The 111,177-nt window shown below is 68.6% G+C and carries 107 protein-coding genes and 3 tRNA genes (1 of these 110 cut by a window edge); 57 read left to right on the forward strand and 53 right to left on the reverse strand.

What is annotated here, in order from left to right; translation table 11 throughout:
• Nucleotides 1–127 carry the start of a formate dehydrogenase accessory sulfurtransferase FdhD gene (gene fdhD / locus J5X75_RS18015; RefSeq protein WP_208468563.1) on the reverse strand. It extends 701 nt beyond the left edge of the window, so 127 of the gene's 828 nt are visible here — the first part of the coding sequence; it begins with the start codon at nt 125–127; its stop codon lies beyond the left edge, outside the window.
• Nucleotides 128–209: 82 nt separating this feature from the next.
• Between fdhD and J5X75_RS18020 the strand changes: the two genes are divergently transcribed.
• From J5X75_RS18020 to J5X75_RS18030, 3 genes are read left to right on the forward strand one after another with little or no spacing between them, the layout of a single operon-like run.
• A complete protein-coding gene (locus J5X75_RS18020; RefSeq protein WP_307798138.1) occupies nt 210–809 on the forward strand; it encodes an NTP transferase domain-containing protein in 600 nt (199 codons plus the stop codon).
• Complete coding sequence (locus tag J5X75_RS18025) at nt 806–1,045, forward strand: DUF6457 domain-containing protein (RefSeq protein ID WP_208468565.1); 240 nt, start codon at nt 806–808, stop codon at nt 1,043–1,045. Before J5X75_RS18020 ends, J5X75_RS18025 begins: the two co-directional genes overlap by 4 nt.
• A gap of 58 nt (nt 1,046–1,103) precedes the next feature.
• Nucleotides 1,104–2,180: a T3SS (YopN, CesT) and YbjN peptide-binding chaperone 1 gene (locus J5X75_RS18030; RefSeq protein WP_208468566.1), complete on the forward strand. Its 1,077-nt coding sequence runs from the start codon at nt 1,104–1,106 to the stop codon at nt 2,178–2,180.
• On the opposite strand, the gene J5X75_RS18035 is transcribed toward J5X75_RS18030, so the two are convergent.
• A complete protein-coding gene (locus J5X75_RS18035; RefSeq protein ID WP_208468745.1) occupies nt 2,175–2,627 on the reverse strand; it encodes an Lrp/AsnC family transcriptional regulator in 453 nt (150 codons plus the stop codon). The genes J5X75_RS18030 and J5X75_RS18035 overlap by 6 nt on opposite strands.
• Nucleotides 2,628–2,695: 68 nt before the next feature.
• Between J5X75_RS18035 and ddaH the strand changes: the two genes are divergently transcribed.
• Nucleotides 2,696–3,526 (forward strand): dimethylargininase, encoded by an 831-nt coding sequence (gene ddaH / locus J5X75_RS18040; RefSeq protein ID WP_208468567.1) that lies wholly within the window; start codon nt 2,696–2,698, stop codon nt 3,524–3,526.
• A 31-nt stretch (nt 3,527–3,557) separates the two neighbouring features.
• On the forward strand, nt 3,558–4,127 hold the full coding sequence (locus tag J5X75_RS18045) for a bacterial proteasome activator family protein (protein ID WP_208468568.1): 570 nt from the start codon (nt 3,558–3,560) through the stop codon (nt 4,125–4,127).
• A gap of 468 nt (nt 4,128–4,595) precedes the next feature.
• Here the strand turns inward: J5X75_RS18045 and J5X75_RS18050 are convergent, their stop codons facing one another.
• From J5X75_RS18050 to J5X75_RS18065, 4 genes are all read right to left on the reverse strand, one after another.
• Nucleotides 4,596–5,390 (reverse strand): HAD family hydrolase, encoded by a 795-nt coding sequence (locus J5X75_RS18050; RefSeq protein ID WP_208468569.1) that lies wholly within the window; start codon nt 5,388–5,390, stop codon nt 4,596–4,598.
• Nucleotides 5,390–6,199: an HAD family hydrolase gene (locus J5X75_RS18055; protein ID WP_208468570.1), complete on the reverse strand. Its 810-nt coding sequence runs from the start codon at nt 6,197–6,199 to the stop codon at nt 5,390–5,392. The genes J5X75_RS18050 and J5X75_RS18055 overlap by 1 nt, the downstream gene beginning before the upstream one ends.
• Nucleotides 6,200–6,307: 108 nt before the next feature.
• The gene (gene serS / locus J5X75_RS18060; protein WP_208468571.1) at nt 6,308–7,564 is read right to left on the reverse strand and encodes a serine--tRNA ligase; all 1,257 of its coding nucleotides are present in this window, start codon (nt 7,562–7,564) and stop codon (nt 6,308–6,310) included.
• A 55-nt stretch (nt 7,565–7,619) separates the two neighbouring features.
• Nucleotides 7,620–8,273, reverse strand: a complete 654-nt coding sequence (locus J5X75_RS18065; protein ID WP_208468572.1) for a hypothetical protein — start codon at nt 8,271–8,273, stop codon at nt 7,620–7,622.
• Nucleotides 8,274–8,339: 66 nt separating this feature from the next.
• Between J5X75_RS18065 and J5X75_RS18070 the strand changes: the two genes are divergently transcribed.
• Nucleotides 8,340–8,768 (forward strand): OsmC family protein, encoded by a 429-nt coding sequence (locus J5X75_RS18070; protein ID WP_208468573.1) that lies wholly within the window; start codon nt 8,340–8,342, stop codon nt 8,766–8,768.
• A 76-nt stretch (nt 8,769–8,844) separates the two neighbouring features.
• On the forward strand, nt 8,845–9,186 hold the full coding sequence (locus tag J5X75_RS18075) for a metallopeptidase family protein (RefSeq protein WP_208468746.1): 342 nt from the start codon (nt 8,845–8,847) through the stop codon (nt 9,184–9,186).
• Between the two features lie 9 nt (nt 9,187–9,195).
• On the opposite strand, the gene pheA is transcribed toward J5X75_RS18075, so the two are convergent.
• From pheA to J5X75_RS18100, 5 genes are all read right to left on the reverse strand, one after another.
• Complete coding sequence (gene pheA / locus J5X75_RS18080) at nt 9,196–10,125, reverse strand: prephenate dehydratase (RefSeq protein ID WP_208468574.1); 930 nt, start codon at nt 10,123–10,125, stop codon at nt 9,196–9,198.
• A 14-nt stretch (nt 10,126–10,139) separates the two neighbouring features.
• Nucleotides 10,140–10,706, reverse strand: coding sequence for a hypothetical protein (locus tag J5X75_RS18085; protein ID WP_208468575.1), 567 nt, complete (start codon nt 10,704–10,706; stop codon nt 10,140–10,142).
• A 24-nt stretch (nt 10,707–10,730) separates the two neighbouring features.
• A complete protein-coding gene (locus J5X75_RS18090) occupies nt 10,731–11,117 on the reverse strand; it encodes an ACT domain-containing protein (protein ID WP_208468576.1) in 387 nt (128 codons plus the stop codon).
• 83 nt (nt 11,118–11,200) lie between these two features.
• Nucleotides 11,201–11,662 (reverse strand): PAS domain-containing protein, encoded by a 462-nt coding sequence (locus tag J5X75_RS18095; RefSeq protein ID WP_208468577.1) that lies wholly within the window; start codon nt 11,660–11,662, stop codon nt 11,201–11,203.
• Nucleotides 11,663–11,735: 73 nt separating this feature from the next.
• The gene (locus J5X75_RS18100) at nt 11,736–12,470 is read right to left on the reverse strand and encodes a hypothetical protein (protein WP_208468578.1); all 735 of its coding nucleotides are present in this window, start codon (nt 12,468–12,470) and stop codon (nt 11,736–11,738) included.
• 269 nt (nt 12,471–12,739) lie between these two features.
• On the opposite strand from J5X75_RS18100, the gene J5X75_RS18105 reads away from it, so the two are divergent.
• On the forward strand, nt 12,740–13,906 hold the full coding sequence (locus tag J5X75_RS18105; RefSeq protein WP_307798152.1) for an arginine deiminase: 1,167 nt from the start codon (nt 12,740–12,742) through the stop codon (nt 13,904–13,906).
• Nucleotides 13,907–14,108: 202 nt separating this feature from the next.
• On the opposite strand, the gene J5X75_RS18110 is transcribed toward J5X75_RS18105, so the two are convergent.
• The 9 genes from J5X75_RS18110 to J5X75_RS18150 form a co-directional block, all read right to left on the reverse strand.
• Nucleotides 14,109–14,984: a DUF5926 family protein gene (locus J5X75_RS18110; RefSeq protein WP_208468580.1), complete on the reverse strand. Its 876-nt coding sequence runs from the start codon at nt 14,982–14,984 to the stop codon at nt 14,109–14,111.
• A 70-nt stretch (nt 14,985–15,054) separates the two neighbouring features.
• Entirely contained in the window at nt 15,055–16,209 is a 1,155-nt protein-coding gene (locus tag J5X75_RS18115; protein ID WP_208468581.1) for a sensor histidine kinase, read from the reverse strand.
• Nucleotides 16,210–16,293: 84 nt separating this feature from the next.
• Nucleotides 16,294–17,082, reverse strand: a complete 789-nt coding sequence (locus J5X75_RS18120; protein WP_208468582.1) for a glycerophosphodiester phosphodiesterase — start codon at nt 17,080–17,082, stop codon at nt 16,294–16,296.
• The gene (locus tag J5X75_RS18125; RefSeq protein ID WP_208468583.1) at nt 17,079–17,414 is read right to left on the reverse strand and encodes a rhodanese-like domain-containing protein; all 336 of its coding nucleotides are present in this window, start codon (nt 17,412–17,414) and stop codon (nt 17,079–17,081) included. Before J5X75_RS18125 ends, J5X75_RS18120 begins: the two co-directional genes overlap by 4 nt.
• Before the next feature lie 22 nt (nt 17,415–17,436).
• On the reverse strand, nt 17,437–18,585 hold the full coding sequence (locus J5X75_RS18130) for an LCP family protein (RefSeq protein ID WP_208468584.1): 1,149 nt from the start codon (nt 18,583–18,585) through the stop codon (nt 17,437–17,439).
• A 111-nt stretch (nt 18,586–18,696) separates the two neighbouring features.
• Complete coding sequence (locus J5X75_RS18135) at nt 18,697–19,857, reverse strand: LCP family protein (protein WP_208468585.1); 1,161 nt, start codon at nt 19,855–19,857, stop codon at nt 18,697–18,699.
• Nucleotides 19,858–20,072: 215 nt separating this feature from the next.
• Nucleotides 20,073–21,749, reverse strand: a complete 1,677-nt coding sequence (locus J5X75_RS18140) for a monocarboxylic acid transporter (protein ID WP_208468586.1) — start codon at nt 21,747–21,749, stop codon at nt 20,073–20,075.
• Complete coding sequence (locus J5X75_RS18145; protein ID WP_208468587.1) at nt 21,749–22,099, reverse strand: DUF485 domain-containing protein; 351 nt, start codon at nt 22,097–22,099, stop codon at nt 21,749–21,751. The genes J5X75_RS18140 and J5X75_RS18145 overlap by 1 nt, the downstream gene beginning before the upstream one ends.
• Nucleotides 22,100–22,217: 118 nt before the next feature.
• The gene (locus tag J5X75_RS18150) at nt 22,218–22,742 is read right to left on the reverse strand and encodes a flavin reductase family protein (RefSeq protein ID WP_208468588.1); all 525 of its coding nucleotides are present in this window, start codon (nt 22,740–22,742) and stop codon (nt 22,218–22,220) included.
• A 72-nt stretch (nt 22,743–22,814) separates the two neighbouring features.
• Here J5X75_RS18150 and J5X75_RS18155 point away from each other — a divergent pair, with 72 nt between their 5' ends.
• On the forward strand, nt 22,815–23,045 hold the full coding sequence (locus tag J5X75_RS18155; RefSeq protein ID WP_208468589.1) for a hypothetical protein: 231 nt from the start codon (nt 22,815–22,817) through the stop codon (nt 23,043–23,045).
• A 35-nt stretch (nt 23,046–23,080) separates the two neighbouring features.
• Here the strand turns inward: J5X75_RS18155 and J5X75_RS18160 are convergent, their stop codons facing one another.
• The 10 genes from J5X75_RS18160 to J5X75_RS18205 all read right to left on the reverse strand — a co-directional run bounded on the left by J5X75_RS18160 (nt 23,081) and on the right by J5X75_RS18205 (nt 34,250).
• Nucleotides 23,081–23,746 (reverse strand): SCO2207 family protein, encoded by a 666-nt coding sequence (locus J5X75_RS18160; RefSeq protein WP_208468590.1) that lies wholly within the window; start codon nt 23,744–23,746, stop codon nt 23,081–23,083.
• Nucleotides 23,747–23,807: 61 nt separating this feature from the next.
• Entirely contained in the window at nt 23,808–25,430 is a 1,623-nt protein-coding gene (locus tag J5X75_RS18165; RefSeq protein ID WP_208468591.1) for a sodium/solute symporter, read from the reverse strand.
• Complete coding sequence (locus J5X75_RS18170) at nt 25,427–25,813, reverse strand: DUF485 domain-containing protein (protein WP_208468592.1); 387 nt, start codon at nt 25,811–25,813, stop codon at nt 25,427–25,429. Before J5X75_RS18170 ends, J5X75_RS18165 begins: the two co-directional genes overlap by 4 nt.
• 31 nt (nt 25,814–25,844) lie before the next feature.
• Nucleotides 25,845–27,416, reverse strand: a complete 1,572-nt coding sequence (locus J5X75_RS18175; protein WP_208468593.1) for a DUF4153 domain-containing protein — start codon at nt 27,414–27,416, stop codon at nt 25,845–25,847.
• Between the two features lie 9 nt (nt 27,417–27,425).
• Nucleotides 27,426–28,472 (reverse strand): HAMP domain-containing sensor histidine kinase, encoded by a 1,047-nt coding sequence (locus tag J5X75_RS18180; RefSeq protein WP_208468747.1) that lies wholly within the window; start codon nt 28,470–28,472, stop codon nt 27,426–27,428.
• An 11-nt stretch (nt 28,473–28,483) separates the two neighbouring features.
• A complete protein-coding gene (locus tag J5X75_RS18185) occupies nt 28,484–29,176 on the reverse strand; it encodes a response regulator transcription factor (RefSeq protein ID WP_208468594.1) in 693 nt (230 codons plus the stop codon).
• 258 nt (nt 29,177–29,434) lie between these two features.
• A complete protein-coding gene (locus J5X75_RS18190) occupies nt 29,435–30,166 on the reverse strand; it encodes a LytR/AlgR family response regulator transcription factor (RefSeq protein ID WP_208468595.1) in 732 nt (243 codons plus the stop codon).
• A 43-nt stretch (nt 30,167–30,209) separates the two neighbouring features.
• Entirely contained in the window at nt 30,210–31,409 is a 1,200-nt protein-coding gene (locus J5X75_RS18195; protein ID WP_208468596.1) for a sensor histidine kinase, read from the reverse strand.
• A 240-nt stretch (nt 31,410–31,649) separates the two neighbouring features.
• Complete coding sequence (locus tag J5X75_RS18200) at nt 31,650–33,212, reverse strand: sugar transferase (RefSeq protein WP_208468597.1); 1,563 nt, start codon at nt 33,210–33,212, stop codon at nt 31,650–31,652.
• A gap of 177 nt (nt 33,213–33,389) precedes the next feature.
• Nucleotides 33,390–34,250 carry an Fpg/Nei family DNA glycosylase gene (locus tag J5X75_RS18205; RefSeq protein ID WP_208468598.1) on the reverse strand — a complete coding sequence of 287 codons (861 nt, stop codon included), beginning with the start codon at nt 34,248–34,250 and terminating at the stop codon, nt 33,390–33,392.
• A 24-nt stretch (nt 34,251–34,274) separates the two neighbouring features.
• Here J5X75_RS18205 and J5X75_RS18210 point away from each other — a divergent pair, with 24 nt between their 5' ends.
• Entirely contained in the window at nt 34,275–35,450 is a 1,176-nt protein-coding gene (locus tag J5X75_RS18210) for a glycosyltransferase family 4 protein (protein WP_208468599.1), read from the forward strand.
• A 915-nt stretch (nt 35,451–36,365) separates the two neighbouring features.
• On the opposite strand, the gene J5X75_RS18215 is transcribed toward J5X75_RS18210, so the two are convergent.
• The 3 genes from J5X75_RS18215 to J5X75_RS18225 all read right to left on the reverse strand — a co-directional run bounded on the left by J5X75_RS18215 (nt 36,366) and on the right by J5X75_RS18225 (nt 38,990).
• A complete protein-coding gene (locus J5X75_RS18215) occupies nt 36,366–37,109 on the reverse strand; it encodes a CDP-alcohol phosphatidyltransferase family protein (RefSeq protein ID WP_208468748.1) in 744 nt (247 codons plus the stop codon).
• A gap of 100 nt (nt 37,110–37,209) precedes the next feature.
• Complete coding sequence (locus J5X75_RS18220; protein WP_208468600.1) at nt 37,210–38,271, reverse strand: iron-containing alcohol dehydrogenase family protein; 1,062 nt, start codon at nt 38,269–38,271, stop codon at nt 37,210–37,212.
• Entirely contained in the window at nt 38,259–38,990 is a 732-nt protein-coding gene (locus J5X75_RS18225) for a phosphocholine cytidylyltransferase family protein (RefSeq protein WP_188120395.1), read from the reverse strand. The genes J5X75_RS18220 and J5X75_RS18225 overlap by 13 nt, the downstream gene beginning before the upstream one ends.
• A gap of 121 nt (nt 38,991–39,111) precedes the next feature.
• On the opposite strand from J5X75_RS18225, the gene J5X75_RS18230 reads away from it, so the two are divergent.
• From J5X75_RS18230 to eccB, 3 genes are all read left to right on the forward strand, one after another.
• Nucleotides 39,112–40,206: an aminotransferase-like domain-containing protein gene (locus tag J5X75_RS18230; RefSeq protein WP_208468601.1), complete on the forward strand. Its 1,095-nt coding sequence runs from the start codon at nt 39,112–39,114 to the stop codon at nt 40,204–40,206.
• A 79-nt stretch (nt 40,207–40,285) separates the two neighbouring features.
• The gene (locus J5X75_RS18235) at nt 40,286–41,401 is read left to right on the forward strand and encodes a magnesium and cobalt transport protein CorA (RefSeq protein ID WP_208468602.1); all 1,116 of its coding nucleotides are present in this window, start codon (nt 40,286–40,288) and stop codon (nt 41,399–41,401) included.
• A 37-nt stretch (nt 41,402–41,438) separates the two neighbouring features.
• On the forward strand, nt 41,439–42,770 hold the full coding sequence (gene eccB / locus J5X75_RS18240; RefSeq protein WP_208468603.1) for a type VII secretion protein EccB: 1,332 nt from the start codon (nt 41,439–41,441) through the stop codon (nt 42,768–42,770).
• A gap of 4 nt (nt 42,771–42,774) precedes the next feature.
• Here eccB and J5X75_RS18245 read toward each other — a convergent pair whose 3' ends face one another.
• Nucleotides 42,775–43,299, reverse strand: a complete 525-nt coding sequence (locus J5X75_RS18245) for a hypothetical protein (protein ID WP_208468604.1) — start codon at nt 43,297–43,299, stop codon at nt 42,775–42,777.
• A 168-nt stretch (nt 43,300–43,467) separates the two neighbouring features.
• Here J5X75_RS18245 and J5X75_RS18250 point away from each other — a divergent pair, with 168 nt between their 5' ends.
• Both J5X75_RS18250 and J5X75_RS18255 read left to right on the forward strand, forming a co-directional pair.
• Nucleotides 43,468–43,992 carry a peptidylprolyl isomerase gene (locus tag J5X75_RS18250; RefSeq protein WP_208468605.1) on the forward strand — a complete coding sequence of 175 codons (525 nt, stop codon included), beginning with the start codon at nt 43,468–43,470 and terminating at the stop codon, nt 43,990–43,992.
• Nucleotides 43,993–44,014: 22 nt separating this feature from the next.
• The gene (locus J5X75_RS18255; RefSeq protein ID WP_208468606.1) at nt 44,015–44,926 is read left to right on the forward strand and encodes a rhomboid family intramembrane serine protease; all 912 of its coding nucleotides are present in this window, start codon (nt 44,015–44,017) and stop codon (nt 44,924–44,926) included.
• On the opposite strand, the gene J5X75_RS18260 is transcribed toward J5X75_RS18255, so the two are convergent.
• A complete protein-coding gene (locus J5X75_RS18260; RefSeq protein WP_208468607.1) occupies nt 44,919–45,326 on the reverse strand; it encodes a PH domain-containing protein in 408 nt (135 codons plus the stop codon). The genes J5X75_RS18255 and J5X75_RS18260 overlap by 8 nt on opposite strands.
• Before the next feature lie 108 nt (nt 45,327–45,434).
• Between J5X75_RS18260 and J5X75_RS18265 the strand changes: the two genes are divergently transcribed.
• Nucleotides 45,435–45,851 carry a hypothetical protein gene (locus tag J5X75_RS18265; protein WP_208468608.1) on the forward strand — a complete coding sequence of 139 codons (417 nt, stop codon included), beginning with the start codon at nt 45,435–45,437 and terminating at the stop codon, nt 45,849–45,851.
• Here the strand turns inward: J5X75_RS18265 and J5X75_RS18270 are convergent.
• Nucleotides 45,848–46,723, reverse strand: a complete 876-nt coding sequence (locus tag J5X75_RS18270) for a transketolase family protein (protein ID WP_208468609.1) — start codon at nt 46,721–46,723, stop codon at nt 45,848–45,850. The two genes, J5X75_RS18265 and J5X75_RS18270, sit on opposite strands and share 4 nt — an antisense overlap.
• On the reverse strand, nt 46,720–47,358 hold the full coding sequence (locus tag J5X75_RS18275; RefSeq protein WP_208468610.1) for a thiamine pyrophosphate-binding protein: 639 nt from the start codon (nt 47,356–47,358) through the stop codon (nt 46,720–46,722). The genes J5X75_RS18270 and J5X75_RS18275 overlap by 4 nt, the downstream gene beginning before the upstream one ends.
• 40 nt (nt 47,359–47,398) lie before the next feature.
• Here J5X75_RS18275 and soxR point away from each other — a divergent pair, with 40 nt between their 5' ends.
• Entirely contained in the window at nt 47,399–47,842 is a 444-nt protein-coding gene (soxR, locus tag J5X75_RS18280; protein WP_183226451.1) for a redox-sensitive transcriptional activator SoxR, read from the forward strand.
• Nucleotides 47,843–48,026: 184 nt separating this feature from the next.
• Here soxR and J5X75_RS18285 read toward each other — a convergent pair whose 3' ends face one another.
• The 3 genes from J5X75_RS18285 to J5X75_RS18295 all read right to left on the reverse strand — a co-directional run bounded on the left by J5X75_RS18285 (nt 48,027) and on the right by J5X75_RS18295 (nt 50,126).
• Nucleotides 48,027–48,203, reverse strand: a complete 177-nt coding sequence (locus J5X75_RS18285; protein WP_208468611.1) for a hypothetical protein — start codon at nt 48,201–48,203, stop codon at nt 48,027–48,029.
• Between the two features lie 311 nt (nt 48,204–48,514).
• The gene (locus J5X75_RS18290; protein WP_208468612.1) at nt 48,515–49,396 is read right to left on the reverse strand and encodes a hypothetical protein; all 882 of its coding nucleotides are present in this window, start codon (nt 49,394–49,396) and stop codon (nt 48,515–48,517) included.
• A gap of 645 nt (nt 49,397–50,041) precedes the next feature.
• A tRNA-Ser gene (locus tag J5X75_RS18295) sits at nt 50,042–50,126 on the reverse strand.
• A gap of 67 nt (nt 50,127–50,193) precedes the next feature.
• Here J5X75_RS18295 and J5X75_RS18300 point away from each other — a divergent pair.
• The 4 genes from J5X75_RS18300 (at nt 50,194) to J5X75_RS18315 (ending at nt 53,798) form a co-directional block, all read left to right on the forward strand.
• The gene (locus J5X75_RS18300) at nt 50,194–51,156 is read left to right on the forward strand and encodes an NAD(P)H-quinone oxidoreductase (protein WP_208468613.1); all 963 of its coding nucleotides are present in this window, start codon (nt 50,194–50,196) and stop codon (nt 51,154–51,156) included.
• Nucleotides 51,157–51,308: 152 nt separating this feature from the next.
• Entirely contained in the window at nt 51,309–51,896 is a 588-nt protein-coding gene (locus tag J5X75_RS18305; RefSeq protein ID WP_208468614.1) for a DUF4352 domain-containing protein, read from the forward strand.
• Between the two features lie 233 nt (nt 51,897–52,129).
• Nucleotides 52,130–52,951, forward strand: a complete 822-nt coding sequence (locus J5X75_RS44405) for a C40 family peptidase (protein WP_307798139.1) — start codon at nt 52,130–52,132, stop codon at nt 52,949–52,951.
• Nucleotides 52,952–53,264: 313 nt separating this feature from the next.
• Entirely contained in the window at nt 53,265–53,798 is a 534-nt protein-coding gene (locus tag J5X75_RS18315; protein WP_208468615.1) for a YbhB/YbcL family Raf kinase inhibitor-like protein, read from the forward strand.
• A gap of 55 nt (nt 53,799–53,853) precedes the next feature.
• Here the strand turns inward: J5X75_RS18315 and J5X75_RS18320 are convergent, their stop codons facing one another.
• Nucleotides 53,854–54,567 carry a class I SAM-dependent methyltransferase gene (locus tag J5X75_RS18320; RefSeq protein WP_208468616.1) on the reverse strand — a complete coding sequence of 238 codons (714 nt, stop codon included), beginning with the start codon at nt 54,565–54,567 and terminating at the stop codon, nt 53,854–53,856.
• 265 nt (nt 54,568–54,832) lie between these two features.
• Between J5X75_RS18320 and J5X75_RS18325 the strand changes: the two genes are divergently transcribed.
• Nucleotides 54,833–56,809: a DUF6311 domain-containing protein gene (locus J5X75_RS18325; RefSeq protein ID WP_208468617.1), complete on the forward strand. Its 1,977-nt coding sequence runs from the start codon at nt 54,833–54,835 to the stop codon at nt 56,807–56,809.
• A 199-nt stretch (nt 56,810–57,008) separates the two neighbouring features.
• Here the strand turns inward: J5X75_RS18325 and J5X75_RS18330 are convergent, their stop codons facing one another.
• Nucleotides 57,009–57,731, reverse strand: a complete 723-nt coding sequence (locus J5X75_RS18330; RefSeq protein WP_208468750.1) for a hypothetical protein — start codon at nt 57,729–57,731, stop codon at nt 57,009–57,011.
• A 389-nt stretch (nt 57,732–58,120) separates the two neighbouring features.
• On the opposite strand from J5X75_RS18330, the gene J5X75_RS18335 reads away from it, so the two are divergent.
• On the forward strand, nt 58,121–59,650 hold the full coding sequence (locus J5X75_RS18335) for a peptide deformylase (RefSeq protein WP_208468618.1): 1,530 nt from the start codon (nt 58,121–58,123) through the stop codon (nt 59,648–59,650).
• A gap of 10 nt (nt 59,651–59,660) precedes the next feature.
• Here J5X75_RS18335 and J5X75_RS18340 read toward each other — a convergent pair whose 3' ends face one another.
• Nucleotides 59,661–60,770, reverse strand: a complete 1,110-nt coding sequence (locus J5X75_RS18340) for a globin domain-containing protein (protein WP_208468619.1) — start codon at nt 60,768–60,770, stop codon at nt 59,661–59,663.
• Between the two features lie 118 nt (nt 60,771–60,888).
• Here J5X75_RS18340 and J5X75_RS18345 point away from each other — a divergent pair, with 118 nt between their 5' ends.
• Nucleotides 60,889–61,671, forward strand: coding sequence for a CPBP family intramembrane glutamic endopeptidase (locus J5X75_RS18345; RefSeq protein ID WP_208468620.1), 783 nt, complete (start codon nt 60,889–60,891; stop codon nt 61,669–61,671).
• Here J5X75_RS18345 and J5X75_RS18350 read toward each other — a convergent pair.
• Nucleotides 61,620–62,234: a hypothetical protein gene (locus tag J5X75_RS18350; protein WP_208468621.1), complete on the reverse strand. Its 615-nt coding sequence runs from the start codon at nt 62,232–62,234 to the stop codon at nt 61,620–61,622. The two genes, J5X75_RS18345 and J5X75_RS18350, sit on opposite strands and share 52 nt — an antisense overlap.
• A gap of 1,099 nt (nt 62,235–63,333) precedes the next feature.
• Here J5X75_RS18350 and J5X75_RS18355 point away from each other — a divergent pair.
• The 21 genes from J5X75_RS18355 (at nt 63,334) to brxL (ending at nt 85,399) form a co-directional block, all read left to right on the forward strand.
• A tRNA-Ser gene (locus tag J5X75_RS18355) sits at nt 63,334–63,424 on the forward strand.
• 40 nt (nt 63,425–63,464) lie between these two features.
• Nucleotides 63,465–63,537 (forward strand) — tRNA-Arg (locus J5X75_RS18360).
• Between the two features lie 282 nt (nt 63,538–63,819).
• Complete coding sequence (locus tag J5X75_RS18365; protein ID WP_208468751.1) at nt 63,820–64,125, forward strand: GntR family transcriptional regulator; 306 nt, start codon at nt 63,820–63,822, stop codon at nt 64,123–64,125.
• A gap of 277 nt (nt 64,126–64,402) precedes the next feature.
• Nucleotides 64,403–65,137 carry a YbaB/EbfC family nucleoid-associated protein gene (locus J5X75_RS18370; RefSeq protein WP_208468622.1) on the forward strand — a complete coding sequence of 245 codons (735 nt, stop codon included), beginning with the start codon at nt 64,403–64,405 and terminating at the stop codon, nt 65,135–65,137.
• On the forward strand, nt 65,137–65,454 hold the full coding sequence (locus J5X75_RS18375; protein WP_208468623.1) for a hypothetical protein: 318 nt from the start codon (nt 65,137–65,139) through the stop codon (nt 65,452–65,454). Before J5X75_RS18370 ends, J5X75_RS18375 begins: the two co-directional genes overlap by 1 nt.
• Nucleotides 65,441–66,160, forward strand: a complete 720-nt coding sequence (locus tag J5X75_RS18380; RefSeq protein ID WP_208468624.1) for a WXG100 family type VII secretion target — start codon at nt 65,441–65,443, stop codon at nt 66,158–66,160. Before J5X75_RS18375 ends, J5X75_RS18380 begins: the two co-directional genes overlap by 14 nt.
• A 44-nt stretch (nt 66,161–66,204) precedes the next feature.
• Nucleotides 66,205–66,585 carry a hypothetical protein gene (locus J5X75_RS18385; RefSeq protein ID WP_208468625.1) on the forward strand — a complete coding sequence of 127 codons (381 nt, stop codon included), beginning with the start codon at nt 66,205–66,207 and terminating at the stop codon, nt 66,583–66,585.
• A 175-nt stretch (nt 66,586–66,760) separates the two neighbouring features.
• Nucleotides 66,761–67,114, forward strand: a complete 354-nt coding sequence (locus tag J5X75_RS18390) for a hypothetical protein (RefSeq protein WP_208468626.1) — start codon at nt 66,761–66,763, stop codon at nt 67,112–67,114.
• Nucleotides 67,115–67,230: 116 nt separating this feature from the next.
• Nucleotides 67,231–67,575 carry a helix-turn-helix domain-containing protein gene (locus J5X75_RS18395; protein WP_208468627.1) on the forward strand — a complete coding sequence of 115 codons (345 nt, stop codon included), beginning with the start codon at nt 67,231–67,233 and terminating at the stop codon, nt 67,573–67,575.
• 160 nt (nt 67,576–67,735) lie between these two features.
• A complete protein-coding gene (locus tag J5X75_RS18400) occupies nt 67,736–68,476 on the forward strand; it encodes a DUF7662 domain-containing protein (protein ID WP_208468628.1) in 741 nt (246 codons plus the stop codon).
• 88 nt (nt 68,477–68,564) lie between these two features.
• A complete protein-coding gene (locus J5X75_RS18405) occupies nt 68,565–68,969 on the forward strand; it encodes a hypothetical protein (protein WP_208468629.1) in 405 nt (134 codons plus the stop codon).
• A 298-nt stretch (nt 68,970–69,267) separates the two neighbouring features.
• Complete coding sequence (locus J5X75_RS18410; RefSeq protein WP_208468630.1) at nt 69,268–69,492, forward strand: helix-turn-helix domain-containing protein; 225 nt, start codon at nt 69,268–69,270, stop codon at nt 69,490–69,492.
• Between the two features lie 17 nt (nt 69,493–69,509).
• The gene (locus tag J5X75_RS18415) at nt 69,510–70,061 is read left to right on the forward strand and encodes a BrxE family protein (protein WP_208468631.1); all 552 of its coding nucleotides are present in this window, start codon (nt 69,510–69,512) and stop codon (nt 70,059–70,061) included.
• Nucleotides 70,058–70,843: a BrxA family protein gene (locus J5X75_RS18420; RefSeq protein ID WP_208468632.1), complete on the forward strand. Its 786-nt coding sequence runs from the start codon at nt 70,058–70,060 to the stop codon at nt 70,841–70,843. The genes J5X75_RS18415 and J5X75_RS18420 overlap by 4 nt, the downstream gene beginning before the upstream one ends.
• Nucleotides 70,840–71,415, forward strand: coding sequence for a BREX protein BrxB domain-containing protein (locus J5X75_RS18425; RefSeq protein WP_208468633.1), 576 nt, complete (start codon nt 70,840–70,842; stop codon nt 71,413–71,415). The genes J5X75_RS18420 and J5X75_RS18425 overlap by 4 nt, the downstream gene beginning before the upstream one ends.
• A gap of 16 nt (nt 71,416–71,431) precedes the next feature.
• Entirely contained in the window at nt 71,432–74,983 is a 3,552-nt protein-coding gene (brxC, locus tag J5X75_RS18430) for a BREX system P-loop protein BrxC (protein ID WP_208468634.1), read from the forward strand.
• Complete coding sequence (locus tag J5X75_RS18435; RefSeq protein WP_208468635.1) at nt 74,980–76,932, forward strand: ATP-binding protein; 1,953 nt, start codon at nt 74,980–74,982, stop codon at nt 76,930–76,932. The genes brxC and J5X75_RS18435 overlap by 4 nt, the downstream gene beginning before the upstream one ends.
• Before the next feature lie 10 nt (nt 76,933–76,942).
• A complete protein-coding gene (locus J5X75_RS18440) occupies nt 76,943–78,766 on the forward strand; it encodes an Eco57I restriction-modification methylase domain-containing protein (RefSeq protein ID WP_208468636.1) in 1,824 nt (607 codons plus the stop codon).
• The gene (locus J5X75_RS18445) at nt 78,763–80,808 is read left to right on the forward strand and encodes a BREX-1 system adenine-specific DNA-methyltransferase PglX (protein WP_208468637.1); all 2,046 of its coding nucleotides are present in this window, start codon (nt 78,763–78,765) and stop codon (nt 80,806–80,808) included. Before J5X75_RS18440 ends, J5X75_RS18445 begins: the two co-directional genes overlap by 4 nt.
• Nucleotides 80,808–83,360: a PglZ domain-containing protein gene (locus J5X75_RS18450; protein ID WP_208468638.1), complete on the forward strand. Its 2,553-nt coding sequence runs from the start codon at nt 80,808–80,810 to the stop codon at nt 83,358–83,360. The genes J5X75_RS18445 and J5X75_RS18450 overlap by 1 nt, the downstream gene beginning before the upstream one ends.
• On the forward strand, nt 83,357–85,399 hold the full coding sequence (gene brxL / locus J5X75_RS18455) for a protease Lon-related BREX system protein BrxL (protein WP_208468639.1): 2,043 nt from the start codon (nt 83,357–83,359) through the stop codon (nt 85,397–85,399). Before J5X75_RS18450 ends, brxL begins: the two co-directional genes overlap by 4 nt.
• A gap of 880 nt (nt 85,400–86,279) precedes the next feature.
• Here brxL and J5X75_RS18460 read toward each other — a convergent pair.
• The gene (locus J5X75_RS18460; RefSeq protein WP_208468640.1) at nt 86,280–87,338 is read right to left on the reverse strand and encodes an ISAs1 family transposase; all 1,059 of its coding nucleotides are present in this window, start codon (nt 87,336–87,338) and stop codon (nt 86,280–86,282) included.
• 1,365 nt (nt 87,339–88,703) lie between these two features.
• On the opposite strand from J5X75_RS18460, the gene J5X75_RS18465 reads away from it, so the two are divergent.
• From J5X75_RS18465 to J5X75_RS18475, 3 genes are all read left to right on the forward strand, one after another.
• The gene (locus tag J5X75_RS18465) at nt 88,704–89,168 is read left to right on the forward strand and encodes a hypothetical protein (RefSeq protein ID WP_208468641.1); all 465 of its coding nucleotides are present in this window, start codon (nt 88,704–88,706) and stop codon (nt 89,166–89,168) included.
• A 468-nt stretch (nt 89,169–89,636) separates the two neighbouring features.
• Nucleotides 89,637–89,858 (forward strand): hypothetical protein, encoded by a 222-nt coding sequence (locus J5X75_RS18470; protein ID WP_208468642.1) that lies wholly within the window; start codon nt 89,637–89,639, stop codon nt 89,856–89,858.
• Nucleotides 89,859–89,942: 84 nt separating this feature from the next.
• Nucleotides 89,943–91,115 carry a calcium-binding protein gene (locus J5X75_RS18475; RefSeq protein ID WP_238488412.1) on the forward strand — a complete coding sequence of 391 codons (1,173 nt, stop codon included), beginning with the start codon at nt 89,943–89,945 and terminating at the stop codon, nt 91,113–91,115.
• A 98-nt stretch (nt 91,116–91,213) separates the two neighbouring features.
• Here the strand turns inward: J5X75_RS18475 and J5X75_RS18480 are convergent, their stop codons facing one another.
• Both J5X75_RS18480 and J5X75_RS44410 read right to left on the reverse strand, forming a co-directional pair.
• Nucleotides 91,214–92,809, reverse strand: a complete 1,596-nt coding sequence (locus J5X75_RS18480) for a methyl-accepting chemotaxis protein (RefSeq protein ID WP_307798142.1) — start codon at nt 92,807–92,809, stop codon at nt 91,214–91,216.
• 266 nt (nt 92,810–93,075) lie between these two features.
• Nucleotides 93,076–94,422, reverse strand: coding sequence for a ricin-type beta-trefoil lectin domain protein (locus J5X75_RS44410; protein WP_238488476.1), 1,347 nt, complete (start codon nt 94,420–94,422; stop codon nt 93,076–93,078).
• Between the two features lie 241 nt (nt 94,423–94,663).
• On the opposite strand from J5X75_RS44410, the gene J5X75_RS18490 reads away from it, so the two are divergent.
• A complete protein-coding gene (locus J5X75_RS18490; RefSeq protein ID WP_208468643.1) occupies nt 94,664–96,136 on the forward strand; it encodes a calcium-binding protein in 1,473 nt (490 codons plus the stop codon).
• A gap of 118 nt (nt 96,137–96,254) precedes the next feature.
• Here the strand turns inward: J5X75_RS18490 and J5X75_RS18495 are convergent, their stop codons facing one another.
• From J5X75_RS18495 to J5X75_RS18505, 3 genes are read right to left on the reverse strand one after another with little or no spacing between them, the layout of a single operon-like run.
• On the reverse strand, nt 96,255–96,845 hold the full coding sequence (locus tag J5X75_RS18495) for a TetR/AcrR family transcriptional regulator (protein WP_208468644.1): 591 nt from the start codon (nt 96,843–96,845) through the stop codon (nt 96,255–96,257).
• A 10-nt stretch (nt 96,846–96,855) separates the two neighbouring features.
• Nucleotides 96,856–98,997, reverse strand: coding sequence for a YhgE/Pip family protein (locus tag J5X75_RS18500; RefSeq protein ID WP_208468645.1), 2,142 nt, complete (start codon nt 98,995–98,997; stop codon nt 96,856–96,858).
• Nucleotides 98,997–99,836: an ATP-binding cassette domain-containing protein gene (locus J5X75_RS18505; protein ID WP_208468646.1), complete on the reverse strand. Its 840-nt coding sequence runs from the start codon at nt 99,834–99,836 to the stop codon at nt 98,997–98,999. Before J5X75_RS18505 ends, J5X75_RS18500 begins: the two co-directional genes overlap by 1 nt.
• A 245-nt stretch (nt 99,837–100,081) precedes the next feature.
• Here J5X75_RS18505 and J5X75_RS46010 point away from each other — a divergent pair, with 245 nt between their 5' ends.
• Nucleotides 100,082–101,251, forward strand: coding sequence for a DUF4241 domain-containing protein (locus tag J5X75_RS46010; RefSeq protein WP_208468647.1), 1,170 nt, complete (start codon nt 100,082–100,084; stop codon nt 101,249–101,251).
• A gap of 280 nt (nt 101,252–101,531) precedes the next feature.
• Here J5X75_RS46010 and J5X75_RS18515 read toward each other — a convergent pair whose 3' ends face one another.
• Nucleotides 101,532–102,413, reverse strand: coding sequence for a helix-turn-helix transcriptional regulator (locus tag J5X75_RS18515; RefSeq protein WP_238488413.1), 882 nt, complete (start codon nt 102,411–102,413; stop codon nt 101,532–101,534).
• 867 nt (nt 102,414–103,280) lie between these two features.
• Here J5X75_RS18515 and J5X75_RS18520 point away from each other — a divergent pair.
• From J5X75_RS18520 to J5X75_RS18535, 4 genes are all read left to right on the forward strand, one after another.
• On the forward strand, nt 103,281–104,582 hold the full coding sequence (locus tag J5X75_RS18520) for a CHAP domain-containing protein (RefSeq protein ID WP_208468649.1): 1,302 nt from the start codon (nt 103,281–103,283) through the stop codon (nt 104,580–104,582).
• A gap of 147 nt (nt 104,583–104,729) precedes the next feature.
• Nucleotides 104,730–106,001 carry a tachylectin-related carbohydrate-binding protein gene (locus J5X75_RS18525; protein WP_238488414.1) on the forward strand — a complete coding sequence of 424 codons (1,272 nt, stop codon included), beginning with the start codon at nt 104,730–104,732 and terminating at the stop codon, nt 105,999–106,001.
• 183 nt (nt 106,002–106,184) lie between these two features.
• A complete protein-coding gene (locus J5X75_RS18530; RefSeq protein ID WP_208468650.1) occupies nt 106,185–106,598 on the forward strand; it encodes an SSI family serine proteinase inhibitor in 414 nt (137 codons plus the stop codon).
• Nucleotides 106,599–106,660: 62 nt separating this feature from the next.
• The gene (locus J5X75_RS18535) at nt 106,661–107,098 is read left to right on the forward strand and encodes a protealysin inhibitor emfourin (protein ID WP_208468651.1); all 438 of its coding nucleotides are present in this window, start codon (nt 106,661–106,663) and stop codon (nt 107,096–107,098) included.
• A gap of 54 nt (nt 107,099–107,152) precedes the next feature.
• On the opposite strand, the gene J5X75_RS18540 is transcribed toward J5X75_RS18535, so the two are convergent.
• Together J5X75_RS18540 and J5X75_RS18545 are read right to left on the reverse strand one after the other, a co-directional pair.
• Nucleotides 107,153–107,719 carry a hemerythrin domain-containing protein gene (locus tag J5X75_RS18540; RefSeq protein WP_208468652.1) on the reverse strand — a complete coding sequence of 189 codons (567 nt, stop codon included), beginning with the start codon at nt 107,717–107,719 and terminating at the stop codon, nt 107,153–107,155.
• Nucleotides 107,720–107,815: 96 nt separating this feature from the next.
• The gene (locus tag J5X75_RS18545; protein ID WP_238488415.1) at nt 107,816–108,844 is read right to left on the reverse strand and encodes a helix-turn-helix transcriptional regulator; all 1,029 of its coding nucleotides are present in this window, start codon (nt 108,842–108,844) and stop codon (nt 107,816–107,818) included.
• A gap of 261 nt (nt 108,845–109,105) precedes the next feature.
• Here J5X75_RS18545 and J5X75_RS18550 point away from each other — a divergent pair, with 261 nt between their 5' ends.
• From J5X75_RS18550 to J5X75_RS18560, 3 genes are all read left to right on the forward strand, one after another.
• The gene (locus J5X75_RS18550) at nt 109,106–109,264 is read left to right on the forward strand and encodes a hypothetical protein (RefSeq protein WP_208468653.1); all 159 of its coding nucleotides are present in this window, start codon (nt 109,106–109,108) and stop codon (nt 109,262–109,264) included.
• Complete coding sequence (locus J5X75_RS18555; RefSeq protein WP_208468654.1) at nt 109,255–109,614, forward strand: hypothetical protein; 360 nt, start codon at nt 109,255–109,257, stop codon at nt 109,612–109,614. The genes J5X75_RS18550 and J5X75_RS18555 overlap by 10 nt, the downstream gene beginning before the upstream one ends.
• 90 nt (nt 109,615–109,704) lie before the next feature.
• Nucleotides 109,705–111,087, forward strand: a complete 1,383-nt coding sequence (locus tag J5X75_RS18560; protein ID WP_208468655.1) for an FG-GAP-like repeat-containing protein — start codon at nt 109,705–109,707, stop codon at nt 111,085–111,087.
• The last annotated feature ends 90 nt before the right edge of the window (nt 111,088–111,177 follow it).

Genomic DNA, 111,177 nt, shown 5'->3' on the forward strand with positions numbered 1-111,177 from the left:
GCGGCTTCTTGCGAACCCGGATCTCCAGCGGCTCCTCGGCCGTCAGGTGGTCCTGGCGGCGGCGGGCGGCCGGCGACACGCTGACATCGATGGTGACCACCGTGCGACGGGTCGTGCTCCTGGCCATAGCGGGAGCTTACGGGGTCCCCGGAAGGCGTCGAACCGAGCGCGTGGTCACGTCCGGCACGTGGTCGGGATACGGTACTCACGTGGGGGGATTCGCGGCGGTGGTCTTGGCCGGTGGTGCGGCACGGCGGATGGGCGGTGCCGACAAACCGGCCCTCGCGGTCGCCGGCCAGTCGATGCTCACCCGGGTGCTGGCGGCGGTGCACGACGCCGACCCCCGTGTCGTGGTGGGCCGGATAGCGCCGGACTTTCCGGTTCCGGTGCACGTCACCCGGGAGGAACCGCCCGGTGGCGGACCGGTCGCGGCGGCCGCGGCGGGGCTCGCCCTGGTGCCGGAGCAGGTCACGTACACCGCCCTGCTCGCCGCCGATCTGCCCCTTCTGACCGGCGAGGCGGTCGACGTGCTGCGGCTGACCCTGGAGTCGGCGCCGATGGAGGGCGCGGTCTACCGGGACACCGACGGGCATCTGCAACTGCTGTGCGGGGTCTGGCGTACGGCCGGTCTGCGCGCCGCCCTCGACCGGGTGGCCGAGGCCCGGGGCGGTCTGCACGGCGCCCCGGTCCGGGCGCTGCTCGATCACTCCCGCGTCGCCGAGGTGTCCTGGCGCCGGCCCGGCCCGCCCCCGTGGTTCGATTGCGACACCGACGACGATCTGCGCACCGCGGAGGAATGGGCCCAATGAGCGAACTCGACCAGTGGGTGACCGAGGTGGCCGCTGAGCTCGGGCTCGGTGACGTCGAGGTGCCGACCAGGGAGGTGCTCGACGTGGCCCGGGATGTCGCGCACAACGTCCTGCGGCCGGGGGCGCCGGTCTCGGCGTACCTGCTGGGGCTCGCCGTGGCCGGGGGCGCCGACCCGGCCGACGCCGCTCAGCGGATCAGCGCGCTGGCGTTGCGCCGCGCCTCCCCGGGAGAGTAGAGGCGGTCCACCCTGGACCCGTATCGCTCGATAGGGTGACGGGAACGGAGGTGCGATCATGACGGCAGAAGGCGCCGCGGGCGAGGCGTACGAAGGCGGTTTGCTCGACGAGCCGACCACGGCCGACCTGAAGGCGAAGGTCACCCAGGCGTGGCGGGAGTTCGCCGCCGCGCTGGCCGGGCTGCTGCCGACCCTGGAGCCGGGCGCGCACATCGACCTGACGCTCGACCCCACCGCCTCGGGCACCGGCACGGCCGTCTATTCGGTCAGCATCCGGGTGCTGCCGGAGGGCGTCATCGAGGCGCTCGCGGTCGGCAACGCGGCGCTGCCGCAGGAGTTCCGGATGGATCGCGCCGCCGTCGCCGACCTGGTCGCGCTCGGCTGGTCGCCGCCGGGCGTGCTGCCGGGCTCGGGCGAGTCGTTCGGGCTGCGCTCGTCGCAGGACCGGGCCGCCCAGGTCGCCACCGTCGTCACCCGCACCCTGCGGGACGTGCACGGCGCCCCGCACCCGGCCTTCCTGGTCTACCTGGTGCACGACGAGGACGACGAGCCGATCGAGTCCACACCGCTCGGCACCGCCCGTCACGAGCCCAGCATCGAGGCCGGGCTGAGCGTGGACGACGACGACGAGGCTCTCGACGCCGTCCTGGCCGAGGTGGCCGGTGACGTGGTGCCGCTGGAGGAGCGGGTCCGCACGGTCGTGGCCACCATGTCGAAGACCACCGTCGACCAGCTCCAGGTCGACGCCGACGGTGACATCGGCATCCGGGCCGGCTCGGCGATGGTCTTCGTACGGGTCCGGGACAACCCGCCCCTGGTCGACGTCTTCTCCCCGATCCTCACCGAGGTCGAGCCGACCGAGCAGCTCTACGTGAAGCTGTCCGAGCTCACCAACCGGATGCCGATCGGCCGCCTCTACTGCGCGCAGGACACCGTCTGGGCGTCGATCCCGGTGTTCGGCCGCAACTTCCAGGCGATCCACCTCATGCTGGCGGTGCAGGTGATGACCGGTCTCGCCGACGAGCTGGACGACCGGCTGCACGGCGAGTTCGGCGGCAAGCGGTTCTTCGGTGAGGGTGACAAGCCGGCGGCGGGCAAGTCCGACGACGAGCACCGCCCCGGCATGTACCTATAGCGGAACCGCGGTCGGCGTCTCCACCAGCCGCGACAGCACCACCATGCTCCGGGTCGAGGTCACGAACGGCTCGGCCCGGAGTCGCTCCAGCGCCTGTTCGAGGTGCCCGATGTCGGCGGCGCGCAGGTGCACCAGCGCGTCCGCCTGCCCGGAGACGGTGTAGGCGCCGACCACCTCGGGATGCCTGCGGGTGGCCACGGTGATCTGCGCCGGTGTGGTGCGCCCGGTGCAGAACAGCTCGACGAACGCCTCGGTGGTCCAGCCCACGGCGGCGGGTTCGATGACGGCGGTGAATCCCTTGATGACTCCGTCGGCGCGCAGTCGATCGACGCGCCTCTTCACCGCGGGTGCCGACAACGACACCTTTGCGCCGATCTCAGCGTACGAAGAGCGGGCGTCCGCGATGAGGAGCGCAATGATTCGCTGGTCGACGGCGTCCATCTGCAACGATTCGCCTCCGAGAAGCAAGATTCATGGCTGTTTGCTGCAACTTAGCCTACCTACCCTTTAACCTCATGAGCTACACGGAGCGCTTGCCGCGAAACAGGACATACCTCATGTGTCCCCCCGAGCATTTCACGGTCGAGTACGCCATCAACCCCTGGATGGACACCACCGTCGCGGTCGACAGCCGTCTCGCCGTCAAGCAGTGGGACCAGCTCCGTACCACCCTCGCCGACCTGGGCCACGTCGTGCACGTGCTCGACCCGGAGCCCGGCCTGCCGGACATGGTCTTCTCCGCCAACGGCGCCTTCTCCGTCGACGGGACCGTCTACGGCGCCCGCTTCCTGTACCCCCAGCGGTCCGCCGAGGCCGCCGCCCACCAGGCGTTCTACCTGGCGAACGAGGGCTGGAACTTCATCTCCCCGGAGCACGTCAACGAGGGCGAGGGCGACTTCGCGTACCTGCCCGCGGCGTACGGCGGCATCGTCCTGGCCGGCTACGGCTTCCGCACCGACCCGGCCGCGCACGCCGAGGCGCAGGAGGTCCTGGGCCGCCCGGTGATCTCGCTGAAGCTGGTCGACCCGGCGTTCTACCACCTGGACACCGCGCTCGCCGCCCTCGACGACCGGCACGTCACCTACTACCCCGGCGCCTTCTCTGAGGCGTCCCAGCAGGTGCTGCGCCAGCTCTTCCCGGACGCCGTCATCGCCGACCGTGCCGACGCCGAGGCGTTCGGCCTCAACCTGGTCAGCGACGGGCGGCACGTGATTCTCAACACGGAGGCCGTCGCGATGGGCCACAAGGTCCGCGAAGCCGGTTACCTCCCCGTTCACGTGGATCTCTCCGAGCTCAAGCGCGGCGGCGGCAGCATCAAGTGCGCGGTAGCCGAACTGCGCCCCTGACGATCTCGAACCGGTGAGCGAAGATGGGCGCATGACCGACGACACCCGTACCACTGAGCACAAGGAAGACGGCTCCGTCATCGTCGTGGGCCCGGACGGCCGCCCGATGGGTACGGTCGAGCCCGACGGCTCGCTCACGCCCGAGGAACCCGGCAACCTCATCGAGCAGCCCGCCAAGGTCATGCGAATCGGCAGCATGATCAAGCAGCTGCTCGAGGAGGTGCGGGCGGCTCCGCTCGACGAGGCGAGCCGAGGCCGGCTGCGGGAGATCCACCAGAGGTCGATCGCCGAGCTCGAGGACGGTCTCGCCCCCGAGTTGCGCGAGGAGCTGGAGCGCCTGTCCCTGCCGTTCGAGGGCGAGACCCCGCCCAGCGAGGCGGAGCTGCGTATCGCCCAGGCCCAGCTGGTCGGCTGGCTGGAAGGCCTCTTCCACGGCATCCAGGCGGCTCTCGTCGCCCAGCAGATGGCCGCCCGCCTGCAGCTCGAGCAGATGCGCGGTGGTGTCCCGGGCCGCCCGGCCCTGCCGATGGGCGGCCTCATTCCGGGCGCCGCCGCTCCCGGCCAGGAGAACGTGCACGGCCGCACCGGCCAATACCTCTAAAAACCCCTTTATCGTACGGGGCCGCCCGTTCCGTAAAATTCGGACTGTTCCGAATGTTCCGCGCGGCCCCGTGCGACTCCAGACCATGCCGCGCCTTCCGGGCGTGAGTGGGGGCTCACCCTCGCCGGTCCCTGCCCACTCACCCTCCCCGCCGCCCCTCCCCGCCGCGGCTCGCGCCCGCGCGGATCTCCCCGGCTGGCGCCCAGCGCTGCCTCGCACTCCCTGAGACAGCCTTGACGGCCGGCTGGATCTTCGCGGCTGGCTCCCAGCGCTGTCTCGCGCTCCCGGAGACAGCCTTCTTGACGGCCGGCTGGATCTTCGCGGCTGGCTCTCAGGGCTGTCTCAAGTCCCCTCGAAACAGCTCCCACGGCCAGCTGGACCACGGAGCTCAGCCCGTCGGGGGCGGCACAGGCGTGAGGCGGCAGATGATCGCGTGGAGCACCGGAGGCGGCCGACCCCCCGTACCCTTCAGAGGTTGAAAAGAGTGCGCAAATAGCGCGCGACGCCGTCCTCGTCGTTGGTGCCGGTCACCTCGTCGGCGATCGCGCGCAGCGCGGGATGCGCATTGCCCACCGCGACGCCCCGGCCCGCCCAGCTCAGCAGCGGAATGTCGTTGGGCATGTCGCCGAAGGCGACGACCTGGTCGGCGGTGATGCCGTGCCGCTCACAGAGCCAGGCCAGCCCGGCGGCCTTGGTGACGCCGGCCGCGGAGATCTCGACGAGCGCCGACGACGACGACCGGGTCGCCTCGGCCCGGTCGCCCAGGGTGCGGCTGACGAGTTCCAGGAAGTCGTCGGGGTCGGCGGTGGCGGAGCGGGCCAGCAGCTTCACGGCGGGGGCCGCGGTCAGCTCCTCCGGGGAGGCGATCACCCGGACCCGGTCGTCGTGCTCCCACCGGATGGTCCACGTGTCCTCGTGCAGGAAGGCGCGGCCGTCCTCGATCTCGACGGCGAGGGAGACGTCCGGAACCGTGTCGCGCAGGCGTTTCACGACGTCGATCAGCAGCTCGCCGGGCAGCGGATCGGCACGCAGCACCTCGTCGGTGTCCGGGTCGTAGATGACCGCGCCGTTCGCGCAGATCGCGGGCAGCGGCGCCGACAACTGGTCGTAGAGCTGGCGGAGCCAGCGCAACGGGCGGCCGGTGACCAGGACCACCGGGACCGGGATCCGCTCCAGCACCTCCCGGGTGCCGGGGGACAGGCTGCGGTCGCTGGTGATCAGGGTGCCGTCGATGTCGGTGGCGACGAGCCGGAAGTCTGCCATCACCTGGACAATAGCCGGTCCAGATAGTGCGCCACGCCGTCCTCGTCATTGGTGAGGGTCACATCGTCGGCCACCGCCAGCAGTGACGGGTGTGCATTGGCGACCGCCACCCGCCCCCAGCCGGCCCAGGCGAACATCGGCAGGTCGTTGGGCATGTCGCCGAAGACCAGCACATCGGACGGGTCGACCCCGATCGACTCGGCGACCACCGACAGGCCGGTGCCCTTGTCCACCGAGGGCGGACAGATCTCCACGTAGTCGAGGCCGGCCTGGGTGACCGTGGCCAGGGCCGGCGGCACGACCCGGTGGGCGATCGCGAGCAGTTCGTCGACGCCCAGCTCGAACGACCGGGCGAACGCCTTGATCACTTCGCTGTCGAGGCACTCGGCACGTGACCGGGACTCCACGGTCACCGGGAAACGCCAGGTCGGGTCGTAGTCGCCCCAGAGCGGGGCGTCGTCGTGCTCCAACGCCTCGAACATCACCGACAGCGGCCCGGCCACCGACTCCAGCGAGTCGAGCACCCGGCCGAGCGCCGGGCCGGGCAGGCGCGCCTGCCGCAGGTAGCGGGAGTCCTCCAGGTCGAGCACCCAGCCACCCTGGGCGAGCACGAGGAAGTCGGCGACCCGGATGTCGTTGCGGGTGAGGGAGGTGAGGCGGGGGCCGCGGCCGGTGGCGGCGACGATCCGGATGCCGGCGGCGCGGACCCGGTCGAGGATCTCGTGCGTGTAGGCCGAGACGGTGTTGTCACTGCGGACCAGGGTGCCGTCCAGATCCGTGGCGATCAGCTTGGGGAGCCCGGGCTTCATCGGAACCTCCGAGGGTCGGCTGACCCCCGCGGAGGGCGGAAGGAGAACGGTACACCTGATCGGCTACCAGCTGCCATGACATCCGGTAGCCGATCGATGACAAGGTCGTTACCGGGCCGGTTCCAGGACCTCACGGCCGAGGAAGGGCTGCAGCGCCTTCGGCACCCGCACCGAGCCGTCCGGCTGCTGGTGGTTCTCCAGGATCGGGATGAGCCAGCGGGTGGTGGCGAGCGTCCCGTTCAGCGTGGCGGCGATCTGCGGCTTGCCGTCCGCGTCCCGGTATCGGACGTTGAGCCGCCGCGCCTGGAAGGTGGTGCAGTTCGACGTCGAGGTGACCTCGCGGTACCGGCCCTGCGACGGCACCCACGCCTCGCAGTCGTACTTGCGGACCGCGCTCGACCCGAGGTCACCGGCGGCCACGTCGATCACCCGATACGGGATCTCGACCTTGGCCAGCATCTCCTCCTCCATGGCGAGCAGCCGCAGGTGCTCGGCCTCCGCCTCCTCGGGACGGCAGAACGAGAACATCTCCACCTTGTCGAACTGGTGGACCCGCAGGATGCCGCGCACGTCCTTGCCGTGTGAGCCGGCCTCCCGCCGGTAGCACGTCGACCAGCCGGCGAACCGCGACGGCCCGCCGCTCAGGTCGATGATCTCGTTCGAGTGGTACGCCGCGAGCGCCACCTCCGAGGTGCCGACCAGGTAGAGGTCGTCCGCTTCGAGCCGGTAGACCTCGCTGGCGTGCGAGCCGAGGAAGCCGGTGCCCTCCATCGACTCCGGCCGCACCAGGGTGGGCGTGATCGACGGCGTGAAACCGTGCTCGACCGCCTGCTGGATGGCCAGTTGCAGCATCCCGAGCTGGAGCAGGGCGCCCACACCGGTGAGGAAGTAGAACCGCGACCCGGACACCTTGGCCCCGCGCTCGGTGTCGATGGCCCGCAGCGCCTCACCGATCTCCAGATGGTCCCGCGGTGCGGCGATCTGCGGCTTGTCGCCGACCTCGCGCAGCACGACGAAGTCGTCCTCGCCGCCGGGCGGGGCGCCTACGGTCACGTTCGGCACGGCGAGGTGAGCGCGGCGCAGTGCCTGGTCGGCCTCGCCGGCGGCGGCTTCGGCCGCCTTCACCTCAACGGCCAATTCCTTGGTACGCGCGAGCAGCGCGGCCCGCTCGTCCCCGGAAGCCTTGGCGACCTCCTTGCCGATGGACTTCTGCTCCGCCCGGACCGTCTCGAACCGCTGTGTGGCGGCCCGGCGCTCCTCGTCGGCACGCAGCAGGTCGTCCACGAGCTCGGTGGACTCTCCGCGCAGCCGCTGGCTGGCGCGGATCAGGTCGGGGTCGTCACGAAGCAGACGCAGGTCAATCACGGTTGTCGAGCGTACCGGCGTCCCGGCCCGATCATCACCCGGATATCCCCGGGTGTCACGATCGGTGTGGCTGGTCCAGCTCACCGGGCAGCGACGCGAACGGTGCGGTCGGGGCGATGCTCAGGTCGAGGTCGTCCGGGCCGCTCTCCACCGGGGCCGGTTCGGTGATCTCGCGCGGGCGGGGCTCGGGCAGGCGCAGCGCGGCCATCGCCAGGACCACGGCGGCGAACGCGCACCACAGGCCGCGGCCGGGGGCGATCGTCAGGTTCTCGTCGGCCAGGTCGACGAGGAAGTACTTCGGGATGATGAGGCTGGTGTCCCCGATCACCGGAACCAGCGTCACCAGCATCGCGAACAGCAGGCCCCCGGTGGCCAGACCGGCGAGCCGGGCGTAGCGGCGGCCCTCGGCCGGACCGAAAAGGGTCAGCACGACCGTGATCGTCAGCAGGAACAGCCCGATCAGGTAGCCGCCGCCGGCCGCGCCCATGTCGACCAGTTCGGTACGCACGACACGCTGACCGGGCAGGGAGCCGTCGCCGTACGCCAGCCCTTCCAGATCGGTGGTCTGCCACTCGGAGATCAGCGAGCCGAATGCCGCCGCCGCGGCGAGCACCGCGGTCAGAACCGGAAGCCGATGGTCCCTCCCGAGGTCACGGAGGAAGCTTCGCCGCTCGGGGGCGCCGAACGAGATGACCGATTCCTGCGACATGGGATCCATCATGACCCCAGCCCGGTCTGCGAACCAACGAGCCGGATATCGGATAGCGTCGGGGACATGCCTATTCGTTCTTCTTCTGCCCGCTGGGAAGGGAACCTCGTCGAGGGTTCCGGCACTGTCAAGACCGGCAAGGGCGGCCTCCAGGGCGCCTACTCCTTCAAGTCGCGCTTCGAGGAGGGCGAGGGGACCAACCCCGAGGAGTTGATCGCGGCCGCGCACGCCGGCTGCTTCTCGATGGCCTTCTCGAAGGGCCTCGCCGACGCGGGCTTCACGCCCACCTCGGTGGAGACCGTCGCGAAGGTCCACTTGGACAAGACCGACGCCGGGTTCGGCGTCTCCCGCATCGACCTGGAGACGGTCGGCGACGTCCCGGGGATCGACGACGCCAAGTTCCAGGAGCTGGCGCAGGGCGCCAAGGAGAACTGCCCGATCTCGCGCCTGCTCAGCCCGGGCGCGGAGATCAGCCTGGTCGCCAAGCTGTCCTGAGGCACTCCGGCGCGGCCGGGCACCGGTCGCGCCGGAAATCCGGAAACCCGGGCACAATGGGCTCGTGCCGGTCGAGATGAGTCCAGAACGCTTCGAGGAGTTGGTGGGCGAGGCCCTCGATGAGGTCCCCGTCGAGTTGATGTCGTTGATGAACAACGTGGTCTTCCTGGTGGAGGACCTTCCCCCGGGCGGCGGTGACGACCTGCTCGGGGTGTACGAGGGGGTCGCCCTCACCGAACGCGGCTGGGACTACGCCGGTGCGCTGCCCGACCGGATCACCATCTTCCGGCTGCCCACCCTCAAGGTGTGCGACACCGAGGAGGACGTGGTGGACGAGGTCGCGATCACCGTGGTGCACGAGATCGCCCACCACTTCGGCATCGACGACCAGCGGCTTCACGAGCTCGGCTGGGCCTGACCGGCCGGGTCAGCTCCCCGAGCGCAGCCGCTCCAGCCAGGCCGCCGAGTCGGCGAAGTCGTCGTCGGAGAGGCCGGGCGGGGCGGCCACCGGCGCCTCGGGCTGGAGGCGGTGCTTCGGGTAGCTGCCGAGGAAACGGACCTCGGCGCAGATCCGGCGGAGCCCCTGCAGTGCTTCGCCGAGACGCGGCTCGGCCACGTGCCCGGTGCAGTCGAGGAAGAACACGTACGTCCCGAGCTGCTCCCCGGTCGGCCGCGACTCGATCCGGGACAGGTTGATGCCCCGCACCGCCAGCTCGGTCAGCACCGCGAGCAGCGCCCCCACCTGATCGTGGCGGATCGACACGGCCAGGGAGGTGACGTCGTCCCCGGTCGGGGCGGCCGGTGGGCCGGGCCGGGTGAGCAGCGCGAAACGGGTGACCGCCTCGGCCCGGTCGGCGATCTTCTCGGCCAGCACCGTGAGCCCGTTGCGGCCCACCCCGATCGGGGCGCAGATGGCCGCGTCGTACTCCCCGGTGGCGGCGCTGATCGCGGCCGCCGCGTTGGACAGCACGTCGACGACGACCGCGTCCGGCACGTTCGCCTGGAGCCAGTGCCGGCACTGGGCGGACGCCTGCGGGTGCGCGGCGATCGACCGGATCGCGGCGAGCGGCGCCGCCGTCCGCGCTCCGAGCACGAACTCGACCGGCAGCAGCACCTCGCGCGTGATCATCAGCGGGCTGCCGGTGATCAGCTCGTCCAGGGTGACCGGGACCGCCCCGCCGACCGAATTCTCCAGGGGAACGAGTGCCGCGTCCGCCGCGCCGCTGCGCACCGCCTCGAGCGCCTCGGGCACGCTCCGGGCCGGGGTGCGCTCGCCCTGCTCGGCGGCGGGGATGGTGCGCAGAGCGGCCTCGGTGAAGGTGCCCTCCGGGCCGAGGTATGCGAAACGGACAGGCATTCCCGGAAGTCTAATCACTCACCGCAGGCGAGCACCCGGATCCCGGCCGGCGCCTCCGCCTTCACCCGGGGGTTGCACACGTCGGTGCCGGCGGTGACGATCGCGAGGGTCGCGCCCTTGCCGGTGGTGACGACCGACAGCGGCTCGGCGGACTCGGCGCCGACCAGGCCGGCCGTGGCGAAGGCCCACGTGCCCGCGCAGTACGGCCCGTCGGTGACGGTCAGCTCCTTGTCCGGCACCGCCGGGCTCTCCTTGAGCTCGGTGACGATCTGTGCCGCGGTCGGCTCGCCGGTGCACCGGGGCGCGTGTGACCGCGTCGGGCTCGGGCTGGGGGTGGCGGTGGTCGGCACCGTCGTCCGGACCGGAGTCGTGGTGTAGACGGTGGTCGGCGGTGTGTACGTCGGCATCGTCGTCGGCAGGGTGGTCGGCAGGGTGGCCGGGGCCGCGCCGGACGCCGGAGGGGCAGCGCTCAACCGGGGCAGGGAAGGGCTGGTGGGCAGCGCCTCGGGCGGGGCGCCACAGGAGGCGCTCAGCAGCAGCGCTCCCACCACCAGGGGAAGGTGACCTGTGCGGGGGGACACGCGCTCATGGTATGAGCCGAGAGGTCAGCTGGCGATCCGATGACCCGCCGCGGCGAGCGTGTTGATCGCTTCGGTCAGCCGCACGGTCGGGACCAGCAGATAGTCCGTGTCGTACGTCGAGAAGGTCACGATGTTGACCCGGGCCTCGGCCAGCGGCCCGACCAGCGACGCGAGCACCCCGGTCATGGCCAGGTTGAGGTCGGCGACGCGCAGACACCGCCAGGCCGTGTCGGCGACCGCGTTCTCGGGCACCCGGTCGTTCGGGCAGATCACCGAGAGCTCGTCGACGCCCCAGGTCACCGAGATGACGCTCTTGTCGTCCGGACCTGCGGTGAGCGAGGCGGGCAGGGTCGAGCCGGCCGGAAGCCGACACACCGCGTATTCACCCGGTAACAGGTCTAGATCGAGCATGTTGGCAGACTACGTTGCGGATCTGTAACGTCCAATGCCCGCCAAGTGCGTTGAACACCACACCGGCGCGGACAAAAGGGACGTCAGTAGCGTACCGGGGACAGGAAGGTCAGTGTCCCGCCGATCCGGTCACCCGCCTGGAGTGGCGTGGAGACGGCGTCGACGGTGAGCGCGGGCACACCGTCACCCGGCACGACCCGCATGAGGCCCCGGGCCAGCCGTTCACTGCGCAGCGCCAGCAGCGGCGGGATGTTCTCCGCCTCGGGCTCCTCCAGACGGCCACCGCCGGCCGTGAAGTCGATGAGGTGCAGCGCGGCGTTGAGCCGTTGACCGATCGCGTCGGCCGGTTTGCCCAGGCCGAGCAGTTCACTGCCGGACGGCGACACCGCGAGTATCGAGCCGTTGACGTCGATCACCAGGCACGGCTCGGCGGCCACCGCGACCGTCATCGACCAGCGCTCGACGCTGGTGACGAACTCGGCCTCGGACGGTGTGCGGGCCTGGGGTACGAACGCTCCCGAGAGGGAGAGCTCAACATGCGCCACCGGCTCCTCCTCGTTCGTGTGGACGTCGCTGACCGGCGCGGAACGTCGGTCAGCGACGGCGTCGCAGCGAACGTTACCGGCGGCTCAGCCGCTTGTCAGCGGCCGTCTGTCCGTTGCCGTACGAAGAGTAGTCGTGGTTCGGGCGCCAGGGCGCGTTCGACCAGGTGCCCGGGTGCTGGGCGACGGCGGTCAGCTTGGCCGCGGTGGCCGGGGAGATCTTCCCGCCCCCGGCGATCAGGAGGCGGTCGAGCTCCTTGTCGGTGGAGACCAGGCAGTCCTTCGGCAGGCCGTGGACGCTGATCACACCGGAGCCGACGAACGTCAGCACGGCCGTCACCGGGACGTTGAGACCCACGACGGCGGAGATCGCCTTGGCGGCACGGCGCGCGTCACGACGGGCCTCGGCCACATACTCCGGGCGCTTCCCGTTGATCTGGACGACGTCACCGGCGATCAGCACGCGGGAGCGGCCGTGGTCGGCCACCGTGACGGCGTAGACACCGCCGGGTCCGATGGCGAGGAATCCGGCACGCTCGTCGGCCGGGTTCGGTTCGTAGTACGCGTTGGTCAGGTCGGTCCGCGGCCAGTCGACGATGTGCCAGTTCGGCCCGAGGCGGTCGAGGCGGGTGAGAGCGCGTGCTCCGGCGGCCTCGATGCGGCGGGCGCCACGTTCGGCGCGGCGACGGCGGGCCCACTCGGCCGGCGTGGTCATCCGCTGCGTGTCCTCCAGCAGGGACGAGGTCCGGTCGACGGTGGCGAGGGTTTGGGACGACATGGGCAGCGCGGGGCGGGCGGGGAAGACAGTCACTGCAGACCTCCGGCAAAAGGTCAGTCGGGCTCTCTTTTCCAACTACCGTACGTGCTCGTTCCCCTACAGAACAGGGTCACAGGGCGGGAAAGAAAGAGAATGAGTGTGGATGAATGACATATTCACGACAACGTCTTCTTTCGCATGGTGCATCGTCGCACCTTCTCAAGCTATCGCTCCGCCCGGCCGGATGCATGACTGTCCCAAGATCTAGTCAGAACGTCACGGCCCGATCGCGCTCGGTACCGGCTAACGTCGGCCGTGTGTACGTGGACAGTGAAGTCAGTCGCCTCCGTACCGTACTGCTGCACCGGCCAGGATCGGAACTGGCGAGACTGACCCCGCGCAACAACGACTCGTTGCTCTTCGACGGCATCCCCTGGGTGAGCCGTGCCCAGGAGGAGCACGACGCCTTCGCGGAGGCGCTCCGGAGCCGCGGCGTCGAGGTCCTTCATCTGGGTGACCTGATCGCCGAGACGCTGACCCTGCCGGAGGCCCGTGCCGAGCTGACCGCCGGCGTGCTCGCCGACCGCCGCCTCGGCGACGCGCTGCGCGCCACGGTGGCCGACTATCTCGCCGATCTGGAACCCGCGCGGCTGGCCGAGGTGCTGATCGCCGGGCTCGCGCACGAGGAGATCAAGTCCGGTGGAGGCGGTCTGGTCTACGAGATGATGAACCGGCTGGACTTCGTCATCGACCCGCTGCCCAATCTGCTGTTCACCCGCGACTCGTCGGTCTGGATCGGGGACCGGGTGGCGGTCACCAGCCTGGCCATGCCGGCGCGCCGCCGCGAGACCACCCTCACCCACGCCATCTACCGGCATCATCCGCGGTTCGCCGGCACCGAGCTGCTCTTCGACCCCTCGCTGGAACACGTCGAGGGCGGCGACGTGCTGGTCCTGGCGCCGCGGGTGCTGGCCATCGGCGTCGGCGAGCGGACCACCCCGGCCGGCGCCGAACGCCTCGCCCAGCGGGTCATCGCGGCCGGCCTCGCGCACACCGTGCTGGCTGTCCCGATCGCTCAGGAACGCGCCACCATGCATCTGGACACCGTCTGCACCATGGTGGACGTCGACGCCGTCGTGATGTACCCCAACATCGCACACACCCTGGAGGCCTGGACCGTCACCGAGCTGAAGGTCGCTCCGCCCCGGCCGTTCCTGGAGGCCGCCGCCGAGGCGATGGGCATCGACCGGCTCCGGGTGATCGATACCGGTCTCGACCCGGTCACCGCCGAACGCGAACAGTGGGACGACGGCAACAACACCCTGGCCATCGCGCCGCGGCTCTGCGTCGCCTACGAACGCAACGTCGAAACCAACGCCCAGCTCGAACGCGCCGGCATCGAGGTGGTCCGGATCAGCGGCAGCGAACTCGGCTCCGGCCGAGGCGGCCCGAGATGCATGAGCTGCCCCATCGAACGAGACCCGCTCTAAAGATCAGAACCAGACTGTCGACCGGCGCAAGCCGCCGCCTGCCGATATCCACCCACGCAGCCCTGCGGTGAAGAGGGCAACCAGAGTCGCAGTGCGCCCGCTCGTGTCGAGGGCCCCGAAATCGGCTAGCGAAGCGTGGTCGATTTCGGCGCCCTCGACACGAGCTCAAGGGGCGCACTGCAGCCGAGCGGAGCGAGGCAATTCAACGCAGCGTCAGCTGGCGGCCGATCAGGCCCTGTTTGGCGCGGCGAGCCGCGGCGTCCAGGGGGCCGTCGACGGAGAGGGTGTCGGCGTACCGCTTGGCGAAGTCGGCCAGCGCCGCCTCGAAGTCGGCGCCCTCCGGCTCGCCCGGGAGGTCCCACACCGGAACCAGCAGGCCGTGCGCCCGGAACATGCCGGCGAACTTGGTGTCCTCGCCGAGCAGCAGCTCCCCGGCGGCGGACAGCCGGGCCAGGGTGTCCAGCGCCCGGTCCTCCGGCTCGCTCAGCACCCAGCGGATGTGGCTCTTGTCCGGCGCCACGCGGCACCAGTAGGCGGCCTTGGCCGCGGCCATCCGCACGGTCGGGTAGATCGAGGCGTTGGCCCGCTCCAGCGACGCCTTCACGGTGGCGTCCTGCATCTGGTCGGCGTCCAGCCAGTACTCGAAACCGTCGTGCATGGTGATCTCGAGCGACCCGTCGACGAGCAGATCCTGCAGGCGCAGGCCCTCGCCGGGCAGGGCCGGCACGGAGACCGTGTTGCCCGGCTCGGTGGACAGCGCGTTCAGGACGGCGACGGCCAGGTCGCGGGAGACGTCACCGGACTGGACGTGCCGTTGCAGACCGATCAGGACCTTGCCGTCCCGGCGGGACATGGCCGGCCACGCCATCGGCAGCACGGTGGAGAGGGTCACCGAGCGGTCGCCGTACTCCTCGACGATCTCCGGTTTCAGGGTCAGCGGTGCGGAGGCGGCCGGGACCAGCTCACGCAGGGCGACCCATTCCGGCTCGTCGGCCAGGCCCTCGAAGGGCCGGGCGACGAAGATGTCGCGCACCTTCGTCTTCGGTGCGGTTTCGCGGGACTTGCGACGCTTGCTCACGGGGAACCAGCGTAAGCGCCCCTCCCGCGAACCGGTGACGTGGGCCACCCCGGTGTGTCGCTGAAAAGTGTCACGCCCGGGGCAGGCGTACCTCGGCCACCGTGCCGCCGCCCTCCCGCGGGCGCAGCGAGACCCAGCCGTTCTGCCGTTCCACCAGCCGCCGGACCAGGTAGAGGCCGAGTCCCGCGCCCGGCCGGTGCGGCCCCGGGTCTGCCTGCCAGTACCGGTCGAAGGCGTGTTCGACGTGCTCCGGCGCGATCCCGGCGCCCCGGTCGGCGACCCGGAACCGCAGCGTGTCGTCGTCGGCTCCGGCGCACACCTCCACCGTGCCGTCCGGATCCGAATACTTCTCGGCGTTGGTGGCCAGCTCGGTGAGGATGGTCGCGATCGAGTCCCGGTTCCCGTACGCCTTCGGCAGATCCGTCGGCAGATGCCCCAGCAGCAGCCGCTGCCGCAGGTCGGCGGGCAACTCGCCGGCCGCCTCACGAAGCGCCTCCACCAGGTCGAACGGGCCGGCCGGGGAGGCGCCCACCGAGCCGTCCTCCTCGCTGGCGGCGGAGAGCAGCCGGTCCACGAGCCGGGCCAGCTCACCGGCGCGCGCCCCGATCACCCGGACCGCCTCGCGCCGCCCCGGCTCGCCCAGGGTCTCCCAGTGGTTGGTGAGCGTGTCCGCGTACCCCTTGATCACGGTGACCGGGGTGCGCAGTTCGTGGCTGGTGACCGCGACCCAGAGGTCGCGGTCCGCGTCCCGGCGCACCTCCTCGGGGGCCGGAGCGCCGTGTGCCGGCAGGCCGGAGCCCTTCCGGTAGAGGCGGCTGATCAGGCCGGCCAGCAGCTCCAGCACGTCCCGGTGCTCGGGGCCGGGCTCGCCGTCGAGGTAGACGTGCAGGGAGCCGACCGGTGTCTCCCGGCCGGGGCAGCGGGCGCCGAGCATCGACCGCGGGTCGCCGCGCTCGATCAGGTGAAGGAGTTCGCCGTCGAGCCGCTGGTCGCCCGGATGGGTCACCCGGCGGCCCACGACGGCGGCCCACACCCCGGTGGCCGCGATGATCCGGCCGTGGTCGTCGGCGGACTCGGCGAAGGCGGCGCCGCGGGCGCCCAGTGTCTCCCCGGCGAGCCGGACCAGCTGCTGCAACACGGACAGACCGGCGTCGCCGGATTCGACACGGCCGAGGACCGCGAGCTGACCCCGGGTCAGCGCCGTGTAGTCGGGACGGTCCGGCATGCCTGCGAGTTTGCCTCGCTCGGCGGCTTTTGGGCAGATGAACCTAAGCGAACCCTGCGGTTGAGCGGCATCTGGTGGTGCACGTCACATCCGGGCGAGGTGGTCCAACACGAACCGGGGACGGTCGGTGATCACGCCATCCACGCGGTGCTCCAGGACCAACTCGAGATCGGCCGGCTCGTTGACCGTCCAGACGTACGCCTGATGTCCCGCCGCCTTGATCGCCGGCAGCAGGGTGGGCCGTGCCCGAACCAGGTCGACACCGGGCCCGGCGGTCTGCGCGCCGAACGGCAGACGGCCGCGACCGACCCCCGGCGGCACCAGTTCCAGTAGATAGACGGTGGGCAGGGCGGGCGCCTGCGCACGGATGCGGCGCAGCGCGAGCGCCGCGAACGACATCACCGTCACCTGCACGTCGGCGTCCGGCTTCGGCTCGGCCAGACCGTGGTGACGCAGCATCCGCACGAGCCGGCGCTCGACCTCCGCGCCGTACCGGGAAGGGTGTTTGGTCTCGATCAGAAGCCGGACCCGCCGCCCGCTGGAGTGGACCGCGTCGAGCAACCGCTCGAGGGTCAGCAGCCGGGTCAGGTCGGGCAGCTCGGCGTCGGCCGGGTAGCCGGGATGCCAGGAGCCGAAGTTCAGCGCGTCCAGCTCGGCCAGGGTCTTCGAGCTGACCCGGCCCCGGCCGTTGCTGGTCCGGTCGAGCCGGCTGTCGTGCACGCAGACCAGGTGACCGTCCCGGGTGAGGCGGACATCGCACTCCAGGCCGTCGGCACCCTCGTCCAGAGCGCGCAGATAGGCCCCGAGCGTGTGCTCGGGCAGCGCGTCGGCGCCCCCTCGATGTGCGAAGACGAGGGGACGGTACCCGGTCACAGGACGCGGGCCGGCTGCCCGTCCTCGCTCACCATGTCCTTGCCGAGGGCGGCCCACGTCTGCATGCCGCCGTCGAGGTTGCGCACGTTGTCCCAGCCGTTGTTCATCAGGTAGGCCACGACTTGCCCGGAGCGTCCACCGGCCCGGCAGACCACCACGACCTCGCCGTCGGACGGCACCTCGGCCATCCGGGCGGGCACCTCCATCATCGGCAGGTGGTGTGCGCCGGGCGCATGGCCGGCCGTCCACTCGTCCGGCTCGCGAACGTCGAGCAGGTAGGCGCCGGGAGCGACTTGATCAGCGGTGACGCTGGGAACCTGAGGTCCGAACACGGGTGACAGCCTAGCCCCGGGGTCATTTCTCGTTGGCGATGACGTCCGGATGGTCGAGCACGAACTCGGCGAGGGTGTCGTTCTTGACCGCCTGGAACATCTTCAGGCTGGTCTCGTTGAAGACCTCCCGCCCGCTGCTGTTGCCGGAGAAGGTGCCGTCGTTGGTACGCAGCAGCACCAGGTCGTTGGCCGCGACGTTCTTCAGCCCGAGGACGAAGTCGGTGAGCTCGATCTGGCCGGTGTCCAGGGTGAACGCCTTGCCGGCCGCCTTGATCAGTGAGTTGATCCGCAGCGGGTTGCTCAGGACCCCGCCCTCCGAGGCCTTCTTGGCGATCGCCTTGATCAGCTGCTGCTGGTGCCGCTGCCGGTCGTAGTCGCCGTTCTTCAGCCCGTACCGCTGGCGGGCGTAGTCGAGCGCCTCCCAGCCCGCCATCTCCCGGCAGCCGACCTTGTGCACGACCGGCTTGCCGGACTCGCCGGCCTCCCGGGCCTCGGCCAGGTACATCGGCTTGCCGTCGACCAGGACCATGTGTTTCGAGGTGACCTGCTGGTCGACGCACATCTCCACGCCGCCGAGCTCGTCGATCACGCTCTTGAAGCCGCCGAAGTTGATGATCGAGGCGCCGTCGAAGCTGATCCCGGTCATGTTCTTCAGCGTCTTGGCCAGCAGCTGTGAGCCGCCGGCCATCCCGGCGCCGTTCTGCGCGCCCCAGTAGAACGCCTCGGTGGCCTTGACCGTGCCGCCCTCGTACCGGCTCCGGGCGAACGCCGGGACCTCGACCTCGGTGTCCCGGGGGACCGAGATGAGGTACGCCTGATCGTGGGTGGCCGGGATGTGCAGGATGATGATCGTGTCGGAGTGCAGGGCGTCGTCGGCCCAGCGCTCCCGGGCGTCGACGCCCATCAGGAGCATGTCGATGGGGCCCTCGATGGTCGACCCGCCGCCCTCCTCGAGGGTCTTCGCCGCGTCACCGGTGAGGTCGTCGACCGCGATCGACGAGGTGGTCTGCTTGACCACCATCCGGCCGCCGACCAGACCGCCGCCGCTCGCCACCAGCAGCACCACGCCGAACGTCGTGGTGAGCCGCGCCCAGAGCGGCGAACGGCGTTTCCGGCGGGCCGTGGGTGGCGCCGCCGGAACCTCGGTGGGCCGGTCTACGGCGACGGTCATGCAGCACTCCTGGCGAGATCGGGGGGCTGCATAACCTTACGGACAGAATCCGCGTCGGTTGAAGTTCATTCGGGTTTCAGCTTGAAGTCATAGCCGTCGGACAGCCGGCGCCTACTTCTTCACCGGGTTGGCCTTGAGCCACTCGTCCACCTTGTCGTCGACGACCGCCTGGTAGAGGCTGAGCGCCTTCTCCCGGTCGGAGACCACCACCGACTGGCCGTCGATCGTCTGACCGCCCTTGTTCGGGCTGGTCAGGAACGTCAGGTTCTCCCCGCGCAGGTTGCGGAACTGGAGCACCATGTCCTTGAGCGAGAAGTTCTCGTCGACCGTGACGGCGGCCGTCGCCGAGTTCAGGAACGCGTTCAGCTTCGCCGGGTTGCTCAGCGTGCCGCTGCTCGCCGCCTTGTCCATGATCGCCTTCAGGAAATCCTGCTGGTGCTGCATGCGGGCGAAGTCGCCGCGGGCGAACTGCTTGCGCTGCCGGATCCAGTCCAGGGCCTGCGCACCGTTCATGTGCATCATGCCCTTCTTGAACTGCCGGAACGGCTTGTGGATCGACTTGGTGTCCTGCTCCACGTACAGGTCGACACCGCCGAGCGCGTCGGTGACCTCCTTGAAGCCGCCGAAGTCGATCGCCATCACGTGGTCGATGCGCACGTCGGTCATGCACTCGACGGTGCGGACCGCGCGGGGCAGGCCCCCGAAGGCGAACGCCGCGTTGATCTTGGCTCGGCTGCCGGAACCGCACGGCGCGTTGTTCTCACTCGGGATGACCACCCACAGGTCCCGCGGGATCGAGATGAGCTGCGCGGATTTGTGGTCGGCCGGCACGTGCATGAGGATCAGCGTGTCGGCGCGCCACTGGTTCGCCTGGTCCTGCTTGGCGTCCGGGTCCCGGGAGTCGCTGCCGACCAGCAGGATGTTGAAGGCGCCCTCGACCGTCTTGGCCGGCCGGTCCGTGGTGATGTCGGAGAAGGCGTTGGTGCGCTTCAGATCGTCGTCCAGACCGGAGACGTAGCCCCACGCCGTGACACCGGCGATCAGGGCGAACACCACGATCACTCCGCCCACCACCAGGGCGATCCGGCCCCAGCGGGGCTGCGGGCGGCGGCCGCGGTAGGAGCGGCCCCGGTCGGGACGGACCGGGCCGCGCGGACCACCCGGTGCGGCGGGTCCGGATCCACCTCGTGCGGGCCGGTCCCGGGAATCGGGTCGGCCGGGCACGGACGCTCGTCCAGAAGGGTTGCCGCTGGGGGAGGTGGTGGCTGACATGACACCAAGGTTACGGAGTCCGGACCGCTGATCCGTGACTCCGAGAACCTTCGGCACGAAGGTGGGAGGAGAGTGACGGCACGGTCACGGGCCGGCGTTGGCGACTACGCCGGCCCGTGCACTGGGATGAAGTCAACTGAGGATCGTTCGCGACGGTGGAGACGTGTTGCCTTCCTGCGCGCCGATCCCGGGTCAACGTGGGTCGCGAACGACCCTCAGTGCGCGCCGTGCCCGGTCAGCGACCGGACCTCCAGCTCCGCGTACTTCTCCGGGTCGGTCTCCTTGCTGATGACCGTGCCGAGCCAGCCGAAGAAGAAGCCGAGCGGGATGGAGATGATGCCGGGGTTGGACAGCGGGAACCAGTGCCAGTCCTGGTCCGGGAACATCGCGGTGGGCGAGCCGGAGACGACCGGCGAGAAGAACACCAGGACCACCGCGGTGGTGAGGCCGCCGTAGATGGACCAGAGTGCGCCCGCCGTGTTGAACCTCCGCCAGAACAGGCTGTAGAGGATCGCCGGCAGGTTCGCCGACGCCGCCACCGCGAACGCCAGCGCCACCAGGAACGCCACGTTCAGGCTCTGCGCGAAGATCGACAGGGCGATCGCGACGGCGCCGATGATCAGGGCGGCGATCCGGGCGACGCTGACCTCCTGCCGTTCGGAAGCGGTGCCCCGCTTGATCACGCTGGCGTAGAAGTCGTGCGCGAGGCTCGACGACGAGGCCAGGGTGAGGCCGGCGACCACGGCCAGGATGGTGGCGAAGGCGACGGCCGCGATGACGGCCAGCATGATCGCGCCGCCGGTGTCGCCGCCCAGATAGTCGATGCCGAGTTGCTGGGCGAGCTGCGGGGCGGCGGTGTTGCCCGCCTTGTCCTGGGCGGTGATGTTCTTGCCGCCCACCAGGGCCGCCGCGCCGAAGCCCAGGGCCAGGGTGAACAGGTAGAACGTGCCGATGATGCCGATCGCCCAGAGCACGCTCTTGCGCGCGATCCGGCTGGTCGGAACGGTGTAGAAGCGGGTCAGGATGTGCGGCAGGCCGGCCGTGCCGAGCACCAGCGCGAGGCCCAGCGAGAGCAGGTCCATCTTGCTGTAGAAGGTCTTCGCCGCGTCGCCGGCCGTCTCCACCCCGTACCGGAGCCCGGGTTCGAGGAAGGCGTCACCCTTGCCGGATTGCGCGGCCGCGTCACCGAGCAGCGCCGACAGGTTGAACTTGTAGTGCGCCAGCACCATGATCACCATGACCAGGGCGCCGCCCATCAGCATGAACGCCTTGACGATCTGGACGTAGGTGGTGCCCTTCATGCCGCCGACCGTCACGTAGATGATCATCAGGGCGCCGACCAGGATGATCGTGGCGACCTTGGCGGTGTCGGCGTCCATCCCCAGGAAGGTGGCGCCCGGCTTGATACCCAGCAGCAGCGACACCAGCGCACCGGCGCCGACCATCTGGGCGATCAGGTAGAAGACCGACACCACGATGGTGGAGACGCTGGCCGCGGTACGGACCGGGCGCTGGCGCATCCGGAAGGCCAGCACGTCGGCCATCGTGTAGCGGCCCGAGTTGCGCAGGAACTCGGCGACCAGCAGCAGCGCCACCAGCCAGGCGACCAGGAAGCCGATCGAGTAGAGGAAGCCGTCGTAGCCGTACAGGGCGATGATGCCGGCGATGCCGAGGAAGGACGCCGCCGACATGTAGTCGCCACCGATGGCCATGCCGTTCTGGAACCCGGAGAACTGACGGCCACCCGCGTAGAAGTCGGTGGCGGTCTTGGTCTGCCGGCTGGCCCAGACGGTGATCCCCAGGGTGATCGCCACGAAGATCAGGAACAGCGTGATGGTCAGCGACCGGGAGCTGGACGCGGCCTCGGCGGCCAGGAGCTGTGGAGCGGCCATCAGTCCTGGCTCCCCTCGGCGGTGGCGGCGGCCGTGGGCTTCTCGTCGATGTCGTGCAGGATCTTGTCGGCCAGCGGGTCCAGCTTCCGCGCCGCGTACCGCGAGTAGTACCAGGCGATCACGAACGTGGAGACGAACTGGAGGACGCCGAAGACCAGCGCGACGTTGATGTTGCCGACCAGCTTGATGGCCATGAAATCCCGCGCGTACGCGGAGAGCAGCACATACAGCGCGTACCAGACGATGAACGCGACCGTCGTCGGGAAGATGAAGCTGCGCAAGCGGTGGCGCAGTTGAGCGAACTCCTCGGAGTTCTGCACTTCGAGATATCTCTCGGCGGATGCCGGCACGGGTTTTCACCACCTTCGTGGGGGCGGACTTTCCGGCACCGTACGAAGGAGTGAGCCGTGTCACCGGCCGCCGGTCGAGGTCTGCGCTGAGTGGCGGCCTGACTGCGCTGAGCGGCAATCAAGCCAGTTCGGTGTACCTGCCCCGATAGTGGATCAGAGGTGATCCCGCGCTCCCGGTCTCGACACGTTCGATCACCCCGTCGAGTAGCAGCGCCCACCCGCACGGACGGCTCTCGGTGAGCCGGCAGCCGGCCCAGGTGGCGGCGTGTGCGGGGACCGGCCCGAACTCGGTCGGGCGCCACTCCCCGCTCGCGAACAGGCCGCCCGGCGCGGGGAGGAGCCCGGCGAACCGGTCGGCCAGCTGCCGGTCGCCCGGGTCGAGCGGCGTCACCGCGAACCGGCCGGCCGCGGAGGCCGCCGCCCAGAACTCGCTCTCCTCGTCGATCAGCCCGAGCATCCGGCCGGGATCCCCGTCGGCGACCACCGCGGACGAGACGGTCAGCCCGGCCGGTCCGGGCGCCGTCCACAGCGTCACGGTCGACGCGAACCGGCCACGCAGTCGTCGTACCTGTGATTTCTCCGCCTCCGGAACGGCGAACGGATCGGTGGAGTGGATGCGGCCACCCGGCGCGTCGGGATTCATCCGATCATTCTCCCGTTTACAGATTGCGCACGCCGCTATCCGGATTTATTGATCAACAACTATTTTCTAGGCATGACTCAGGTGGTGCTGCGCCCGGGTGACATCGTCCACGTCGGTCCCGAGGCGAGCGTGCAGTTCTCCGGCGACCGGGCCCTTGACCTGCGGATCATCCGGGTCGACTCACGGGTCACCTACGACGGGTGGATGTGGATAGACGGCTACGTGCTCGGCCCGGCCGGCAACGCGTTGCAGCGCCGCCGGATCTTCGTCCGCCGGGACGGACTGCGGCCGGAACGCACGTAGCGTTCCGGCCGCGGTGTCGCCGAACAGTCGGGCGGTCAGCCCACCCGCTCGATGACGGCTCGCCTGATCAGGAACTTCCCGGGCTCCCGGACCTGCTCGAAGGCGGCGTTGTTGAGCAGCACGCAGCTGCCGGAAACGCTCGTCACGGTCACCGTGATGCTCTTGTTGTTGTCCAGGTTCCGGACCCGCAGGACGGTGCCGACCGGGTGGGTGCCGCTGGACGCGGCGGGCGCGCCGCCCTCACCGGAGAGGGTCACGGTCGAGCCCGGGCAGACGACCTCACCGTTTCCGGCCGGAGCGGCGGGCGCGGCCGTGGTCGGCTTCGCGGCCGGAGCGGCCGGAGCGGCGGTGGTCGGCTTCGCGGCCGGGGCGGTGGTGGCCGGCTTCGTAGCCGGGGCGGCCGGGGCCTGGGCCTGGGCGCCGCCACAGCCGCCCTGCGCCTTCTGCACGTTGATCAGATCGATGACCGCCTGCCGGTTCGCCAGGATCGCCTCGGTCTGCGCGTTCGGGTTGGCCCGCTGCTGGGCCATGAACTGCTGATTCTCGCGGATCCGCTCGTCCAGGCCGTCGCAGAAGGTCGAGGCGCTGCTCAGTCCGGTGCCGACCGCCAGGCCGCCGCCGACCAGAACGGCCACCGCCACGCCGATCACGATGTTGCGCTTGCGCCCGTCTCGACCGGGCCGCCGGTAGGTACGTGTCATGACCGGATCTACGAGCGGGGTTCACCGTCCGGACGGGCGTCTTACCTTAAAGATCCTTAAATCAGGTACGCAGGGATTCGGGGGCGTGCAACCGCAGCATCGTGGCGCCCACGTCCGGTGGCACACGACGGCCGGTCAGCAGCGACACACCGACCATGACCAGGAACGCCAGCGGCACGGTCCACGCCGCCGGCTGGCCCACGAACTCGGCGAAGGAACTGGGCAGCGGCGGGCCGAGCACCGTCACGAGCACCGCCGCCATGGCCGCGCCACCGCCGGTGACCAGCCCGGCGATCGCACCGGCGTCGGTCAGCCCGCGCCACCAGATGCCGAGCACCAGCAGGGGGCAGAAGCTGGAGGCGGCCACCGCGAAGGCCAGGCCGACGACGCGGGAGACGTCCATGTCGGACACGTACAGGGCCAGGGTGGTGGGGACCAGCGCGGCCAGCACGGTGGCCAGCCGGAAGTCGCGGATCGAGCCGCTGCGGCCGGATCTGAGCACGTCCGTGAAGATCACCCCGGCGACGCTGGTGAGCAGGCCGGACGACGTGGACAGGAAGGCCGCCAGAGCGCCCGCGGTGACCAGCGCGCCGAGCAGCCGGCCCAGGTGGCCGCCGCCGAGCGCCGCCTCGGGCAGCAGGAGCACCACGGCGTCGGTGTTGCCGGTCATCAGCAGTTGCGGGGTGTAGATCCGGCCGAGCACCCCGTACAGGGTGGGCAGCAGATAGAACAGGCCGACCATGGCGAGCACCACGAGCGTGGTGCGGCGGGCCGACGCGCCGTCCGGATTCGTGTAGAACCGCACCAGCACGTGCGGCAGGCCCATGGTGCCGAGGAAGGTGGCCAGGATCAGGGAATAGGTGGCGAAGAGGCCGGTCTTGCCGGGCAGCAGCCACTGGTCCCCGAACTCGGCGTCCACGGTGCTCACCGTCGGCACCGGGTCGCCCGCCGCGAAGTGCAGCGTCTCGCCCGCCTCGACCGGGCGGACACCGTTCAGGACCGCGTCCTGCTCCACCACGACGGTGGTGGCGACCGGGAAGACGGCGCCGGCGGGTGGGGTCACCTCCGGGCGGCCGTCCGACTGCCACTGCAAGATCAAAAAGATCATCGGTACGGCCAGCGCCGTCAGCTTCAGCCAGTACTGGAACGCCTGCACGAAGGTGATCGCCCGCATCCCGCCGAACGCCACGTTCGCGGTCACCACCACGCTCACCACCAGCGCGCCCCAGGCGTAGGAGCCGCCGGTCAGCGTGCTGAACGTCAGCCCCGCGCCCTGCAACTGCGGCAGCAGGTACAGGCAGCCGATGAACAGCACGAAGGCGGTCGCCAGCCGCCGCAACGGCCGCGACCGGAGCCGGACCTGGCAGAAGTCGGGCAGGGTGAACGCCCCGGAGCGGCGCAGCGGCGCCGCCACGAACAGCAGCAGGGCCAGGTAGCCGGCGGCGAATCCGACCGGGTACCAGAGGACGTCGACGCCGTAGCGCAGGACCAGGCCGGCGACGCCGAGGAAGGACGCGGCGGACAGGTACTCACCGCTGATCGCGGCCGCGTTCCAGGACGGGCTCACCGACCGGGACGCGACCAGGAAGTCCGAGGTGGTCCGGGCGAAACGCAGGCCGTACGCGCCGATCGCCACGGTCAGCAGCACGACCAGGATCAGGCCGGGCGCCAGGTACGGGTTCACCGCTCCGGCCTGCGGATCAGCGCCGCGAAGTCCTGCTCGTTGCGCTCCGCCCAGCGGACGTAGGCGGCGCCCACCCCGACCAGGAACGGGAACGACAGCAGCCCGAGCAGAACCCACGGCAGGTGCACGCCGAAGACCCGGTAACCGCCCACCGCCGGAGCCACGGCGAACAGCAGCGGCAGTGTGCCGAGGCCGGCCGCGACCACCAGGGCGAGCCGCAGCGCGAGCGCCAACTGGGCCCGCATCAGACCCTTGACCAGCGCCTCCCCGATCGGGGTCTGCTCGGTCAGGTCGGTGCCGGCCCGGTCGGCCGTGCCACGCCGGGCCGCGGCGTCGGCCAGCACCACCCGGGTCCGGGAGCGCGGGGACGGATCGGCGGCCATGTTCGGCAGTCTGTCCGTCCCGCGCTGAATGTCAATACCGGTTCACCTGTTCCCAGCACCAGGTGGGGTTGTCCGCGGGGTGCTCGGCGATCACCTCGCGGGCCGCCTCCCGGGCCAGGTTCCAGCCGCGCCAGTCGTCCGCCTCGGTGCGCTCGCCGATCACCATCAGCAGGCAGGACCGGTACGCCTCGTTCCGCAGCCCGGCGAGGGCCGGCACCGCGTCCGGCGACAGGTCGGACAGATAGGGCAGGTCGATCCGCTGGGTCTCCTCGTACCGGTGCACGTGGTTCTCGGCGATCAGGCCGTCCGGGTTGGCCACCGACAACCCGAGCAGGGCCAGCACGCCGGCGGCGATCGCGACCCGGGGCAGCCACGGCGCCCGGATCCGGATCCCGGCCACCAGCACCATCACCAGGACCACCCCGAACCACGCCTCGCAGCAGGCCACCAGCAGGCGCAGCCGGGTCAGCCCGTACGTGTCGGTGTAGACGTACATCCGGTGCAGCGCCGAGGCCACGATGACCAGGGTGAGCGCGGCCAGGGCGCCGAGCACCACGCGCAGCAGGATCCGGTCGGTCCGCTCGGTGCGCGGCGCCCACCGGGCCACCCCGGCCAGCACCACCAGGGTCAGGGCGATCACCACGCAGAGCTGCCAGAAGCCGCTGCGGGCGTATTCGGCGTAGGTGAGGCCGTCGGTCTCCACCACGTGCCGGCTGCCGCCGAACAGCACGGTCAGCTGGACCGCCACGAACGCCGCGAACAGCAGCACCAGGAGGCTGAGCGGCACCGCCCACTCCAGACGGTTCACCTTGCGGCCCTCGGTGCGGTCCAGGTCGCCGGCCGCCGGCGGGGCGGCGCGCAGGAAGGCGGCGGCGGTCAGCAGGACCGCCGTGACACCGCCCACGAACGCCCACCGGAAGATCGTGATCGCGTGGATCTCCGGGATCGCCGCCTCGAAGACCCGGGCGAACTTGGCGTCGGCTGAGATGAAGAGCGCGCCGAAGACGGTGAGCAGGGCGATCGAGACCGCGGTGGTGGCCAGCACCCGGATCGGGACGCCCGCCGAGCCCCGGCCGCGCATCCGGGCCACACCGCGCAGGATCCACAGGCCGCCACGGGTGGCGGCCGCCGGCGCCACCAGGTAGGTCATCGCCACCGACCGCAGCGACCGCCCGTTGGTGATCGCCAGCGCGCCGGTCAGCGTCGCCGTCAGCAGGCAGAGCACGAACAGCCAGCCGGCCGCCCGGAAGGTGCCGGTCGCCAGCAGGACCACGGTGGCCGTGCCCCAGAGGAAGCGGTCCCGCGGGCCGTGGTCGACGTCGCGCCGGACGGCGGCCGGGATCGCCTCGGGCACCCGGACGATCCGGGCCAGGACGAGGGCCGCGGTGCCGGCCAGCGCGGTGATGAACCAGCCGAGACCGGCCCGGTCCAGCGGGACGCTGAGCGCGGCCACGACGGAGGCGGCGAGGATCGCCACGGCGGTGGCGGCCGAGGCCGGGCGTCCCGGTCCGGGCCAGCGGCGGCCGAGCACGGTGTACGGCGGCCAGGGCCCGTTGAGTTGTCCTAATTGTCCGATAGCTGGTTGGTTGGTGGCCGTCGACATGTTCACTCCTCAGAGCGCTTGCAGCGGGAGTCGTACCTGGATGTGGCAGCCGCGCCGGTCGTCGGGCTCGACGACGGCGATCGTGCCGCGGTGCAGCTGCACCACCCAGCGGGCGATCGCCAGGCCGAGCCCGGTGCCGCCGCCGGTGGCCCGCTCGCCCCGGGTGAAGCGTTCGAAGACCCGCTCGCGCTCGGCGGGCGGGATGCCGTCACCCTGATCGGTGACGGCGAGCACCACGTGATCGCCGTGGCGCTCGGCGCGGACCGTCACCAGTCCGCCGCGTGGGCTGTGCCGGGCCGCGTTGTCCAGCAGGTTCGCGAAGACCTGGTGCAACCGTTCCCGGTCGCCGTGCATCAGCAGCCGGGGCGCGGACACCTCGAAGCGCACGTCGTGGCCGGTGCCCTCGGCGTTCACCGTCGCCTCCCGGACCACCTCCCCGAGGAAGGCCGGCACGTCGATCAGATCGCGGTCCATCGGCACCACCCCGGCGTCCAGCCGGGACAGGTCCAGCAGGTCGGCGACCAGCCGGCTGAGCCGCTCGGTCTGCGCCAGGGCGGTCTTCATCGTCTCCGGCTCGGCCTCGGCCACCCCGTCGACGATGTTCTCCAGCAGGCCCCGCAGCGCGGTGATCGGCGTACGCAACTCGTGCGAGACGTTCGCGATCAGCTCACGCCGTTGCCGGTCCGCGGCGGCCAGGTCGGCGGCCATCTGGTTGAACGCGGTGGCCAGCTCGCCCACCTCGTCCTGTGACCGGGTCTCGATCCGGTGCGTGTAGTCGCCGCGCGCCATCTCCCGGGCAGCCACCGTCATCTCGCGCAGCGGCACCGTCGCGCCGTGCGCCATCACCTGGAGGGTGACCAGGCCGAGCGCTGCCGCGATGGCGATCCACAGCACGTCGACCCGGTAGAAGTCGATGCTCCACAGGAACACCAGCAGGCCGGTGCCGCCGGCGAACCCCAGGGCCAGGGAGAGCTTCGCCTTGATCGACCGGACCGGGTCGAGCGGCCGGGGAAGGTAGGCGAAGACCGGCGCGACCAGGTTGTGGACGAACACCATCAGGCGGGTGATCACTTGTCCACCTCCAGGGCGTACCCCACCCCGTGCACGGTGCGGATCAGATCGGCGCCCAGTTTCCGGCGGAGGCCCTTGATGTGGCTGTCGACCGTACGCGTACCCGAAGTGTCCGCCCAGCCCCACACCTCGGCAAGGAGCCGTTCCCGGGGCAGGACCGTACGGGGTCGCCCGGCCAGATGCACCAGCAGATCGAATTCGGTCGGGGTCAGATGCACCTCGGCGCCGCCACGCAGCACCCGTCGTTCCGCCTGGTTGATCTCGACGTCGCCGAACCGCAGTGTCGGGGGCTGTGGACGAGCGGCGACCTGCGCCTTCTCGGCCCGCCGCAGCAGGGCGTGCACCCGGGCCGCCAGCTCCCGCATCGAGAACGGCTTGGCCATGTAGTCGTCGGCGCCGACCGCGAGCCCGACCAGCAGGTCCGTCTCGTCGCCGCGGGCGGTCAGCATCAGCACCGGGACCGGCCGTTCCGCCTGGATCCGGCGGCACACCTCCAGGCCGTCGAAGCCGGGCAGCATGACGTCCAGGACGATCACGTCCGGCGGGGACTGCCGGGCCGCCGCGACCGCACTCGGCCCGTCGCCCACGACCTGCACCAGGAAGCCCTCGGCACGCAGCCGCGCGGCCACGGCATCGGCGATCGCCCGCTCGTCCTCCACCACGAGAACCCGCCGTTCGACCGTCTCCACGCCGCCGTCACCCCATCCCAATAGCCCTGGTCCCGGTCGGTGCGCCCCCGTGGCCCACCGGCCGGTGACCAGCAGCTTATTGACCACCTGGGCAGACCAGGCGGTGGAGTTGTGAACAACTTGTGGAGATGGATCTTTCAACCGGGAGTGCCGGCACGGCCCTGGCCGGACAGTGATTGGCAGGAATTGGTGAGATACCACAGGAGCCTGTGGATAACCCTGTGGAGAAAGCTGTGGACCTGTGGATAACCGTGTGGATTAACGGGTCCAGTCGTGCTTCGCGGCGCGGATCAGCCGGTCCTTCAGCTCCCGGGTGTGCCGTCGGCTGACCGGCAACTCCACACCGTCCACCGCCACCACATAGCCGGAACCGGTCAGCCGCAGCTCGGTGACCAGGCGCAGCTGCACCAGATAGGAGCGGTGGATACGGACGAAACCCGCGTTCGCCCAGCGCTCGGCCAGAGTGGCGAGCGAGACCCGGACCAGATGCGAGGCGTCCCCGGTGTGCAGGCGGGCATAGTCGCCCTGCGCCTCCACCCAGCGCACCGACGAGCGCGGCAGCATCCGGGTGGTGCCGGCCAGCTCGACCGGGATGGCCGGCTCGTCCGGTGGGGGCGGTGGCGCCGACCGCAGACCGGCCACCCGGCGCAGCGACTCGCCGAGCCGCTCGGCCCGGACCGGTTTGCGCACGTAGTCGGTGACACCCAGGTCGAAGGCGTCCACGGCGCCGTCGTCGTACGCCGTCACGAACACGATGGCCGGGGGCTGGGCGAACCGCCGCAGGATCCGGGCCAGCTCCATGCCGTCCAGGCCGGGCATCCGGATGTCCAGGAAGACCGCGTCCACCTCGGTGTCACGCAGCACCCGCAGCGCCTCGGTGGCGTCGCCGGCCCGGTGCACGTGCGCCACCCGGCCGTCCGCGTTCAACAGGTACGCCAGCTCGTCCAGCGCCGGGGGCTCGTCGTCGACCGCCAGCACCACGAGGCTCATGCCGGCACCTCCGCTGAGCCTGATGGTTCGCTCGCAAGCTCGCTCATGTCGAGGCCCGGACCTGTGGATGGAACTTCGGCACCCGCATGCTCACCTTCGTACCCGCTCCGGGGGCCGTCTCCACGATCAGGCCGTTGTGGTCGCCGAACACCGAACGCAGCCGCTCGTCCACATTGACCAGGCCGACGTGCTGCCCGTCCTCGCTCTCCGAACCGTCCCGCGCGAAGACCGCCGGATCCATGCCGACCCCGTCGTCCTCGACCGTGATGTGACACTCGGCGCCCGCGTCCCGCGCCTCGATGCTCACCATACCGACGCCGGGCTTCCGGGACAGGCCGTGCCGGACCGCGTTCTCCACCAGCGGTTGCAGGCACAGGAACGGCAGACCGACCGGCAGCACCTCGGGCGCGATCTGCAACCGCACCTGGAGCCGGTCACCGAACCGGGCCCGCTCGATGGTCAGATAGCGGTCGATGCTGCGCAGCTCCTCGGCGAGCGTCGTGAACTCACCGTGCGCCCGGAACGAGTAACGCGTGAACTCGGCGAACTCCAGGATCAGCTCCCGGGCCCGCTCCGGGTCGGTGCGCACGAACGAGGCGATCGCGGTCAGCGCGTTGTAGATGAAATGCGGGCTGATCTGGGCACGCAGCGCACGCACCTCGGCTCTGGCCAGCCGCTCCCGCGACGAGTCGAGTTCGGCCAGCGCCAGCTGCGATCCGGCCCAGCGGGCGGTCTCCAGCGTCGCCTGCACCAGGCCCGGCGCCGGCGGCTCGTCGGCCACCGCGACCAGCGCGGCGTCCGCCTGGCCGGCGGGCCCGGTCAGAGGCGCCACCACAGCGCCGCGAACCACACAATCCACCCGGTCACACACCAGATCAGACCCATTGAGTACGACGGAGCGCTGCGATCTCGTGGCGCGCCGGGCCGCCACCGTGAACTGGTCGGTGTGGTGTCCACCCCGCCCGTCGAAGGCCAGGCAGTCCGTCCCGTCGATGATCGCCAGCCCGACCGCCCCGACCAGCACCCGCAGATGCCGGATCGCCTTCCCGGCGGTCGTCGTGCTCAGACCCGCCCGTAGCGGTTCGGCCGCCAGCGACGCCGTGTGCAGCACGTCGTAGGTGGCCCGCTGCATGGCCGTGGCGATCCCCCGCCGGGCCCGCAGGCGCAGCACCGCGACCACCGCGGCGGCGAGCGCGGCCAGCACGGCGACGACCGCCACCGCGCTACCGATCTGACCCGCCACGGGACAGATCCTGACGCCTGGACGCCCGCCGCGCCATCCCCGAAGAAGTGTCGTACCCCGGTGGCAGTATGGCTTTCATGACGGACACGGGGTTGTGGAGCGCGACCACTCACGCACGTCGCACGGCGCGGCTCGCGTCATGGACGCGTCAGCGGCCAGCGAGCCGTGCCGGGCCCTCGGCGGGAGCGACGGTCCGCACCCACCACCCGGCTACGACATCGTGGTGTTGCTCTTGACGGTTCAGTAGGCGCCCTTGCGCTTCAGGACCACCCAGATGGTGCGCCAGAGGATGCTCAGGTCGTAGGTGAGAGACCAGTTGTCGACGTAGTAGAGGTCCAGCCGGACCGCCTCGTCCCAGGACAGGTCGGAGCGGCCGCTCACCTGCCACAGGCCGGTCATGCCCGGGCGGACCAGCAGGCGCCGGCGCACGTCACCGAGGTAGTCGCCGTCGTCCGCGGGCAGCGGGCGCGGCCCGACCAGGGACATCTCACCCTTGAGCACGTTGATCAGCTGGGGCAGTTCGTCCATCGAGGTGGCCCGCAGCTTCGCGCCGAAGGTGAAGATGCGCGGGTCCTGCTTCATCTTGAAGAGCATGCCGTCGGACTCGTTGAGTTCGTCCAGCGTGGCCTTGCGCTCCTCGGCGTCCACGTACATGGTCCGGAACTTCCACACCCGGAAGGTGCGGCCGTCGTGGCCGACGCGGGTCTGCCGGAAGAAGACCGGCCCGGGGTCGGAGAGGCGGATGCCGAGCGCGATGAAAGCGAGAATCGGGCTGATCAGCAGCAGGCCGAGACCCGCCGCGACCCGGTCCATCAGGTTCTTGACCAGCCAGCCGGGGCCGGAGAGCGTCGGCTCCTCGACGTGCAGCAGCGGCAGGCCCTCGATCGGGCGGATGTGCACACGCGGCCCGGCGATGTCGGTGAGCTGCGGCGCGACCACCAGGTCGACGCCGGTGCCCTCCAGCTGCCAGGCCAGGCGGCGCAGCTCACCGGGCTCGGCGCTGGCCGAACCGCAGACCGCGATCGTGTCGGCGCCGACCTCGCGGACCAGGGACAGCACGTCCCGTCCGGCGTAGACCGGGACCGGCGTCTCGATGCCGCGGGCGGCCGCGTAGCCGTCGGTGAGGTGGATGGCGACCGGGATCAGGCCGGCCGCCGGGCTGCGGGTGACCGCGGTGTAGACCTCGAGCGCCTCGGGCAGCGTGCCGACCAGGACCATCCGGTGCGCGCCGTGCCCGGTGCTGCGCCGGGCGAAGTGCAGGAACTGCCGGGCGGTCACCCGGCAGATGAGGATCAGCAGCAGGGCGCTCAGCGACACGGTGGCGACGGTCCCGCGGGACAGGTCGGCCTTGGTGGCGAACGCCAGCAGCGACACGCAGGCCACGACGGTGACCGACGCGCGGACGACGCGCTTGAACTCCTCGCTGCCCAGGCCCAGGTAACGGCGGTCGTAGGTGCCGTTGGTCCAGAGCAGCAGCAGCCAGCCGAGGGGCAGCACGATGTAGGCGTAGAGGAGGAACGACTCGGAGGTCGAGAAGCCGGCCCGCGACTTCTCGAGGAAGCTGGCAATGTAACTCGCGCCGACGACCGAGAGCAGGTCGAGCACGATCAGAGCCAGCGTGTAGGGCCGGTGCCAACGGGACAGGCGGCGGCTCGTGCGGCTCCATGCGTTGCGGGGCACCCCGTTGCTCGGTGGCTGCTCCTGCCACTCGAAGCTTTCGTACCGCACGGGTTTGCTCCGGCTGCTGTGGTCGGTAGATGGGCGATGCAGGCTAGTAGTCACTTCGCCTACGTCCTCCCGCATCCGGAAAAAGATTACGCACCGCCACGACCTTGGGATCGTCGGCGGGTCCGCCGCTACCCGTTCGCGTCACAACGGTTGCCATGGACCGGGCCACTATACCGATGGATCGGCCGGAGAGAAGGTGACGTTGCGGCCGCAATCCTTACATGTACGCACGGTGATGATTTCGTGGCAGGATCACCGCACCAGTTTGGAGAGCCGTCGATCAGCCAGCGGTTTTCCGCCGGTCTGGCAGGTCGCGCAGTATTGCAGGCTCTTGTCGGCGAACGACACCTCCCGGACCGTGTCGCCGCAGACCGGGCAGGGCAGGCCGGTCCGCGCGTGGACCCGCATCCCGGCCCGCTTCTCGCCCTTGAGCTCGGCCGCCTTCTGCCCCACCGACCGCTCGACCGCGTCCGTCTCGATCTCGCGCATGGCGGCGTAGAGAGCGTCCATCTGATCGTCGGTCAGCTTTCCGGTAAGTGCGAAAGGGGACAACTTGGCCGCGTGCAGGATCTCGTCGGAGTAGGCGTTCCCGATTCCGGCGAGCACCTCCTGATCGACCAGGACGCCCTTGATCTGCCCGTTGCGGCCGCGGATCCGCTCGGCGAACTCGTCGCGGGAGACGGCCAGCGCGTCCGGGCCGAGCCGGGCCACGCCGGGCACCTCGGCCGGGTCACGCACCAGATAGACGGCCAGGGACTTCTGGGTGCCGGCCTCGGTCAGGTCGAACCCGGAGCCGTCGTCCAGCCGCACCCGGACCGCGATCGGCCCGCTGCCCGGCTTGAGCGGGGCCGGCGACTTGAACGAGTCCCGGTAGTGCAGCCAGCCGGCCCGGGCCAGGTGGACGATCAGATGCAGGTCGTCACCGAGGCCGACGTCGAGGAACTTGCCGTGCCGGCCCGCCGTGGTGAGCGGCATGCCGGCGAGCGCGGTGGGCGCCGGGTCATAGGTCTTCAGGGCACTGAACGAGGCGACTTCGAAGCGCTGCACGGCGTGGCCGACCGCCCGCCCGCGCAGGTATGCCGCGAGCGCCTCGACCTCGGGGAGTTCGGGCATTCCCTCACGGTAGCGTTTGCCGGCATGAAGGTGGTGGTAGCGCACAACCGGTACCGCGAGGCGATCCCCTCCGGCGAGAACGTCATCGTCGACACGGAGATCGGTCAGCTCCGGGCGGCCGGCGTCGACGTGGTGCCGTTCCAGCGCAGTTCCGACTCGATCGGCTCGCTGTCCGTGGCGCGGAAGGCGCTGCTCCCGATCTCGCCGATCTACGGGGCCGAGGCCCAGCGCGACCTGGCCGCCCTGCTGGCGGCGGAGAAGCCGGACGCGCTGCACCTGCACAACCCGTACCCGCTGCTCTCGCCGTGGGTCATCCGGACCGCCCACGCGCACGGCGTCCCGGTGGTCCAGACCGTGCACAACTACCGGCAGGTCTGCTCGTCCGGGCTGTACTTCCGGGACGGGCACAACTGCCAGGACTGCCGCGGCAAGGTGCTCGGCTGGCCGGCGGTCAAGAACCGCTGCTACCGCGGCTCGGCGGCGCAGAGCGCGATCATGGCGACCACGCTGGCCGTGCACCGGCCGACCTGGCGCTCGGTGGACCGCTACATCGCCCTCACCGACAAGATCGCCGCGCACCTGGCCGACTACGGCATCCCGGACGACCGCATCGTGATCAAACCGAACGGCCTGCCCGACCCCGGCGCCCCCGCACCACTGGGCGAAGGCTTCCTCTACGGCGCGCGGCTCTCCCCCGAGAAGGGCCTCGGCCTGCTCCTCGACGCCTGGCGCCGGCACCCGGACGGCAGCCTCGGCACCCTGCGCATCGCCGGCGACGGCGAACTCCGCCCGTTGGCCGAACAGGCTGATCGTGATCGGTCGGACGTCACCTACCTGGGCCCGCTGGACCGGGCCGGGATGACCGCGGCCCGCCGCGACTCAGCCGTGGTGATCGCCGTCCCCACCTGGGAAGACGTCCTGCCCACGGTGATCCTGGAGGCGATGTCCACCGGCCGTGCCGTCCTCGGCACTGCGGTGGGCGGCATCCCCTACATGGTCGGCACCGGTCCCGACGCCGCCGGCTGGCTGGCCGAACCCGACCCGGTCGCCCTGGCCGCCGCCCTGCCCCTGGCCCGCGCCGGCGCCCCCGCCGCGGCGGTCGCCGCCCGCGCCCGCTACCAGCAGCACTTCCACCCCGACGTCCTCACACCTCGCCTGATCTCCATCTACGAGGACATGTCCCACCACGCCCACAAATAGCCCCACCCCCGGTACGACGCCCACCCCCTCGCCCGCCACCCCCTCGCGCGCCGTCTTCACGTGCGCCGTTTCCTCGCGCGCCGTTTCCTCGCGCGCTGCCTCTTCGCGCGCCGTTTCCTCGCGCGCTGCCTCTTCGCGCGCCGTCTCCTCGCGCGCCGCCCTCTGGCGATCTTGGGCGTTTTTCCACCTCGTCCGGTGGGAATTCGTCCAAGGTCTGGCGTGTGCGGGGCCGGCGGGTGCCCCTGTCTCGCTCACCGGCCTTTACGGCGCGATCTTGGGCGTTCTTCCACCCCGTTCGGTGGGAATTCGTCCAAGATCTGGCGTGTGCGGGGCCGGCGGGTGCCCTTGTCTCGCTCATCGCCCCGCACGGCGCGATCTTGGACGTTCCTTCACCCCGTTCGGTGGGAAATCGTCCAAGATCTGGCTTGCGCCGTCCCCTCACGCCGCCCTCTGGCGATCTTGGGCGTTCTTCCACCTCGTCCGGTGGGAATTCGTCCAAGATCTGGCGTGTGCGGGGCCGGCGGGTGCCCCTGTCTCGCTCACCGGCCTAGACGGCGCGATCTTGGGCGTTCTTCCACCCGTTCGGTGGGAAATCGTCCAAGATCTGGCTCGTGCGGCGGGTTGCGGTGCGCGGTTGGGTGCGGTGCGCAGGCGGAGCACGGTGTGCGGGCGGAGCACGGTGTGCGGGCGGAGCACGGTGCGCGGGCGGAGCACGGTGCGCGGGTGGAGCACGGTGCGCGGGTGGAGCACGGTGCGCGGGCGGAGCACGGTGCGCGGGTGGGTTGCGGTGCGCGGGCGGAGCGCGGTGTGCGGGCGGAGCGCGGTGTGCGGGTGGGATGCGGTGTGCGGGTGGGATGCGGTGTGCGGGCGGGACGCGGTGGGGGGCGGGGCGGGGCGGGGCGGGGGGCGGCTTGGTCAGGCCTTCAGGGACTCGCGGCCGGCGAAGGCGATGCTTGCTGCCAGGAAGCCGCCGTTGATCAGGGTGAAGAGGGCGACGAACCACACCGCGAACTGGGGGGCCACCGTGAGCACCACGCCGGCCAGGGCGATGACCGCGCCGTAGTCGCGGACCAGTTTGGCCGCACGGATCGGCAGCGACCTGCTTGTCACCATGCTGGCGGCCTGGCTGCCGGTCTGCATGACCGAGGTGACCAGGTTGACCATCCAGGTGGCGGCGAAGGCGGCGAGCAGCCACGCGGGGGTGTCGGGTTCCTGGGCGGCGGCGGTCGCGGACAGCGCGGCCACCAGCGAGGCCTGGACGGCCACGTCGCAGAGCACGTCCAGCCGGCCGCCGGCGGGGCTGCTCTGGCCGGTGACCCGGGCCAGCTGGCCGTCGGAGCAGTCGAACGCGTACGCCATCTGCCAGCCGATCAGCGCGAGCAGGCCGACCGGCGCGGCCCAGACGCGGCCGTCGGCGACCGGGCCGGCGGCCGCGATGACGATGAACGACGTGAGGCAGCCGAGCCCCAGGTTGAGGATGGTCAGCACGGTCGGCGTGAGCCGGCGTTTGTGTGCGCTGACCGCGATCCGCGCGCCGATCCGCTGGCTGATCGCCTCGCTGAAGAGGCCACCGCCACGGTTGACCGCGTAGTAGTCGGCGGCTGTGGGCGTACCGGTGACGGGTTTGCCGGACGGCCCGGAAGGCCCGGCGGCGGGCATCGGGCCCGGGCTGTCGATCCGCGTGGGGTTGACCGGTGCGGGCCGGGCCGTCGGCGGCCGGCCACCCTCGACGGGAGGGTGACCGGCGCCGTGGCCGGATTCAGAGGGTCGCGAGGGCATCGTTGTATTCGGCCAGCTTCTGCCGGGTCTGCTCCGGCGTCATGGCGAGGTGTTCCAGGATGGTGTAGCGGTCCGGCCGGGTCCGTGGCGCGAAGTCGATGGCCTGGACGAACTGTTCGACGTCGAGGCCGACGTCGGACGGCGTACGCGGGAGCTGGTGCCGCAGCAGGCAGTCGGACATCTGCTTGAGCCGCCGCTCGTCGCCGCGCAGGAAGGTGCAGAACAGCGCACCGAGCCCGGCGAGTTCACCGTGTGAGGCGGTGGCCGGGAAGAGCGAGTCGATGGCGTGCATGATCTCGTGGCAGCCGCCGCTGGACGGCCGGCTGCTGCCGCACACCGCCATCGCCAGGCCGCTGGAGATCAGCGCCTCGGCCAGCACCGTGACGAACGCGTCGTCGGACATGTCGCCGGGCATGGTCAGCACCGCCTCGGCGCCCATCCGGGCGAGGGAGGCGGCCAGGCCGTCGACGGGTTCGCCGCGGACCTGGCGGGCGAGTTCCCAGTCGGCGAGCGCGCTGATGTTGCTGATCACGTCGCCGATGCCGGCCCGGTTGACCAGCTCCGGCCCGTTCTCCACGAAGTCGAGGTCGACGACGACGCCGAACGGGATGTGCACCCCGTAGGACCCCTTGATGCCGTCGTTGATCAGGCTGGCCACCGGCGAGGCGATGCCGTCGTTGGCGAGGCTGGTCGCGACCGAGACCATCGGCAGGCCCCAGCGGCTCGCCGCGTACTTGGCGGTGTCGACGGTCTTGCCGCCGCCGATGCCGACGACCGCGTCGAAGTGGCCGGAGCGCAGCTTGCCGGAGAGTTCCAGCGCCGCGTCGAGGGTGCCGCCGCCGGTCACGAAGATCTCGGCCGAGGTGAGCGACGGGCGGAGCAGGTCGACGACCTTCTCGCCCAGGCCCGGCCCGACCACCACGGCGACCTCGCCACCGGAGGAGATCCGGCCGTCGGCGAGGATCTTGCCGAGGTCGGCGACCGCGCCCCGCCGCACTTCGATGTGCAGCGGGGTCTGGACGCTACGGGCTAGTAGCGGCATGCGATGTCCCGGGCCTTCGCCAGGTCCTCGTGGTTGTCCACCTCGACCCAGGGCACGTCGCCGATCTGCGCGGCCCGGACCTCGCCGCCGCGGTCCGCGTACAGCTGGAAGCCGTCCTCGTAGAACTGGTTGGGGTCGCGCTCGAAGGTCGCCTTCAGCGCGTCGGCCAGCTTGCCGGCCGCGGCCGGCTCGATGATGTTGGCGCCGATGTACTCCCCGTACGCCTCGGCCGGGTCCATCAGCTTCGTGATTTTGGTGAGCTGGCCATCTTCATTGAAGACGGTCTTCATCTCCTCGTCAGCCAGCTTCTTCACTGTGTCGACAGCGAGGAGGATGCTCGAACCGCGCGCGGCCAGCAGGGTGTGCTCCACGCTGACCGGGTGGACGGTGTCGCCGTTCACCATGAGCGCGCCCTGGGCGAAGTGGTCCCGGGCCAGCCACAGGGAGTAGGCGTTGTTCCACTCCTCGGCCTTGTCGTTGTGCACCAGGGAGATCTTCACGCCGTACTTCTGCTCGAAGCCCTCGACGCGCTCCTCGACCGCGCCGGCGCAGTAGCCGACGACGATGGTCACGTCCTTGAGGCCGGCGGCCGCCAGGTTCCGGAGCGAGATGTCCATGATCGTGGTTTCCCCGTCGACGGGGACCAGCGCCTTCGGAAGCGTGTCGGTGTACGGGCGAAGTCTGCGCCCGGCCCCGGCGGCGAGTACCAGACCGATCATGGGGTGGTTCCTTCCAGCGATGTGAGGGGTGCCCAGCGAGGATAGCGGCAGGTGTCCCATCCGTAGGACTCGCAAGGGGCGCTGGGGAAATGGTATAGACCCGGCTTCTAAGCTGATGGGCATGACTGCTGAGCAGCTGATCTCCTTCGCCCGTGGAGCCCCTTCCCTGGACATCGTCGACGTGGAGGGCCTGAAGGCCGCGGCCGCGCGTGCCTTCGACGCCGACCCGGCCGGTGTGACCGCGTACGGCACCTCCGTCGGCTACCTCCCGCTGCGGAAGTGGATCGCCGACAAGCACAACGTCTCCCCGGACCAGGTCATCGTCACGAACGGCTCGCTCCAGGCGGACGCCTTCCTCTTCGGTCACCTGGTGAAGCCGGGCGACGACGTGGTGGTGGAGAAGCCGACGTACGACCGGACGCTGCTCAACCTCCAGAACCTGGGCGCCAAGGTGCACCAGGTGACGGTCCAGCCGGACGGCATCGACGTGGAGGAGCTGCGCGAGCTGCTCGAGTCCGGGGTGCGGCCGAAGCTGGCGCACATCATCCCGAACTACCAGAACCCGGCCGGTGTCACGCTCTCCGAGGAGAAGCGGCGCGTCCTGCTCGCCCTGGCCGAGCAGTACGAGTTCATCATCTTCGAGGACGACCCGTACGTGGACATCCGGTTCCGTGGCGAGCCGCTGCCCTCGATGCTGTCGCTGGACTCGAACAGCCTGGTCGTGCACGCCTCCAGCTTCACCAAGACGGTCTGCCCGGGCGTCCGCGTCGGCTACCTGGTCGGCCCGGCCGCGCTGATCGACGCGATCGCGAAGAAGGCCACCAACCTCTACATCTCTCCGGGCATGGTGTCCGAGGCGATCGTGCACCAGTTCTGTGTCTCCGGCGACATCGAGAAGTCGGTCCGGACGGTCAGCGCGGCGCTGGGCGAACGGGCCCGGGTGCTGGCCGAGTCGATCCGCAAGCACATCCCCGGCGCCACTTTCACCGAGCCGGACGGTGGTTACTTCCTCTGGGTCGACCTGCCGTCGGACGTCGACGTGGACAAGCTGTTCCCGGCCGCGATGAAGAAGGGTGTCGCGGTCGTGAAGGGCAGCGACTTCCTGCTCGAGGGTGGTAAGAGCTCGCTGCGGCTGGCCTACTCCGCGGTCACCGTCGACCAGATCGACGAGGGCGTGCGCCGGATCGCCGAGGCGATCGAAGAGGTACGCGGCTGACGTACCCGTACGCCGGGTGGGCTGCCGTCCACCCGGCGTGGGTACCCTCGGTTGGTTTGTCGTCCCGGGGGAGGTTGGCATGACGGAACGCAGTTGGACCCGTGGCCGACCTCTGGGCGCGGCCTGGGCGGCCCGGATGCGCGGGCTGCTGAACAACGGCGAGCACACCGAGCCCGGCGCCGCGGACACCGGCGAGCCGACCTCGGTGGTGGACTGCGGGGTGTACGCGGCCGGCCGCCGGATGCCCGGCGAGTTCACTCCGGTCCAGGCGCTGGCCGAGGCCTGCCGGCGTGACGGCGCCTTCGTCTGGCTGGGCCTGCACGAGCCGTCCGAGGCGGAGATGGCCGCCATCGCCCACACCTACGGCCTGCACGAGCTGGCCGTGGAGGACGCGGTCAAGGCGGAGCAGCGGCCCAAGCTGGAGCAGTTCGGTGACGTGCACTTCCTGGTGCTGCGTACCGCCCGGTACGTGCCGCACACCGAGCTGACCGAAAGCTCCCAGGTGGTCGAGACCGGCCAGATGATGATCTTCATCGGCGAGCAGTTCGTGATCACGGTCCGGCACGGGGACGCGTCCGAGATGGCGCCGGTCCGGGCCGACCTGGAGAGCCAGCGGGCGGTGCTGCTGGAGCAGGGCCCGTGGGCGGTGGCCTACGCGGTGACCGACCGGGTCGTCGACCACTACCTCGAGGTGGCCGACGAGGTCGAGGCCGACCTGGACATCATCGAGGAGGGCGTCTTCTCCCGCGAGCGCAGCGCCCCGATCCAGCAGGTCTACCAGCTCAAACGAGAGCTCGTGGAGTTTCGCCGGGCGGTGGTGCCGCTGCAACGGCCGCTCGCCTCGATCACGTCGAGCCAGGGCGTGGTGCCCAAGGAGATCCGGCGCTACTTCCGGGACGTCCAAGACCATTTGACGCGTACGGTCGAGCAGGTCTCCTCCTACGACGACCTGCTCAACTCGATCCTGCAGGCCCGCCTCGCCCAGGTGACCGTCGACCAGAACAACGACATGCGCAAGATCGCCTCGTGGGCCGCGATCGCCACGGTCTGGACCGCGTTCGCCGGGGTCTACGGCATGAACTTCGACTACATGCCGGAGACCGACTGGCGGTACGGCTACCCGGCCCTGATCGCCCTGCTGTCCGGCGTCACCGTGCTGCTCTACCGGGCTCTGCGCCGCAACGGCTGGCTCTGACCCCACGAGAATCCACCGGAACCCCTAGAGTGTCGGGGTGCCGTCGCGTCAGGATGAGCTGCACTCGTATCAGTACTCGGTGCAGCGTGTGGTGGCGGCGCTGGTGTCGCATGACCCGGACCCGCATCGTTCGCCGCTGCGCCGTGCCGGTGTCACGGCCCTGATCGGGCTTCTGGCCGCGACGCTCGCGGTGGGCGGTTTCGCGGCGTACGGGCTGTTCACCGGCCACACCATGGCGAAGGCCACCGACGCCACCTCGGTGCTGGTCGAGAAGAAGACCGGAGCGAGATACGTCTACCTGCCCGCCGACGGCCGGCTGCACCCGGTGCTCAACTACACCTCCGGCCTGCTGCTGGCCACCGGCAACCCGCCGCAGCTGAAGACCGTCGCGGCCGACGAGCTGGCGAAGGTGCCGCTCGGCGCGCCGCTCGGCATCCCGAACGCGCCGGACGCCCTGCCCCCCTCCGGGGACCTGCTCACCGGCACCTGGTCGGTCTGCACCGACACGGCCGGCGGGCGGCCGCGCAGCACCCTGCTGATCGGCGCGGCCCCGGCGGGTGGCACCGCTCCGACGGCCGGGCTGCTGGTCCGGGACACCGCCGGGCGTACGCATCTGGTGCACGGCGGCAAGCGGTTCCTGATCCCGGCCGCCCGGGTGGACACCGTCCAGCGGGCCCTCGGGTGGTACGGCACCCGCCCCTGGCAGGTCTCCGCGGCCTGGGTCGACGCCGTCCCGGCCGGTCCCGACCTGGACGCACCGGTCATCCCGAACTTCAAGCGAGCCTCGGTGGCGATCACCGGTCGCAAGGTGGGACAGGTGCTCACCGCGGACGGCAAGACCTTCGCGCTGGTGCTGTCGGACGGCATCGCGCCGCTGACCGTCATGCAGGCGCGGCTGCTGGCCGCCGTCCACAACGCGTCGGCGCCGATCACCGTGGGCGCCGAGTTCCTGGAGCTGCCCGATTCACCCACCGGGACGAGCCGATTCGCCGACGGCCTGCCGGCCACCGTGCCGGCGCTGGCCGAGGCGCCGAAGAGCGCGTGCATCGCCGCGACCGGGGACAGCCTGCGGGTGAACAGCACCTACCCGGCCGGCAGCGCGCCCGGCACCGGCGCCCGGGTCGACCTCGTGCACATCGCCCGTGGCAGGGGCGCGCTGGTCGAGGCGGCCGGATCACCGGACGCCCCGGCCGGCAGCGGCACGGTCAGCCTGGTCACCGACGCGGGCCGGTTCTATCCGCTGGCGAGCCGTGAACTGCTGGGCCGGCTCGGGTACTCGGGCGCCAACCCGGTACGCGTTCCGGCCCAGTTCATCGCCTACCTGCCGGCCGGACCGGCGTTGGATCCGGTCCGGGCCGCCAAGTCGTAGCCGATTACCGAGGGGTCTGCTTGGTCTGATCCGACACGGTGCCGTTGGACGTCGTGTAGACGGTCGGCTCCATCGGCTCGAAAGCGGCGTCGTCGGCCCCGCCGGAATGCGGGCCGGGCTCGTACTCCGCCCACTGCGCCTCACGGCGACGGCGGACGAGGTACGCGGCGCTGAGCCCGATCGCGGTGCCGAGCAACGCGTACCCGGCCAGGCGGCCGCCCCGGCCACGCTGCTTGTGCCCGACCGCCTTGTCGGCCTTCTTCTGCAGCTTGCGGGCCTGTTTCATCTCCTTGCGGCTGGACTTCTTGGCGGTCTTACCGGCATGCCGGACGTTCTCCGACGCGGCGACGAGCGCGGCGAGCGCGCTGTCCCAGCTCTGTGTGGCGGCGTCCCGCGCGGCCGTGGCGGCCGGCTGGACCCGGTCTCGGGCGGCATTGATCGTGGGTGCGACGGTCGCGCTGGTCTCGTGTGCCGCGATCGTGGCCGCGCGCTTGAAGTGATCCACACTCTGCCCGAGCTCGTTGCGCATCCGCGCCCTGCGGCTCCGACGGCGAATCGTTGCGAACACCAGTGCCCACCTCCTGTGGTCTCTCCAGCCATGGTGCCTTCTCGGGTACCCCCGCGCGGCCGGATCCACGACATGGGGGAGGATCCGAATTGCACGAGAACAGTCCCATCACCGCAGACGGGAGTACCCGTGGCCGAGAACCTTTACGCCACCCTGCACACCAATCACGGCGCGATCCGGCTCCAGCTCTTCCCGGATCACGCCCCGGCGACCGTCCGCAACTTCGTGGAGCTGGCCGAAGGCACCAAGGAATACAAGGACCCGCGTACCAATCAGCCGGGGAGTGGGCCGTACTACGACGGCACCATCTCGCACCGGGTCATCGCCGGGTTCATGGTCCAGATGGGTGACCCGACCGGCACCGGCCGCGGCGGCCCCGGCTACCAGTTCGGCGACGAGTTCCACCCGGAGCTCTTCTTCGACCGGCCGTACCTGCTCGCCATGGCGAACGCGGGACCGGGCACCAACGGTTCGCAGTTCTTCATCACGGTCGCGCCGACGCCGCACCTGAACCGCCGGCACACGATCTTCGGCCAGGTGGCCGACGAGCAGTCGGCCAAGGTCGTCGACTCGATCGCGAACACTCCGACCGGCCCCGGCGACCGTCCCCGTGAGGACGTCGTCATCCAGCGGGTGGAGATCTCGCGCGACTGAGCGCTCAAGGTACCTTTGTGCCATGAGTGAGGCTCCGTCGACGGCACCGGTGTGTTACCGCCACCCGTCCCGGGAGACCCTGCTCAGTTGCAGTCGTTGTGATCGTCCGATTTGCACCAGCTGCATGAACGACGCGGTCGTGGGCCATCAATGCCCCGAGTGCGTCAAGGAGGGCCGTCGCAGCCAGCGGTCGGCGCGCACCGCCTTCGGAGGCAGTCGCGCCGGCCAGCTGGGCTACGTCACGACCGCCATCATCGCGGTCAACTCGCTCGTCATGATCGCCTCGGCGGTCCTCGGTGGCCCGCAGGCGATCATCGGTGGTGGCGGTGGCGGCTTCAACGGCCTGCTCGGCAACGGCACCCCGCTCACCGCCTTCGGTGAGGTGCTCGGCCATGCCATCTACGGCGGCGAGATCCACGGTGTCGCCGAGGGCGAGTGGTACCGCCTGGTCACCGCCATGTTCCTGCACTACGGCGTGGTGCACCTGCTGCTCAACATGATGTTGGTGGCCCAGGTCGGCCGCTATCTGGAGGCCCAGCTCGGCCCGATGCGGTTCGCCGCGCTCTACCTGCTGGCCGGGTTCGGCGGCAACGTGGCGGCCTACGTCTTCCAGCCCGCCAACCAGGCGTCCGCCGGCGCCTCCACAGCCACGTTCGGCCTGGTCATCGCGGCTATCGTGATCAATCGCCGGCTGGTGAAGGACAACAGCGCCATGATGTCGCTGCTGATCATGAATCTGATCTACACGTTCTTCATCCCGAACATCTCGATCGCCGGACACCTCGGCGGTCTGGTGGCCGGTGGCGCCACGGCCTTCGTCCTGGCCTACTCCCACCAACCGCACCGGTCCGTCAAGCAGGCCGCCGGCTGTGCGGTCATCCTGGTGCTGATCGTGGCCGCCGCGATCGCCCGGACCGCCTCGCTGCTCAGCTGACGGCGCGCAGATCCTCCAGCCGGGCGGCCACGTCGTCCGGGTCGGCGCCCAGCTCGTTGGCGCCGAGCATGTAGATGGCGTCACCGGCGTCGATCTCCAGGAGAACGCCGCGCAGCATTCGCCGGTGGGTGCGATCCACCCGTACCCTCTCGATCTTGGCCCAGGGCACATGCCGGCGGCGGGCGACTCCGGTGACCACCGTGATGCCCTCGCCGTCCGCCGCGAGGCGGACCCGAACCATCAGATCGCGGACCGCCCAGAGGACCAGGACCGCCGCGGTGATCCCGGCGGCCGCCCAGCGGCCCGGGTCATCTCCGGCGAACCCGGCGGCGAGCGCGAGCACGGCGACCGCGGTGATCAGTTTGGCGGCCGGGAGGGCCGGTTTGACGCGCCATTGCATCGCACCACTATCCCAGAATGATCAGCATTAAATCGGAGCTACCGCTGTAATTCCATATTCAGTGGCAACGGCCGACTCCTTGCTCATTCATCTTCCGTTAACACTTGCATGGACGTGTTCGCCAGTACGTTTCATGCCGCGGCCCTCCCGGGCGCCCACCACCACCTTCCGATCTTCCGGAACTGTGTGGAGCCGGACGACCCCGCCATCCTGGCGGCCCGGTGCGTCCGCCCGGGAGCGCCGCTCTCCGGCGACTGGTTCCTGCTGCTGACCCGGCGCCGGATGGTCGTCACCCAGGACACCCGGCCGCTGCACCGGACCCGCCTGCACCTGAACGCCCACCTGCGCCAGGTGAGCAACGTGACCTGGCGGCTCGACCTGTCCAAGCCGGGCATCGAGCTGGCCTTCACCGCGATGGACGGGGTCCGGGAGCGGCTGCGGATGCGGCTCGGCGACCCGGAGACGGTGTGGCGCGTCGAGCAGCTGCTCCGCGACACCTTCGTCTGCAAGCCGGCCCTGGTCTAGATTTCGAGCAGGAATCCACTGATCGAACGGCGCAGCCCGGCCGGATCCAGGCCGTGCTCGCGGGCGTGGTCGCGCCAGTCGCCGTAGCGGCGGATCTCGGCCCGGCCCACGCCCAGGTGCAGTGCCCGGTGCGGCAGCCCGTTCAGCGCCTGGCCGACCAGGTACGCCGAGGTGCCGGCCAGGTACGGCTCGACCACCACGACCGCACCCTCGACCAGCGCCCGCAGCCCGTCGGTGTCCAGCGGCCGGGGCGTGTTCGTGTACGCCACCGTCACGTCCATCCCGGCGGTCGCCTCCAGCACCGGGTCCAGCATCGGCCCGACCGCCACCACCAGCGGCCCGCCCCGGCGCAGCACCCGCAGGCCGGCGGCGTCCGGGTAGGCGTGGCCGTTCTCCTGCGTGGAGAGGCGCACGTAGACGCGGTCGTCGTGCCGGGCGGCCGCCCACAACAGCGCGGCCACCTCGTCGCGGTGCCCGGGCACGTGCACGGTCCAGCCGTCGAGGGTGTCCAGCAGCGCCACGTCACCCGGCGACTGATGGGTGTAGCCCTCGGCCGCGGCGTCGTACGAAGCCCCGATGCTGACCAGCACGGCGCCCGTCTCCTGGTGCCCGAGATCGAGCTTGATCTGCTCGTACGCCCGGTCGATCAGAAACGGCGCGTACGAATGCAGGTAGGGCCGCATCCCGGTGAGCGCCAGCCCGCCGCCCATCCCGGCCATCAGCTGCTCCCGGATGCCGACGTTGAAGACCCGGTCCGGGTGCCGGCGCCGCGCCGCGGTGAACGACGCCGCCGAGATGTCCGCGACCACCAGAGCGGTACGCGGGTCCTCGTCCAGGATCGCGGTGGTCGTGTCGATGAACGTCTCCCTCATACCGACGCCACCACCAGGTGCGGCCGGTCCGAGACGACCCGCAGGGCCCGCTCGATCTCGTCGTGATCACGCCCGTTCACCACGGACACCTCCCAGTTCGGGAACCGGACCGGGATTCCGCCCGGCCACCCGTGGGTGGCGGACCGGTTGTCGATGACGATCGCGGTGATCGGCAGGCGGATCGCGGCCGCGTACGCGATCGCCTCGTGATTCGATCCCTCGTCCAGTTCCGCGTCGCCGAGCAGCACGAACGTCCGGGTGTCCAGGAACCCCTGTGCCCGCAGCCCGAGCGCGGTGCCGACGGCCAGGCCGAGCCCGTGGCCCAGCGAGCCGGTGCCGATCTCGACGCCCGGGATCAGCGTCCGGTCCGGGTGGTGGCCGAGCGGGCTGTCCCACCCGCCCATGTCGTCGAGCCACTCCTCGGGGATGAACCCCTTGGCGGCCAGCACCGCGTAGTAGGCGGCCGGCCCGTGGCCCTTGGAGAGCAGGAGGCGGTCCCGGTCCGGCGCGTCGACGGTCTTCGGGGTGATGCGTAACACACGATCGTAGAGAACCCACAGGACGTCCAGCGTGGAGTGCGCGCTGGGAGTGTGCTTGACGTCGGCGGTCACTCGGCTGAGCAGCTTCATGTGCATAGACTGCAACTTGAAGTTCACTTCAACTCAAGGGAGTGGGATGGAGCACCTGACCATCGGGGAACTCTCCGCCCGCAGCGGTGTGGCCCCGTCCGCGTTGCGCTTCTACGAGCGGGAGGGCCTGATCCACGCCTCCCGCACCAGCGGCAACCAGCGACGGTACGACCGGGCCGAACTGCGCCGCGTCGCCTTCATCAAGATCGCCCAGCAGGTCGGGGTCTCGCTCGACGAGATCCGCGAGGCGCTCGCCTCCCTGCCGGAGAACCGCACCCCCACGAAAGCCGACTGGTCCCGGCTCTCGGCCCGCTGGCGCTACCGCCTCCAGGAGCGGATCGGCGTCCTGGAACGGCTCCGTGACCAGCTCAGCGGCTGCATCGGCTGCGGCTGCCTGTCGCTGCAACGCTGCAAGCTGGTCAACCCGAGCGACCGTCTCGCGGTCAGCGGCGCCGGCCCACAGATGATCCTCAACCCGCCGACGGAGTGACCGCCGCTCCCAATGCCGCGGCCCGAGGCCGTCCGTCGGAAACCCCTCGAATGTACGGTCGTGAGCACCCGGCGGACGCTCTGTCCTCAGTGGTGAGAGCAGGGCGCCCGCCGACGTTCGACCTTCTAGAACTTCTATACCTGTTCAGCTGCCAGAACGACATAGGGACTGGTTAGATGCCTAGTCAGGCGCGGCTCTTGACCACCAGCTCGACGGCGAACTGGACCCCTGGATCCCCGCTGTGGTGCATCGCCAAGGTCTGACCTTTGGTCACTGCCCCGAGGTCTTTCTCCTCCAGCTTGCCGTTACAACGGAAAGTGGCTTCTCTCTTCCTCAGCTCCACTTCGATGGTGCTGACCAAAGCCCCTCCACGGCACTCGGCTCGAATGAGGAGTTTCCCCGATTCCGATGCTGTAGTTTTGTCTATCACCGAATTCGGGAGTTCTCCCTGCCCGAGGTACAGGGTGTCACTTTTTGGTCTTAAAGAAGGGGTCCATGTGGGCGAGCCTACCTCGCTAGGCTCGACTGATGTGGTCTCGTTCGGAACAGTCGACTTCGCAGGTCCAGATGGAAGAGGAGATACTGGAGGCAACGTTTCGGTTCCTGGGCTGTCGCACCCCGCCAGTCCCAGGACGACTACGCTTAGGGCGATTGCTGTCCGCCAGGTGCCGGTCACAGCGGCAAGTTTCCGCGGGCGTTGCACTGCTTCGGCCTGGATCCCAAGGATTCTTTCGAAACCCACTTACACCATCCAACACTTTTCGCTGGTTTGAATGGGTACCAAACAGTGTATGTAACGTCTTTGAGTACCCTGCAAGTGTTCGCGCCATAGTACTTCGAGTTAAAAGCAACAGGCTGCATTGTCGCGCCCCAGAAGGCATTTCCCCAGTACTTTTTGGGCACGTCTTGTGTCTCGGTCAGCGACGCGGTGACCGCCGCCGCAGTGGCCAAGTTGCCACCGGCAACAGCCTTAGCAGACACGAGGGAGACGGCACTGAGCGAACCCTCCAAGGTCATGGTGGCGGTGGCGGTCAGCGTGCCGGTGACGCCTGCCGTAAGTGTTTGTGATCCGCCGTTGCCAAAGTAGCTAGAAAAGTTCGGCCCAACTTTGCCCATACGCGCCGGGTGTTTTCTGTATTTGACGACAGACCAGTAGCCCGTGCAGGCTGGGTCTCCGAGCTCTTGGGGGTCGGTCGGTAGAGCGGTCGGCAGCTTAGGTGGTTTTGACGATATAGAAGGAGAGGGTTCGACTGGCGCGTCCGGTAGCGGAATATCGGTAGACTCATCGGGCGTTTCCCAATCCGCAGGAGGAGTCCAGTCATTGGGGTTCTCCGGGAAAGTGGTGGGGTCCTCCGAAACCGGTGATTCCCAGGGGTCCTGGTTCGATCCTGACTGACTGGGAGAAGGCGAAACAGTGGGGTCGGCCCAGGCTGGACCAACGGACAATACGACGCTGAGACCGGTCGCGAGAATCGCGACAGGCCAGCGGGTGCCGATAACGGATTTCAAGCCACGACCTTCTATCAGGAGGCTGATGGGGGGAATCAAGCCCATGCCTCATTTTGATGGGGTTAAGAACCCCATCCGTACGGACACACCGTAGCAATCCGATGCAAACCTGTGGATGCGTGGTCAGTTTGGTACTTCTCAAAGGGCGTTCCGGGAGGTCAAGTTCGATCCTGGATCTGGGCGAATATTCCGGCTGCTTACCCGTTACAAACTCGCGGTTGACCAGGCGTTCAGGTTCGCGCGGGTGCCTTCAAGGTGCTTCATCAGCGGCTGATGTCGAGGCGAGGCAGACGTCTTTGGCTAGCATGCCGGCGGTCGCGTCGCCCAGGATCGCGAGGATCTGCTGGTAGGCGGAGCGCCTGACCCGACTCGTGTGTATGGCGGGAGTTCGATGGACGGTGGAGGAAAGTCTCCATGCTCGTCGTCGGCGCTGGGTTCGGCGGCGCATATCGCGAGGATGGCCAGAGCGGTCAGGGCCAGGGAGGCAGGCGGCAGGTATCGTGCTGGTGTGCGCCGGGTCACAATGTGCGGGCAGGGTGCATGGGTGAAGTGGACACCGGCGCGTTGCCGCGCATCTGCCGCGACGGCGGAGATCGAGCGGGTCGCAGTGAGACCGGGATCTACCGAACGGCGCCCTCGCCCTTCGGCGTTCGCGCAGGTCAGCATGGGCTTACGCGGTTGGTGACAGAGCGGAGGGCGTGGGATTCGAACCCACGAAGAGTTTCCCCTTACCGGTTTTCAAGACCGGCGCCATCGGCCACTAGGCGAGCCCTCCCGTAGTGCCGCTCCAGTCTGCCACCCGCCTCTGGTTCTTGTCGTACCGGTGGGGCAGAGTCGGCCGCATGCACGCGATCGTGATCGAGGACAAGGGTCTCGTCTGGGCTGAGGTGCCGGATCCGGAGGCCGGCGAGGGGGAGGTCGTCGTCGATGTGACGGCGTCCGCGGTGAACCGGGCCGATGTGCTGCAACGGCAGGGGTTCTATCCGCCGCCACCGGGCGCGCCGGCGTTTCCGGGGCTGGAGTGCTCGGGGGTGATCAGTGCGCTCGGGCCGGGCGTGACCGGGCATCACGTGGGCGAGCGGGTGTGCGCGCTGCTCGCCGGTGGTGGCTACGCCGAGCGGGTGGCCGTCCCGGTGGGGCAACTGCTGCCGGTTCCGGCCGGGTTGTCGCTGGTGGAGGCGGCGGCGTTGCCGGAGGTGGCCTGCACGGTCTGGTCCAACGTGGTGGACCGGGACCGGCTCCGTCCCGGTGAGACGCTGCTGGTGCACGGCGGCGGCAGCGGGATCGGCACCTTCGCGGTGCAGCTGGGTGTGGCGCTGGGCGCGTCGGTGCTGGTGACGGCCCGGGCGGAGAAGCACGAGCGGCTGCGTGCGCTGGGTGCGGCGCTGACCGTCGACTATCAGAACCACGATTTCGTACGGGCGGTGCTGGACCACACCGGCGGCCGGGGCGCGGACGTGGTGCTCGACATCATCGGCGCGAAGTACCTGGCCCGCAACGTGGAGGTGCTCGCGCCGGAGGGCCGGATCACGGTGATCGGGATGCAGGGCGGCCGGAGTGCCGAGCTGGATCTCGGGCTGTTGATGGCGAAGCGGGGCCGGGTGTCGTCGACGTCGCTGCGGGCCCGGCCGGCGGCGGACAAGGCGCGGATCGTGGCGGGTGTCCGGGACCAGGTGTGGCCGCTGGTCGCCGCCGGGCTGGTGAAGCCGGTCATCAACAGCACGTTTCCGCTGGCCGAGGCGGCGCGGGCGCATGAGCTGATGGAGTCCGGCGACCATTTCGGGAAGATTCTGCTGCAACGCTGATCACCCGTACGAGTGACTGACTCTGGAGCTGTATGACCGATTAGTTGCGATATGCGGCGAGTCGTCAGCGTGTCGCGGCCCGGCGATCCCAGCATGGACGGACAGCGCGGCCGGTCCCCGGCCGCGCCCGTATCCGAACCACTGGGGGACACGTGACGTACGCACCACATCGTTCCGCTCCGGCCCGGGATCTGCCGTCGATCGAGGACGACTGGGACGCGGGCTCCCACCGGTGGCGTAGCCGGGCCTGGATCGCCGGCGGCACCGCCGTCTCGGCCGCGCTGGTCGCCTTCGGAGCGTGGGCGGTGGCGACCAGCCCGGCGGCGACGGTCCACGGCGTCCTCCCGGGGGAACGCCCGATCGCTCAGTTCACCGTCTCCACCACCGGACTGCGGTGCGGCGTGCCCTCGGTCGGCCCGAGCGGCCTGGAGCAGCGGGCCACCGGTCAGTTCTGCCTGCTCGACGTCATCGTGACGAACAACGGCCGGGAACCGGAGCTGTTCGACAGCGGCGCGCAGCGCGTTCATGACGCCAACGGCGAAGCCTACGCCGTCGCGGAACAGGCCGCGGTGTTTCTCAACGATCGCAGTCCGGCGCTGCTCGACCGGATCGGTCCGGGCCAGACCGTGGCCGGTGTCCTGCCCTTCGACGTGCCGGTGGGCGCGCGGCTCAGTGCGGCCACTCTCGGCGGTGGGCGGTCCACTCCGGGCGTACGAGTGGACCTGCCGGACCCGAGCTGAACCCGGCGTTCACAAGTTTGTGACGGGGGATTAATTATGTGAATCCCGCCCCGGGAGATTCGATGGTGTGTTGGCATGGTCCACGGAATACGCATGGTTGTCCGGGTTCCCATTGCCCACCTTCGACGGCGGCACATACGTGACCAGCGGTATCGGCCACGTGCGGATGGGATTCGCGTGAGTGCCCCGGGCCGATTTCGGAGGCAACACTGCACGGTACGTCCACCCGCCGGGTGCTGACCGTCGGCGCGCTCGTGCTGGCCGTCATCGCGCCGGCCCTAGACTCCGTCGAACACGGCCCGGAGACGGTCACCGCACCACGCGGCCTGCCGGCCACACCGGAACCCGGGGAGCGCCCGCAGCGCGGACTCCACACCCGACAGCTCGACCTCGAGCAGTTCGTGGCCGCCGTCTCACGCGAGATCCGGTTGGACGCGAGCGCCGTGCCCGGGCCCGTGCGCGCCGGCCTCCTGCACCGCCGCGTGAGCGCCCAGCGCGCCTCGCGAACGCTCCCGCGAGTGGTGGTGGCACGCCCGGTCAACCGGCTCCGCTCCACGTCGGGGGGACACCGCCCGGCCGCCGTGGCCCGGGAAACGCGCACCGATCGGGTTCGGGTGCCGCGGCCGGTCCTCAAGCGTGGCGCCGTGCGGCAGCGACCGGTCGCCGTTTCCACCGGCTTCCGCGGCGCCACCGAACGGCGGCTGCGGACCGCCGATGACCGGGGGAGTATGCGCGCGGTGGTCGCGTACGCCCGGTCCCAGGTGGGCAAGCGCTACGTCCGCGGCGGCGAGGGCCCGTACGGCTTCGACTGCTCCGGGTTCACCAAACGCGCGTACGCCCGGGCCGGTTACCGTCTGCCGCACTCGTCCGGCGCCCAGGCACGCCGTGCCCGGTCCGTCTCCCGCTCAGTGGCCCGCCCCGGCGACCTGGTGGTCGGCCGTGGGCATGTGGGCATCTACATGGGCGACGGGATGATGATCGACGCGGGGAACCGCCGTACCGGGGTGGTGTACCGCAAGGTCTACCGGGGGCTCAGTGTCGCGCGGCTGGGCTGACGGCGACGATCCGGGCCCGTACAGCAGTCAGCACCCGCCGGTCTGACGGGTGCCGACTCGCTGTGGCCACCGTTGCCTCACGGCAGCCGATCGCAACCGGGCGCGGGGATCTCGGCCGCACACACCCGGTCGGATGTCTGACAGAAGCATGACCTGCGAAGGCTCGGGGCATGCGCACCACCTGTGCGTTTACCCGTTCGTGTGACGGCGTGCGGCAATGCGGACGAAAGGCGCCCGACACGTCGAACGGTTAGTCTCTGCCCATCGTGGGAAAACCTGATCAGTTACTCACCACGCCGCCGGAGGCCAACCAATGAGTCTTGACGACCGCGCCCTGGCGCCCGACCCGTACGATCTCCTGCCATCGGTCCCGTCCTTCACGGTGACCAGCACGGACATGACGGACGGGCAGCCCCTCGACGAGCTCTACGTGCACACCAGCGTGGGCGGGAAGAACCTGTCGCCCCAACTGGCCTGGTCCGGTTTCCCGGACGAGACGCGTGGCTTCGTGGTCACCTGCTTCGACCCGGACGCGCCGACCGGAAGCGGGTTCTGGCACTGGGTGCTGGTGAACCTGCCGGTCACGGTCACGTCCCTGGACCGGGGTGTGGATCCGCTGCCGGAGGGCGCCTTCTGCGTGCGCAACGACTACGGCTCGCGCGACTACGGCGGTTCCGCGCCGCCGCCCGGCGACCGCCCCCACCGGTACGTGTTCGCGGTGCACGCCATCGACGTCGACCGGCTCGAGGTGACGCCGGACGCGTCCCCGGCCTACGTCGGCTTCAACCTGGCCTTCCACACGGTGGCCCGGGCCACGGTCCGCCCCACCTATCAGGTGCGCGGCTGAGCCACCGTACGGACGAGGCCGCCGGCAGCGCCGGCGGCCTCACGTGTCTGCCCGGTCAGCGGGGCGAACGGCCCACGCAGAAGACCGACTGCCCGAACGGCGGCCGGACGATCTGCTCGGCGGCCTTGGTCACCGGCAGCACCAGGCTGTCGTAGATCTTGACCATCGGCCCCTCCTTGGGGGCCAGCTTGAAGATGCTGGTCGCGGTGTAGTAGCCGAGCAGACCCAGCGCATTCGCGTAGTGGATCTTCTCGATCTCCAGACCGGCCTCGGTGAAGGCGGCCCCCAGCGTCTTCTTGGTGTAGCGGCGGATGTGCCCGGTGGCGATGTCCACCTGGCTCATCGCGAACATGAAGGCCGGCACGATGATGATCACGCGGCCGCCGGGGCGGACCAGTTCCTTCATGCTGCGGAGCGCGCCGACGTGATCCTCGATGTGCTCCAGCACGTTGTACGAGACGGCCGCGCTGTACTCAGCGGCGGCGTCCTGTGCCGGAAGCAGCATCTGCTTCACGTCGATGTTGGAGAACTCCGCCATCCGCTCCTTGAGCAGGACGAGCCGGTCGGGGTCTGCCTCGGTCGCGGTGAACTTCGGCAGGTGTTCCGCCCACTCGATCGCGTAGTCACCGAGGCCGCTGCCGATCTCGATCGGGTTGTCCCCCAGGTACGGGAGCGCGAGCTCGACGAACCACCGCCGGTGGTTCACCGCCATGGCGAGGCCTTCGAGCACTTCGGACTGGATCCGCTGGTCTCCAGTGATGTCTGCCATAGGTGAGGTTCCCTCATCTTGCCGATCTGAGCTGACAGCGGGACCAGCGAAGTTAACCATCTGAAGCGCCTAACCGAAAGTTGAGTGCTGGTCAGCACTGATTTTTTGGCCTGATTGAGACATAGGTGAGCTGGGTACTCGGATGGGTTACCCCACGGGAAGTACACGGTTGGACACGCGGAAAACACGCGTACATATCGGCTCTATCACGCCTGGGCCGCACACCGCTGGCTTCTTGGAAACCTCGGTTAGGCTCGCCGATGCTATGACGATTACGGGTTTTGACTCGACAGGCCAGTCGACCGCCGAGAACGTTCTGTCGCGAGGCCGAGTGGCCACCGACGACGACCTGGACGCGGAGCTGATAGCCCTCGGTTCAAGTGGCACGGTGGTCGCTCCCACCGCCCCGCCCGCTGTCCGGGAAACCGCAGATGACCAGGTCGTACGCCTGCGGTGGCGGCACCTGTTCACGTGGCGTGACGTCGTGGCCGTCGGCACTTTCGTCGTCTTCGCGGTCATGCTGACCCTGCCGTTGTGGCTCAATCTTGATCATGAACTGCGTGATGATCCGCAGGATCAAGCTTTCTTCGAGTGGATGCTGGCGCACGGTGCCCGGGTGCTCACGGATGGCGTCTATCCGTTCTTCTCCGACCGCATGAATTACCCCGACGGGGTGAACATGATGGCCAACACCTCGGTGTTGGCCGTTTCGTTGCCACTGACGCCGATCACTCTTCTGTTCGGTCCGCATGTGGCGTTCAACGTATTTCTCACCGGCGCATTGGCATTTACCGGCGCGTCGTGGTATCTCGTGCTCTCCCGCCGGTTCGTCACCTCGCGGCTGGCCGCCTGGGTGGGTGCGCTCTTCTGCACCTTCGCGCCGAGCATGGTGTCGCACGCCGGCGGCCACCCGAACATCGTCTCCCAGTTCCTCGTCCCGCTGATCATCTGGCGGACGCTGGAGCTCCGGGTTCGCGGCCGCGCGCTGCGCAACGGGCTGATCCTGGCCGGCCTGCTGATCTGGCAGGCGTTCATCAACCTCGAGATCCTCTTCATGACCGCGGTCGGCCTCGGCCTGTTCTGCGCGGTCATGGCGGTGGTCCGGCGGCGCGCTCACCGGGGCGAGGTCCTGCCGTTCGTGCGGTCGCTCGGGGTCACCGCGGCGGTCACCCTCGCGGTGCTGGCCTACCCGCTCAGCGTCCAGTTCTTCGGCCCGCAGAGCTACCAGGGCCTGGCCGAGTTCGTCCGGAACTTCGGGGCCGACCTGGGCTCGTTCGCCGCCTACTCCCGGCACTCGATGGCCGGCGACACGGCCATCGCGTCGCGCCTCACGCAGAACGCCGCGGAGGAGAACGCCTTCTTCGGCTGGGGCCTGATCGTCCTCTTCCTCGGCCTGCTCGTCTGGCTGCGCCGGTCCCGGGCGGTGCTGACCCTCGGCGGGATCGCGATCCTCTTCGCGGCCATGTCGCTCGGCCCGCGCATCGTGCTCAACGGGGTGGACACCGGCATCCCCGGCATCTGGGCGCTGCTGCACCGCCTCCCGGTGCTCGACTCCGCGGTGCCGACCCGCTGGGCGATGGCGATCGCGCCGATCGTCGGCATCGTGCTGGCCTTCGGCGTCCAGCGGGCCGCCGACATGATGTGCGGCCAGCCGGCCTCGCGCGGGCCGATCCGGGTCGCGATGATCACCGCGGTGGCGATGGCACTGGTGCCGCTGATCCCCCGGCCGATGGCCACGGTGCGGATGGACCCGGTGCCCGAGTTCGTCACCACCGGCGCCTGGCGCGACTACGTCGACGACCGGCACACCATGGTCACCCTGCCGCTGCCGGACAGCAGCTACCCGGACCCGCTGCGCTGGACCGCCACCACCGGCCAGGACCTGCGGATCGCCGGAGCGTACGCGCTGCTGCCGAACCAGAACCCGCAGGACCCGAGCGACCGGACCGCGATGTTCTCGCCGCCGTGGCGCCCGACCAGCGGCCTGGTCGCCTCGATCAAGCAGGGCAACCCGATCCCGGAGATCACCGACGAGCGGCGCGAGATGACCCTCGCCGACCTCCGGTTCTGGAAGGCCGGCGTGGTGGTGCTGACCCCGCAGAGCCGCGACATCGAACTCCTGCGCACCATGTCCGACCTGCTGGGTTTCCGTCCGACGTGGACCGGCGGCGCCTGGGTGTGGGACGTCAGCGACCTGGTCGACGACCCGGACACCGTCCTCACCGGCGGCGAACCCTTCTGACCCACACCGGGAGCACGTCGGGACGGTGCCGCCCAAGGGCGACAAGACAAGGTGCGGTGTACGCCCGCTTCCGGATCTTCGCCGGTGACCGCAGCGACCGGGCGAAGGGTGACCACCGATCTACGCCCGGCGCGGGCGGCACAGGCCGGTGCTCTACGGCCTTGCCGTCTGCCCACGGCGGTACGCGTAGCCCGTACCTCTAATCGGTTTTGATGCAGCAGCCCGGGCAGACCTTGGGCTGCGGCAGGGTGAAGGCCAGGCAGCAGGTTTTGCGGCGGACGTCGAGCCGGCCGTTCGCGGCGGGCTCGAGGTCGATCAGGTCGCGGATGCCGAGCGCGCCGAGCAGCCGGTCGATGGTGGCGGCGGACGAGCCGGGGACGGCGTCGGCGGAGCGCAGGACGCCGTAGGCGATGCCGGAGGCGAGCGAGCCGAGCAGCGGGCGCCGGCCCAGCCGGACCCGGCCGTGGATGGCGTCGAGCAGCGGTTCGAGATGCTGGTCGAGGAGGGCGCGGCGGAATTCGGCGAGCAGCGCGTCCTCGTCGGCGACGACCTTGACCTGCGGGAGGCCGGAGAGCGCCAGCGGGTCGTGCGGCAGGACCGCGACCGGGATGTCCGGGCGCATGCCGAGGGTGACCAGCGGGCGCGGGTCGTCGAAGTGCATGACCGCGTCGGTGGAGGTCAGCAGCGGCACACGGCGCGCCGAGGCCCAGCCGAGGACGGCCGGGAGGGCCAGCCAGTAGGTGTAGGCCTTCCAGGCGAGCGCGGCGGCGGCGTGTGCCTGCGCGTTCCAGCGGCGGCGGGCCGCGTCGAGCAGGGTGTCCAGGTGTACGTCGGCCAGGCGCGCGGTCGGCGTCCAGCCGGCCAGGTCGCGCACCACCAGGTCGGGCGCCAGGCCGGGGACCTCGGTGCTGGTGCCGAACATGGCGCGCAGCGTCGCGTTGACCGGCGCCAGCAGTGGTGGCCGGAGCTGCCGGAGTTCGAGCGTGGGGCTGGTCACGGGCGGCCGCCGGCCCGCGGCACTCGTCGCTGAGGCACCGCACTCTCCTCGCGGATGATCTTGCAGAAGGGGGCGAGCCGGCTCTTGTGGAGCGACGGGGGCTCGCGACGGACCCACGGTACCCGGTTAAGGGTAGCCTAACCACACCGGCCCAAGGGGATCATTCGGACGAATACCCTCTGCCATGATTACTTTACGTAGCGTGGTGGCGCTGCCGGATTCGTCAAGGTATCTGTCGGCAAAACGCTACTAGCTCCTTGCAGACACGCGGTCCCGGCGACACTGAACGTGCCGTCGCGAAGGGGACATCCGTGATGACCACCTCGCCCATCGAAAGGGCCGCAGACAAGTTCGTCTCAGCCCTTGCGCAGTGGCGGGTCGAGCGCGGGATGACCAAGAAGCAGCTGGCCGCGCGCATGGGGTTCGATCCCTCCTACGTCAGCCACGTCGAGGGCCGCCGCCACAAACCCACCGAGGACTTCGCCCGCCGGGCCGAGGCCGTCCTCGGCGCCGGCGGCGCCATCTGGCAGCGTTTCCAGGAGTACGACGAACTGCGCAACGCCCGCAACGCCGGCCTGCACCGCGATCCGCCCGTGCCGGTCCAGTGGCTGCCGCCGGGCACCGGGCTGATTGTCGAACGCGAGATCGCCGACCTGGTCTACACCGACGGCGCCTACCGCTGCCGGGTGCGGCGCTCCCTCTACAACGCCGGCGTCGAACCGGTCACCCGGTACCTCGCGAAGATCTCCGTGGACCGCTACCCGCACGACCCGGCCGGCTCCAACCGCCACCACCGGGAGAACCCGCTCACCTTCGACGAGATGGACGTGCGGGCGTTCGCGGGTGAGGGCGACGCCGCCGAGCCCATGCTGTGGCGGGTCAAGCTGGACCGGGACGCGTCCAAGGAGATCTGGCTCATGTTCGCGAACTCGCGCGGCCAGTTCCCGCTCTACCCCGGCGAACGGACCACCATCGAGTACGCGTACACGGTCGGCGAAGAGAAGTGGGGCCAGTGGTTCCAGCGTGCCGTCCGCCTGCCGACCCGGTCGCTGACCGTCCGGCTGAACTTCCCGGAGAGCTTCGAACCCCAGGTCTGGGGTGTGGAGGCGTCCCTCGCCGCCGAGGTGCCCGTCCGCACCCCGTTGGAACGCCGCACCGAGGGAGGTCGCGCCATTTTCGAGTGGTCAACCGACGCGCCCCTGCTCAACGCCCGGTACCGGCTGGAATGGCGGTTCCGTGGCGCCGACGCCCCGCTCTACGAGGAGACCGGCCCGCCCGAGCCGGCTCTGCCCCGTGCCTCGCACCGGATGCGTGGCATCGGCATCATCCAGCGCGGATCCGACCTGCTCCGGCAGCGGGCCCGCCACTTCCAGCTGCCCCGCGAGGGGGCGGCCGCCCGGACCGCGGTCACCCGGCTGCTCACCTCGCTCGGGCGGCTCGAGGACCTGCACGAGTTCAGCAAGGGCGTGGGTCTCGCCGCGCCCCAGATCGGGGTTCCGGTGGCCGCCGCCGTCGTCCGGCCGCCGGAGCGCGACACCGAACCGGTCGTCCTGCTCAACCCCCGGGTCGTCGGCGAGTCCGGCGAGACCGACGAGCAGTACGAGGGCTGCCTGTCGTTCTTCGACTACCGGGGCCTGGTGCCGCGCCCGCTACGGATCGACGTGGAGCACGCCCGGTTCGACGGGACCCGGGTGGTCACCACGTTCGAGCGGGCCCTGGCCCGGCTGATCAGCCACGAGATCGACCACCTGGAGGGTCGGCTCTACGTGGACCGGATGAAGGCCGACGCCAAGCTCGTGCCGGTCGCCCAGTACCAGCAGACCGGCCGACCCTGGGATTACTAGCCCGGCTCGCTCAGTCGGTGAAGCTGTCGTACTTTATCCGGACAGAGGGCACCTGTAGCTCGGCGAGGCGCTTCAAGGTGGCCTTCACCATCCGCCCCGACCCGGAGACGAAGAAGTCGTGCTCCTTCCACGGGCCGTACTTCGCCACCACGTCCGAGATGTAGCCCTGCTCGCCGGGGAAGGTCGGGTCCTCGCTGCACGCGGTCACCACCGACAGCCACGGGTAGCGGGCGGCCAGCCGGTTCAGGTCGGCCAGGTCGTACAGGTCCTCCCGGGTCCGCGCGCCGAAGAAGACGTGCACCCAGCGGGTCCGGTTGTACCGGGTCAGCTCCTCGAGCAGCGACTTGATCGGGGCGAGCCCGGTGCCACCGGCCACGAAGACCGCGTCCCGGGTCGACCTGCGGTCCAGGGTCATCGAACCCATCGGCGCGGCCAGCTTCACCATGTCGCCCACCTGCATCCGCCGGACCAGCGCGCTGGACACCCAGCCGGCGCCCACCGCACGGACGTGGAAATCCAGCGTGTTGTCCCGGCGCGGCGCGTTCGCCGGTGAGTAGGTGCGCCACAGCCGCGGCTGATAACGCGGGCACTCGAGGCTCAGGTACTGGCCGGCCCGGTACTCCAACGGCTGCAACGGCAGCACGGTGAACACCGCGATGTCGCGGGACCGGCGCTCGTGCCCCACCACCTCGCCGTACCAGTACGGCGGGTTCGGGTCGGCGTCGGCGCCGGCCAGCATCTTCGAGGCGATCACCGCGTACGCGTCGGCCCAGGCCTGGTCGTACTCGATGCTCCAGGCCTCGCCGGCGAACGCCCGCATCGACTCGATCAAGGCGCCGCCCACCACCTCGTAGTGCTCCGGTTCCACGTGGAACTTGCGGTGGTCCCGGCCCAGGGCTCGCAGGTACTCGTCGAACCGCTCCGGATCCTCCAGCGTCTGCACGGCGGTCACGATCGCTCCCAGCAGACGGGCCCGCTGCACATCCATCTGCACCGGGAACAGATCGCGCAGGTCCGGGTACCTCAGGAAGATGCGCGCGTAGAAATAGCCGGCCACCTTGTCCTGATGTTCCTCGACCAGGCTCCAGCTCTCCTTGAGCAAGCTTGCGAGGTCTCCCATGCCATTCAGGGTGGTCAGCGCAGTCGGGAACACGACGCACGAGAAGTGCGACTCACCACCCTCCACGGCGCGTCGCTTGCCGAATTGGGCCAATTTGTGCCTGGCCTAGAGTTGGCGGGTGACCGTGGAAGAACAGCAGCTGACCACCCGTCCGCGCTACGGGACCGAGATCGCCATCGTGTTGCTGCTGTCGCTCGGACAGTCGGCCGTCTACTCCGTGGTGTCGCTGACCGCGAAACTCACCGCCGACCGGCCGCTGGCCCAGCAGACCGCCACACTCAACGCCTCGGTGTCGCCACGGCCCTACCTCGACCTGACGTACCAGCTGCTCGGCATCTTCTTCGCCCTGGTGCCGGTCGCGCTCGCGCTGTTCCTGCTCGCGGGCTCCTTCGGAGCGGCCGCCCGGGAACTCGGCATCGACTACCGGCGGCCCGCCCACGACCTCGGCTGGGGCGCCGGACTCGCCGCCGGTATCGGGCTGCCCGGCCTCCTTCTGGTGTACGGGGCCCTGCAGCTCGGCATCAACGCGCAGATCGTGCCGTCCGGGCTCCAGCCGTACTGGTGGTCGGTGCCCGTACTGGTCCTCGCCGCCATGCAGAACGCCGTCCTCGAAGAGGTCATCGTCGTCGGCTACCTGATCACCCGGCTCCGGGCGCTCGCCCTGTCACCGGCGTGGATCATCGCCGCGTCCGCCGTACTCCGCGGCTCCTACCACCTCTACCAGGGCTTCGGAGCCTTCCTCGGCAACGCCGTGATGGGCGTGGTCTTCGCGCTGTTCTACCTGCGGACGAAACGGGTGATGCCGCTCATCGTGGCGCACAGCCTCCTCGACATCACCGCGTTCGTCGGCTACGAGCTGCTGCCCGACTCCTGGCTGTCCTGGCTCGAATACTCCGCATAGAACCGGCGCGCCCGCACCGCCACCATCTCGGCCGAGGCGCGGGCGCCCAGCACGGCGGTGAGCAGGCCCACGCCCGGCAGGCGAGTCAGCTTCAGCGCGGCCCAGAGCGCGATCGCGGCCCGGCCCGGGGTCGCCAGCGCCAGCAGATCGCCGGCCCGGCGCGGATCCGCGGGATCCAGGCCGTAGACCGCGGCCAGGTGCAACACCAGCTCCGCGTGCGTGATCACGGTCGTCGCGACAAGAGCGATCGGGGCGTACGGGCCGGCCAGTGCACCGAGGCCGCCCCGAACCCCCGCCGAGCGGGTGAACCGCTGAACGGCCAGACGGGCGATCGCCTCGGTCGTGGCCGTCGGATAGGACGCCCTCGTCTGCGCCGCCCAGGCCCGGGCTCGGGGGCCGATGTGCTGGACCGCCGTGTGGGCGAGGATCTCCGGCGTGCGGGCCGGGTCGGCCAGCAGCTCCTCGGTGAGCGAGCCGAGCCCCTCCACCGCGTCGCCTCCAGCGGCTGCCTCGCCGCCCGGGGGTGACGTCGGTTGCACCACGGTCAGGCGCGGTCCAGGCACTTCGCTTCCGGCGGGTCCGCTCGCGGTCGGTCTGCTTGCGGCCGGCTCGCTCGTCGGCCGCTCAGCCGAGGCTTGCTCGGTCGTGGCCGGTTCATCTCTTTCGGGCGCGGACGGCCCTGGCTGGGCGTTCTGCGCCGTCGGGTTCGCGAGTGCGGTTGCCGGCTCTCGCGGCGGCAGCGCGGGCTGCGCCGACGCCGGGCGTTTGGCCGGCGTCCGAACGGTCAAGTCGACGGGTGGGACCGCCTTGGCCGCGGCTCGCTTCGTGGCCGCCTTCTTGGCCGGCGCCTTCCTTGCGGGCGGGGCCTCTTCCACCAGCGGCCCGTCCTTCCCGGCCGAGTCGTGGTCAGGTGACGGGACCCGTGTCGCGTCTGCCGGAGTGTTCTCGCGCGGTGAAAGCTGCCCGGATGCGGGCGCCGCGTCCTTCACCGCCGGGCCTGCCTTTCGCGGCGGGGCTGCCTTCTCCACCTTCGTCGCCCCCTCCGCTTTCGTCGCCCTTCCCGTTTTCGTCGCCTTCGCCGCTTTTGTTGCCTTTGCCGGAGGCACGGTCTCTCCGGTGGGGGCGGCCTTTCGTGGCGGTGCTGCCTTCTTCGCCGGGGCCCGTTTCGCGGGCGCGCGGGCCGGAGCCGGACCCGGCGTGGCCGGCTGCGAGGCCTCCGGCGTGGGCTCGGCTGCCTGCTCCTCGCCGCCGGATGGTTCGGTGGCGCGTGCCGGCTGGGGCGGCACCGCGGCGGGAGGGGTCTTGCGGCGGGCGCCGGTCCCCGTACCAGAAGGGGGGTTTGAAGAGTGACCTTCGGCACTCGGGCCGGATCGCGGGGGTTGGAAGGTGACCGCCGGCGGCGCTCCCCGGCGCGCGGGGGCCGCGGCCGGCTCCTCGCCGGAGGGCTTCTGCTCGGGCGTGCCGAACGGGCTTCGCGGACCTCGAGCCCGCGGAGCCTCCCGGCGCGTGTTCTCCTCCATCGCACGAAGCCTAGCCTCATCCGCGACGTTTCGCCTGTTCGTAGCCACTCGCGAAGATCCTTGGCGTGCCAGATGGCAACCTCTTTGTGCGGCGCTGAGCGGGTCCGGTATTGTCAAGCCTCGGTGGCCCTCGGGTCACCGGGGAGACTTCGCCTAGTCTGGTCTATGGCGCCGCACTGCTAATGCGGTTGGGGTTTTAAAGCCCCTCCCGGGTTCGAATCCCGGAGTCTCCGCGCAAAAGTCGGTGTTGTAGGCTGACTGAGCACTGAGAGAGCGCCCGTAGCTCAATGGATAGAGCATCTGACTACGGATCAGAAGGTTAGGGGTTCGAGTCCCTTCGGGCGCGCAAGATCAAGAGGCCCCTGAACTGCCGAAACGCAGCTCAGGGGCCTCTTTTTGTCTGGCCTCTGTGGATCGTGTGGGGCGCGTGTGGGGGCAAGGTCAAAACCCACGTTTCCGCGGCTCAGAGACCGTCAATTGGGTGATCGGGGTGTTCGTTCGCACTTCGAACGGCCGATCACCACATCCCAATATTCGGGATCTATTTTTCTGAATAGCGGGAGGGCTGGTGGTTGTGCTGCGTGCTTCTCCAGGTCAGGCCCCTGACGGTCTGGGCGGTGGGCTCACCATGGTTCCCCCGCGATGGTCATGGCTCTCTGTTGAGTGCGATGGTCAGGCCGTGATCGACCACGAAGGCCCTACCCCGCTCTACGTGCAGGTGGCGGACGCCATCGCGGCGCGAATCGATGCGGGTGTCCTTCTGCCGAATCGGTTGATCCCGTCGGAGAGCCAGCTGGTCCAGGAGTACGGCGTTGCCCGGGGCACCGCCCGCAAGGCCATCCAACTGCTACGCGAACGCGGCCTCGTGATCACTGTCGTCGGCCGCGGCACGTACGTCACCGCCACGAACGACGGCCCGACCGCGGCACGCTAGATCGCAATCGACGGGCACGCCCCGCCGGGAAGGTCGCGGCGTATCCACCGGCCGCCCTCGAACCTCACCAGTTGCCCACAACCGCCCACCAGGCGATCGAACGCCCCGTCACCGATCCGCTCTGCCGTCGCACCGGTGAGTCTGGGCGCCTCGTGTCGGCGACACGACTCCCGTGACGGCTGACCCCTCACCGGATGGTTGAACCCGCCAGGCGCACACGGCGTACCCGAAATTGAGACAGTTCGAAGTGTGCGGGTGGCCGGGACGGGGATGACCGATGTTCGATGACCGTATGCGGGCCCTGGCCGGGCTGCGCGACGAGGGTGAGGCACTGCGGCGGCGGGCCTGGTCCGCCGCGAAGGTGCCGGGTGAACCGGGATCGGACGCGACCGGCTCGGTCACGGTGACACTGGACGAGCACGGCCGCGTCGCGAACGTGGCCGTAGCAGCCTACTGGCGATCGCGGCTGGCCGATGAGCACCTGGGCGGCGCCGTGGTGGAGGCGGTCCGGGACGCTGCGATGCGACGCCTGAACGCCTGGGGCGAGGCGTACGCCGAGCCTGTCAGCCCGGAGCCGGTGTCGTCGGCGGCCGGCCTCCAGCAGCGGCTGGACTCCATCGACTCGGCCACGCTGCCCGCCGCCGAACGGGAGGCGGCGCTGATGGCGCTGCTCGAGGTGGTCGAGTCGATCGAGCAGGGCCTCGACGAGGTGACCAGCCGGTTGGACCAGACCTTGAACGCGACCCACACCGGGCACAGCCCGCACCGCGAGGTGACGGTGGAGCTGACCGGCGGCGGTGACGTCACGTCGGTGCGATTCGACCGCAGGTGGCTGCGTGACGCGCACGATGCGAACCTCACCCGGCAGCTCACCACGGCGTTCCGGGCGGCATACGAGCAGGTCGCCGCCAACGGCGTGCCGCGCCTGATCGCCGACAGCCCGCTCGGCCACGCACAGACGGTGATGCGGGACCCGTTCGGGTTCGCCCGCCGGTTCGGGCTGGCCGGCTGATGACGCTCAAAGCCGCCCTGGACGCGCTGCACCGCGACGCCGCCTCGTGGGAGCAGGTGGCAGCGGTGACCCGACAGGCCGCGCACGAGGCGAGCCTGCTGACCCTGAGCGCACACGAACTGTCCTGGGCGTCGCTGCCGAGTGGCCTGCTCGACACCTACGCCGAACTGCAGCTGAAGGTCGTGACGTTGCTGGAGGAGGCGAGCGGGGTGTACAGCGGGCTGAGCGCCAAGCTCGACAAGGTCGCCTACGAGTACGAGACGAACGACGAACGCGCCGCCCGAGATCTGGAGGGAGTGTGGGATGTCCGTGAGTAGCACCGAGGCCGTCCTGCTCGAACGCATCCATTCGACCATCGACCGCATCGACACCAAGACCGTCGAACTGCAGAACTCGATCAACGACAAGCTGGCATACGTTCCCCCGCCCGCGCAGGGGAAGGTCCGTCAGGGCTGGGACGACTTCTGCGCGTTCATGCGCCGCATCTGGGACAACCTGGCGACGATCCTGTCGAACATGGGCTCGCTGTCGGCGCTGTCGACGACCGCGCAAGCCTGGAGCGACCGGGTCGGTGTCCCGGTCAGCGGGCAGGTTCAGGCCGCCGACGCCGGGCTGCTCACCGTCGACGACAACTGGGCCGGCGACGCCGCCGACGCGTACCGGCAGATGCTGCCGTTGCAGAAGGCCGCCCTGGAGAAGGTCAAGACGGTCCTCACTGACGGCCTGTCCACGGCACTGGAACAGGTTCGCACCGGCGTGTTCCTGTTCTGGACCGGACTGCTGGGGGCGCTCGCGGCACTGGCGGTCGGCATCATCGGTGCGCTCGCCTCCAGCGCCACGATCTTCGGCGTGCCCGCGGCACCGTTCATCGCGGCCGGGGCGGCGGTGACGGCCTCGATAGCGTTGATCGTCGGCTGCGAGACGCTGAAAAGTGCCTGTACTTCCGCCAACAGCACCTTGCGGCAGAAGTTCGACGACACCGGCTTCTTCCGGGGTCATTGGCCGCCGGCGGGCACCGCATGACCGCGGCGCGGACCGAGCGGGCGAGCAACGCGCTAATCGCAGTCATGATTATCGTGTTCGCGCTGGCAGAGATCGGGCTCGCCGCAATGGGCGCTACGGCCTGGCGGTGGTACCGGGACGGCGATTTCACCGCCGTACAGGCTGGACCGTTCATCGCGATGGGGGCATCGGCTGCGGTTGGTGCCATTCTCGCGATACTCGCGGTGATCGCCTTGCTGCGAGGCGGGCGCGGCCAAGGTCTCGCTCGCGGCACGCTCAACCTAACGTGGCTGCGGCTGGCTGCGGTCCTCATCGTCTTGGCGATCTTCGCGCTGACCGTCGGCGTCTCCGCGACAGGAGTATTCGGCATGTTCCTCGCAGTCGGTGACGCGCTCGCCGGGTTCGTCGTCACCGGTGCGGCCGTCCGCCGAACTCGCAGTGGATGAACCGATCGCCGTCCTGGGAGACATGTGCGGTCGGCGACGATCGCGGTCGTCGCGGTGGCTCAACGTCGCCGTGACCGACGGGAGCACGAACGATGGCGCCAGTGGTGCAGCACCGAATCGTCTCTGGTGTGGTGGCCACCAACGCTAACCGGGCGCTGCGTCACAAAGGCGAGGAATGACGCTAATCGTCGGTGGTGCGACCCTCAAACCGACCCGTAGGGCGGCCAACACCACGTTGCGGCAGAAGCTCGACGACACCGGCTTCATCCGGAGTCACTGGCGTCGGCGGGCACGGCATGACGGCCACGCCGACCGAGCGGCCCGGTGGGAGGGCCTTGCTCGTGCTGCGGTCAGTCTCGCCTGGTTGCGGTTGGGAATGGTGATCATCGGGTTGGCGGTCGTCGTGCTCACCCTTGGCGCGTCTGCGGCAGCGTTGCTTCCACTGGTCGGCATCGTGCTGGCCGTAGGCGACGCCTGCGGCGGGCTGATCATCACCGGTGGGGCGTTGCGCCGGATCAGCGCTGGATGAAGAACCGATCCAGCGCGTTGAGCGTCCGGAGGCGTTTCACGTCACGGACCGCGTCTTCCTTCCACGATGGAGGTACGACGGTCGGTGACGGGAGCTTGCGCGGTTAGATTGGCGGTGTGGCCAGCAGCGATGTCGAGCAGGCGATACGACGACTCGCGGATGACGCCGTATCGATGACCCTCGACCAGCGGCTGCGGATCGCGGCGCTGCTGGCTCGACCAGCCGATCCCGTGGCCATCATCCCCGCCTGCGACCGCGCGGCGCCGGGCCAGGTGACCCCGGAATCGTTCGTGCTGACCGTCGGTGAGGTAGCTGACCTGCTGAGGGTCGGCCGGACGACGGTCTACGAGCTGATCAGGACCGGTGAACTGAACAGCATCATGATCGGCCGTCTACGGCGGGTACGGCGTGCCGATGTGGTGGCCCACCTCGACCAACTCAGCCGTCGTGACGCAGATTGACGAGCTTGACGTCATGTCGGACGACAACTGTGTGGCGGAGACGGTCGTCGTTGCCGAGCAGTCGTGTCCGGGAGACGCGCGTTGAGGATCGAGCGTTGACCGTCCGGGCGGTTGTCTGCTGCCGGTCCCGCCCGCGAAACTGCGGGCGGGAGGCCCTTCGATGCCAGGTAAGTACCAGCCGCTGACGTTCGCGCTGACCACCGCCGCCAAGCGCGGGCAACGCGAGGTGGAGTTCAGCTTCGATGAGATCGCCGCACTGGTCGGAGGGCTGCCGCGCTCGGCCGAGCTGCGGCAGTGGTGGGCGAACGCAGATCATTCACAGGCCCAGGCTTGGTGCGTCGCCGGTTATCGGGTGCAGCAGGTGTATCTCGATCGGCGCCGGGTCCGCTTCAGCGCAGTGCCGACTCATACCCCTCCCGGAGGAGTGCGCAACGTCGAGCCGTCGCCGCCCCGTACTGTCCCGGGTTTGTCGGAACCGCCGGTCGACATCCGGGCGAAACTGCAGTGGGTCGATTCCGGCGTCGTGCTGCTGGACGCAGCCGACAAACCGGCCTTTCCCCGTCTGGCCGCCTCGCCCGGCCTTTACCGGCTGACCTTCACCGGGCCGGTTCCACAGATGTACATCGGTGAGAGCGACAATCTGCACCGCAGGTTGTCTGGCAACTACCGCAGTCCCGGCCCGAGCCAGCGAACGAGTACGCGAATCAACGCCCTGCTACGGGAGCACCTTGCCCGCGGCGGGACCGTCTTGCTGGCGACAGCGACTGCTGCCGTCGTCGTGATCAACGACCAGGAACGGCCGCTTGACCTCTCCACCAAGTCTGGACGGCTGCTGGCCGAGAGCGTTGCTCTCGTCCACGCCCAGATCACCAAGCATGCACAGATCGTGAACCTCGGGTGAGCGCACCGGTGGACCCGCGGCGATTCGATTCCTTGATCGCGGCCCTCGACAGCTACCGGGTGGCGCGCTACGCGCTCCTGGACGCACTGTGCCTGCCGGTATCGAACCGGGACCCGCTCGCCGAGTTAAGCGAACACCTGGTCCAGAGGCCCTGCTCGGCGGCGAACTCGCCGCGAGCCGGGTGCAGGCCCACTGGGACCTGGAACTCCCGGGCGGCAGCAAGGTGCAGGTGAAGTACCTCGCTAATCCCGCTGGCCGCTGGGTGAACGAGCACACCGTTCGAAGGCCCGCCGGCGAGGTGCAGCAGTACGCGCTGGTCCTGTTCGAGGCGTTCGCCGTCGTCGGCGTGGTGGTCATGCCTCTCGCGGGACTTCCCGAATCCATGCGGCACTGTGCAAGCAGCACCCGCGCCCCGAGGATGAGCTCCAGTTCACCCAGCGGAACTGGCAGGCCATCGGCGCTGATCCAGGGCGGTTTCACGAGCTCGGGATGACGATCTGGCTGCCAGCACTCGGAGTGTGACGCGCGGAATGCCGCTTATGGTGGCGTTCGCTACGCCACCTTCCTAGACCGGCGGGTCAGCCGCGGTTGAAGACGGCAGCGCCGAGTCGGACGAATCGGGCGCGGCATAGCCGGCATGGATTGCCCCAAGACCAACAAGGTGCTTGACGGCGACCCATAAGCTGCGGCGATCCGTTGTACGCTCTTTCCGACTTTCTCTTGGTTAAACACGCATGGCTCGACAGGGGCCAGCGTAGATCCGAATCGACGGGGCGAGGGGGTGAGCACCAGTGGCCACTGAACCGTGGGTCTCCGTCGATGGCGTTGCAAGGCACCTCGGCGTCGCAAGAGATTCCATATACCGATGGATCGAGGCGCGGAATCTCCCAGCTCACAGGATCGGCCGTCTCTGGAAGTTCAAGCTGTCAGAGGTGGACGAGTGGGTTCGGGCCGGAGGTTCCGAGGGGCCGGTTGAAGCTTCGGATCGCCAGGGAAACGGACGGAACCGCATATAATGGATCAAGCGTTAGACATGGACAACCTGCTGAGACTTCGGCTGGTCGTAGCACGTTATGGCGAGATGGACACGGCCCGGTGGTGGAACACCACCGGCTTGCTCGGCAGTTACGGCACAGCAGTGCTGCGGCGAGGTTTTCCCCGGACTCACCGTTTTGCTCAGGCTCGTTCGGTGTTCTCTGTGGCGGCACACCGATGTGAAGAGATCTTTAATCCGCCGGCGTGCGTCACGCTGTGGCGACTGCCGACCTCCGTAGAGGAGGAGTTCGAAGCACGCTGGGAGCATTGGCTCGACAACGCAGGTGCCTGGATTCCCTTCTTCCAGCGACTCGAGAAGTTGGGCGGCAGTAGCGCCGATCTCGCGTCTATCCTGCGCTCGTTCGACCTGGTGACGGAGGACGATCTAGAGCGGTGCACGCGGCTGCGGCGTTCGGCGGAGGGGCGGGCTGTGGCTCTCCCTTGGATTTTCTCCGGTCAAGCCGAAGAGTTGAGGCTGCTGGCGCTGGGCTTTACCCGAGGCGAACCGGGTGCGCCAGCGGTTCCGTACGCGAGGAGCGCCGAGGCATGACTTCCGTCTCCAGGGCCAAGGTAGCTTCATCCTTCACAATCATCAAAGGTGCGCTCATCGGCGAGACCTATGTCGCGTTCCAAGAATGGGACCTCAGCCGGTCGAAGCAGGAGAATCTTGAGCGCTTTCGGGCGGGCAACCCGATCGCAGCGAAGAGTACGACCTGGTTGCGTGACGTCGCCAAGGTGCTCAGTCGTCGGTTCGAACCGTCGGTACGCGACAAGCCCCTCGTGCAACTCGCCAAGAGTGGGTGCAGTTTGGAGGAGTGGAAGCCGCTGCTGCTCTGGCACATGACGCGTGACGAGTTCTTGGTGCGCGACTTCCTGCTCAACTGGCTCTTTCCCGCGTACGAGAACGGCATCGTTCGCACTCGTTTGGACGACGTGGTGCCGTTTGTTGCCGGCATTGTCGGCCGAGGTGCCCAGATCGAGCATCCATGGTCGACAACGACCATCAGGCGGGTGTCCGCCGGCTTGTTGAAGATCTCGGCGGACTTCGGGTTGCTGCGTGGCGGCGCGGTTAAGGAGTTCACTACTTTTCCCCTGCCGGAGCGGAGCTTTATCTATCTGCTCCATGCATTGCGGGAGGAGACCCGAAACCCCCGCTTGATCATGGGTTCGGAGGACTGGCGGATGTTCCTGATGCGGCCTTCCGACGTCGAAGCGGAGGTTCTTCGACTGCATCAGTTCCACAGACTGCACTACCAAGTCGCGGGCAGCATCGTCCAGTTGTCGCTGCCTTGCGTTGACCCCCTCGGTTATGCGGAGAGGATGGTGGCATGAGCGATTTTGAGCACCGACTCTCCCATGATCTTGAGCCGATCCTTCAGATGTCGGATCCTCGGTCGCGCATCAGTGCTTACCACGACATGCCGTATGCGCTGTTCTGGTATGACCCCGCAGAAGAGTTTCGACTCCGCCGCCAGGTGACGATGCTCGAGACGCGCCTGGCGCAGCGCGGTAAACGGGTCCTGCGCATCTCTCTCGCCGAATGCCTAGAAGACGCCATGCGATCGCAGTATCCGCTGGACGAGTGGTTCGCCGCGGAACGGGATCAGGGTGTCGTGACGATGGTGGAGACGGTGAGTGAGGTGCTGGCAGGCTACTCGCCGCTCGTGGACCACGTCGCCAAGCGGATGCCGGACGATCCGGATCCCATGCGCGACGTCGTGTTCATTCTCCGCACGGGCGCTCTGTTTCCCATGTATCGGACGTTTTCGCTGCTCGAGCAGCTTACCGGACGGGTGCACGTGCCGACGGTTCTGTTCTACCCAGGCCACAAGGACGGTGCCGCGGGGCTGAAATTCATGGGTGTGCTCGACGCTGAGCACAACTACCGTCCGAAGATCTTCTGAGAAGGACCTCTCCGCGATGACCACGCAGTCCATCAGAGACCTCTTCGCCAATCCAATCACGCGGCGCATCGAAGAGGTCATCAAGGTCGACCACACCGACGACCAGATCGTCCGTGGGGAGATAAACGAGTACGTCGTCACTGATGCGATCCGGAGCCACTACACAAGGATCTTCGACGAGTATCAGCAGACGCCGAACAAGCCGCACGAAGGCATAGCCGTCTGGGTTTCCGGCTTCTTCGGCTCCGGCAAGTCGAGCTTCGCGAAGATCCTCGGCCTGTCCATCGCGAACCGGACGCTCGCCGGGGAGCGTGCCGCCGACCTGTTTCTGCAACGCACGGGCGACGACAATCGGATACATGTGTTGTTGAAGGCGATCAACGAACGGATACCCACCCATGCGGTGATCTTCGATGTCTCGACGGACCGGGGCATCCGTAGCGGCAACCAGACTCTCACCGAGATCATGTACGGTCTCTTCCTCCAGAGCCTCGGATACGCCAAGGACCTGGATCTCTCCGAGCTCGAGATAGCCCTCGAGGAGAGCGGCCAGCGCGAACGCTTCGAGGTGGAGTATTCCCGCATCTTCAACGGGCGGGAATGGGCCAGGGAGAAGGGCAAGGTCGCCTTCGCGCTGAGCCAAGCGAGCCGGGTATTGCACAGCCTCGACCCGGACACGTACCCGTTGGCCGACTCCTGGGTGAAGGCGGTCAAGGATAAGGCCGACATCACCCCGGGCAAGTTGGCGGAGCGCGCCAACGAGCTGATGAGGCGCCATAGGCCAGGCCACACTCTGATGTTCGTCGTCGACGAGGTTGGACAGTTCGTCGCGCGTGACGTCCAGAAGATGCTCGACCTCCAGGCGATCGTGCAGAACTTCGGCATCCGTGGCCGAGGCCGGCAATGGCTCGTCGTCACGTCCCAGGAACGACTCGGCGAGCTCGTCAGCGGCTTGGACGACACGAAGATCGAGTTGGCCCGGCTCATGGATCGGTTCCCGCTGCAGGTCCATCTAGAGCCGTCGGATATCTCCGAGGTGACCAGCCGCCGGGTATTGGCGAAAAACGCCGCTGCGCAGGCGCAACTCGGTTCCCTCTTCGACGAGCATCGGGGTCGTCTCGCCGAGCACACTAGGCTCAGTGCCGACATCAGGCTGCCAGATCTGAGCCGGGATGCGTTCGTCGACCTGTATCCGTTACTGCCGTACCAGATCGATCTCATCATTCAGGTTGTTTCCGGACTGCGAACGCAGGGCGGAGCGAGCCGACACGTCGGGGGCGCCAACCGGACGATCATCAAGCTGGCCCAGCAATTGCTGATCAACCCCTCGGTCAATCTCGCCGATCAGCCGGTCGGTGTTCTCGTCCGCCTGGATCAGGTGTACGACCTCGTGGAGAACAACATCGGCTCGGAGATCCGAGCGAAGATCGCAGCCATTCCGCGCGAGTTGAAACACCCGCTTGCGCAGCCCGTGGCCAAGGTCATCTGCCTGCTGCAGTACGTGAAGAGCGTCCACCGCAATGCCGAGAACATAGCCGCAGCCTTGGTGCCTAGCGTCGATGCCGACTCACCGTTGGCGTCAGTGCTGGAGGCGTTGCGGGAGCTCGAAGAGACGCACAAGATCCGCCACGGAGACGATGGGTACCGCATCCCGACCCCTGCCGAGGATGACTGGGAAACAGTCCGCAACGGCATCCTGCCGAAACCGGGCGATGCTCATCGCCTGTACTCCAAGGTGCTCACTGAGTTCTGGCAGCCGCAGCCGACTCATCCATTGCTCGACACCAAGGCGTTCAAGGCTGGGCTGGCCATTCACGGCCGAGAGGTCGTCGGCGGTGACATGATTTTCCAGTTCCACCTCACCGATGAAGGGGCTGATTTCGAGTCGCTCTGCGCGGACCTGCGCACCCGAAGCCAGCAGGAGCGCAAGCAGGTCTTCTGGGCAGTGGCGCTCACCGCCGCTATCGACCACGAGATCGTCGAGCTGTACCGATCCCAGGAGATGCTGCTCCGCAAGGAGCGTGAGACCAGGGGCGAGGACGCTCCGACTCTCATTGCCGAGGAACGGCAGCGGCAGCGTCGGCACCAGGGTGAACTGCGCCGCCGCCTGCGGGAAGCGTGCCTCACCGGCCGGGTGTTCTTCAGGGGCCACGACCGTTCTCCGAGCGACCGGGGAGTGGACGTCGGACGGACCGCGGCCATTATCCTCGGACAGGTCCTCCCCGATATCTTCGACCGGTTCCAGGAGGCGGCGGCCAAGCCGAACGATGTACGCAAGGGCACCGACGCCATCTTCACCGCGCACAACCTCCAGGGTTTGCCACCCGTCTTCAGCCATCTGGGGCTCCTGCGGGATGAGGGTGGCAAGACGGTGTTCCGGGTCGACAGTGGTCCGCTGAAGGAAGTCCTAGACCGGATCGACGAGCGTGCGACGTACGGCGAGACGGCGACTGGACGTTACCTCACCGACGAGTTCACCAAGGAACCGTTCGGCTGGGACTTCGAGGTCGTGCGTCTGCTGGTGCTCTCGCTAATGCGGGCCGAGAAAGTCGACGCCACCAGCCGCGGACGTTCCATTGACACGGTGACCGGTGTCGAAGCTAAGGACACCTTCGCGAACAACAATCTCTTTCGGCAGGCGTCGTTCCGGCCGCGCAAGGGCGTCGAATTCATTCAACTCGTACAGGCCAGCGACGCGTTCAAGGACACGTTCGGCAAGGATGTCAGCGAGCTCACCGCCGCGACCATCGCCGAGGAGCTACGCCAAGAGGCAAGGGACTGCGAGGAGGTCGTCGAGGCGGCTCGCGATGTCCTTAACGATCACCGATTGCCCGGAGCCGCGATGCTCGTGGAGTCCCTCGGTCAACTCAGGGCCATCGGTCGTGAATCGGACGAGAACGCGATCAGCACCTTCAACGCGAGCCACCGGGGCATCAAGGACGCCGTCAAACGCGCACGCGAACTCGGCCAGAGTCTCACCGAGACGCGCCTACACGACCTAGGGCGAGCTCGCCAGGCCATCGAGATCGCCTGGCCGGCCCTGAAGGAGGAGGCCGGTGTCGGACCTGAGCTGGAGTCCAGGGCGGTCGAGCTCCGCGATCTGCTGGAACGGGAAACCTTCTACCGTGATCTTCCCGCCATCCAGCAGCATGCGCGCGCGATCGAGCTCGAGTACACGCGTCGCTTCGACGACGCTCAGCAGGCCCGCATCGATACCTATCGCCGGGCACTCGATCAGCTCACGAGCCAGCCTGAGTGGGGAGAGGTCACGGACGAGGAGATCCGGGGCGAGATCGCGGCGCCGTTGTTGGCCGGGCAGCAGCCGCTGCCGCGTACCGCATCGCTCTCGCTTCTCCGGTCGGAACGTGATGCTTGCGAGGCGCGGCTTCGAACGGCGATCCGGCGTCTGCAGGAAATCGTGGAGGGTGAACGACTCGCGGCGGTCCAGGTGCAGTCCTACTTCGCCGGCGGCATCGAGACCGAAGAACAGCTGGATGCGGCTCTCTCCGGCCTGCGCGACGAGTGCGCTCGCCTGATCGGGGCGGGCAAGAAAGTCGTGGTGTCGTGACCCGTCCCCTCATCGATCTGAACGAGCTGGCGCGCCGAGAGAACGAACAGACCGAATGGAAAGAGAACGTCGCCGACATCGACGACGTCGTCGCGACCCTCAGCGCGTTCGCCAACGATCTGCAGAACCTCGGCGGTGGCTATGTCGTCTGCGGCGTCGCGGAGACCAGGGACGAACACGGATTTCCCACCCTGGCGCGTGCCGGACTCCCCGCGAGCCGGATGCGAGAAGTGGAGGGAACGGTCATGACCCGTTGCCGTGAACGGGTTTCTCCGCCCATAACGCCACTTGTCGAGCAGTTGGCTACGGAGGATCCGCAGCGGCGGATCCTCGTGTTCGTCCAGCCGGCCACCGGCACCGCCCACACCTTTCGCCGCCGCAGCGACGGTGCGAAACATTTCGTGCGGGTCAGCCACTCCACGATCGAGGCACGTAACGGGGTGCTCCGCGAACTCCTCGTACGCAAGGGTGCTCTGGAGCCGTGGGATCGACGGCCGTGCAACGGCGCTACCGAGGCTGACCTCGATCTCATCGCGCTGCGCGATGCGCTGCAGCGCATGGGCGCGTTCTCTGCTGAGCAGGGCCTACAGCCCTACCTTTCTCCCGACTACTCCCTGAGCGCGTTTGTCCCGCCCTTGCTCGCGGCGGAACCCTTGACCGGGGTCCTGCGACCGCGGAACTTCGCCATGTTGCTGTTCGGCCGAAACACGCACCGCTTCATCCCCGGGGCGGTCAGCTTCTTCTCCATCTATCCGGGAACCGATCGCTCGGATCCCCACGCCGAACGACATGAGCTGGACGGCAACCTTTTTGAGCAGGCCCGGCGGCTGCAGGAACTGCTTGACATCCAGTCCTACACCGCATTCGACAAAACTGACCCCACGTCACCAAACGTCATCAAATATCCCCAAAGGGCGCTCTACGAGGCGATGGGTAACGCGCTGGCGCATCGCGACTACGAGCAGACGGATCCGACCCGACTGACCGTCTTCTCCGACCGCATAGAGATCGCATCGCCCGGGCCGCTCCCCAGCGGAGTGGACCTGGCGGCGCTGCGCCGGGGCGAGGCGCCGCCGAAGTGGCGCAACCAGGCCCTGGCTTGGTTCTTCTCGCGGATGCAACTGGCGCAGGGCGAAGGGCAGGGGATCCCGACTATCCTCCGGTCCATGCGGGAGGAGGGCAACCCGCCGCCGCGCTTCGACGCCGACGACATCCGGGTGGTCTGCACGCTGCCGGCCCACCCCAGGCACGCCGCACTGCAAGAGCTCCGCTCCGCGGAGCAGGCGCTCGCGCTGGGCGAGATCGAGCGGGCAAGGGTACGCGTCGAAGGAGTGCTCGAGAATGACCCCCTCAACTTCCGCGCGATACAGCTTTTCGCCGAGATTCACCAGGCACGGCGCGACCCGGCCGCCGTCGCAGCATGGGTGCGCCGACATCGGGACGAGATCGGCGCGCTGCCGCCGCCGGTTTTGCTTCAACTCGCCGAGGCCATCGGCGGGTCAGAGCACGATCGGCCGATCATCGTGGACCTCCTGTCCCGCGCGGCACGCGGCCGGCTGGAGGAGCGCGAACTGCGCCGCATCGTCGTGGCGATGAGCAAGGCGAAGGACGACGAGAGCGCCCTCGACTTGATCGAACGCCAGATGCTGGAACATCCCGAGTGGCGCAGCAACCCGTCACTGCTGCAGCTTCGAGGGGACTCCAACATCGGTCTGGCGAAGCGATGCCGCGACATGGCGACGAAACCGGAGGTCGCCCGGGCCACCAAGGCGCGCGCGTGGCGAGATTTTCACACCTACCTGGACCTGGCCGAACGCGATCTCAGGGCGGCCCTCGCCCACAGCGTCGATCAGTACTTGAGCGAGCAGATTCAGCGCAATATCGACTACCTGGAACAGCTCCGGCGGGACAACCAGCCCCCGCAGCGACGCGCCGCACGGCGGCGGTGAGGACGGCCCAGTGGACAAGCAGACGCGCAGCGCTATCGAGGCCGCAACGCGGGCCGCCCGGCGGCTTCTCGACGAGGACTTCACGGCGCAGCTGGATGGCGACTTTGACGTACGTCGTGACGGCAGCATCGCCGCTGCCGCGAGTCCGCACCTCAACCCTCGCCAGGTCGCGATCCGCGAGAAGATCCTTTCGGCCCTGGTACACAAGCAGACAGCGGGGATGACCGCAGCGGAGTCGGTCGCGGACTACATCCGCGACGCGGCGTTCACGACGTTCAACCGATTTGTCGCACTGAAGATGCTTGAGGCGCGCGGTCTGGTGCAGGAATGCATCACCAAGGGTGAGCAGTCGGCCGGATATCGCGAGTTCTGCGGTTTGGCGCCGAGCCTGCCTCTCTTGCCAGACAGCGCCGGTTACCGCCTCTACATCGAGTCGCTCTTCGACGAATTGTCGACCGAGGTTAAGGTGCTTTTCGACCGGCGCGACCCGGCGTCCGCGCTGTGGCCTCGCCGAGCGACGTTCGAGGAATTGCTGACCATCCTGAACGGCACCGCCCTCGCCGGTGTCTGGGCGGAGGACGAGACGATCGGCTGGGTCTACCAGTTCTTCAACAGCGCCGACGAACGCAGCAAGATGCGCAGCGAGAGCCAGGCGCCGCGGAACAGCCGCGAGCTGGCCATCCGCAACCAGTTCTTCACGCCGCGCTACGTTGTTCAATTCCTCACCGACAACACGCTCGGCCGCATATGGTACGAGATGCGCGACACCCGGACGGAGCTCGTTGACCGCTGCGAGTACATGGTTCGATGCCCGGGTGAAAGATTCGACCCGCGACCCAAGAAAGACCCCCGCGACCTGCGAATCCTTGACCCCGCCTGCGGCAGCGGCCATTTCCTCTTGTACGCCTTCGACCTGCTCCTGACCATCTACGAGGAGGCGTACAGCGACCCGGAAAGCCCACCGTTCGAGGCGACCGGGACCACGCTGGCCGACGACTACGCGGATCTGAAGGCTCTGCGCGCTGCCATCCCGGGATTGGTGCTGGCACACAACCTGCACGGTGTCGACATTGATCCACGATGCGCCCAGATTGCCCAGCTGGCGCTATGGATGCGCGCCCAGCGTGCTTACGGCGATCTTGTGATTGACCGTGCTCAGCGGCCACAGATCCGCCGCTCCAACATCGTCCTGGCCGAACCGCTGGTGGCGGACGAAAACGTCGCCAAGGAATTTCTCACCCAGCTCGACGACGACCAGCTACGCCTCGCGTTCGCTGAGCTGGTCGACGCGCTCGCGCTCGCCGGCGACCTCGGCCTGCTGCTGAAGGTGGAGTCGCGGCGAGCGCAGCCGCTTGCCGAGGGTTACGACAGCGACCTTTTTACCCCAGCGGAGGGCCGCCTTCAGGAAGCCCTGGCCCGCTATGCAGCCGAACTGAAGACCCAGGTCAATACTCGTCAGCGTCTCTTCGCCGAGGACAGCGCGCAGGGCCTTGGGCTGTTATCCATTGCCCAGTATAGATACGACGTAATACTTATGAATCCGCCCTTCGGTGACTGCAGCGCCAGAGCGAAAAGCACTTTTGACCGATCCTACCCGAGAACCAAGAATGACGTATACGCCGCATTCGTTGAACGCGGGATTGCGCTCCTGCGGGATCGCGGTCGCCTGGGCGCCATAACGTCTCGCACCGGATTCTTCCTATCCAACTTCCAAGCGTGGCGCGAGGAGGTCATTTTGCAGGCCGCGCCCCCAGTGGTCGTGGCCGACCTTGGGAGTGGAGTGCTCGACGCGATGGTCGAAACCGCCGCCTATTGCCTGGAGGCCGCCACATGACGATTTTCCTCAAGGTACTTGATGCCGAGGCGGGTGCGAAGTCCGAGAAGCTGCTTCTCGCTCTGAATGCGTATAGGACCGGAGAAGCCGATGGCTATCAAGAGGTCATCTACGAGCAGGACCCGAAGAGATTCTTCGACTTGCCCAACAGTCCGTTCGCCTACTGGGCAACCAGGCAGGCATATGCAGCTTTCCGAAAATTCCCTCCTTTTGAAACGGAAGGCAGGGTTGTCAAGCAAGGAGTGGCCACCGCAGACGACTTCCGTTTCTTGCGCGCATGGTGGGAAATTTCGCCGGCCCGGGTGGGTGAGCGGTGGTTTGCGTTCGCGAAAGGGGGAACTCACTCGCGATTTTATTCAGATCTTCCGCTTCTCATCGGATACTCCCGCGCAGACCAGGTAGGGATCCAAGCCATTGGCCGTTACGGACGTGGCGCATCACACTACTTTCTGCCGGGCTTAACGTGGCCACGCCGCACTCAAAGCGGGCTGGGTGTTCGAGTGATGCCTGCCGGTTGCATCTTCGCGGATAAAGGCCCGAGTGCTTTTGTCAAAAATAATGATCCATCAGGCTTGCTTGCATTGCTGGCAGTCATGACGAGCAGTCCGTACCGATATCTCGTCGAGCTTCAGATGGCATTCGGTTCCTATGAAGTAGGTGTTATCCAGCGAACGCCCATTCCTGAGGCGGGCGATTCCGTGCGAGGCGAATTGGTGAGGCTTGCGCACCAAGCGTGGTCACTGAAGCGCCGACTCGACTCCTTGCATGAGACGTCTCATGCGTTCGCGCTGCCGCCGGGATTAGCAGAGAGAGATTCGACCTTCGATCGAAGTGGCGTCGAGGCCCGGATACAGAGCACGCAGCGCGAAATCGATGATATCCTATATACCCTGTACGGCCTCGAACCGCACAAAGATGGCGATCTTGCAACGTGGTCTGAGCGTGCGCTGCCTGGGAGCGGATCCCGGAACGACGAGAGCGCCGAGGAAGGCAGCGATGCCGACTCTGCCAAGACGGAAGCTTCGCTCGCCCTCATCCTGTCATGGTTGGCCGGCGTGGCGTTCGGGCGGTTCGACCTTCGGTTGGTGACTGGCGAGCGATCGGCACCGCCGGAACCTGAACCCTTTGATCCGTTGCCGAAGCAGTCGCCGGGTATGTGGCCGGCCGGTGAGGAACGGCCTGCTCCACCGCCCGGCATCCTGGTCGAGGACCCGGGGCATCCCGCAGACATCACCTCCCATGTCGCGACCGGAGCCGAGCGGGTCGGTGTAGTAGTGCCGGAGGACCTGCGCCGGTGGCTGGCGCGAGAGTTCTTTCCGCTGCACATCAAAATGTACTCGAAGAGCCGGCGGAAGGCGCCGATCTACTGGCAGGTGGCAACTCCCTCGGCGAGCTACTCGGTGTGGCTCTACATTCACGCGTTCACCAGCGACACGATGTTCCGGGTGCAGAACGAGTACGTCGTACCCAAGCTCCGTCACGAGGAGCGCCGCCTGGAGGCGCTGGAGCAGGAAGCTGGAGAGCGCGCCACCGCAGCGCAGCGCAAGGCGATCGCTGAGCAGGAGTCCTTCGTCAGCGAGCTCCGTGGACTTCTCGACGAGGTCAAGCGGGTGGCACCGCTGTGGAACCCCGACCTCGACGACGGCGTGATCATCAACTTCGCGCCGCTGTGGCGTCTCGTGCCGCACCATCGGCAGTGGCAGAAGGAGCTGAAGGCCACGTGGGACGCGCTGTGCGCGGGCAGGTACGACTGGGCGCACCTCGCGATGCGTGTCTGGCCTGAGCGAGTGGTGCCGAAGTGCGCGACCGACCGGAGCCTGGCCATCGCGCACGAACTGGAGGACGTCTTCTGGGTGCAAGGGCTGGACGGCAGATGGGTGGCGCGGCCCGTACCTACCCGGTCGATTAGCGAGATAGTCGCGGAGCGTACCTCGGACGCGGTCAAGGCCGCATTGCGTAGCCTGGTCGATGCCCCGACCGCCACCAGGTCCCGTGTAGGCCGCCGGCGTACGGCCGCCGGCGCGTCGCGGGGAGGACGTTGATGGATTCGTTGTACGACTACATCGCGAAGAAGCTCGCCGAGGAGGTCACGAAGCGCGGAGTCGTGATCTGGTATGACGCGGGTACCGAGTTCGCTCCGTTCATCGCCGAGCTGCGCGGCGGACCCCGGACCGGCGAGGCGGTTCCGGTCACTCTGTACGGGAAGGTGGTTCGCCTCGCCGAGTACGCCGGTTCGATGTTCGAGGTGCGCTTCGCCGTCGAGCCGTATGTGAGGGAAGATTCCCCCGAGCCGGCGGTCATCTATCTGCCCGGCTGCGACCGCGATACTGGCGGCTCGGTGCTGATGGAGTTGGAGAGGGCCGGGATGCATTGGGAGCCCCGGCTGGCGCAACTCGCCAAGGAGCTTCTGCTGAAGCGGCACACGATCGGTGTTGTCGATTCGATGGTCGCGGCCGACCGGCGCTTGAGTTATGAGGACTTCAGGAAGATCGCCGCGGACGAGGGCGCGGGGAGTGCTTCGGTTCTCAAGAGTATTTTCGCCAGGTCCCATGGTGATGACACCGTCCTGGCCGATTGGCTTGCGGACGATTCCCGCGACAGTGAAATCGCGGGTAAGTCGGCGACGGGGGAGTTGATAGCGCTTGTGCAATCGTGGCTGGGGTTGAGGCTGCCCGGTGACGGCCACCCGAGCAAGTTGCGGAGCATCACCCTGAGATACGTCCTGGCCGGTGAATTCCGTGCCGATCTCAGCTGTGCTTCGCCGCCCGCGCTGGACGGCGTGCCCGTTCCGCCTACACCGGATGCGGATCGAGCGGTTCGTGAGCTGGCGGTGTTACTGCGTTCCGGCCATGCCCAGGTGTATCCGGCGCTGGCGGACCTGGTCGAGCGCGAACTGGGGCTGTCGTCGGCCGCGATTCCCGCCGAGGCTCTCGGAACGATTGACACTTTCCGGTTCGAGGAACGGGTTCTGCTTAAGCACTGCGGTGACCTTGTCGCCGATGGTCGGTTCGAGGCGGCACTTACCCTCGTCTCGCAGCGAGCTGACTGCTACTGGCTGCACGTCGACGTGGCACGCAAGGCACAGTGGGAAGCCATCCGTCGCATGGCTGAGCTCGGCCAGGTGGCCATCCGGGTGGGCGCTGAGATCAAAGCGGCCAACGGGGACGTGGGCGCATGGTTCGGGCGGTACACCGCCGCCGGCGGGTGGCACCGGCTGGATCAGGCGCAGCGACGGCTAGAAGCGTGGATCACCGAGCTCGATGACGTGCAGGAGCAGCCACTCGCTGTGGTTCGGCGCGCGTACGAGGACACCTGCCATCGCATGGCGGATCGGTTCACCAAGGCGCTGGCCGGGTCTGGCTGGGCGGTGCCGCGGGCACTGCACCAGACGAGGGTCTTCAGCGAGGTTGTGGCGAGTCAGCCCAAGCCTGTGGCGTATCTCCTCGTGGACGCCATGCGATTCGAGATGGGACTCGAGTTGGCTGAGCGCCTACCGGATAAGTCCGAAGTGTCCGTCCGTCCGGCGGTAGGGGCGTTGCCGAGCATCACGCCGGTCGGGATGGCCGCGCTCCAACCCGGGGCAGCGGCGAGCTTCTCGCTGGCCGATAAGGGTGGCCGCCTCGGTGCCCAGATCGACGGCACGTTTCTTGCCGACCGTGCCGCCCGCGGGAGATTCGCCAAGGCCCGCATTCCCGACCTGGTCGATCTCGCGCTCAACGACGTGCTCAGCCTGCCGGTTTCGAGACTCACCAAGAAGGTCGAAGGCGCACAGGTGGTGATCGTCCGATCCCAAGAAATCGACCACGCGGGTGAGAACGGCTTTGCTTTCCACGCCCGGCAGGTCATGGACACGGTCATCGACAACCTTGCCCGCGCGATTCGGAGGCTTGCGAACGCCGGAATCCGGCATGCTGTGGTCACGGCGGACCACGGTCACCTCTTCTTCGCCACGGACCGCGACGAGTCGATGCGAATAGATGCCCCTGGAGGCGACACGGTTGACCTTCACCGTCGGTGCTGGGTCGGTCGGGGCGGCGCCAATCCGCCGGGAACCGTACGCATCTCGGCCGCCACGCTCGGCTACACCTCCGATCTGGATCTGGTGTTCCCCGCCGGCGCCGGCGTTTTCAAGGCCGGCGGCGACCTCGCCTTCCACCACGGCGGTCCTTCACTACAGGAGCTCGTCATTCCGGTCGTCACGGTTCGCGCCCCGGCGCCGGTCGAGGCGTCCAGCGCCACCGCGCCGGTGGCCGTGGAAGGCGCGCCTAATGAGGTGACGAACCGAATCTTCACCGTCACACTGGCTCTCGGTGGCCAGCACCAGTTGCTTCCGGAAGTGGCAGAGGAGGTCGTGGTCCGGCCTGTGCTCATAGCTGACGGTCAGCAGGTCGGAGTTGTCGGCATGGTGGTCGACGCGAAGTTCGACGTTGCCGCGCAACGGGTGCGCCTCGAGCCGGGACAGAGGTGCACCCTTGCGTTCAGGCTCGTTGACGACGCAGTGGGGAGCCTGCGGATAGTTGTGCAGGATCCAGAGACGGATGCGGAGCTATACCGATCACCCTCCGACATCCCGGTCCGGCTTGGAGTGTCATGAGCAATGCGGTTTCCAGCACTCGCGAGGCGTTGGGCGAGAAGGCTAACAGGCTCTTTGCCGGCAAGGTAGTCCGCAAGGATCTTGTGCGAAAGGTCAAGGTGGGTGCCAATGTGCCCGTCTTCGTGCTTGAATACCTCCTCGGCAAGTACGCCGCCTCCGCAGACGAGCTGACCATTCAGATGGGGCTGCAGGTTGTCAACGACACCCTGGCCAACAACTACATCCGGCCTGACGAGTCGATGAAGGCGCAGGCCACCGTCAAGGAGCAGGGACGGCACACCTTCATCGACAAGGTAAAGGTCAGACTCGTCGACTCGGACTACTGGGCCGAGGCGGCCAATTTCGGGCATAAGCATATCCACATTCCCGAGCGCTACGTCCGCGAATATGAGCGGCTTCTGACGGGTGGAGTCTGGGCGCAAATTGACATGCGCTTCGAGTACGACGAGGAGTCACGCGGCAAGAACCCGTTCTGGATCGAGCGGCTCACGCCGATCCAAATCGCAACCTTCGATCTGGAAGAGTATCGCCGCGTCCGCCGTCAGTTCACCAGCGAAGAGTGGCTTGATCTGCTCGTGCGCAGCTGCGGCTATGAACCGGACGAGATGTCCCGTCGACTGAAGCTGCTTTTCCTTGTCCGACTCATCCCGTTCGCCGAGCGGAACTTCAACCTCGTGGAGCTCGGGCCGAGAGGCACTGGCAAGAGCTACATCGTTCAGGAGGTCTCGCCCTACGCGGCTCTGCTGACCGGCGGCACGACCGTTGCGAACCTTTTCGGGCACATGTCGGGACGGCAGAAAGGCATGGTGCAGATCTGGGACGTCGTAGGCTTCGATGAGGTCGCCGATCTGCAGAAAATGCCCAAGGAAGTCATCACCACCATGAAGACCTACTGCGAGTCGGGTACGTTCCAGCGCGGCCAGGAAGCGGTATCCGGGGATGCCAGCATCGCCCTGTTCGGCAACACCGGGCAGCCCGTCGACGTGATGGTCCAATCGTCCCACCTCTTCGCGCCGATGCCGGCCATCATCCGTGACGACATGGCGTTCATCGACCGCATTCACTTCTACCTCCCCGGCTGGGAGGTGCCGAAGATGCGGAACGAACTCTTCACCGATGGCTACGGGTTCGTCGTCGACTACCTGGCCGAGGCGCTTCGTGAGCTTCGGAAACATAACTTTACCGAGGCGGTGGATCGACACTTCGCGCTAGGCGCACATCTCAACGCACGAGATCGCAAGGCGGTACGAAAGTCGGTTTCTGGCTTCATGAAGATCCTTTATCCGGACGGGGAAGCCACTCACGATGAGCTTGCCGAGATTCTGGAGCTCGCTCTGGAGGGCAGACGCCGGGTGAAGGAACAGCTCAAGAAGATGGGGTCCTTCGAGTACTACCACACTTCGTTCAGCTACACCGTGCAGGAAACTGGAGAGGAAAAATTCGTCGGAGTCCCCGAGCAAGGCGGGCGTGATCTGATATCCGCCGACCCTTTGGCGCCCGGAACCGTCTACAGCGCAGGTGTCACGGCCGATGGAACGGTGGGGCTATATCGGGTTGAAGTCTCCGTCTCCAACGGTACGGGCAAGTTAAAACTGGCGGGCGGCATCGCGGGCACCACCAAGGAGTCGGTGCAGCGTGCGTTCAGCTTCCTGCAGGCCCGTAAGAACGACGTAGGCATCGCTCGAGACCTGGACGTCTCTGACCTTCATGTCGAGGTTATCGACCTTCTCGCCAACCGCGTCGAAACCGAGCTCGGCGTCGCTTTCTTCGTTGCGGCCTATTCGGCCTTGCGTAAGGCGCCGGTAAGCCCTGCATTGCTTATCCTCGGCGACATGAGCGTGCAAGGAAACATCAAGCCTTTGCGCTCCCTCACCGAGCCATTACAGGTGGCGAAAGACAATGGTGCTAGGCGGGCATTGATACCCATCGAAAATAAGCGGAACTTTCTCGATGTCAGCGCAGAGATCATGGAACACGTCGACCCGATCTTCTACGGAGACCCGAGGGCGGCGGCGACGAAGATTGTAGGCGGACTGTAGCTACGGATCAGATGCTTTCCCTTCGCGGTCGCTGCCAGCAACGGACTTCGGCGGGATGGGTCGCGGTCGCGACGAGGATGGTAATCCCCAGGTGATCGCATGTCGCTACGGCGGGTGCCGCGACGCAGTAGCCGCGATAGCAGGGGCGTTGGTAATTCGCCCTGAGCAGCCCGATTGAAGCAGGTCCTACCCTGCGTGACGGTGTCGCGTGGTGATCCGGTGGTGATCGGATGTCTGCGACCGTTTCAGCACGGGCGCGACCGCATCAGCACGTTCAAGTGGCGGCTATCGATCAGCAAGACGCTTGGCTTATGCACTCGGCTCGGACCTGCGGAAACACAGAGTCGCTCTGAGCTGCTAATATGTCTTCGGAAACAGGTTTGAATCCGGAGGCTACAAAGTGTACCCGCGACCACTAGTCATTTGACTACGGATCAGAAGGTTAGGGGTTCGAGTCCCTTCGGGCGCGCAAGTGATCAAGGTCGTGACCTGCGGAAACAAGGGTCACGGCCTTCTTCTTTCCCAGTTTCGACCCCGATCGTCCCACATGGTGGGTGCGTGGTGATCGGGTGGTGATCGCGTGTCGAACAGCTGGCTCGTCCATAGTAGATCCGGCCGTTGAGCTGGGCTTTTCAGGACGCGAACCAGCCCCACGACCGCCGCCTCTCTCGACTACGGTGAGTTACTACCCTGAGGGCAAGGTTGTCGCCCGCTGGCGAGGTCTACGGATGTCGGCGGTCCCCGTTCGCGCCGTCGCTGCCGATGGGGTGTCACTCGGTCGCCCCGCACCGGTCTCCGCGGAATCATCCGCAAGGCACCGGGCAACAAGCGGACAGATGACGACGACGCACCAGCAAGCCGCCATCCCAGGCTCCCAGGGTCATTGCGTGCTGGTGTAACGGCTGGTCACGGCGTCGATGAGGTCGCGTGAGCGGCGGTCGGCGCGGCGGTTGGCGCGGGCGATGTTGGTGTCGCCGTTGATACGGTGCCAGCCGATCGCGGTGTTACGAAGGGTGGCCATGACAGCGGGTCCGGTACCGGTCCGGGCCTGATGAAGATCTTCACGGAACGTGATATCTCTGACGTTATGGACCTGGTTCTCGATCAACCATTCCGCCCTCGCCCATTTCTGCAGATCAGAGGGCTGAGCATCGGGGGCGGTCAGGGACGTGACCAGGTAGGTGGTCTCCCGGCTGGTGTTGCCGTCCACGGTGCGGGTCCGGATGATCCGGGCGGCCTGCTGGGCATGCGGGAAGGCGATCCCACCCGGGGTGTGCAGGGTGACGGCCTTGACCGTGCGGGTCTCCTTGCGGCCGTGCCCGCGGTCGCGGGTGCGGTCACCGACCGGGATCTGCGCCCATGGCAGGGTCTTGAGCTGGGCATGAAGGGTGGGCTGGTTTCCCTTCGCCTGTAGGAGAAGGTGTGCTCCACGGCTGGTGATCTGCTCGGCGTGATCGGTCTGGGTATGCATCGCGTCGGCGACGAACAGGATCCCGGTCAGACTGCCCAGAACCTTCTCGACAGCGGCGAGCAGGGGCGTGAAGGCCGGAATCTCATTGCTCTTCGCCTCGACGGTGACCTGGGCCAGGACGATGCCGGTGCTGGTGTCCAGCGCGGACAGCAGATGCACCTGGCGGCCCTCGGGCAGCCGGGCGCCCCGCAGCGTCTTGCCGTCGACGGCGATCACGGTCCGATAGCGGCGCGGCCGGATGGGCGCCGACGGTGTCCGCGACCGCAGCCAGCCGGCCAGGACAGCGCTGAGCACGCCGGCGTCGAGGCGGGTCAGCAGCCGCCACATCGTCGTGCCCGCCGGCACACCCCGAGTGAACCCGAGCCGGGCCTGGTCGGGCTCGTCGAGGTCGTAGAGCCAGTCGGCAATCGCGGCGAACGAGGTGGCACCGGCCAGGACCGCGCAGACCGCGACGGTCAGCAACGCCACGAGGGGATACCGGGTCCCGTGGGGGTTTCGTGGGTCCGGACCCGGCCCAGGGCTTCGACGAGCCCGCCGCGTTCACTATCGGTGACCGGCGGTGCGGGCGTGTCGGAGCCAGGGGTTGTCACGGTCAGTACGCGGATCAGAGATGATGCCATCGGCGGGTGGAGTTCCTCGGTGGTCGTGCAGCGTCAAGAACTCCATGATCACCTTGAGGGCTTCACCCGCTACCACTGCCTCCACAGAGGCCACTCACCCCACGAAATTCCTGTTCAGCGCCCCGCGCCGGGAGAACGCAATAGCCCTGCCCAGGCTCCGGACGCCCAACCCGCCGGGACCGCGACCACCGGACTAGGGCAACGAAGACGCCAGCTAGCTCTCGATCCCGCGCCCCGGACATCCTCGGAACGTGCGCCGTCGGATGAGATGGCGGCGAGCAGCGCGCTGACGCCTGCGCACGAGATGAACGACCGCGGGCGCTGCCGCCACCCTGATCTTGCGGGGCGGCGGTGCGTCAGTGGTCCGGGTCAGGGTCTTGTTGATCTCTCTCCCCAATTCGTGCCAAGCGACAGCGAGCGTGGTGAATCGAGTTCCAGTACAGGGAACCCTCGCAGTTCTGCGATAGCGAAGCATCAATACCGGCTTTATCTATCCATGGAAGTTGATCTTCGGTCGACAGATCCATCGGATGCAACGGGAGAGTTTTCGATGAAGCTTAAAAGATTGGCCGCCTCGACAGTGGTTGGCGTCGCTGCTGTGGCCGCGATGAGTGCAGTAGCCGCCGGCCCCGCTGTCGCCGCCGACGGGGTCGGCGTTTGGAGGCCCTATGGCAGCACATTTTCACTCCCTCAGAATTGGCGGTGCGGTCCAACCGCTGAGGTTGCCAGCAGCGTAAATGCGCGGGCGTGCGGAATCAGGTCGCTGGTGGATGGCACCAAGGTTCAGGCGGCAGTGATCGTGCACAACATGCGATCTAGCGCATTCTCCACAGACGCGAATGCCCGTCTGCTCGTTACGCTTCCTAGCGGCAACGAATTTTTGCGTGCGGGGTATTGCAAGTCGTCGGGCCTCGCGTCAACCTCGTTCTCCGTTTGCTTCGGGGATACTTTTACCTATGCCCAGCCGGTGCGTGCCTACGGGGAGGCTAACGGATCGGTGCTCGGCGGATACGGATACTTTTGATTCCAGCCTATTGGCGGGAGCATGTACATGCGCGGCCTCGGCGTTCGCCGTTGCCAGTTGGCCAGGTGAGGAACGCGTCAGCATGCCGGGACCGCTTAGGGCATTGCACAGGAGATCTTGGCCTGTGACCGTCTGTCTCGCGCTGATATCGGCGGAGCTGAATCAACTACTGCAATCGGGGAGACCATCATGAATTCACGCAGATTCGCCGCGGCATTAACGGCGGCATCAACCGTCACGGCCGCGGCCCTTGCGATCACAGCCAGCCCGGCATTTGCGAGCGACACGACGTTCAGTGTGACCGTGAAGCACTCCAACGGCACCATCGTCTCCACCATTTCCGGCAACGTCAAGTGGCTCAATCGCTCGGTGATGCTGACGGACATCTCGCAGTACGTCAGAGGCGGTGAATGCGCGTATGCCACTGTCGATAGCTGGATGTTGAACAGGCTGGTCGACTACCGCACCACCACCGTTCGTTGCCCGGCAAGCAACTACACCTACACGCTGGGCGATATTCTCATCAATGGCAACAATTTGGATGACAACGGTGACGGTGTACCCGACGGCCTCTACTCGGCCGTCACCGAGGTCTACATTAATCTCTACGACAAGGACCACGGCAATGACGCAACGCAGGTTCGGAAACGCTGACAATTCCGGATTCGGCGATACGGTGAGCCGTATTCAGAACGTAGTAGAGGTGGCTGGCGGGGTCCCGCGTTAGATTGACGATGCATAACGGCGGCCGTCCGGTGAGGATCCGCCCTGGGCCGTGTGGACTCAGGAGTACCTCGCTGGACGGCCGCCGCGTAGTGAGCGTATGACCGGGATGCGCCCGGACCTCGCAGCGCCAACTCTGGCGGTGTCAACCCTTGTGGGTGACTGGCAGCTTCAGGAACTTCGAGGTGGAGAACCGACCTAAAGCGGTGTTCGGAGTAGTCGATGCCCGGCTGCCTTGAGGGCATCTGCCCCTACGCGGCGGCCTGTACCTCTCAGCGAGCGTCCGACCGGCAGCCGAACGGCGGGCATTGTCCGGAACGCTGCCGTACGTGACGCCGTGGGCTGCGGCGGGCGCGTGACCTGCGGCTGGCTTCTTGGTGGCGGGTCGATTCTCCGAAGGTGCTTCTTTTCGCCGCGTCCTTCGGGCCGGTTCTTCGCGGCCTTTTCCTTGATGCGTTTGCGGGTGTGCCGGGCCGCGGCCGGGACCCACGCTGCGGTTACCTCGGCGCAGCGGCGACCGTCGAGATCGCCGCGGCGTTGGTGATCGGCCAGGAGACGTACGTGGCCCGCATCCTCACCAAGCTCGGCCCTGCGAGACCGGGTGCAGGCCTTGCCTGGTGACCTGAGCAGTCAGGCGGTCACGCCAGCCGCGGGGCAGTGTTGGCCCCTATGATGCACCGGATACTTGGATAGGGGAGTCTTTCGATGTCGCGCAGAGTCTGGTCGGCACTTCTTCTCGTGGTCGCCACCACCATTGCCGCCACGGCCGTTGCCGGCCCCGCTGCGGCATCGAGCTACGGATGGGTGTCCGCGGGCGCCGTGACGGTCTCGTTCTCGGCGGATCACAACGCCAAGAACAAGATCGTGATCACCCGTTCCGGGCGGACCGTCACGATCGACGATCGGGTGGCTGTGAAGCCCGGCAAGAACTGCAAGCAGGTCAAGGGCGACAGGACCCGGGTCCGCTGCAGGACCACGAAGACACCCGCCAAGGTGATCGTCCGGCTCTACGACCGGAACGACTCGGTGATCAACAAGAGCGACCTCAGGATGGAGGCGTACGGCGGCGGGGGCAACGACAGCCTCGTCGGTGGCCCGAAGTCCGATGTCCTGCACGGCGAAGACCTCTGCGCCGAGTCAGCCGGCAACGACAGGATCTACGGCCAGGGCGGCAACGACCTCATCTACGCGGGTGACGGATCGGATTACGTCTCCGCCGGTGACGGCAACGACCAGGTCCTCGGCGACAGCGACTGCGTCACCGCGCCCGACCGCGCCGGCAACGACGTGATCCACGGCGGCAACGGCGACGACGACCTCTTCGGGGACAACGGCAACGACAAGCTGTATGGCAACAACGGCAACGACTTCCTCACGGCCTGGTACGGCGTGGACCGCATCGAGGGTGGCGCCGGCGACGACCAGCTGCACGGTGACCCCGACGACCGCAAGGTCTCCGCCGACGTGCTGCTCGGTGGCACCGGCCGGGACGTGGTCGAGTACCAGGGTTACCGGAAGCCCCTCACCGTCTCCCTGAACGGCGTGTCCGGTGACGACGGCGTGGCCGGTGAGCACGACACCGTCGGCGCCGACGTCGAACGCCTCACCGGCGGAGCGGGCAACGACCGCCTGGTCGGCAATGCGGCGGCCAACGAGATCGACGGCTTCGGCGGCAACGACACCATCCTCGGGGGTAGCGGTAACGACGACCTGCGCGGCGGCGACGGCGACAACAAGCTCTATGGGGAAGCAGGCGACGACGTTCTCTTCGTCTACTACGGTGTCGGGTTGCTCGACGGCGGCGCGAACAACGACGTGTGCAACGGCCGATACGAGACCGTCACCCTGATCTCCTGCGAGACGTTCCAGCCCTGGTGACAGGTGGCCGGCAATGACAGCGGGCCTTCGACCCGGCCTTCTCGACGCCGGCGGCGAGACGGGCCGGACCGTTGAAGGTGCCGGCCCGTTGCCGTGTGTCAGCCCAACTGGAAGCGGGACACGAGGGCCCGCAGTTCGCCGCCCATTCGCGCGAGGTCGGAGGCGGCCTGCTGGGAGCTGCTCACGCCGGTCTGGGTGATCTCCGCGGCCTGCGCCACCGCCGCGATCGTGGTGGCGATGTCGCGGCTGCTCGCGGCGGCCTCCGTGACGTTGCGGGCCATTTCGCCCGTGGTCGCGGTCTGCTCCTCGACCGCGGCGGCGATCAGCGTCTGATACTTGCTGATGCGGTCGATGATCTCGGCGATCTGCTCGATGGCCTCCACCGCTTTCGCGGTGTCGACCTGGATCGCCTCCACCCGCTGCGAGATGTCCTCGGTCGCCTTCGCGGTCTCCTGGGCGAGGTCCTTGACCTCGCTGGCGACGACCGCGAAACCCTTGCCGGACTCACCCGCGCGGGCCGCCTCGATGGTCGCGTTGAGCGCGAGCAGGTTGGTCTGCTCGGCGATCGCGGTGATCAGCTTGACGACGTTGCCGACCTCCGCGGAGGAGGTGCCGAGCTTGCCGACCGTCTGGTTGGTCGACTGGGCGACGCTGACGGCCTCGGCCGCCACAGCGGCCGCCTCACCGGCGTTGTGCGCGATCTCGCGTATCGCCGCGCCCATCTCGTCGCTGCCCACGGCCACGGTGTCGACGTTCTCCGACACCTGCGAGGCCGACCGCGTCACCTCCTGGGCCTGCGCGCTGGTCTCGTTGGCGGACGAGGCGATCTGCTCGGAGGTCCGGGACAGGTCGACGGAGGCTCCGGCCAGCGAGTCGGCATGTCCGGTGAGCGCACCTACCGTGTCGCGCAACGAGGCGACGGTCTCGTTCAGCGCGGTACCGAGCCGCCCGAGTTCGTCCTTGCGCCGGAAGTCGACGCTGACGGTCAGGTCGCCCTTGGCCAGCTTGCCGAGGGCGTCGACGACGGCCGACAGCGGCCGGACGACGGACCGGGTGACCACGATGCTGAGTACGACCGCCAAGCCGAGCGCGACGAGCAGCGCGCCGGCCATGGCGTACTGGCCCAGGCGCTTGGCGTCCTGGCTCTCCTGGCGGGCCTCGCCGATGCGCTTATCCACCGACTTGCTCAGGGCGTCCGCGGTGTCGGCGACCACGCCGTACGATTCTGCCGCCGGGCCGTCATTGGTGGCGTCCATAGCCTTGACCAGGCCGGACCGGCTGCCGTCGCCGATCCAGGCGATGATCTTCTCGTCCCAGCCGAAGAAGTCGTCCCAAGCCGGCTCGAGCTTCGCGAACACCTCCCGCTCCTGGGTCGTCATGTAGTCGGTGTGGGCCTCGGTCAGGCTCTTGTACAGCTCGTCTTTCGCCTCGAGGAACGCCTGACGGTTGAAGCCCTCCGGGCCCAGCGCCTTCTTCGGGCCGTAGGCCGCGACGTCGGAGACGACCAGGCCCTGCCAGCCGGAGATGTCCGCCAGCTGGAAATTGATCAGCTCCGCGTCCCGGCGTACCTGCTCCAACTGCTCCAGCTGCCTCTGTACGTCATCCTGGCGCGCCATCGCCCACCAGCCCGAGCCCGCGGCGACGATCATCAGCAGCGCGAGTACGGAGAACGCCCCGCCGAGTCGCCTTCCCACACCTGATCTACCGAGTCGCACGACGCCGCCTTTCCCCCTCTGAATTCGACGCCGTCACTGATCGGACGCAGGACGACCTGTCCTAAGGGATGACCGGGAGCCGAAGCCGGCGATGCGAACCGGATCACGTTCGCCGTCGAGGCCGGCCGCGAAGGGGCAGCGACCGCGGCGTGTGAAGACCGGCATCCACGTACCCGAACACGGGAAGGGCGCGGGAGCCTGTCCGCTCCCGCGCCCTGACCGTCAGCGTGCCCCTCGACCGGCCGTCATGCGGCCTTCACGAAGTACTGTGCGCCGCTGCCGTTGCAGTCCCAGATCTGTAGTCGCGCGCCGTCCGCCGTCGAGCCTGCCGGGGAGTCCAGGCACCTGTTGGAGTTCGGGTTGCGCAACCGGTCACCTTCCTGGACCCAGTTCTGCGCACCGCTGCCGTTGCAGTCCCAGAGCTGCACCTTCGTGCCGTTGGCCGTGCCCGCGCTGGTGACGTCGAGACACCGGCCCAAGGTCCGCAGGGTCTGGCCGTCGCGACTCCACTGCTGGTCCTTCGATAGAGAGGCCCCCTGGCACGTCCACAGCTGCACAGCCGCGCCATTGCCGCCCGTGTCGTTTCCGGATACGTCCACGCACTTGCCGCCCGGCCCGTTGATCTGCGTCGCGGGTCCGCCCGTGGGCGGCGGCGTCGTGCCCCCGTCCTGGTAGTAGCGCACGTAGTCGATCGACGCGGTGAGCGGGAACTGGCTCTGCACGGGGTTCTGCCCGGGGTACGTGCCGCCCAGCGCCAGGTTGAAGATGAGGTGGAACGGCTTGCGGAACTCCTCCAGGGTCGCCGGTGTGGTGTCGATGACGTGCGTTTGCGCACCGTCGACGTACCAGCGGATCTGCGAGGCGGTCCACTCGATCGCATAGACGTGGAAGGCCGCGGCGTTGTTGACGGCGGGGTTCGCGACGTAGTTGGCGTTCTGGCCCGCTGTCCACGGGAACACGCCGGTCCGGAGATCCCAGAAGATGTTGTTCGTCACGGTCGCGTTCGCATTCGCGTGTTCCATGATGTCGACCTCGCCGCAACTGGCCCAGTTGGTGGGCAGGCGGTCGTAGTAGGTCTGCGCGGGGTTGTAGGCGCCGGTCGACGTCTCGTCGCACGCGTCACCGAGCATCCAGAAGGCCGGCCACGAGCCGGTGGCGGTCGGGAGCGCCATGCGCGCCTCGATGCGGCCGTACTGGAAGGAGCGCTTCGTGTCCGTCGTCATGCGGCACGACGTCTGGTAGAAGTTGCGGCCGTTGACGGTGATGGGTGTCGTGAGCCAGTTGGCGCGCATCACGAGGTTGCCGCCGGACTGTGTGCAGTTCTCGGGGCGGTACCACTCCCACTCGCCGTTGCCCCAGCCGTCGAAGGCATTGAGGCCGGGGTTGAGGCCGTTGCCGACGTTGTAGTTCCAGTTGGCGCTGTTGGGCGCGCCGGACCCGTTGAACTCGTCGGCCCACACGAGGTTCCATGCGGCGTGTGCGGGCTGCTGCTGGACGACCGCGCTGCCGACGAGTGCGGTGACGGCCGCGGTGAGGAGGACCAGGAGGCGCCGGCTGCGTGACGGCGCTCGATCCGCGAAACCTGCATTCATTGTCACGGAGAACGTCCTCTCGTACGGAGTCGTTCGATCTACTGCGAGGGCGACATGAAACGCGTTTCTGTAAACATTATTACGTAAATATTTCCGACTGTCGATGCAACCGCTCGGGGTCGTTCGCGCGCCGCTGCGAACCCGCCCAGGCGGCCGGACCCGGCCCAGGACGACACCGTTACGTCGTGACGCTTATGATGATCCGGTTCGATGCGGTCACGGCTCGCGCGGGGGATCTCAGGTGTCTCGGTTCGGCAGGCTTCTCGGTGCGGGAACCGCCATTGTCGTCACCACCGCGGCGGTCGGCGCCCTCGGCGCTCCGGTGCAGGCCGCCGCCTCTGGTGTGGTGTCCGTTGTAGGCGGTACGCAGGTGAAGTACGTCGCCGGAACGGGCAAGGCGAACCGGGTCGTGGTGACCCGGTCCGGCAACACCGTCACGGTCGACGACCGGGTGGCCGTCAAAGCGGGTAAGGGCTGCCGGGCGGTCAAGGGCGACAAGACCAGGATCCGGTGCGGCACGTCGAAGAAGCCCACCCGGGTGCTGGTGTATGTGGGCGGCGGGAACGACTCCGTGACGAACCGGACCGACCTGCCGATGTCCGCCAACGGCGGGGCCGGTGCCGACGTCCTGGTCGGTGGCCCACGCGCCGACCGCCTGATCGGAGGCCCCGGAGTGAACCGGATCTACGGCGGGGCCGGCGCGGACCGCCTGGACGGTGGCCCCGACGCCGACCGGATCTACGGTGAGGCCGGCGACGACAGACTCTTCGGTGACTGGGGTGATGACGCGCTCTCCGGCGGCGTCGGCAACGACGAGCTGGTCGGGCACGTCGGGGACGACCGGGAGTACGGCGGCGCCGGCGACGACTACTTCTACCAGGAGTGGGACCGGGATCTCGACGGATTCCCGCAGCCACACTCCGACCATGACCTGATCTCCGGCGGCGCCGGGCGGGACAAGGCCGATTACAGCAACCGGGTCGAGCCCGTCACCGCGGACTCCGACGGGGTGAAGGGCGACGACGGCGGCAAGGGCGAACGCGACACCCTCATCGGCATCGACGCGATCATCGGCGGCTCCGGGAACGACCGCCTCTACGGCACCGCGGGTGCCGACGAGCTGCAGGGCGGCCTCGGTGACGACACGATCCTCGGCTACGGCGGCGACGACGAGCTGATCGGCGGATCGGGACGGAACCGGCTCGACGGCAGCGCCGGCAACGACCGGCTCACCGCCGACACCGGCGCGGACGTACTGCTCGGCGGCCCCGGTGAGGATCTCGTCGACTACTTCGAGCGTACGAAGCCGGTCACCGTCGACCTGGACGGCGCCACCGGGGACGACGGCCAGGCCGGTGAGCGTGATTCGGTCGGGCGGGACGTCGAGAACCTGCGTGGTGGCCACGGTGGCGACCGCCTCACCGGCAACGCCGCGGCCAACAAGATCGACGGTCAATGGGGCGACGACGTGATCCGCGTCGGCGCGGGTGACGACGCCGTCGAGGGCGGCATGGGCCGCGACCAGCTGTTCGGCGAGGCCGGCGACGACTACCTGGACGTCGGATCGGGTGACGGCAGCGATTACGTGGACGGCGGCGCCGACGGTTCCGCCGTCGGTGACAACTGCGTCCTGTTCGCCGACGACTCCGGCGTCGACACCGGGATCAACTGCGAATACCTGCGGCAGCGGGACACCCCGCTGTTCATGCACTGAGCACGCGGAGCCTCGTGCGACGGAGACCACGGTTCAGGTCGACACTCGGCAAATCAAGATCTGGATCAGGGGTACGGGGTACGGCTTCACTGGGTGATTCGGTCGCCGGGCGGCCGCCCTACGCCACCCGGCGCACGATCGCCAGCAGTGATTCCTCGACGTCCTCGATCGCCCGGTCGGGCTGGAACATCAGCCAGTCGACGGCCACCACGAGCCCCACCCCGAAGAGGGCCGCCGACGCCACCCGCACGTCCAGCTCGGCCGGGAGGTCACCGGAGTCGACGCCCTCCTGCACGGTCCGCGCGATCACCCCGATCGCCTGCTCACGCAGGAGGATCAGGGTCTGCTGCCACTCCCGGTTGGTGCGCCACATCTCGGAGAGCAGCAGCTGAGCGAACGCCTGGTAGCGCCGGATGTACTCCAGCTGAGCCCGGATCAGCGCACGCAGCGCCTCCCGCGGCGGCAACCCCTCCACCGCCAGCCGGAACTGCTCGGTGAGCAGGCCCACCCCGTGCCGCAGCAGCTCTTCGAAGAGATCCGTCTTCGACTTGAAGTTGTAGTAGACGGTCCCCTTCGCCACCTTCGCCCGCAGCGCGATGTCGTCCACGGTGGTAGCCGAGAAGCCCTGCTCGGCGATGAGTTCGACAGCGGCCTCGTACAGTCGCTGCCGGGTGTCCTCGCGTCGGCGGCTCCGCCCGTCCGTCTCCACGAGTAGAACCCTAGAGGACCAGCTCCGGGTGCAGGTCCGCGGTGCGCATCCGGCGTTTGCGGGCGGCCAGCAGCACGGTCAGCAGCAGCGCGGCGACACCGAAGACGGCCAGGACCAGCGCGTCGTGTGTCACGATCGCGGCGGTGCCTCCGTCGACGGCTTGCCGGATCGCCTCGACCACGTACGTCATCGGCAGCAGTGGATGGACGGCCTGGAAGAAGCCCGGTGACGTCTGGACCGGATAGGTGCCCCCGGACGAGGTGAGCTGCACCATCAGCAGCGCCAGCGCCATGACCCGCCCGGCCGGTCCCAGTGCCGCGCCGATCAGCTGCATGATCCCGGCGAAGACGGCGGCCGTGCCGAACATCAGCGCCAGGGTCGCTGCGGCGTGTACCGGCGTGAGCCCGAGCACGAAATGCACCACGGCGTAGAGCAGGCCGGCCTGGACGGCGCCCATCACCACCCCGGGGAGCAGTCCCGCGAGGGCCACCCGCAGCGGTGGTGCGCCGGACATCAGGTAGCGCCGGTTCAGCGGCCGCAACAGCATGTAGTTGATCATTGCGCCGACCCAGAGGGCCAGGGCCAGGAAGTACGGCGCGAATCCGACCCCATAGGTGCCGGCCGGATGCCGGACGTCACGGTCCAGCGAGACCGGGTCGGCGAGCACGTCGGCCCGGTGCGCGGCGTCGTCGTAGCCGGGAATCTCGGCGGCGCCGTCGGCCAGGCCGTCGGCCAGCTGACCCGCCCCGCCGCGCAACTCACCGAGACCGGTGGCCAGTTCGTGACCGCCCTTGGACAGTTTCGTCAGGCCGCCGTCCAACTGCCGGGCCCCGCTCGCCAGCCGGAAGATGCCGCCGCGCAGCTCGGTCGCGCCCTTCGCGGCCTCGGCGTTGCCCTGGCTCACCTTCCGTGAACCGGCCGCCAGTTCGTCCATGCCGTCGGCGAGCCGGTTCACCTGGGCCCGGGCCTTCGTGATGTCGGCCGCCAGATGCGGAGCGTTCTTCGCCAGGTCGCGCGCCATGTCGGCCACCTCCCGGAGGCGGCGCCGCAGTTCGTCCGAACCCACCGCGTCGATCTGGCGTCGCACCTGCTCGGCGTCGCTCACCAGCCGGTCGGCGAGGGCTTGCGCGTCGGCCAGCCCGGGTGTCTCACTCGGCAACCCGTCGAGGTACTTGCGCAGTTTGCGGGCTTCGGTGACGGCCCGATCCGAGGCTTCCTCGATGTCCCCGACGTGGTTCGCGAGCTTGTCGGCGCCCCGGGCCACCAGTTTCGCCCCGGCTTCGATCTCCTTCGCGTTCTCCGTCAGGAACGGGCCGTACGTGTCGGCCGCCGCGTCGACCTTGTCGGCCAGCTTCCGGGTGCCGCGCGCCGCCTCGGCGGTGCCGGACGCCACCTGGGCCGAGCCCTTCTTCAACTCCTGCAGACCGTCAGCCAGGCCGTCCGCACCGGAGCCGGCCTGACGCAGTCCGGAAGCCAGCCGCCCCGCGCCGTCGTCCGCCGAGTCCAGGCGGTCCGCCAGCCGCCCCGCACCGGAGGTGGCCTTCCGGGCGCCGTCACGCAGATCGGCGGCGCCGTTCGCGGCCTTGCCGGTCTCCTCCTTCAGATCGGTGAATCCGATCAGCATCCGGTCGAAGTACTCGGTCGACGCGCTCGCCGACGCGGCCGCCCGGACCTCGTCGAAAGCGGTGCGGGCGAAGACCCCGGAGAGGTAGTTGGTGGCGTCGTCGCTGACCGCTTTCAGCTGGGCGTTCCGCGGTTCTCGGTCCGACTCCGGGGCGGCCGCCAGAGAGGCGGAGAAGTCCGCGGGTATGCGCAGTCCGATCTGGTAGCTGCCGTCGCGCAGGCCCTCCTCGGCGTCCTGCGCGCTCACCACGTGCCAGTCGAAGATCTCCCGTTCCACCAGCTCGTCGGCGAGATCCTTCCCGGCGTGCACGGTCTTCCCCTCGGAGGTGCGCGCCGGCTGATCCTCCACCACCAGCGCCGCCGGAATGTGGTTCAGCCGACCGTAGGGGTCCCAGAACGCGTACAGGTACAACGCCCCGTACAGCAACGGAATCACCGCGAGCACCGCCAGCGCGGCGGCGGTCAGCCGTCCGCGCAGAAATCGCCGCAGCTCCATCGCGGCCAGCGACAGCGTCGGAAAGCCCCGCATCACACCTCTTCCTCGACATCCTCGGACGTGGTGCCGGCGGACGGCCGCCGCTCATCCTCCGGGCCCTCCGGTGGTCCCTCTTCCCGCTCCCTCCGGGGTACGGGTGACGCCTCCCCGGTCGATCCGGCGCTCTCGGCCTTCGCCGGGCTCTCCGTCGCCGGTTCGGCCTCGGCGGACTCGCGTCCCGCGGACTCCTCGACCGGCTCCACCTCGGCGGAAGGCCCGGCGGTCGAGGTGACCAGCGGGCGGCCCGGGGTGCCGGTGCGGGGATCGTCGAGGAGCACCACATGGTTCACCAGGGCCGGGTCGACCTCGCGGGCCGTGACCAGCACCGCGGCCCCGCCGGCGGCGATCTCGGCGAGCAGGCTCCAGAGAGCGTTCTGCTCCGCGCGGTCGAGCCCGGCGTCGACACCGTCGAGTGCGATCACCGCCGGGTCGGTCAGCATGGCCAGCGCCAGCCCGAGAAGGTGCCGCTGGTAGGGCGACAGATCCCGTCCCCGCAGGTCAGGGTGGAGGCCGTACAACGGGGCCGTGGCGGCGGCGCGTCGAGGGCGGCCGAGCAGGGCCAGTCGCTCTTCGACATGTTCCCGGACCGTGAAGACGGGTTCGGGCTCCTCCACGCCGGGCACGTGAGCGAGCGCCGCCGTGCCCCCGATCTCGATTCTTCCGGTGGTGAGCCGCAGCCGTCGCGCCAGCGCGAGCAGGGTGCTGGTTCGGCCGCTGCCCGGTGGACCGATCACCGCGACGGTCTCGCCGGCGTCGACCCGCAGGTCGAGATTGCGGACGAGCCAGCGGCGATGGTGCCGCACGCCCGCCCCGCTCGCGGTGAGCACCGCCATGGCAACCCCCTTTTTAAACTGACCAGTCAGTTCAAAAACATACCCATCGCAGGCTCACGGGGTGCACCGAGGTGGTGGATGTCACGGACCGGACTGCGGCGCTGCCCGCGGATCCGAGTGCTTCGCAGTCCTATGTGTCACACCCCGGTGGCAGACTGGTGGCGCGACGAAGCTTCGAAGGGCAGGGCGTTGCGGCGGGGTCACCCGTCGAGCGCCACTGCTCTGCCACGGGGAGATGTGCGGCTGTGATCTTCGAGAGTCTGGATGTGTCGTACGGCGAAATGTGGGGCTGCCACAAGGGGATGACCCACCCGGACCCGATGTCGAGCGCGCTCGCGGCACGCAAGCATGCTGCCGGGAGGGATTACGCGGTTCTGCTGTCGGCGCGGGAGCGACCGCTGGCACTGATCGAGTACTGGCCCCGCCGGATGTGGCGGGTGTACCTGTTCGACGACAGGTCCTGGCGCATGCAGATGATCGACCTCCAGCCGCACGGCACGGGGATGCTGCTGGCTCACCGGAACACCCGATGGCAGTTCTCCGACGAGCGGCAGCACTCCTCCGGGAAGTGGGATGTTCAGGAGACCACGACCGTCTCGGCCGACGGGCAGGTCGAGGTGAGATCCGAGTTCGCCCGGCCGGGAGGAGCGTCGGGCGTCCCCGTGCGGCGGTTCGCGGCGCCCGTCGAGAGCTTTCTCTGTCCCGTACCGGAATTCGGCGACTGGCAGGTGTTCGCGCCGTTCCTCGCCCAGCAGGGCCACGAGCCCGCCACCACCGTGGTCCTGAACGACGTGTCGGTGGACGACGGGTCGGGACCGCTGCGCGCCACCGGCATCGAGCAACTGTTCAGCCCGGGTGCGTGCGACACCCCGGATGGGCCGGCCGTCGTCGAGCCCGTCGACGCCGGCATGCTGCGGATCACGTCGGGGCAGCTGGTGGTCTCGGACCCCGGCTGTATCGAAGTGACCCCGCGGACCGTCGCTGTGCCACCGGGCGAGTTCCCGGTCACGCTGTCGACTCTGCGCACCCGACACGGGGCCGGTGTCGCCGCGGCCAGGGTGACGTTCCTGGACATCCCGCCCCGTGAGTGGGAAATGGCCCTCCAGCCCGACGAGGACCCGGGGCTGCTCGGCGAGGGCCAGTTCTACGGGGTCGGCGTGGATACCGGCACCGTCGCTTTCATGGATGCGACTCGGACGGTGATCGACGATCGGCTGGACGAGGACGTGTTCGAACCCCTCGAGGACCATTTCGCCGTCGAACTACCGGGTACGCCGCCCGAGCCGAACCTCATCGCCTTCCGTGCCGGCCGGGGCGACGGGGTCTACCCCGTCTGGATCGGCCGCACCGATGACGGACAGGTCGGTTGCGTCGTCGTCGACTTCCAGCTCCATTCCGCCGACGGGGGAGAGTGAGCCGCCGACCATCGGCGCGAGGCCGCGCCGCCCGAGACCGGGACACCGCGGACCTCCAGAGCGCAGACGGCGGGGTGCGGCCGGGAGCGGCGGCAGGTGGGTGCGGGAGCGCCCGCGCCGGCCTGCCCGGGCACCGATCTGAGCCCGGCGGGCGCGGCACGGGCGGGACCACCCGGTGAGCGCGCGTGGCGCGGACGGGACGGCCCGGGCAGGGCGGGGCGAGGTCACGCGTACCGGAAAAGGGGCGGGAGAGAGCCGCGGACCTCGACCCGAACGGTCGTCAGAGCCAGCCGCGCTGGGCGGCCTTCAGGCCGGCTTCGAACCTGCTGCGGGCCTCCAGCCGTTCCATCAGGCCGGACATCATCCGGCGGGCGGTGCGCTGTGAGACGCCCAGCCGGGTGGCGGCGGCCTCGTCGGTCAGGCCCTGTGCCAGCAGTTGCAGGAGCACCTGCTCCTGTTTCGTCAGGCCTTCGCGGTCCGGATCGTTGGTGGCGCCGAACGGTGTGGCCAGTTCCCAGATCTGATCGAAGAGCGCCAGCATCGGCATCACGATGCCCGAGCCGGTCAGTTCCAGTACGCCCTTGCGTGAGTTGTGTGGATCGATCGGCACCAGGGCGGCACGTCGATCAGCCAGGATCATGCGTGGCGGCAGGGTCGGTGTGGTGCGGAAGTCGCCGCCGTTGTCGGTGAGGAACTGTGCGTGCGCGAGCGTCGCGGCGTCGTTGCGGATGCTGTCCAGCCCGATGCCGCGCAGCCGGACGCCGCGCCGCAGCAGTGACAGGTCGTTGCGCTGGGCGTGCTCCAGGGCCGCCGGTGACTGTGCGCCGCCGGGCATGAAGGTCAGTATTTCGAACTGTGCCTCGCGGCCCAGCTGGTCCAGCTTGTCGCGGACCGCGTCCATGCCGACGAAGGCCCGGACGGTGGAGCCGGCGGTGTCCTGGCGGGCGGCCCCGAAGTCGTCGATCAGCTGCATGACCGCCGACTGGCACTCGACCACCTGCTGCTGCCGTCGGGCCAGCTCGGCCTGCTGCCGCGCGAGCGCCTGCTGGAGGCCGACCTCGGGACTGATCACGTGCAGCCCGTCCGGGCGGTCGGCGGAGGCCCGGATCAGGGACAGTTCGAAGAGTTGATCCAGGGCCTCGCGGACGTCGGTCTCGGTCATCCCCAGAGCGTCCGCAAGGTCCATGACGCCGGACTCCGGCCGGGCGAGCATCGCGCGGTAGACGCGCTCGGACGAGGCTTGTAAACCCAGCACAGCCAGCATGTATGTGCCCCCGTAGACAAAATGCACTGAAATCTATGCATTGATGATCTTGTCATGGGGTTTCCGGCCGGGCAAGGGTCGCTCCCCAGGCTGCCACCCGGCCGCAACCGGCCATGACGGGCCGCCGTCAGGCCGCAACCGGCCATGGCAGCTTGCGGCCCGGCATGAACCCTTCCGTTACTCCGAGACGGCGGGCAATCTATTCACAGCGAACGCGCCGAACGGCAGCGGGAAGCGAAAGAATCCGCCTTCTCAGAATAGAAAGAAGGGTACTCCCATGCGTTTTTCGATCACTCTCGCCACCCTTTTCATGGCCGCTGCCGACGGCGCCGCTTCGACCGCCCTCCAGACGCTGGTCTGGGACTGAGCGCCGTGACCTTGACGCACGTGACTCTGGTCCACCGGGCGGGAGCGGACGTCACGCTCACCGCGGCGGTGCTTCGCGACATCCTCTGGGCGCACGTTCGTGCTGGTGATCCGGTCGAACACATCTCGGTGCGAGCAGGGCCGGAGTCCTGTCTCGAGGTCGGGATGTTCACCAAGCCGACCACCGGACAGTCGCCCGCGACCATCGCGTCCGAGCTCGTCGAGCGAGCGCTGCGGAGCTCACCATCGCTGGAGCGGTGGATGCTCGCGGAGATTCGGCCGAGTTCTTTGTTCGCCAATTCCGGCCCGTAATCGGGCCACTTCTGACGATTCGACTTCGGCGCGAAATGAATCGCGCCTGATAAAGCCTGCTCACATCCCCCGGAAAGGTTCTTCGAAATGAACATGCGTACGCGTCTCGCCAGTGTCCTGTTGGCCGCCCCGCTGATGCTCGGCTCGGTGGCCGTGACCACCGCCGCCACGAGCACCCCGGTCTTCGCCGACGCCGCCTGCAGCAGCAACGTGTCCGTTTACGGCACGCTGGCCGACGGCCGCCTCACCTACACGGTGCTCGACCCGGACAACGGCAACGTGATCAAGGTCGTCACGTCCGCCGCGACGCTCGGGTTCACGCCGAAGGCGCTGGCCACGCTGAACTTCAACACCCTGCTGATCACGTCGACCGGCGGTCAGCTGTACCGCGTCGACATCTCCACCAACAACACGTCGCTGACGTTCAACACCCCGGTCGCGCTCGGCGGTGGCTGGACCCATGACCAACTCGCCTACGACGGCCACGGCCACCTGTACGGGATCGCCGACGGCACGCTGCTGCAGTACGTGGTCTCCGGGACCAAGCCGACCTCCGGCCAGGTGGGCATGCGCAAGGAGATCGGCACCGGTTTCACCCTGAAGACCCTGACCGCGGTGGGCGACGACACGCTCGCCGGCACCACGTCCAGCGGGGAACTGCTCAACTACAAGATCGACGCCTCCGGCGGCTGGACCCGGATCGAACTGCTCAGCAGCGGGTGGAGCGCCTTCAGCGACCTGCTCTCGCCCGGTGGCGGTCTCTACTTCGGCAAGATGCCCGACGGGTCGATGTACTGGTACGAGGACCAGAACCCGAACAACAACCACGGTGGTGACATCACCTACCACCTGGACGACCCGGTGAGCTCCCGCGGCTGGACCCAGACCCTGCTCTCCGCGCAGCCCGCCACCTGCACCGTGAAGGCGCCGGAGAACACCCTGGGCGCCAACATCGCCAGGATCGCGATCGGTGAGCTGGGCACGACGGAGACCGACTGCCAGAAGTACGGCGCCGGCTGCGGTGACATCGCCTGGTGCGCGATGTTCGCCAAGTGGGTCTGGCGGGAGGCCGGTGTCACCGGGCTGCCGAGCACCAACTTCGCCCGCGGCCTGGGTGACTGGGGTGTCGACAAGGGTCTGTTCAAGTACCGCTCCGGCAGCGGCAACGGCAACCCCAAGGTCGGTGACTGGGTGATCTACGGAAGCCCGGCCAACGCGGGCGGCGGCCACGTCCAGATCATCACCAAGGTGCACAGCGACGGCCGGATCACCATCGTCGGCGGCAACCAGTCGAACAAGGTCACCACGTACACGGTCAACCCGGCCAACGCCCGGTCCGGTTCGGACAACCTCCCGATCTCCGGTTACGTCTCGCCGCCCGGCGCCTGATCCTCTCCACCCCCCTCGCCGGGGGGGGGGGCCCCCCCCCCCCCCCCCCCCCCCCCCCCCCCCCCCCCGCGGGGCCCGCGCCCCCCCCCCCCGGGCCCCCGGCCCCCCTCGACCGTCGTTCACATTCCCTCCCGGAGATGACCGCAGATGAAGACCCGTCGACTGATCTGGACTCTGACCGCCGCGCTGGCCGGCAGCCTCGCGATCGGCGCCCCAGCGGCCGCCGCCACCTCCAACCCCTGCGTCTCCGGCGGACCGACGGCGGCCGACGCCGAGATCGCCGCGGACCTGAACGCGAAACTGACCGGCAAACTCGACGGCTACATGACCGCCTACCGGGTCTCCTGCGCACGAGCCGTGGTCGCCGAGGCGGAACGGCGTGGCCTGCCCGAGCGGGCCGCGGTCATCGCGGTCACCACCACCATCGTCGAAAGCACCATCGAGAACCTGACCTACGGCGACCGGGACAGTGTGGGCCTGTTCCAGCAGCGGGCCTCCTGGGGATCGGAGTCCGAGCGGCTCAACCCGGCCTACGCGACGAGCGCGTTCCTGGACAAGATGCTGCGGCTCTACTCCGACGGTTCATGGAAGACCCGGCCGATCGGTGAGGTGGCGCAGGGTGTGCAGGTCTCCGCGACACCGGACGCGTACCAGCCGCAGGCGGCGGACGGGCAGCGGATCGTCGACGCGCTCCAGGTCGTCAAGCCGCCGGCCGGAGCGGCCTCGATCTACGGCGTGCTCAACGACGGCCGGCTCACCTACTCGGTCATCGACATGCCGACCGGGAACCGCACCCACACCGTCTCCTCCACCGAGACGCTCGGCTTCGTACCGGTCGCGCTGGCCACGCTGAACTTCAACACCCTGCTGGTGACCTCGCCGGAGGGCGTCCTCCACCGGGTGGACATCTCCACCAACAGCACGTCGCTCAAGTTCAGCGCCCCGGTCGCGCTCGGCGGCGGCTGGACGCACGACATGCTCACCTATGACGGTCACGGCCACCTGTACGGCATCGCCGACGGCAAGCTGCTCCAGTACGTGGTCTCCGGCACCAAGCCGACGTCCGGCCAGGTGGGCATGCGCAAGGAGATCGGCACCGGGTTCACGCTGAAGAACCTGACCGCGACCGGCGACGACTGGCTGCTCGGGGTGAGCAACACCGGCGAGCTGCGGTCCTACAAGATCGCCGCGGACGGCACCTGGGCCGGCGCCACGCTGGCCGACCGGTGGGGCTCCTTCACCCACCTGCTCTCGCCGGGCTCGGGCATCTACTACGGCCGGACCAGCGCCGGCGCGATGTACCACTACTTCGACGCGAACCCCTTCGACCTGTCCGGCACGGACCTGGACTACAACGTCGAAGACCCGGTGGACGAGGGCGGCTGGACGCAGATCCTCCTCTCGGCCCAGACCTCCTGACCACGAAAACCTCCGATAGGGCCGCCCGTCCGGGCGGCCCTATCGTCGTTGCTCAATTGACCGGGAGTTGACTCGGGCCGAGTCGCAGAATTAGCGTGTGGGCGACCACGGCAAGCGATCCGCCGATGCCGTTTCCACGAGAACGCATCGAGATCGCATCATTCCCTTCCACGAGGAGGAAAAATGAAATCGGTACGTCGATTCGGTGTCATCATCGCGTCATTGTGTGCGGCCGCAGCGGCTGTCGCGACGCCGGCTCCGGCGCTGGCGCAGGCCGGTGACGACCGGTCGGGCACCGCTCTGCTGATCACCGTTCAGTTCGTTGACGAGCCGGAACAGCCCATCCGGACCGCGCTGCTGCGGTGCGGGACCGACGGCGGGAGCCACCGGTCGGCCGCGGCCGCCTGTCGTGACCTGAGTGCCGTCGACGGCGATTTCGCGGCTCTGCCGGACGTCCCCGGAATGTGTACGCGGGAGTATCGGCCGGTGCTCGCCACCGCTGTCGGCTTCTGGTCGGGAAGAATGACGTCGTACCGTGCGGTCTTCGGTAACAATTGCCTTCTTCTGCGTGCCACCGGCAGCGTATTCGACATCTGAACGACTCCGTCGAGTCATTATTCGTGTTCGTATGACGATGAAATGAAAAGATGGAGAACCCGATGAACTTCTCGAACATTCGCTTCTTCCGGCACGGCATCGCAGCCGTACTCATGCTGGCGACACTCCTGAGCATCGCCGTCACCACCCGGCCCGCGTCGGCGGCCGCCGCTGAACCGCGGACGGAACTGGTGCTGGTGCAACGCTCGGGCGGCCTGGCGGGTGTGGTCGAGCACTTCACCGTCGACCGCACCACCACGGGCCGCAACGCGGCAGACGTGCTGACCATGACGGCGAGCCGCCCGTTCCGCGCCCTGAGGTCGGCGTACCTGCCGGCCGATCCCTGCTGCGATCGGTTCACCTACACGGTCGTGGTCACCTACAGCGACCACACCGCCAAGACCGTGACGACCGTCGAGAACACGCCCGGCACCCCGCGGATCCTCCTCGACGTCATCGAGTCGGCGCTGCTCACCGCCGCGGACCGCGCGTCCCGCTGACCCGGCCCGTGCGAACGGCCCGGCCTCCGCACGATGCGGAGCCGGGCCGTTCCTCTAGGGCTCGTTCGCCTTGTGCCAGTCCCGGACGGCGTCGCGCATCCGGTCGAAGAGCGCCATCGGCGGCCCGGCCAGCATCATCGTCTTCGCGCTCTCGCCGACGCCCGCGTGTGGGCGGGTCGGCGAGACGGCCTCGGCGGCGCGCACGGCGCCCGCCATGCGGCGCAGCTTCGCCGGGTCGGCGTTGCGCCGCAGGATGGGGAACTCCTGCTGTTCCTCGTGCGTGGCGTGGGCGATCACGGCCCGCTCGAACTCGGCGAAGACCTCATCGAAGGCGGGTGCGTCGGTGCCCAGCGCGTACAGGTTGGTCAACTCCCGCTTCGCGTCGCCCTCCTCGCGCATGCACGCGTCGGCCACCGCGCCGCTGCTGTGTTGCCGGGAAGCCGGATGCACGACCAGTTCCTCCGCGCTCTCGTGGACGGCGAGTAACCGTACGAGTCGATGGAAGGCGCGCTCACGGTCATCACCCGTGGTGCTCTTCACTTCCGCGAACAGGTCCTTGATCTCGTTGTGCTGGCTGATGAGCAGGTCGACCACGTCCTGGTCCTGCTTCGTCGCCGTCATGGCGAACCTCCAGGTGATTGACGATGCGATCCTGCCCGATTACCCGGCGTGGTCCCGCCCATTCATGGAGTGACGTCGACGAGGTGGGGTGGTGCGCTATGCCGGATGCGGCGCGAGCGCGGTGTCGGCCCGGCGCGTGGACGTGTCGCTGGTGTCGATCCAGCCGCGCTGCGCCGCGATCACTCCGGCCTGGAACCGGCTGCGGGCGTCGAGAAGCTCCATCAGCTCGGCGGACCGGCGTTTGATCGTACGGGCCGAGACGCCCATCTTGCGGGCGGCCATCTCGTCGGTGCTGCCGGCGGCGAGGAGCCGGGCCAGTTCACGCAACTGCGGATCCAGGCCGGCCTCGTCGCGCTCAGGCGTACGGCCCAACGGGGTCGCCGTCGACCAGATCTGGGCGAACAGGCCGTAAACGGCGGTGACGATGCCGGGGGCGTGCACCTCCTGGGCGCCCTTGCTGCTGTCGTACGGATCGATGGGCAGCAGCGCGACGCGCCGGTCGTACACGATCATCAGCATCGGCACGGTCGGCGCCGTCCGGATCTCCCCACCCAGGTCGGTCATCCAGGTGGCGTACTCCTGGAGCAACGGGTTGTGCCGGTGACTGTCCTGGTAGATGGCCCGGATGGCCACGCCGCGTTCGAGTAGCTGCTGGTTGAGCGGTTTGCTGGCCTTCTTGCTCTCCGGCTTCTGCGCGCTGTTCGGGTTGAGCGACACGCACTCGACGGTGGTCGCCATGGTCAGTTCCTCGAGACGGCCGCGGACCGCCTCCACGCCCTCCCACTTGGTGACCTGTTCCCGGTCGCGGCTCTGTTCGTGCGCGGTGGCCAGGGACATCACCGCGGTCCGGGTCGCCTCCAGCTGGCGTTGCCGCTCCGCCACCTCGGCCTCGGCGCGGGCGATCAACGAGGCCAGACCGACGGTCGGCCCGACCGTCCGCAGCCTGCCACCGTCACCGGTGGCGGTGACGAGGGCCAGATCGATGAGTTCGTCGAGTGCGGCCCGGACGGCGTCCCGGGTGAGGCTCATGTGGGCGGCCAGCTGCGGCAGATCGAGCTGCGGCGCCGCCAGCATGGCCAGGTAGACGGACTCTGCGTCGGCGGACAGTCCTATGGCACCCAACAAGGCTCTCGCCCCTCCCCCGAGTGATGGCTAGCGCGCGGTCAAGTATGTGGATCAAGGTCGCGGGCGGGCAAGATCCATCGACGGTCGCTGTCCCTAAGGTGCCAGGCACCTTCGGGCCCGGCCGGAACTCTCGACCTTCTCCGGCCGGTGCCGCATTGTTGTTTTCAGCAAGGAACACGGCGGAGCGAAAAATGATCCGCCGGGCCGGTGAGAAACGGTTCTCGACAATTCATCGAATGCTTCATGCAAGAGGAGTCTGTCATGCGTAAGGCGATTACCAAGACGGTCACGACGGCCGGTCTGATCCTGGTGTCGACGGTCGTCACCCTGGTGGCCTCCCCGGCGCCGGCCGGCGCCGAGTCCGCCGCCGGCGGCGGCCCGGCCGTGATGGTCCTGGCGGGCGGCTCGGAATGGGGCTGAACGACCTCGACACGGTCTGGATGCGGCTGTGCGGCTACCGGCTGGCCGGCCCGGTCCGCTGGCACGGCGAAGCCGCGAAACAGCTGCTGGCAGGCGATCTGGCAGCACGTATCTGGTCACAGGCCACCGACGACGACCGGATCCAGCACATCCGGATCCGGCCCGCCGACCACCCCGGAACCGACCCGCCGCAGACCGGCTCCGGCGTCCACCGCTGCCGGCTCGACGTGGGAATCCTGCTGATGGCCGACAGCGACGACAAGGCCCGCGCCGTGGGTGCCCGACTCTGCACCGGGGCACTGGCCGCCGGTCCGGACACCGTCGGCTGGACCTTGCAGTCACTGCTCTGACCCCCTTCGATCAGCGCCCGAAAAACGAAATGCGGCGCCGTCCCACCGCGCCCGAAAACACCCCTCGAACCCCTTTAAGGAAACGCGCAGATGAAATTCACCAACCTCCGGTTCCGTGCCGTCGCCGCCGGTGTCGCCGCCGCGGGAGCGGTCGCGGCGGGATCGCTGGCCGTCACTGCCGGCCCGGCGCAGGCCGCCCTGTCCGGATCGTCGATCGTCTCCATCGCCAAGCGGGAACTCGCCGACACCTCCCGCAACTACGAGTACGGCACGAACTGCAGCTACTACGGCGGTGTGGTGTTCGGCTGGCCATCCTGCGGCGGCAGCGGCCGACCCGGATGGGGCGGCGGCACCAGCGACTACGCCTGGTGCGCCGCGTTCGCCAAATACGTGTGGAGGGAGGCCGGCGTCACCTCGTACATGAAGGACGTCAACGGGTTCGCCGCCTCGTTCAAGAACTACGGGCAGAGCCACGGCACCTGGCACCCCCGCGGCTCCTACACCCCCCAGCCCGGTGACGCGGTGGTCTTCGACAACGACTCCGACCCGAAGATCGACCACGTCGGCATCGTCACCTCGGTGTCCGGGTCCACCGTCAACACCATCGAGGGCAACTCCAGCGACCGGGTCGCCTCCCGCAGCTACTCCACCAGCGACTCCAGCATCGTCGGCTACACCACCGCGTACGGCCTCGGCGCCGCCTCCGGCGGCTTCGGCGACTACAGCGGCGACGGCGTCTCCGACGTCATCGGCCTGCAGGCCGGCACCGCCGACCTGATCATGTACAAGGGCAACGGCACCAACACCGTCACCAGCCCCGTCCAGATCGGCAACAACTGGTCCAACTTCGACGCCATCCTGCGTCCCGGCGACTTCGACGGCGACGGCGTCGAAGACCTGATCGGCCGCAACAAGACCGACAACAACCTCTACCTGTTCCACGGCAAGGGCGCCGCCACCCCGGCCGCACCCGTCAAGATCGGCAACAACTGGGCCAACCTCGACCAGCTCACCGCCCCCGGCGACTTCGACGGCGACGGCAACCCCGACATCATCGCCCGCAACACCGCCACCAACGACCTGCTGCTCTACCGCGGCAACGGCAAGGGCGGCTTCATCGACAGCCGCGAGATCGGCAGCGGCTGGGGCAACATGGACCTGATCATGTCCCCCGGCGACTTCACCGGCGACGGCAAGCCCGACGTCCTGGCCCGCTCCGCCACCGACCACAACCTCTACCTCTACACCGGTGACGGCACCGACCTGTCCACCTACGGCGTGGTCGGCAGCAACTGGAGCGTCATGCGCACCATCATCGGCGCCGGCGACCTCAACAACGACGGCAACAACGACATCATCGCCTACAACAACAACGACGCCGACATCTACCTCTACACCGGCAAGGGCGACGGCCACATCGGCAGCCACTACACCATCGGCAACAACTGGAGCAGCTTCACCACCATCCTCTGACCCCCACCCCCCGGGGGGGGGGGGGGGGGGGGGGGGGGGGGGGGAGCGCGGGGGGGGGGGGGCGCGCCCCGCCCGCGCCCCCGCCCACCC

Origin of the sequence: Actinoplanes flavus (assembly GCF_017592555.1) — a bacterium.
Classification (GTDB): Bacteria; Actinomycetota; Actinomycetes; order Mycobacteriales; family Micromonosporaceae; genus Actinoplanes; species Actinoplanes flavus.

Excerpts from the sequence above, each read along its gene's own strand:
- J5X75_RS18025 (WP_208468565.1), top strand. The coding sequence starts at position 806 with ATGAGCGAACTCGACCAGTGGGTGACCGAGGTGGCCGCTGAGCTCGGG.
- J5X75_RS18030 (WP_208468566.1), top strand. The coding sequence starts at position 1,104 with ATGACGGCAGAAGGCGCCGCGGGCGAGGCGTACGAAGGCGGTTTGCTC.
- ddaH (WP_208468567.1), top strand. The coding sequence starts at position 2,696 with ATGAGCTACACGGAGCGCTTGCCGCGAAACAGGACATACCTCATGTGT.
- J5X75_RS18045 (WP_208468568.1), top strand. The coding sequence starts at position 3,558 with ATGACCGACGACACCCGTACCACTGAGCACAAGGAAGACGGCTCCGTC.
- J5X75_RS18050 (WP_208468569.1), bottom strand. The coding sequence starts at position 5,390 with ATGGCAGACTTCCGGCTCGTCGCCACCGACATCGACGGCACCCTGATC.
- J5X75_RS18055 (WP_208468570.1), bottom strand. The coding sequence starts at position 6,199 with ATGAAGCCCGGGCTCCCCAAGCTGATCGCCACGGATCTGGACGGCACC.
- J5X75_RS18065 (WP_208468572.1), bottom strand. The coding sequence starts at position 8,273 with ATGTCGCAGGAATCGGTCATCTCGTTCGGCGCCCCCGAGCGGCGAAGC.
- J5X75_RS18070 (WP_208468573.1), top strand. The coding sequence starts at position 8,340 with ATGCCTATTCGTTCTTCTTCTGCCCGCTGGGAAGGGAACCTCGTCGAG.
- J5X75_RS18075 (WP_208468746.1), top strand. The coding sequence starts at position 8,845 with ATGAGTCCAGAACGCTTCGAGGAGTTGGTGGGCGAGGCCCTCGATGAG.
- pheA (WP_208468574.1), bottom strand. The coding sequence starts at position 10,125 with ATGCCTGTCCGTTTCGCATACCTCGGCCCGGAGGGCACCTTCACCGAG.
- J5X75_RS18090 (WP_208468576.1), bottom strand. The coding sequence starts at position 11,117 with ATGCTCGATCTAGACCTGTTACCGGGTGAATACGCGGTGTGTCGGCTT.
- J5X75_RS18115 (WP_208468581.1), bottom strand. The coding sequence starts at position 16,209 with ATGCCGGACCGTCCCGACTACACGGCGCTGACCCGGGGTCAGCTCGCG.
- J5X75_RS18130 (WP_208468584.1), bottom strand. The coding sequence starts at position 18,585 with ATGACCGTCGCCGTAGACCGGCCCACCGAGGTTCCGGCGGCGCCACCC.
- J5X75_RS18135 (WP_208468585.1), bottom strand. The coding sequence starts at position 19,857 with ATGTCAGCCACCACCTCCCCCAGCGGCAACCCTTCTGGACGAGCGTCC.
- J5X75_RS18140 (WP_208468586.1), bottom strand. The coding sequence starts at position 21,749 with ATGGCCGCTCCACAGCTCCTGGCCGCCGAGGCCGCGTCCAGCTCCCGG.
- J5X75_RS18150 (WP_208468588.1), bottom strand. The coding sequence starts at position 22,742 with ATGAATCCCGACGCGCCGGGTGGCCGCATCCACTCCACCGATCCGTTC.
- J5X75_RS18155 (WP_208468589.1), top strand. The coding sequence starts at position 22,815 with ATGACTCAGGTGGTGCTGCGCCCGGGTGACATCGTCCACGTCGGTCCC.
- J5X75_RS18160 (WP_208468590.1), bottom strand. The coding sequence starts at position 23,746 with ATGACACGTACCTACCGGCGGCCCGGTCGAGACGGGCGCAAGCGCAAC.
- J5X75_RS18170 (WP_208468592.1), bottom strand. The coding sequence starts at position 25,813 with ATGGCCGCCGATCCGTCCCCGCGCTCCCGGACCCGGGTGGTGCTGGCC.
- J5X75_RS18175 (WP_208468593.1), bottom strand. The coding sequence starts at position 27,416 with ATGTCGACGGCCACCAACCAACCAGCTATCGGACAATTAGGACAACTC.
- J5X75_RS18180 (WP_208468747.1), bottom strand. The coding sequence starts at position 28,472 with ATGGTGTTCGTCCACAACCTGGTCGCGCCGGTCTTCGCCTACCTTCCC.
- J5X75_RS18190 (WP_208468595.1), bottom strand. The coding sequence starts at position 30,166 with ATGAGCCTCGTGGTGCTGGCGGTCGACGACGAGCCCCCGGCGCTGGAC.
- J5X75_RS18200 (WP_208468597.1), bottom strand. The coding sequence starts at position 33,212 with ATGCGGGAGGACGTAGGCGAAGTGACTACTAGCCTGCATCGCCCATCT.
- J5X75_RS18205 (WP_208468598.1), bottom strand. The coding sequence starts at position 34,250 with ATGCCCGAACTCCCCGAGGTCGAGGCGCTCGCGGCATACCTGCGCGGG.
- J5X75_RS18210 (WP_208468599.1), top strand. The coding sequence starts at position 34,275 with ATGAAGGTGGTGGTAGCGCACAACCGGTACCGCGAGGCGATCCCCTCC.
- J5X75_RS18215 (WP_208468748.1), bottom strand. The coding sequence starts at position 37,109 with ATGCCCGCCGCCGGGCCTTCCGGGCCGTCCGGCAAACCCGTCACCGGT.
- J5X75_RS18220 (WP_208468600.1), bottom strand. The coding sequence starts at position 38,271 with ATGCCGCTACTAGCCCGTAGCGTCCAGACCCCGCTGCACATCGAAGTG.
- J5X75_RS18225 (WP_188120395.1), bottom strand. The coding sequence starts at position 38,990 with ATGATCGGTCTGGTACTCGCCGCCGGGGCCGGGCGCAGACTTCGCCCG.
- J5X75_RS18230 (WP_208468601.1), top strand. The coding sequence starts at position 39,112 with ATGACTGCTGAGCAGCTGATCTCCTTCGCCCGTGGAGCCCCTTCCCTG.
- J5X75_RS18235 (WP_208468602.1), top strand. The coding sequence starts at position 40,286 with ATGACGGAACGCAGTTGGACCCGTGGCCGACCTCTGGGCGCGGCCTGG.
- J5X75_RS18245 (WP_208468604.1), bottom strand. The coding sequence starts at position 43,299 with ATGCGCAACGAGCTCGGGCAGAGTGTGGATCACTTCAAGCGCGCGGCC.
- J5X75_RS18255 (WP_208468606.1), top strand. The coding sequence starts at position 44,015 with ATGAGTGAGGCTCCGTCGACGGCACCGGTGTGTTACCGCCACCCGTCC.
- J5X75_RS18260 (WP_208468607.1), bottom strand. The coding sequence starts at position 45,326 with ATGCAATGGCGCGTCAAACCGGCCCTCCCGGCCGCCAAACTGATCACC.
- J5X75_RS18265 (WP_208468608.1), top strand. The coding sequence starts at position 45,435 with ATGGACGTGTTCGCCAGTACGTTTCATGCCGCGGCCCTCCCGGGCGCC.
- J5X75_RS18270 (WP_208468609.1), bottom strand. The coding sequence starts at position 46,723 with ATGAGGGAGACGTTCATCGACACGACCACCGCGATCCTGGACGAGGAC.
- J5X75_RS18275 (WP_208468610.1), bottom strand. The coding sequence starts at position 47,358 with ATGCACATGAAGCTGCTCAGCCGAGTGACCGCCGACGTCAAGCACACT.
- soxR (WP_183226451.1), top strand. The coding sequence starts at position 47,399 with ATGGAGCACCTGACCATCGGGGAACTCTCCGCCCGCAGCGGTGTGGCC.
- J5X75_RS18290 (WP_208468612.1), bottom strand. The coding sequence starts at position 49,396 with ATGGGCTTGATTCCCCCCATCAGCCTCCTGATAGAAGGTCGTGGCTTG.
- J5X75_RS18300 (WP_208468613.1), top strand. The coding sequence starts at position 50,194 with ATGCACGCGATCGTGATCGAGGACAAGGGTCTCGTCTGGGCTGAGGTG.
- J5X75_RS18315 (WP_208468615.1), top strand. The coding sequence starts at position 53,265 with ATGAGTCTTGACGACCGCGCCCTGGCGCCCGACCCGTACGATCTCCTG.
- J5X75_RS18320 (WP_208468616.1), bottom strand. The coding sequence starts at position 54,567 with ATGGCAGACATCACTGGAGACCAGCGGATCCAGTCCGAAGTGCTCGAA.
- J5X75_RS18325 (WP_208468617.1), top strand. The coding sequence starts at position 54,833 with ATGACGATTACGGGTTTTGACTCGACAGGCCAGTCGACCGCCGAGAAC.
- J5X75_RS18330 (WP_208468750.1), bottom strand. The coding sequence starts at position 57,731 with ATGTTCGGCACCAGCACCGAGGTCCCCGGCCTGGCGCCCGACCTGGTG.
- J5X75_RS18335 (WP_208468618.1), top strand. The coding sequence starts at position 58,121 with ATGACCACCTCGCCCATCGAAAGGGCCGCAGACAAGTTCGTCTCAGCC.
- J5X75_RS18340 (WP_208468619.1), bottom strand. The coding sequence starts at position 60,770 with ATGGGAGACCTCGCAAGCTTGCTCAAGGAGAGCTGGAGCCTGGTCGAG.
- J5X75_RS18365 (WP_208468751.1), top strand. The coding sequence starts at position 63,820 with ATGGTTCCCCCGCGATGGTCATGGCTCTCTGTTGAGTGCGATGGTCAG.
- J5X75_RS18370 (WP_208468622.1), top strand. The coding sequence starts at position 64,403 with ATGTTCGATGACCGTATGCGGGCCCTGGCCGGGCTGCGCGACGAGGGT.
- J5X75_RS18375 (WP_208468623.1), top strand. The coding sequence starts at position 65,137 with ATGACGCTCAAAGCCGCCCTGGACGCGCTGCACCGCGACGCCGCCTCG.
- J5X75_RS18380 (WP_208468624.1), top strand. The coding sequence starts at position 65,441 with ATGTCCGTGAGTAGCACCGAGGCCGTCCTGCTCGAACGCATCCATTCG.
- J5X75_RS18385 (WP_208468625.1), top strand. The coding sequence starts at position 66,205 with ATGATTATCGTGTTCGCGCTGGCAGAGATCGGGCTCGCCGCAATGGGC.
- J5X75_RS18390 (WP_208468626.1), top strand. The coding sequence starts at position 66,761 with ATGACGCTAATCGTCGGTGGTGCGACCCTCAAACCGACCCGTAGGGCG.
- J5X75_RS18400 (WP_208468628.1), top strand. The coding sequence starts at position 67,736 with ATGCCAGGTAAGTACCAGCCGCTGACGTTCGCGCTGACCACCGCCGCC.
- J5X75_RS18415 (WP_208468631.1), top strand. The coding sequence starts at position 69,510 with ATGGACAACCTGCTGAGACTTCGGCTGGTCGTAGCACGTTATGGCGAG.
- J5X75_RS18420 (WP_208468632.1), top strand. The coding sequence starts at position 70,058 with ATGACTTCCGTCTCCAGGGCCAAGGTAGCTTCATCCTTCACAATCATC.
- J5X75_RS18425 (WP_208468633.1), top strand. The coding sequence starts at position 70,840 with ATGAGCGATTTTGAGCACCGACTCTCCCATGATCTTGAGCCGATCCTT.
- brxC (WP_208468634.1), top strand. The coding sequence starts at position 71,432 with ATGACCACGCAGTCCATCAGAGACCTCTTCGCCAATCCAATCACGCGG.
- J5X75_RS18445 (WP_208468637.1), top strand. The coding sequence starts at position 78,763 with ATGACGATTTTCCTCAAGGTACTTGATGCCGAGGCGGGTGCGAAGTCC.
- J5X75_RS18450 (WP_208468638.1), top strand. The coding sequence starts at position 80,808 with ATGGATTCGTTGTACGACTACATCGCGAAGAAGCTCGCCGAGGAGGTC.
- brxL (WP_208468639.1), top strand. The coding sequence starts at position 83,357 with ATGAGCAATGCGGTTTCCAGCACTCGCGAGGCGTTGGGCGAGAAGGCT.
- J5X75_RS18465 (WP_208468641.1), top strand. The coding sequence starts at position 88,704 with ATGAATTCACGCAGATTCGCCGCGGCATTAACGGCGGCATCAACCGTC.
- J5X75_RS18475 (WP_238488412.1), top strand. The coding sequence starts at position 89,943 with ATGTCGCGCAGAGTCTGGTCGGCACTTCTTCTCGTGGTCGCCACCACC.
- J5X75_RS44410 (WP_238488476.1), bottom strand. The coding sequence starts at position 94,422 with ATGAATGCAGGTTTCGCGGATCGAGCGCCGTCACGCAGCCGGCGCCTC.
- J5X75_RS18500 (WP_208468645.1), bottom strand. The coding sequence starts at position 98,997 with ATGCGGGGCTTTCCGACGCTGTCGCTGGCCGCGATGGAGCTGCGGCGA.
- J5X75_RS18505 (WP_208468646.1), bottom strand. The coding sequence starts at position 99,836 with ATGGCGGTGCTCACCGCGAGCGGGGCGGGCGTGCGGCACCATCGCCGC.
- J5X75_RS18515 (WP_238488413.1), bottom strand. The coding sequence starts at position 102,413 with ATGACCGAGACCGACGTCCGCGAGGCCCTGGATCAACTCTTCGAACTG.
- J5X75_RS18520 (WP_208468649.1), top strand. The coding sequence starts at position 103,281 with ATGAACATGCGTACGCGTCTCGCCAGTGTCCTGTTGGCCGCCCCGCTG.
- J5X75_RS18525 (WP_238488414.1), top strand. The coding sequence starts at position 104,730 with ATGAAGACCCGTCGACTGATCTGGACTCTGACCGCCGCGCTGGCCGGC.
- J5X75_RS18530 (WP_208468650.1), top strand. The coding sequence starts at position 106,185 with ATGAAATCGGTACGTCGATTCGGTGTCATCATCGCGTCATTGTGTGCG.
- J5X75_RS18535 (WP_208468651.1), top strand. The coding sequence starts at position 106,661 with ATGAACTTCTCGAACATTCGCTTCTTCCGGCACGGCATCGCAGCCGTA.
- J5X75_RS18540 (WP_208468652.1), bottom strand. The coding sequence starts at position 107,719 with ATGACGGCGACGAAGCAGGACCAGGACGTGGTCGACCTGCTCATCAGC.
- J5X75_RS18550 (WP_208468653.1), top strand. The coding sequence starts at position 109,106 with ATGCGTAAGGCGATTACCAAGACGGTCACGACGGCCGGTCTGATCCTG.
- J5X75_RS18555 (WP_208468654.1), top strand. The coding sequence starts at position 109,255 with ATGGGGCTGAACGACCTCGACACGGTCTGGATGCGGCTGTGCGGCTAC.
- J5X75_RS18560 (WP_208468655.1), top strand. The coding sequence starts at position 109,705 with ATGAAATTCACCAACCTCCGGTTCCGTGCCGTCGCCGCCGGTGTCGCC.